112 protein-coding genes and 1 riboswitch (1 of these 113 only partly in view) are annotated in these 115343 nt (G+C 47.6%); of the genes, 75 read left to right on the top strand and 37 right to left on the bottom strand.

Annotated elements, in window-relative coordinates; translation table 11 throughout:
• Positions 1–688, top strand: partial view of a phosphoglycerate dehydrogenase gene (serA, locus tag DIJ65_RS02125; protein ID WP_117299532.1) — the 3' portion only. The gene continues 902 nt to the left of window position 1, outside the view; 688 of the gene's 1590 nt are visible here — the last part of the coding sequence; its start codon lies off the left edge, out of view; the stop codon is at positions 686–688.
• A 19-nt stretch (positions 689–707) separates the two neighbouring features.
• On the opposite strand, the gene DIJ65_RS02120 is transcribed toward serA, so the two are convergent.
• The gene (locus DIJ65_RS02120) at positions 708–1493 is read right to left on the bottom strand and encodes an HAD family hydrolase (RefSeq protein WP_117299534.1); all 786 of its coding nucleotides are present in this window, start codon (positions 1491–1493) and stop codon (positions 708–710) included.
• 129 nt (positions 1494–1622) lie between these two features.
• On the opposite strand from DIJ65_RS02120, the gene DIJ65_RS02115 reads away from it, so the two are divergent.
• The 5 genes from DIJ65_RS02115 (at position 1623) to DIJ65_RS02095 (ending at position 4592) form a co-directional block, all read left to right on the top strand.
• On the top strand, positions 1623–2726 hold the full coding sequence (locus DIJ65_RS02115; protein WP_117299657.1) for a nitric oxide synthase oxygenase: 1104 nt from the start codon (positions 1623–1625) through the stop codon (positions 2724–2726).
• A gap of 13 nt (positions 2727–2739) precedes the next feature.
• Entirely contained in the window at positions 2740–2961 is a 222-nt protein-coding gene (locus DIJ65_RS02110; RefSeq protein WP_117299536.1) for a hypothetical protein, read from the top strand.
• A 139-nt stretch (positions 2962–3100) separates the two neighbouring features.
• Positions 3101–3823, top strand: a complete 723-nt coding sequence (locus tag DIJ65_RS02105) for a YebC/PmpR family DNA-binding transcriptional regulator (RefSeq protein ID WP_117299537.1) — start codon at positions 3101–3103, stop codon at positions 3821–3823.
• A 197-nt stretch (positions 3824–4020) separates the two neighbouring features.
• On the top strand, positions 4021–4290 hold the full coding sequence (locus DIJ65_RS02100; protein ID WP_117299539.1) for a hypothetical protein: 270 nt from the start codon (positions 4021–4023) through the stop codon (positions 4288–4290).
• Positions 4291–4307: 17 nt separating this feature from the next.
• Positions 4308–4592: a hypothetical protein gene (locus tag DIJ65_RS02095; protein WP_071152244.1), complete on the top strand. Its 285-nt coding sequence runs from the start codon at positions 4308–4310 to the stop codon at positions 4590–4592.
• Positions 4593–4618: 26 nt separating this feature from the next.
• On the opposite strand, the gene DIJ65_RS02090 is transcribed toward DIJ65_RS02095, so the two are convergent.
• From DIJ65_RS02090 to DIJ65_RS02080, 3 genes are all read right to left on the bottom strand, one after another.
• Positions 4619–5461, bottom strand: a complete 843-nt coding sequence (locus DIJ65_RS02090) for a YihY/virulence factor BrkB family protein (protein WP_071152243.1) — start codon at positions 5459–5461, stop codon at positions 4619–4621.
• Positions 5462–5679: 218 nt separating this feature from the next.
• Positions 5680–6981 (bottom strand): hemolysin family protein, encoded by a 1302-nt coding sequence (locus DIJ65_RS02085; protein ID WP_071152242.1) that lies wholly within the window; start codon positions 6979–6981, stop codon positions 5680–5682.
• 68 nt (positions 6982–7049) lie between these two features.
• Positions 7050–7700: a YfbR-like 5'-deoxynucleotidase gene (locus DIJ65_RS02080; RefSeq protein ID WP_071152241.1), complete on the bottom strand. Its 651-nt coding sequence runs from the start codon at positions 7698–7700 to the stop codon at positions 7050–7052.
• 88 nt (positions 7701–7788) lie between these two features.
• Between DIJ65_RS02080 and DIJ65_RS02075 the strand changes: the two genes are divergently transcribed.
• Both DIJ65_RS02075 and DIJ65_RS02070 read left to right on the top strand, forming a co-directional pair.
• Positions 7789–8268, top strand: coding sequence for a metal-dependent hydrolase (locus DIJ65_RS02075; protein WP_071152240.1), 480 nt, complete (start codon positions 7789–7791; stop codon positions 8266–8268).
• 111 nt (positions 8269–8379) lie between these two features.
• Complete coding sequence (locus DIJ65_RS02070; RefSeq protein ID WP_071152239.1) at positions 8380–8571, top strand: hypothetical protein; 192 nt, start codon at positions 8380–8382, stop codon at positions 8569–8571.
• 39 nt (positions 8572–8610) lie between these two features.
• Here the strand turns inward: DIJ65_RS02070 and DIJ65_RS02065 are convergent, their stop codons facing one another.
• Entirely contained in the window at positions 8611–9042 is a 432-nt protein-coding gene (locus DIJ65_RS02065) for a hypothetical protein (protein WP_071152238.1), read from the bottom strand.
• Between the two features lie 314 nt (positions 9043–9356).
• Between DIJ65_RS02065 and DIJ65_RS02060 the strand changes: the two genes are divergently transcribed.
• The 15 genes from DIJ65_RS02060 (at position 9357) to DIJ65_RS01990 (ending at position 24358) form a co-directional block, all read left to right on the top strand.
• The gene (locus DIJ65_RS02060) at positions 9357–10034 is read left to right on the top strand and encodes an SOS response-associated peptidase (RefSeq protein ID WP_071152237.1); all 678 of its coding nucleotides are present in this window, start codon (positions 9357–9359) and stop codon (positions 10032–10034) included.
• 99 nt (positions 10035–10133) lie between these two features.
• Positions 10134–10589 carry a GNAT family N-acetyltransferase gene (locus tag DIJ65_RS02055; RefSeq protein ID WP_071152236.1) on the top strand — a complete coding sequence of 152 codons (456 nt, stop codon included), beginning with the start codon at positions 10134–10136 and terminating at the stop codon, positions 10587–10589.
• 389 nt (positions 10590–10978) lie between these two features.
• Positions 10979–11527 (top strand): chromate transporter, encoded by a 549-nt coding sequence (locus DIJ65_RS02050; protein ID WP_071152235.1) that lies wholly within the window; start codon positions 10979–10981, stop codon positions 11525–11527.
• Positions 11527–12060: a chromate transporter gene (locus tag DIJ65_RS02045; RefSeq protein WP_071152234.1), complete on the top strand. Its 534-nt coding sequence runs from the start codon at positions 11527–11529 to the stop codon at positions 12058–12060. The genes DIJ65_RS02050 and DIJ65_RS02045 overlap by 1 nt, the downstream gene beginning before the upstream one ends.
• 199 nt (positions 12061–12259) lie before the next feature.
• Positions 12260–13138, top strand: a complete 879-nt coding sequence (hslO, locus tag DIJ65_RS02040; RefSeq protein WP_117299541.1) for an Hsp33 family molecular chaperone HslO — start codon at positions 12260–12262, stop codon at positions 13136–13138.
• A gap of 134 nt (positions 13139–13272) precedes the next feature.
• Entirely contained in the window at positions 13273–13875 is a 603-nt protein-coding gene (locus tag DIJ65_RS02035) for an alpha/beta hydrolase (RefSeq protein ID WP_117299542.1), read from the top strand.
• 101 nt (positions 13876–13976) lie between these two features.
• Positions 13977–14942, top strand: a complete 966-nt coding sequence (gene glsA / locus DIJ65_RS02030; protein WP_117299544.1) for a glutaminase A — start codon at positions 13977–13979, stop codon at positions 14940–14942.
• A 364-nt stretch (positions 14943–15306) separates the two neighbouring features.
• On the top strand, positions 15307–17355 hold the full coding sequence (locus DIJ65_RS02025; RefSeq protein ID WP_117299546.1) for a catalase: 2049 nt from the start codon (positions 15307–15309) through the stop codon (positions 17353–17355).
• A gap of 121 nt (positions 17356–17476) precedes the next feature.
• Complete coding sequence (locus DIJ65_RS02020; protein ID WP_071152430.1) at positions 17477–18589, top strand: YsnF/AvaK domain-containing protein; 1113 nt, start codon at positions 17477–17479, stop codon at positions 18587–18589.
• A 110-nt stretch (positions 18590–18699) separates the two neighbouring features.
• Positions 18700–19293 (top strand): hypothetical protein, encoded by a 594-nt coding sequence (locus DIJ65_RS02015; protein ID WP_071152431.1) that lies wholly within the window; start codon positions 18700–18702, stop codon positions 19291–19293.
• A gap of 83 nt (positions 19294–19376) precedes the next feature.
• Positions 19377–19577 carry a YwbE family protein gene (locus DIJ65_RS02010; protein WP_071152432.1) on the top strand — a complete coding sequence of 67 codons (201 nt, stop codon included), beginning with the start codon at positions 19377–19379 and terminating at the stop codon, positions 19575–19577.
• Positions 19578–19643: 66 nt separating this feature from the next.
• Positions 19644–20189, top strand: coding sequence for a general stress protein (locus DIJ65_RS02005; protein WP_071152433.1), 546 nt, complete (start codon positions 19644–19646; stop codon positions 20187–20189).
• Positions 20190–20285: 96 nt separating this feature from the next.
• Entirely contained in the window at positions 20286–20819 is a 534-nt protein-coding gene (locus tag DIJ65_RS02000) for a YflT domain-containing protein (protein WP_071152434.1), read from the top strand.
• A gap of 93 nt (positions 20820–20912) precedes the next feature.
• Positions 20913–23042: an ATP-dependent helicase gene (locus DIJ65_RS01995; protein WP_071152435.1), complete on the top strand. Its 2130-nt coding sequence runs from the start codon at positions 20913–20915 to the stop codon at positions 23040–23042.
• 47 nt (positions 23043–23089) lie between these two features.
• The gene (locus tag DIJ65_RS01990) at positions 23090–24358 is read left to right on the top strand and encodes an MDR family MFS transporter (protein ID WP_117299547.1); all 1269 of its coding nucleotides are present in this window, start codon (positions 23090–23092) and stop codon (positions 24356–24358) included.
• 98 nt (positions 24359–24456) lie between these two features.
• Here DIJ65_RS01990 and DIJ65_RS01985 read toward each other — a convergent pair whose 3' ends face one another.
• A complete protein-coding gene (locus tag DIJ65_RS01985; protein WP_071152436.1) occupies positions 24457–24768 on the bottom strand; it encodes a DUF3243 domain-containing protein in 312 nt (103 codons plus the stop codon).
• A 162-nt stretch (positions 24769–24930) separates the two neighbouring features.
• Between DIJ65_RS01985 and DIJ65_RS01980 the strand changes: the two genes are divergently transcribed.
• Positions 24931–25803: a VLRF1 family aeRF1-type release factor gene (locus DIJ65_RS01980; RefSeq protein ID WP_117299549.1), complete on the top strand. Its 873-nt coding sequence runs from the start codon at positions 24931–24933 to the stop codon at positions 25801–25803.
• Positions 25804–26339: 536 nt separating this feature from the next.
• On the opposite strand, the gene DIJ65_RS01975 is transcribed toward DIJ65_RS01980, so the two are convergent.
• Positions 26340–27020 carry a hypothetical protein gene (locus DIJ65_RS01975; protein ID WP_117299551.1) on the bottom strand — a complete coding sequence of 227 codons (681 nt, stop codon included), beginning with the start codon at positions 27018–27020 and terminating at the stop codon, positions 26340–26342.
• 146 nt (positions 27021–27166) lie between these two features.
• Here DIJ65_RS01975 and DIJ65_RS01970 point away from each other — a divergent pair, with 146 nt between their 5' ends.
• Positions 27167–27529 (top strand): VOC family protein, encoded by a 363-nt coding sequence (locus DIJ65_RS01970; RefSeq protein WP_117299552.1) that lies wholly within the window; start codon positions 27167–27169, stop codon positions 27527–27529.
• A 33-nt stretch (positions 27530–27562) separates the two neighbouring features.
• Here DIJ65_RS01970 and DIJ65_RS01965 read toward each other — a convergent pair whose 3' ends face one another.
• Both DIJ65_RS01965 and DIJ65_RS01960 read right to left on the bottom strand, forming a co-directional pair.
• Positions 27563–28243, bottom strand: a complete 681-nt coding sequence (locus DIJ65_RS01965) for a hypothetical protein (RefSeq protein WP_117299554.1) — start codon at positions 28241–28243, stop codon at positions 27563–27565.
• Positions 28209–29033, bottom strand: coding sequence for an ABC transporter ATP-binding protein (locus tag DIJ65_RS01960; protein ID WP_117299556.1), 825 nt, complete (start codon positions 29031–29033; stop codon positions 28209–28211). The genes DIJ65_RS01965 and DIJ65_RS01960 overlap by 35 nt, the downstream gene beginning before the upstream one ends.
• A gap of 192 nt (positions 29034–29225) precedes the next feature.
• On the opposite strand from DIJ65_RS01960, the gene DIJ65_RS01955 reads away from it, so the two are divergent.
• Both DIJ65_RS01955 and DIJ65_RS01950 read left to right on the top strand, forming a co-directional pair.
• Positions 29226–30203, top strand: a complete 978-nt coding sequence (locus DIJ65_RS01955; protein WP_117299557.1) for an ABC transporter substrate-binding protein — start codon at positions 29226–29228, stop codon at positions 30201–30203.
• Positions 30203–32164 (top strand): iron ABC transporter permease, encoded by a 1962-nt coding sequence (locus DIJ65_RS01950; RefSeq protein WP_117299559.1) that lies wholly within the window; start codon positions 30203–30205, stop codon positions 32162–32164. The genes DIJ65_RS01955 and DIJ65_RS01950 overlap by 1 nt, the downstream gene beginning before the upstream one ends.
• Positions 32165–32209: 45 nt before the next feature.
• On the opposite strand, the gene hmpA is transcribed toward DIJ65_RS01950, so the two are convergent.
• Positions 32210–33388, bottom strand: coding sequence for an NO-inducible flavohemoprotein (gene hmpA / locus DIJ65_RS01945; RefSeq protein ID WP_117299560.1), 1179 nt, complete (start codon positions 33386–33388; stop codon positions 32210–32212).
• Between the two features lie 189 nt (positions 33389–33577).
• On the opposite strand from hmpA, the gene DIJ65_RS01940 reads away from it, so the two are divergent.
• The gene (locus tag DIJ65_RS01940) at positions 33578–34012 is read left to right on the top strand and encodes an RrF2 family transcriptional regulator (protein ID WP_117299562.1); all 435 of its coding nucleotides are present in this window, start codon (positions 33578–33580) and stop codon (positions 34010–34012) included.
• 32 nt (positions 34013–34044) lie between these two features.
• Here the strand turns inward: DIJ65_RS01940 and DIJ65_RS01935 are convergent, their stop codons facing one another.
• Together DIJ65_RS01935 and DIJ65_RS01930 are read right to left on the bottom strand one after the other, a co-directional pair.
• Positions 34045–34470: a pyridoxamine 5'-phosphate oxidase family protein gene (locus tag DIJ65_RS01935; protein ID WP_117299564.1), complete on the bottom strand. Its 426-nt coding sequence runs from the start codon at positions 34468–34470 to the stop codon at positions 34045–34047.
• Positions 34471–34613: 143 nt separating this feature from the next.
• Positions 34614–34847, bottom strand: coding sequence for a hypothetical protein (locus DIJ65_RS01930; protein WP_071151815.1), 234 nt, complete (start codon positions 34845–34847; stop codon positions 34614–34616).
• Positions 34848–35027: 180 nt separating this feature from the next.
• Here DIJ65_RS01930 and DIJ65_RS01925 point away from each other — a divergent pair, with 180 nt between their 5' ends.
• On the top strand, positions 35028–36047 hold the full coding sequence (locus DIJ65_RS01925) for an STAS domain-containing protein (protein WP_071151816.1): 1020 nt from the start codon (positions 35028–35030) through the stop codon (positions 36045–36047).
• Between the two features lie 32 nt (positions 36048–36079).
• On the opposite strand, the gene pepT is transcribed toward DIJ65_RS01925, so the two are convergent.
• Together pepT and DIJ65_RS01915 are read right to left on the bottom strand one after the other, a co-directional pair.
• Complete coding sequence (pepT, locus tag DIJ65_RS01920; protein WP_117299565.1) at positions 36080–37297, bottom strand: peptidase T; 1218 nt, start codon at positions 37295–37297, stop codon at positions 36080–36082.
• 95 nt (positions 37298–37392) lie between these two features.
• On the bottom strand, positions 37393–38034 hold the full coding sequence (locus tag DIJ65_RS01915; protein WP_117299567.1) for a glycerol-3-phosphate acyltransferase: 642 nt from the start codon (positions 38032–38034) through the stop codon (positions 37393–37395).
• 134 nt (positions 38035–38168) lie between these two features.
• Positions 38169–38284: riboswitch (SAM riboswitch) on the top strand.
• A 394-nt stretch (positions 38285–38678) separates the two neighbouring features.
• On the opposite strand from DIJ65_RS01915, the gene DIJ65_RS01910 reads away from it, so the two are divergent.
• Together DIJ65_RS01910 and metX are read left to right on the top strand one after the other, a co-directional pair.
• The gene (locus tag DIJ65_RS01910) at positions 38679–39968 is read left to right on the top strand and encodes an O-acetylhomoserine aminocarboxypropyltransferase/cysteine synthase family protein (RefSeq protein ID WP_117299569.1); all 1290 of its coding nucleotides are present in this window, start codon (positions 38679–38681) and stop codon (positions 39966–39968) included.
• 12 nt (positions 39969–39980) lie between these two features.
• Positions 39981–40994 (top strand): homoserine O-acetyltransferase MetX, encoded by a 1014-nt coding sequence (metX, locus tag DIJ65_RS01905; RefSeq protein WP_117299571.1) that lies wholly within the window; start codon positions 39981–39983, stop codon positions 40992–40994.
• Between the two features lie 338 nt (positions 40995–41332).
• Here metX and DIJ65_RS01900 read toward each other — a convergent pair whose 3' ends face one another.
• Entirely contained in the window at positions 41333–41563 is a 231-nt protein-coding gene (locus tag DIJ65_RS01900) for a helix-turn-helix domain-containing protein (protein ID WP_117299572.1), read from the bottom strand.
• 108 nt (positions 41564–41671) lie between these two features.
• Between DIJ65_RS01900 and DIJ65_RS01895 the strand changes: the two genes are divergently transcribed.
• The 5 genes from DIJ65_RS01895 to DIJ65_RS01880 all read left to right on the top strand — a co-directional run bounded on the left by DIJ65_RS01895 (position 41672) and on the right by DIJ65_RS01880 (position 47624).
• On the top strand, positions 41672–42556 hold the full coding sequence (locus tag DIJ65_RS01895) for an EamA family transporter (protein ID WP_117299574.1): 885 nt from the start codon (positions 41672–41674) through the stop codon (positions 42554–42556).
• Between the two features lie 79 nt (positions 42557–42635).
• Entirely contained in the window at positions 42636–43328 is a 693-nt protein-coding gene (locus tag DIJ65_RS01890; protein WP_117299576.1) for a response regulator transcription factor, read from the top strand.
• Complete coding sequence (locus DIJ65_RS16210; RefSeq protein ID WP_154718711.1) at positions 43306–43467, top strand: hypothetical protein; 162 nt, start codon at positions 43306–43308, stop codon at positions 43465–43467. Before DIJ65_RS01890 ends, DIJ65_RS16210 begins: the two co-directional genes overlap by 23 nt.
• A gap of 2 nt (positions 43468–43469) precedes the next feature.
• On the top strand, positions 43470–45623 hold the full coding sequence (locus DIJ65_RS01885; RefSeq protein ID WP_117299578.1) for a HAMP domain-containing sensor histidine kinase: 2154 nt from the start codon (positions 43470–43472) through the stop codon (positions 45621–45623).
• Between the two features lie 135 nt (positions 45624–45758).
• Positions 45759–47624 (top strand): mechanosensitive ion channel, encoded by a 1866-nt coding sequence (locus tag DIJ65_RS01880; RefSeq protein ID WP_071152162.1) that lies wholly within the window; start codon positions 45759–45761, stop codon positions 47622–47624.
• 250 nt (positions 47625–47874) lie between these two features.
• Here DIJ65_RS01880 and DIJ65_RS01875 read toward each other — a convergent pair whose 3' ends face one another.
• The 6 genes from DIJ65_RS01875 to DIJ65_RS01855 all read right to left on the bottom strand — a co-directional run bounded on the left by DIJ65_RS01875 (position 47875) and on the right by DIJ65_RS01855 (position 51135).
• A complete protein-coding gene (locus DIJ65_RS01875; RefSeq protein WP_071152163.1) occupies positions 47875–48510 on the bottom strand; it encodes a response regulator transcription factor in 636 nt (211 codons plus the stop codon).
• The gene (locus DIJ65_RS01870; RefSeq protein WP_071152164.1) at positions 48488–49531 is read right to left on the bottom strand and encodes a sensor histidine kinase; all 1044 of its coding nucleotides are present in this window, start codon (positions 49529–49531) and stop codon (positions 48488–48490) included. The genes DIJ65_RS01875 and DIJ65_RS01870 overlap by 23 nt, the downstream gene beginning before the upstream one ends.
• Positions 49528–50226, bottom strand: coding sequence for a cell wall-active antibiotics response protein LiaF (liaF, locus tag DIJ65_RS01865; RefSeq protein WP_071152165.1), 699 nt, complete (start codon positions 50224–50226; stop codon positions 49528–49530). The genes DIJ65_RS01870 and liaF overlap by 4 nt, the downstream gene beginning before the upstream one ends.
• A 65-nt stretch (positions 50227–50291) precedes the next feature.
• Positions 50292–50468, bottom strand: a complete 177-nt coding sequence (locus tag DIJ65_RS16630) for a hypothetical protein (RefSeq protein ID WP_313903002.1) — start codon at positions 50466–50468, stop codon at positions 50292–50294.
• Positions 50446–50781: a hypothetical protein gene (locus DIJ65_RS01860; RefSeq protein WP_313903001.1), complete on the bottom strand. Its 336-nt coding sequence runs from the start codon at positions 50779–50781 to the stop codon at positions 50446–50448. The genes DIJ65_RS16630 and DIJ65_RS01860 overlap by 23 nt, the downstream gene beginning before the upstream one ends.
• Before the next feature lie 12 nt (positions 50782–50793).
• On the bottom strand, positions 50794–51135 hold the full coding sequence (locus DIJ65_RS01855) for a lmo0954 family membrane protein (RefSeq protein ID WP_071152166.1): 342 nt from the start codon (positions 51133–51135) through the stop codon (positions 50794–50796).
• A gap of 167 nt (positions 51136–51302) precedes the next feature.
• On the opposite strand from DIJ65_RS01855, the gene DIJ65_RS01850 reads away from it, so the two are divergent.
• The 4 genes from DIJ65_RS01850 (at position 51303) to trhO (ending at position 55216) form a co-directional block, all read left to right on the top strand.
• Positions 51303–52382 (top strand): metallophosphoesterase, encoded by a 1080-nt coding sequence (locus tag DIJ65_RS01850; RefSeq protein WP_230321268.1) that lies wholly within the window; start codon positions 51303–51305, stop codon positions 52380–52382.
• An 18-nt stretch (positions 52383–52400) separates the two neighbouring features.
• Positions 52401–53009: a DedA family protein gene (locus DIJ65_RS01845; protein ID WP_071152167.1), complete on the top strand. Its 609-nt coding sequence runs from the start codon at positions 52401–52403 to the stop codon at positions 53007–53009.
• 143 nt (positions 53010–53152) lie between these two features.
• Positions 53153–54103 carry a 2-hydroxyacid dehydrogenase gene (locus DIJ65_RS01840; RefSeq protein WP_117299581.1) on the top strand — a complete coding sequence of 317 codons (951 nt, stop codon included), beginning with the start codon at positions 53153–53155 and terminating at the stop codon, positions 54101–54103.
• A 150-nt stretch (positions 54104–54253) separates the two neighbouring features.
• Positions 54254–55216, top strand: coding sequence for an oxygen-dependent tRNA uridine(34) hydroxylase TrhO (gene trhO / locus DIJ65_RS01835; protein ID WP_117299583.1), 963 nt, complete (start codon positions 54254–54256; stop codon positions 55214–55216).
• A 197-nt stretch (positions 55217–55413) separates the two neighbouring features.
• Here the strand turns inward: trhO and DIJ65_RS01830 are convergent, their stop codons facing one another.
• Entirely contained in the window at positions 55414–56286 is an 873-nt protein-coding gene (locus DIJ65_RS01830; protein WP_117299584.1) for a MerR family transcriptional regulator, read from the bottom strand.
• Between the two features lie 254 nt (positions 56287–56540).
• Here DIJ65_RS01830 and DIJ65_RS01825 point away from each other — a divergent pair, with 254 nt between their 5' ends.
• From DIJ65_RS01825 to DIJ65_RS01815, 3 genes are read left to right on the top strand one after another with little or no spacing between them, the layout of a single operon-like run.
• Positions 56541–58025, top strand: a complete 1485-nt coding sequence (locus DIJ65_RS01825; RefSeq protein ID WP_117299586.1) for an aldehyde dehydrogenase family protein — start codon at positions 56541–56543, stop codon at positions 58023–58025.
• Between the two features lie 21 nt (positions 58026–58046).
• A complete protein-coding gene (locus DIJ65_RS01820) occupies positions 58047–59210 on the top strand; it encodes a saccharopine dehydrogenase family protein (RefSeq protein ID WP_117299588.1) in 1164 nt (387 codons plus the stop codon).
• 29 nt (positions 59211–59239) lie between these two features.
• On the top strand, positions 59240–60433 hold the full coding sequence (locus DIJ65_RS01815) for an acyl-CoA dehydrogenase family protein (RefSeq protein WP_117299590.1): 1194 nt from the start codon (positions 59240–59242) through the stop codon (positions 60431–60433).
• A gap of 82 nt (positions 60434–60515) precedes the next feature.
• Here DIJ65_RS01815 and DIJ65_RS01810 read toward each other — a convergent pair whose 3' ends face one another.
• Positions 60516–61427 carry a diacylglycerol/lipid kinase family protein gene (locus tag DIJ65_RS01810; RefSeq protein WP_117299592.1) on the bottom strand — a complete coding sequence of 304 codons (912 nt, stop codon included), beginning with the start codon at positions 61425–61427 and terminating at the stop codon, positions 60516–60518.
• A 109-nt stretch (positions 61428–61536) separates the two neighbouring features.
• On the opposite strand from DIJ65_RS01810, the gene DIJ65_RS01805 reads away from it, so the two are divergent.
• The 5 genes from DIJ65_RS01805 to DIJ65_RS01785 all read left to right on the top strand — a co-directional run bounded on the left by DIJ65_RS01805 (position 61537) and on the right by DIJ65_RS01785 (position 67520).
• Positions 61537–62718: an alanyl-tRNA editing protein gene (locus DIJ65_RS01805; RefSeq protein WP_185959473.1), complete on the top strand. Its 1182-nt coding sequence runs from the start codon at positions 61537–61539 to the stop codon at positions 62716–62718.
• Positions 62719–62786: 68 nt separating this feature from the next.
• Positions 62787–64931, top strand: a complete 2145-nt coding sequence (locus DIJ65_RS01800; RefSeq protein ID WP_117299595.1) for a beta-propeller domain-containing protein — start codon at positions 62787–62789, stop codon at positions 64929–64931.
• A gap of 102 nt (positions 64932–65033) precedes the next feature.
• Entirely contained in the window at positions 65034–66173 is a 1140-nt protein-coding gene (locus DIJ65_RS01795) for a zinc-dependent alcohol dehydrogenase (RefSeq protein ID WP_117299597.1), read from the top strand.
• 111 nt (positions 66174–66284) lie between these two features.
• Positions 66285–67040 (top strand): threonine/serine exporter family protein, encoded by a 756-nt coding sequence (locus DIJ65_RS01790; RefSeq protein ID WP_117299598.1) that lies wholly within the window; start codon positions 66285–66287, stop codon positions 67038–67040.
• Positions 67041–67052: 12 nt separating this feature from the next.
• Positions 67053–67520, top strand: a complete 468-nt coding sequence (locus DIJ65_RS01785) for a threonine/serine exporter family protein (RefSeq protein ID WP_117299600.1) — start codon at positions 67053–67055, stop codon at positions 67518–67520.
• Positions 67521–67548: 28 nt separating this feature from the next.
• On the opposite strand, the gene DIJ65_RS01780 is transcribed toward DIJ65_RS01785, so the two are convergent.
• A complete protein-coding gene (locus DIJ65_RS01780) occupies positions 67549–69561 on the bottom strand; it encodes a sensor domain-containing protein (protein ID WP_071151839.1) in 2013 nt (670 codons plus the stop codon).
• A 192-nt stretch (positions 69562–69753) separates the two neighbouring features.
• Entirely contained in the window at positions 69754–72072 is a 2319-nt protein-coding gene (locus DIJ65_RS01775) for an S-layer homology domain-containing protein (RefSeq protein WP_185959472.1), read from the bottom strand.
• 392 nt (positions 72073–72464) lie between these two features.
• On the opposite strand from DIJ65_RS01775, the gene DIJ65_RS01770 reads away from it, so the two are divergent.
• From DIJ65_RS01770 to DIJ65_RS01750, 5 genes are all read left to right on the top strand, one after another.
• On the top strand, positions 72465–74192 hold the full coding sequence (locus tag DIJ65_RS01770; protein WP_071151840.1) for an ABC transporter ATP-binding protein: 1728 nt from the start codon (positions 72465–72467) through the stop codon (positions 74190–74192).
• A complete protein-coding gene (locus DIJ65_RS01765; protein ID WP_117299604.1) occupies positions 74185–76011 on the top strand; it encodes an ABC transporter ATP-binding protein in 1827 nt (608 codons plus the stop codon). The genes DIJ65_RS01770 and DIJ65_RS01765 overlap by 8 nt, the downstream gene beginning before the upstream one ends.
• Before the next feature lie 111 nt (positions 76012–76122).
• Positions 76123–76968 carry a GNAT family N-acetyltransferase gene (locus DIJ65_RS01760; protein WP_071151842.1) on the top strand — a complete coding sequence of 282 codons (846 nt, stop codon included), beginning with the start codon at positions 76123–76125 and terminating at the stop codon, positions 76966–76968.
• A 190-nt stretch (positions 76969–77158) separates the two neighbouring features.
• Complete coding sequence (kynA, locus tag DIJ65_RS01755; protein WP_117299605.1) at positions 77159–78013, top strand: tryptophan 2,3-dioxygenase; 855 nt, start codon at positions 77159–77161, stop codon at positions 78011–78013.
• Between the two features lie 10 nt (positions 78014–78023).
• Complete coding sequence (locus tag DIJ65_RS01750) at positions 78024–78752, top strand: glycerophosphodiester phosphodiesterase (RefSeq protein ID WP_084226058.1); 729 nt, start codon at positions 78024–78026, stop codon at positions 78750–78752.
• Positions 78753–79115: 363 nt separating this feature from the next.
• Here DIJ65_RS01750 and DIJ65_RS01745 read toward each other — a convergent pair whose 3' ends face one another.
• From DIJ65_RS01745 to DIJ65_RS01730, 4 genes are all read right to left on the bottom strand, one after another.
• On the bottom strand, positions 79116–80135 hold the full coding sequence (locus tag DIJ65_RS01745; RefSeq protein ID WP_071151843.1) for a DUF2804 domain-containing protein: 1020 nt from the start codon (positions 80133–80135) through the stop codon (positions 79116–79118).
• A gap of 83 nt (positions 80136–80218) precedes the next feature.
• Positions 80219–81073 carry a DegV family protein gene (locus tag DIJ65_RS01740; protein ID WP_117299607.1) on the bottom strand — a complete coding sequence of 285 codons (855 nt, stop codon included), beginning with the start codon at positions 81071–81073 and terminating at the stop codon, positions 80219–80221.
• A 99-nt stretch (positions 81074–81172) separates the two neighbouring features.
• Positions 81173–81739 carry a glycerol-3-phosphate acyltransferase gene (locus tag DIJ65_RS01735; RefSeq protein WP_071151844.1) on the bottom strand — a complete coding sequence of 189 codons (567 nt, stop codon included), beginning with the start codon at positions 81737–81739 and terminating at the stop codon, positions 81173–81175.
• A 116-nt stretch (positions 81740–81855) separates the two neighbouring features.
• Positions 81856–83238 carry a dipeptidase gene (locus DIJ65_RS01730; RefSeq protein ID WP_117299608.1) on the bottom strand — a complete coding sequence of 461 codons (1383 nt, stop codon included), beginning with the start codon at positions 83236–83238 and terminating at the stop codon, positions 81856–81858.
• 151 nt (positions 83239–83389) lie between these two features.
• On the opposite strand from DIJ65_RS01730, the gene DIJ65_RS01725 reads away from it, so the two are divergent.
• From DIJ65_RS01725 to DIJ65_RS01715, 3 genes are all read left to right on the top strand, one after another.
• Entirely contained in the window at positions 83390–84631 is a 1242-nt protein-coding gene (locus DIJ65_RS01725) for a CNNM domain-containing protein (RefSeq protein ID WP_071151845.1), read from the top strand.
• Positions 84632–85199: 568 nt separating this feature from the next.
• Positions 85200–85736 (top strand): RNA polymerase sigma factor, encoded by a 537-nt coding sequence (locus DIJ65_RS01720; protein WP_117299610.1) that lies wholly within the window; start codon positions 85200–85202, stop codon positions 85734–85736.
• 192 nt (positions 85737–85928) lie between these two features.
• Positions 85929–87380, top strand: coding sequence for a phospholipase D-like domain-containing protein (locus DIJ65_RS01715; protein ID WP_230321269.1), 1452 nt, complete (start codon positions 85929–85931; stop codon positions 87378–87380).
• Between the two features lie 102 nt (positions 87381–87482).
• Here the strand turns inward: DIJ65_RS01715 and DIJ65_RS01710 are convergent, their stop codons facing one another.
• Entirely contained in the window at positions 87483–89048 is a 1566-nt protein-coding gene (locus DIJ65_RS01710) for an ABC-F family ATP-binding cassette domain-containing protein (protein ID WP_117299611.1), read from the bottom strand.
• Between the two features lie 264 nt (positions 89049–89312).
• Entirely contained in the window at positions 89313–89495 is a 183-nt protein-coding gene (locus tag DIJ65_RS01705) for an SE1832 family protein (RefSeq protein ID WP_117299613.1), read from the bottom strand.
• Positions 89496–89654: 159 nt separating this feature from the next.
• Here DIJ65_RS01705 and DIJ65_RS01700 point away from each other — a divergent pair, with 159 nt between their 5' ends.
• The 3 genes from DIJ65_RS01700 (at position 89655) to DIJ65_RS16205 (ending at position 92561) form a co-directional block, all read left to right on the top strand.
• On the top strand, positions 89655–91481 hold the full coding sequence (locus DIJ65_RS01700; protein WP_117299615.1) for a cation:proton antiporter: 1827 nt from the start codon (positions 89655–89657) through the stop codon (positions 91479–91481).
• Positions 91482–91642: 161 nt separating this feature from the next.
• Positions 91643–92206 (top strand): NADPH-dependent FMN reductase, encoded by a 564-nt coding sequence (locus DIJ65_RS01695; RefSeq protein ID WP_071151741.1) that lies wholly within the window; start codon positions 91643–91645, stop codon positions 92204–92206.
• A 196-nt stretch (positions 92207–92402) separates the two neighbouring features.
• On the top strand, positions 92403–92561 hold the full coding sequence (locus DIJ65_RS16205) for a hypothetical protein (RefSeq protein ID WP_154706034.1): 159 nt from the start codon (positions 92403–92405) through the stop codon (positions 92559–92561).
• 145 nt (positions 92562–92706) lie between these two features.
• Here the strand turns inward: DIJ65_RS16205 and DIJ65_RS01690 are convergent, their stop codons facing one another.
• The gene (locus DIJ65_RS01690; RefSeq protein ID WP_071151742.1) at positions 92707–93672 is read right to left on the bottom strand and encodes a nuclease-related domain-containing protein; all 966 of its coding nucleotides are present in this window, start codon (positions 93670–93672) and stop codon (positions 92707–92709) included.
• Between the two features lie 160 nt (positions 93673–93832).
• Here DIJ65_RS01690 and DIJ65_RS01685 point away from each other — a divergent pair, with 160 nt between their 5' ends.
• The 12 genes from DIJ65_RS01685 to DIJ65_RS01635 all read left to right on the top strand — a co-directional run bounded on the left by DIJ65_RS01685 (position 93833) and on the right by DIJ65_RS01635 (position 106408).
• Positions 93833–95992 (top strand): DNA topoisomerase III, encoded by a 2160-nt coding sequence (locus DIJ65_RS01685; protein ID WP_071151743.1) that lies wholly within the window; start codon positions 93833–93835, stop codon positions 95990–95992.
• 14 nt (positions 95993–96006) lie between these two features.
• Positions 96007–96495, top strand: a complete 489-nt coding sequence (gene ybaK, locus DIJ65_RS01680; protein WP_071151744.1) for a Cys-tRNA(Pro) deacylase — start codon at positions 96007–96009, stop codon at positions 96493–96495.
• 57 nt (positions 96496–96552) lie between these two features.
• Positions 96553–97197, top strand: coding sequence for a YczE/YyaS/YitT family protein (locus DIJ65_RS01675; RefSeq protein ID WP_071151745.1), 645 nt, complete (start codon positions 96553–96555; stop codon positions 97195–97197).
• Positions 97198–97361: 164 nt separating this feature from the next.
• Entirely contained in the window at positions 97362–97997 is a 636-nt protein-coding gene (locus tag DIJ65_RS01670; RefSeq protein WP_071151746.1) for a class I SAM-dependent methyltransferase, read from the top strand.
• A gap of 13 nt (positions 97998–98010) precedes the next feature.
• Complete coding sequence (locus DIJ65_RS01665; protein WP_071151747.1) at positions 98011–98484, top strand: S-ribosylhomocysteine lyase; 474 nt, start codon at positions 98011–98013, stop codon at positions 98482–98484.
• An 11-nt stretch (positions 98485–98495) separates the two neighbouring features.
• Positions 98496–99428 carry a PLP-dependent cysteine synthase family protein gene (locus tag DIJ65_RS01660; protein WP_071151748.1) on the top strand — a complete coding sequence of 311 codons (933 nt, stop codon included), beginning with the start codon at positions 98496–98498 and terminating at the stop codon, positions 99426–99428.
• Positions 99428–100561 (top strand): bifunctional cystathionine gamma-lyase/homocysteine desulfhydrase, encoded by a 1134-nt coding sequence (locus DIJ65_RS01655; RefSeq protein ID WP_071151749.1) that lies wholly within the window; start codon positions 99428–99430, stop codon positions 100559–100561. Before DIJ65_RS01660 ends, DIJ65_RS01655 begins: the two co-directional genes overlap by 1 nt.
• Before the next feature lie 550 nt (positions 100562–101111).
• Positions 101112–102140 (top strand): group II intron reverse transcriptase/maturase, encoded by a 1029-nt coding sequence (gene ltrA, locus DIJ65_RS01650; protein WP_260678681.1) that lies wholly within the window; start codon positions 101112–101114, stop codon positions 102138–102140.
• Complete coding sequence (locus DIJ65_RS16475) at positions 102137–102418, top strand: reverse transcriptase domain-containing protein (protein WP_313903004.1); 282 nt, start codon at positions 102137–102139, stop codon at positions 102416–102418. Before ltrA ends, DIJ65_RS16475 begins: the two co-directional genes overlap by 4 nt.
• Positions 102415–102744 carry a group II intron maturase-specific domain-containing protein gene (locus DIJ65_RS16470; RefSeq protein WP_230321293.1) on the top strand — a complete coding sequence of 110 codons (330 nt, stop codon included), beginning with the start codon at positions 102415–102417 and terminating at the stop codon, positions 102742–102744. Before DIJ65_RS16475 ends, DIJ65_RS16470 begins: the two co-directional genes overlap by 4 nt.
• 262 nt (positions 102745–103006) lie before the next feature.
• The gene (locus DIJ65_RS01640; protein WP_071151750.1) at positions 103007–105124 is read left to right on the top strand and encodes an immune inhibitor A domain-containing protein; all 2118 of its coding nucleotides are present in this window, start codon (positions 103007–103009) and stop codon (positions 105122–105124) included.
• 93 nt (positions 105125–105217) lie between these two features.
• Positions 105218–106408, top strand: a complete 1191-nt coding sequence (locus DIJ65_RS01635) for a glycine C-acetyltransferase (RefSeq protein ID WP_071151751.1) — start codon at positions 105218–105220, stop codon at positions 106406–106408.
• Between the two features lie 50 nt (positions 106409–106458).
• Here DIJ65_RS01635 and DIJ65_RS01630 read toward each other — a convergent pair whose 3' ends face one another.
• Complete coding sequence (locus tag DIJ65_RS01630) at positions 106459–107085, bottom strand: hypothetical protein (RefSeq protein ID WP_071151752.1); 627 nt, start codon at positions 107083–107085, stop codon at positions 106459–106461.
• Between the two features lie 237 nt (positions 107086–107322).
• On the opposite strand from DIJ65_RS01630, the gene DIJ65_RS01625 reads away from it, so the two are divergent.
• The gene (locus DIJ65_RS01625; RefSeq protein ID WP_071151753.1) at positions 107323–108267 is read left to right on the top strand and encodes an L-threonine 3-dehydrogenase; all 945 of its coding nucleotides are present in this window, start codon (positions 107323–107325) and stop codon (positions 108265–108267) included.
• A gap of 345 nt (positions 108268–108612) precedes the next feature.
• Here DIJ65_RS01625 and DIJ65_RS01620 read toward each other — a convergent pair whose 3' ends face one another.
• From DIJ65_RS01620 to DIJ65_RS01610, 3 genes are all read right to left on the bottom strand, one after another.
• A complete protein-coding gene (locus tag DIJ65_RS01620) occupies positions 108613–109986 on the bottom strand; it encodes a YjiH family protein (RefSeq protein WP_071151754.1) in 1374 nt (457 codons plus the stop codon).
• A gap of 341 nt (positions 109987–110327) precedes the next feature.
• Entirely contained in the window at positions 110328–111017 is a 690-nt protein-coding gene (gene bshB2 / locus DIJ65_RS01615) for a bacillithiol biosynthesis deacetylase BshB2 (RefSeq protein WP_071151755.1), read from the bottom strand.
• Positions 111018–111029: 12 nt separating this feature from the next.
• Positions 111030–111365: a YojF family protein gene (locus DIJ65_RS01610; protein ID WP_391527591.1), complete on the bottom strand. Its 336-nt coding sequence runs from the start codon at positions 111363–111365 to the stop codon at positions 111030–111032.
• Positions 111366–111519: 154 nt separating this feature from the next.
• Here DIJ65_RS01610 and DIJ65_RS01605 point away from each other — a divergent pair, with 154 nt between their 5' ends.
• From DIJ65_RS01605 to DIJ65_RS01595, 3 genes are all read left to right on the top strand, one after another.
• Positions 111520–112383 (top strand): ABC transporter permease subunit, encoded by an 864-nt coding sequence (locus tag DIJ65_RS01605; protein ID WP_230321292.1) that lies wholly within the window; start codon positions 111520–111522, stop codon positions 112381–112383.
• Positions 112384–113400, top strand: coding sequence for an ABC transporter permease (locus tag DIJ65_RS01600; protein ID WP_117300232.1), 1017 nt, complete (start codon positions 112384–112386; stop codon positions 113398–113400).
• Between the two features lie 116 nt (positions 113401–113516).
• Complete coding sequence (locus tag DIJ65_RS01595) at positions 113517–114395, top strand: GNAT family N-acetyltransferase (RefSeq protein WP_084226044.1); 879 nt, start codon at positions 113517–113519, stop codon at positions 114393–114395.
• Positions 114396–114453: 58 nt separating this feature from the next.
• Here the strand turns inward: DIJ65_RS01595 and thiD are convergent, their stop codons facing one another.
• On the bottom strand, positions 114454–115287 hold the full coding sequence (gene thiD, locus DIJ65_RS01590) for a bifunctional hydroxymethylpyrimidine kinase/phosphomethylpyrimidine kinase (protein WP_071151757.1): 834 nt from the start codon (positions 115285–115287) through the stop codon (positions 114454–114456).
• Positions 115288–115343: the final 56 nt, after the last annotated feature.

Raw genomic sequence — 115343 nt, 5'->3', positions numbered from 1 at the left:
AGTCAGCTACTTCAGTACCGGAACAGTCCGGAATTCCGTTAACCTTCCATCTGTGCCAAAAGAAATCATGAGAAAGATCGAGCCGTATTTTGACCTTTCAGAGCGGCTGGGCGCGTTTTTGACACAGTTGTCACAAGAGGCCGCCACTGTGGTGAATATCGGTTATTCCGGCGAACTGGCTGATTCCGAAGTCGGACCGCTGACACGCAACATCCTAAAGGGGCTCCTGAAACGCCACTTGGGCAACCGCGTAAATGACGTCAACGCCATGTTTCTCGCCCATCAGAAAGGAATTACGGTAAATGAAATCAAGTCCGCTGCGTCGGGGGGCTTCACTAACTTAATATCAGTGGAAGTCCTGACGACCGCCGGCAAGCGGAAAACGGCGGGCACCTTGTTGAACGGGCAGGGCGCACGTATCGTCAAAGTGGATGATTACATTGTCGACGTAATACCGTCGGGCCATCTATTATACGTCCGCCACCATGACCGGCCGGGTGTAATCGGCCGTGTCGGCACCCTGCTCGGGCAAGAAGGCGTGAATATAGCGACGATGCAGGTGGGCCGGTCTGCAGAAGGTGGCGCAGCCATCATGATGCTGTCGATTGATAAGCCGGCTGAAGAGGAAAGCCTTCGGCAATTGGAAGGATTGGAAGAGATCGATAGTGTTATAGCGGTGGACTTATAGGGAAATCTCACTTGTCGGCTCAAAGCTGTTTCATTATCGGAATCAATTCCTGCAGCTGATGGATTTCAAAATCGGGAAAAATGGATGCGTGTGGCGCTTTCTTCTTGCGGTTCAGCCAGACTGACTTTATGCCGGCTCGATTGGCTCCGAGGATATCGGTCATGAGATTATCTCCAACCATCAGGGCTTCGGCTTTTGATATGTCGGTTTTGGACAAAGCAAATTCAAAAATGGAAGCATCCGGCTTGCCGATGCCAAAGGCTCCTGACACGATGATATCGTCGAAATAAGGTGCGATTTCGGGAGACATCTCCAGCTTTGTCTGCTGCAGACCGGGAGAACCATTTGTCAGCAGGATTAGCTGATAACGTCCTTTCAGTTGCTCGAGCACCTGGAAGGTGTCTTCATAAATGAAAGGGTTTTTAGCACGCATCGCGGGGAAGTATTCGCTGAGCTCTATTCCAAGGGCTTCGTCATCAACCCCCACTGTCTGCAAAGCGCGATTCCAGGCTGTCCGCCGGTATTCCGGCATAACAGTTTTCATGGATTGAAATCCTTCGCCTTCGTCATCAAATTCACCCCAGAGACCTTCAAAGGGGTTGATGCCGATTGATCGGGTAAAGTCGTATACGCCGGTTTCGGTGTAGCTGGCAGGTGCCATGGAACGAATCGCCTGTTCCAGTAGAGAAGCGTCCACGCCGCATTTTTCTTCCGCATAGGAACAGGTCATGCGTAAGGAGACAGCGACACTTTTCTGGTCCCACAGCAAGGTGTCATCCAAGTCGAAAATAATTGTTTTTATCATAAGAAGTTAGCTCCCAACAGGCTTTTTTTCAAGTGTACTGCACCTTTCCGGAAAATCATAGAGTAGACACATATGGAACGGATGTTGCATTTTGGAAATGCTATCATGTGGGGAGAAGGAGTGAAGTTCATGAAAATTGCCATGTCCCATCGACCTTTAATCGAAGAAGCGGGTTATTTTATTCAAAACTGCTACGCTGAACTTGGGAAATCCGCAAAAGAAATACAAGATAGAATCAATGGCATCATCGAAGAAATAGAAGACACCGGTACGTATGCACATACCCTGGAAGAACTCGAGCACGGCGCACGAATGGCCTGGCGCAACAACAATCGTTGCATCGGCCGGCTGTTCTGGAATACCTTGACCGTCTTTGACGCAAGACAGGAACAAACAGCGGAAGGTGCATTTGAAGCATTGCTCAACCACATTGATTATGCCACGAACGACGGCAAAATCCGTCCTGCCCTGACCGTTTTTCCGGCTGAAGAAGAAGGCGGAGCCAAGCTGCGTATCTGGAACCACCAGCTTTTGCGTTATGCCGGCTATGAAACCGATGGCGTTATTACAGGTGATTCCTCTTCTGTCGAGTTTACGAAGCACTGCATGGAGCTTGGCTGGCGGGGAAAAGGAACGGCCTTCGATATTCTTCCGATTGTTATTGAAGAGTCCGGTAAAGGCCCGCGCTATTTCGAATTGCCGGAGCAGGCGGTGATGGAGGTGAGACTGAGGCATTCGGACATCGAAGGATTTAAGGCACTGGATGTTAGCTGGTACGCAGTGCCGATCATTGCAGACATGAGGATGGAAATTGGCGGCATCCATTACACGATGGCCCCTTTTAACGGCTGGTATATGGGAACCGAAATCGGTGCGCGCAACCTGGCGGATGAAGACAGATACGATTTGTTGCCGGCTGTGGCAGCGTTGATGGGACTCGATACAACCTCCAATCGTTCCCTGTGGAAGGATAAAGCACTGGTCGAATTGAATATAGCTGTACTGGAGTCTTTCGCAGAAGCCGGTGTCACCATCGTCGACCACCATACGGCAGCGAAGCAATTCAAAAGCTTTGAGAAAAAAGAAGAGGCGGCCGGACGTTCGGTCACCGGCAATTGGGCCTGGCTCATTCCCCCGATGGCCCCGGCAACGACGCATATCTTCCATAAGCCTTATAAAAATGACGTCGTCAAACCAAACTTTTTTTATCAAAAGCAGCCTTATCAATCCTGAGAGGGGTGTTTGCATGAAAGAATTCAAAGTCACCTATTTTTTTGATGAAGAACATTATATCCGAAGATTCATTTTTGAGGAATCTCAGGAAAAAGCAGAAGATCTGGTTCGGAGGGAGCGGGATCAATATATCTCTTTCACCGACAGCAGGGGAATTTATCATGAGCTGCACACGGGAAAAGTGAGAGTCACGCAAATATCCGAATATCACCGGGTGGACAAAACGAAATCTTGAACGGCTCTGCTTGTATCCAGCGGAGCTTTTCTTTTCGCGCTTTTTCTCCGGTATAATTCGAACAAATACGGAGATTTATTATATAATAGAGGGAGTGAACGTTCTTCACATTCAAAGCTGAAAGAAAGTGGGAAACCCTATGGGACGCAAGTGGAACAATATTAAAGAAAAAAAAGCTTCAAAAGATGCCAACACAAGCCGCATCTATGCAAAATTCGGGCGTGAGATTTACGTGGCCGCCAAACAGGGTGAGCCGGATCCTGATTCGAACCAGGCATTGAAAGTGGTGTTGGAACGGGCGAAAACATACAATGTGCCAAAAGCAATCATTGACCGGGCAATCGAAAAGGCCAAGGGCGGCTCCGAAGAAAGCTATGATGAACTGCGTTATGAAGGATTCGGCCCGAACGGCTCGATGGTCATTGTTGATACATTGACGAATAACGTAAACCGGACTGCGTCTGATGTGCGAGCGGCGTTCGGCAAAAACGGCGGCAATATGGGCGTCAGCGGATCTGTTGCCTATATGTTCGATCACATTGCAGTCATCGGAATCGAGGGACAGAAGTCTGCCGATGAAGTGCTTGAAATGATGATGGAAGCGGATATCGATGTCCGCGATGTCGAAGAAGAGGAAGGGGCGGTCATCGTTTATGCCGAACCGGACCAATTCCATCTGGTGCAGGAAGCCTTCAAAGAGGCCGGTATCACCGATTTCACGGTCGCTGAATTCACGATGATGGCGCAGAATGACATCGAACTGCCGGAAGATGCACAGGCGCAATTTGAAAAAATGATTGATGCCCTCGAAGACCTCGAAGACGTCCAGCAGGTTTACCACAATGTCGATTTGGACGAATGAGGACAGGAGTAACAACAACCAACTCTGGTGGTCATAGACCTATGCTTCAAAATCGTTTGCCGCGAAATAAATAAAAAATAACCATGTACTTAAGCTGACAGCCGGCCCGCCACAATGACGGGCCGGCTGTTTTGATGAAGAGGAATTTCAGAATATTTGCTATACTGTCCATAACAAGATGAAATGGAGGAGTTACGATGAAAGATATATGGATAATAGAGCATTCTTCACATCGTATTCGGGTTGAAAGCAAGTGGGATCAAAAAAAACTATGGGTGGACGGTGTTCTTCAGGATGACCAGCCAGGCTTTGCACTCAGCTCCAGATTGTTCGGGAAACTCAGAGGGGAAGAAGGGGAGTATAAGGACATCAAGGTTTCATTGGGACTGGGCTGCCGCCATACCAAATGCAGGATTTTTGTCGACGACAGCCTGATTTATTCCACCGAAATCTCCTGGGGAGGCTGATGGAAGGAGGGGGACAATTGAAAATCATCGATACGCATTGCGATGCCTTATTCAAAATGCAGGTGGCGAAAAGAGATGCACTTTACCACGCGCCACTGTTGGATTTCCGGAATAGTGAAAAGTTGGATGCGAATTTTGAGCGGCTGCAGGAGGGAGACATCGAATTGATGAATTGCAAAAGCATTTTACTGAACCCCAAGTGGAAGGATTTGGGCGCTGGAATTTTTTGGCACACTTGCCGATTTGATACCGGTTTATGCAAAGCAAACACCCCGCTTTTCATGAGCAGCGCATGCTCGTGAAAAGCGGGGTGTTTTACTTTGCGTTATCAATAAACTTTGGCGGGTTCATTTTTTGTGTTTTTTCTTTTGTGAATGATGGCATTGACTTCAGCACCGATCACCAGGATAAGCCCAGTCAGGAAGAACCATAGGATCAGAATGATCAAACCACCCAGACTGCCATAGGTTGCATTAAAGCTGCCGAAATTTGATACGTAGAATGAGAAGGCTAGAGATACCAGCTGCCATAATACTGTAGCAATTACGGCACCAACAATTACTTCTTTGAACGGGAAGTGTTTATTTGGTGCAATTTTGTACATGAATGCCAGAACGATACTCATTACTGCAATGGAGATGACCCAACGAAGCACCTGGAACAGGATTTCCGTCTGTGACGGCAAGTTCATGAACGAACTGATCATATCAATGATGGCTCCACCGAAAATCGGCAGTACAAGAGCGATAATAACTGCAACCAGCATGAACAATGTCAACAGGATGGCCACGCCTTTCTGTTTGATGAACGATCTTGTTTCTTCCACATCGTAAGCCTCATTTGTTGCTTTGATAAATGCGCTGACTGCATTTGAAGCGGACCATAATGTACCCAGAATACCAAAAGTCAGCAGACCACCGGATGGTGTTGTGACAACACTGACGATTTGTTCTTCGAATGTCGATGCGACTTCACCGGGAAGGATTGTGCCCATAAATTCCATGACACGCTGCGGGTCGATTTGCAGATAAGGCAGGATGGCCAGCAGCAGGATCAATAATGGCACAATGGCAAGCAGATAATAGTAAGCCTGTGCTGCTGCAAGTATGGTTGCATTATCTTCTTTAAACTTTTCTCCGAATTCTTTCCCATAGGATTTTACTTTCCCCATATTTTCAACCTCCAATATTAAAATTCCTTATACCCTATATGCCCGCTCGTTGCAGAGGTTAACCCTAAAGAATGGGAATTTGCCTTAAAAAGTTGATGGAATTGGTTGCTCACCTCTCCATTCGGAATTTCAACGGCATCTATTTTTTAATGAAGAGAAAAAACAGGGCAGAAAGAAGCGCTGCTTCTTTCTGCCCTGTTTAATGGATTGGGTATTGCTTAATCGATGAGCATATCAAGAGAAATTTTCAGGATATGGTGATTGTCCATCGCCAGGATGGACCAGCGGGAACCATTCTTTTCAAATGTTTTTCCCGTCTCAGCTTCGATCAGCTGATGCTGGATCCAGCCGGCAATCGTATCGATATCCTCGCTGTCCTCGAACTCAAGCCCGAAACGTTCCTCGAGATCTTTTAAAAGTACCCTGCCATTCAGTAAATAGCGATGTTCATTTTCTTTAATAATATCCGCTTCTTCGTCTTCATCAAATTCATCCCTTATTTCCCCAACGATTTCCTCGAGAATATCTTCCATAGTTATCAAGCCGGAAGTGCCTCCATATTCATCAATCACCAACGCGATATGGGTGCGGTCTTTCTGCATTTTCACCAAAGCCGTCTGCAGCGGGGTGGTCTCATGGAAATACGGCAGGCTGTGGATGAGCTCCGTCATTTCGACCGAACCATTGACCGCGTAATGCGTAAGGATCTCTTTGGCGTTGATGAAGCCGATCAGGTCGTCCTTGTCGCCATCCCTTGCGATCGGGTAACGTGTAAAACGGTGTTCACGTATTTCCTCCAACAACTCTCGGGAATTCAGGGTATCGGAAAAAGCGACCATTTGCGTGCGTGGCACCATGACATCTTTTGCGCTGCGTTCATCAAAGGCGAAGATGTTTTGCATATAAGACAATTCCGCTTGGTTGATTTCACCGCTTTGAAAGCTTTGTGCCATGATGATTTTCAATTCCTCTTCCGAATGCCCCTGTTCGGCCAGGGCCGGCTGTATGCCAAATATGCGCAACAGCACTCGCGAGGCACCGGTCATTATATAGATGAACGGTGCCATGGTTTTTCCGAATACATACAACACCGGAGCAAGAGCCAGCGTCATGCGCTCAGCCGAGTGCAGTGCGAGGGACTTTGGCGTCATTTCACCGATGACCACATGCAGGAACGTCACCAGGGAGAAAGCCAGGACGAAAGAAATCAGGAGCGCTGAAGATGGAGGCAAACCGAAATCCACGAAAAAAGGAAGGATGACCTGTTCGACAGCCGGTTTGCCCAACCAACCCAGGCCGAGAGCAGTCACCGTGATGCCGAGTTGGCAGACGGACAGATAATAATCCAGGTCATCCAGAATTTTTTTGGCGAGGCCGGCTCGCTTGTTTCCCTCTTCGATCAGCTGATCGATGCGGGACATGCGGACTTTGACTACTGCGAACTCCGCTCCGACAAAAATTGCTGTAAATAAAATTAATAAAACGAATAACGCTGAATTCACTAAAAGTATGGGGTCCAATAAATTCCCTTGACTAAGGGATTCACCTCCGGGTTATTTTATGCTCTTATTAATTTACCACAAGGCGATTATGAAATATATGGTGAATGCTTATGGCGTTCGAGCACCTGCAGCGTAATCCCTTTGACATCAATGACACTGTCTTCGTTGATAACATCTTCTAGAAGGATGTTCTTAAAGTAGCCGACACTTGCTTCAAGCGGGATGTTGAGCAATTTAGTCAGCGCGATGCGGTACATCTTGCCGAATTCCGGGTCCGCGTTTCCGCGTTTCATTTCGTTGAAGGACTCATAAAATTGATCGAGCTTATCAGCCAGTTCGAGCAGGCGGCCTTCAATCGTTTCGTCCTTTCCTTCTTTCATGCGATCAAAAAATACCTGTTGGAATTCCTCGGGGATTTCACGGATGATGAATTTTTCCATCATCCCTTCTTCGACCTTGGAAATCATTTCTTTCAATTCAGGAGAAGAATGTTTGACCGGTGTTTTGATGTCGCCGATGAACACCTCTGCGAAATCGTGATTGATGGTTTTTTCATAAAGCGATTTCCAATCGATCTCGCGTCCGGCGCGTTCTTCAATTGTAGCGAAGAACATGGCATATTGGCTGACCTTCCAGGAATGTGCTGCCACATTATGTTCTTCGAATTTAAATCTCCCCGGAGCCCGAATAATGCGCTCCAAATCGTTCAGTGAGTTGAAAAATGTATGAATTCCCATAACGAAAACTCCTTTATTGATATTCTTATACTCCACCATACCCTATTTTCCGTATAATAAAAGAGAGGAGAACAGAAGGAGCATCAGCATGACGGGAAAAACACACATCATTGGCGGTATTGCAGCAGGACTTGCATTTGCACAAATAACGAATTACGATCCGGTTATACTTCTCGGAGCGGGAGCGGTTGGTGCAGTAATACCGGATATCTGCCATGGCGGCAGTAAAATCGGCAGGGCATTTCCGCTCGTTTCGAAAATCATCAATGGCCTATTCGGCCATCGGACATTCACCCACAGCCTGGTCTTTTTGCTGATGGCGGCTTACCTGTTCCATACATTCCTGCCGAACGCAGCGCTTGCAGCCGGTTTGCTGGTGGGGATAGGCAGTCATCTTCTGCTCGATATGGCCACTAAAAACGGCATTAAGTTATTCTTTCCTTTTAAATTCACTGTCCGTTTCCCGGTCACCACCAAAACCGGTGGCTCGGCAGAACACGTGATTTTTGCGCTGTTGTCGTTTCTTGCCGTCTATTTCGGTTTTTCAGCTTTTGATTTCGTTTATTGATCTGAAAAAAGGCAGTGGCAGGCAGAATTACTGGATTCAGCTACTATCGGTGTTTTCTTTGGAGGAATTGGGGAAAAGAACAAGTATGACAATCATCCAGGAGGGATCTCCATGAGTAAAGAGGAATTTTCCGACCGTGAGCAGGAAACCAAGAATACCAGGCGAAAAGGACAGAATCACGGCACTTTCGGGGGGAAGGATTCCGCAAAGCGTGATGGCGAACAGCTCCGGAAAGAAGGGGCCCATGACAATACCGGCGTAGGCGATGAAAAGAATCCTATTCGTAAAAAAGAAGAGGAATGACAAAAAAGCTCCCGGATGGATCCATCCGGGAGCTTTCTTTTACATTTTATTGAAGTACGATAGGATTTGCTTTTTGGATGGTTCCTGTAAACGATAGCGCAATTCTTTGTTCTGGGTGTTGACGATATGATAAGCCGGATTTTCGGCTACAGTAAATTTCCAATGCGGTTTTGTGTTTTTCTTCGTGATTTTCAGCTCAGGAGGCATCATCTTATCAATGAAGCTTTCAAGCTTGGCCATGAGGAAGGTGTCCATATAGCGGACAATCAGGAATCCCTGTTGTTTTTCCGGATCGTATTTCGCCAAAGTAAAATCACTGACGTCAAATCCCTTTTCGTATCGCTGAACAGACGGAGACAATACAAATGTATCCTCATTTGTAAAAACAGCCGAATTGCCCTGTTGCTTCAGCCCGAGTTCTTCTACCAGGAAATCTTTATTGACCAAACTCATTTCTCGTGCAGTAGCCATGTTATTCCTCCTTACGGAAATCATTGTATGTCTATTATAACACTCTTTCCTTAGGAAAGGGTTTAGAACCCTTCGTATTAAAAGGATTCAAGAAATTTTTAATAGGACATTAACAGTTTATGTAAAAAAATCGGATTTTTCATAATGGATTTGTGATTTTATGATAATAATATACTGTAAATTGTAAATCCGGGAATAATATAAAAAGCAATTCCACGTTAAGTTATCCCGTAAAAATGAAGCATTAATTATAAATTATGGTTCTGTTCATATTACAGGGAAAAAGTTACAATTATTGCGAAAGGGTGGTAGGTATGTGCGGCAGATTTGCGTTATATGCAGATTACAACGTTATACTGGAACGCTTTGACATCGAGCAGGCTTCGTTTGACGAAGAAGAGTTTGAACAAAGCTATAATGTGGCACCTTCCCAGCAAGTGGCAGCCGTCATCAGCGATGGCAGTAAAAACCGTCTCGGGAAATTGCGTTGGGGGCTTATTCCACCATGGGCAAAAGAAGCGAAAATAGGCTACAAAATGATCAATGCCCGAGCGGAAACAGCAGCAGAAAAGCCGAGTTACCGCAATGCCTTTAAAAAGAAACGATGCCTTGTGGTGGCGGATGCGTTCTATGAATGGAAAAAAGAAGAAAACGGCAAAACACCGATGCTGATCAAGATGAAATCGGGTGAGCCATTTGCTTTTGCAGCCCTGTGGGAATCCTGGGAATCGCCGGAAGGGGAAACCGTCCACAGTTGCTCCATTCTGACGACCGGACCCAATAAAATAATGGAATCCATCCATGACCGCATGCCGGTCATCTTATCCAAGGAAGCGGAAAAAATCTGGCTGGATCCGAATGTGCAGGATGTCGAATTGTTGAAAAGCTTATTGAAGCCGTTTGAGGAAGGCGAAATGGAAGCATATGAAGTTTCTGATGCAGTCAATTCACCAAAAAACAACAATCCGGACCTGATCCGGAAAACAAGTTAGCTTCGTCGGGAGCATAAGTGGGAGGGAGTGAAGAGGGTGAAAAGTTCCGCGCTCTTCATTCTGTTGGATGAGCTGCTATCTGAAAAGAGGTGAGTGCAGTTGATACAAGAACTTGATCATCGGAGTGAATCTACAGCCAAAGCGATACAAAAGATTCAGCATCCGGCCTACCTGGTGGAAGCGGAAATGATGGGATTTCAGGGCATCCCGCAATTGAAGGAATCCATTCTTGAGCTCCGGAACAGCGATGAAGTATTTCTGGGATACATGGAGAAAGACCGCCTGCTGGGCTTTCTCTCGTATAAAAAAGAAAGCGAGACGATAGATATCCACCGACTTGTGGTTGATCCCGGGCATTTCAGGGAAGGAATCGGCAGCAGGCTTCTGGTTTTTTTATTAACAAAATATCAAGGATTGAATTTTACCGTCAGCACCGGAAAGGCGAATGTACCTGCGAAAAAGCTTTATGAAAGCCATGGTTTTATTGAGATGGAAGATTTTGAAGTGGCGCCGGGCATTTTTTGTACGGCACTTAAAAAAAAGACTCACCATTAGAATCGTATAATAAATTGGAAAGTTGATTTTAGTGAACCATATTGTCAAGGAGCTGTTTGAAGAGGACACGCTATTTTGCACAATGAATAAATAGCCGGATGCAGGGAACTTCTTGCATTCGGCTATTATAATGAAAGCGAAATTGAGGCCGGAAGTCGGATTTCAGCGCATTTACTGTCGGTAGAATATACTGAAAAAGAGTCAAAAGCCACCGGAGACCAGGTTGCTGAAACTGCTACATATGACGGTTGCCGGCAGAAGATGCGGTCGGGGCCGGATCATTTGGTGCACTCACAAAAGCAGTGTATTATCAGATGGAATCGGAACGAAAGCTATGGGGCCAATGGCGGCCTGGTTATAGAAGTTAAAGAAAGGAATGAACTTCCCGCATGAACTTGAATATTGATATTTTCATGGCATTTCTTCGTGTGGGAATGCTCGGGTTCGGAGGCGGCCCATCCGCAATTCCGTTGTTTCAGCAAGAAGTGGTAAAAAATTACAAATGGATGGACGAAGACGAGTTTGGCGATACGCTCGCTTTATCGAATACGATGCCCGGACCGGTCGCGACGAAGATGGCCGGCTATATCGGATACCGTGTCAACGGATGGACAGGCTGTCTGGTCGCTTTGGTGGCAAGTGTCGTGCCGACAGTCATTTTAATGATTGTCGGGTTGGGCGTGATGCAGCAGTATAAAGAGATTGCCTGGGTGGAAGGGATGTCTGAAGCTGTCGTGCCGGTTGTCGGCGTGATGCTCGCCATCCTGACGCTCGACTTTCTGAAAAAATCCCGGGATTCCCTTGGCTGGGGCCGGGCGATTGCCTACACAGTGATTTCAGGGATATTAATGGAATACTTTGGCATACATCCCGCAATCCTGATTTTGGTGATCCTGATCCTTGTATTCCTGCCATTGAAAAGAAGGGGGGAGGCTTAATGATCTACTGGTCTATTTTCCTTGCCTTCTTCATTCCGGGAATACTTGGCTATGGGGGCGGGCCCGCGTCTATCCCGCTTGTCGAAAAAGAAGTGGTCGACCGTTATGGCTGGATGACCACTGAAGAGTTCGGCGAAGTGCTGGCGCTCGGCAATGCCCTGCCAGGTCCGGTAGCGACCAAAATGGCGGGCTATATCGGCTATGTGGAAGGAGGCATACTGGGATCTGTGATTGCCCTGTTTGCATCCGTCGCTCCGTCGCTCGTCCTGATGATCGGATTGATGGTGACCCTGATGAAATACAAGGATTCCCCGAAAGTCAAAAATATCACTAGGCTGGTGCGGCCGGTGATTGCCATCCTTCTCGGTGCAATGGCAGTGCAATTCTTTGTGACTTCCTATGAAGCCTCCGGAACCATCCAGACAATCTTCCTGATTGCGGCCAGTTATTGGCTGCTCGAGGTCCGGAAAATGCATCCGGCGCTTGTCATCCTGCTGGCACTTGTTTATGGAGCGGTCAGCAGCCTGTTTTAAGAAAATGCGGCAGGCCATCCGGAAGGACGGATGGCTTTTTCGTTGTGCCAAAGACCAGGTATCAGGCAAATTTATTTACTTTTACAGGAAGAGGTTTTACTCTTAATAAAGTTAAACTTTGATGTTGGAAATCTGAATGGAGCAAAAGCAAAACCACTGGAATTATCCGGCGGTATGCTTTAGATGAGAGGGAGAAACAATGGGAGATTATTTGATAAAAGCCCTGGCTTTTGATGGCCAGGTTCGCGCATATGCAGCAAAAACTACAGACACAGTCAGTGAAGCGCAGCGGCGCCATTATACATGGCCGACCGCGTCAGCAGCGCTTGGCCGCTCTATGACGGCAAGTGTCATGATGGGTGCCATGATGAAAGGTGAAGAAAAACTGACCATCCGTATCAACGGAGGCGGGCCGATCGGCAATATCCTTGTGGATGCCAATGCCAAAGGCGAAGTAAGGGGCTATGTCTCGAAGCCTCAGACCCATTTCGACTTGAATGAATTTGGAAAACTCGATGTGCGGAGAGCGGTCGGAACGGAAGGCACTTTATCCGTCTCGAAAGATATTGGCCTGCTTCAGCCGTTCAATGGCCAGGTGCCGATCGTATCCGGAGAAATCGGTGAGGATTTTACGCATTACATCGTTACTTCCGAGCAGATCCCTTCTTCGGTTGGAGTTGGGGTAATCGTCAATCCGGATAATACAATTCTGGCTTCCGGCGGCTTTATCATCCAGTTGATGCCGGGCACTCCGGAAGAAATTATTGTGGGGATCGAAGAACGTCTGTCGGCGATTCCGACCATTTCGAAAATGATCAGCGGGGGCATGACCCCGGAAGATATTCTGCACGAAGTTCTGGGCAAAGAGAATGTGAAAATACTGGATGAGATGCCCGTAATGTTCAATTGCCACTGTTCACGGGAACGCATTACCAATGCTATTACCAGCCTCGGCACAGAAGAAATTACGGATATGATCGAAACGGATGGCCAGGCGGAAGCGGAATGCCATTTCTGCAATGAAAAATACCACTTTTCCAAAGAAAATCTCGAAAATTTACTGGAACAGGCTAAATAATTTACGAGGCCACCCGTGTTTAAAAAATGCGGGTGGTTGTTTCTTGCAAACAAATATCTTGAATTCGAGATATGTTTGATTTACGCTTAAGAAAGGAATTGAGTAGAAAGTTAAAAAGCACAGGAGGTTATTGCATGAAACACATTTTCAAAGCTGGAAAGAATCCTGAAAGACCGGTTTTGCTGCTGCTGCATGGTACGGGTGGAACTGAAAATGATCTGTTGACGCTGGCGGCCCATATCGATGCGGAAGCTTCCGTATTGAGCGTCCGCGGAAACGTATCCGAAAACGGCATGCCGAGATTTTTTAAACGTTTGTCCGAAGGTGTATTCGACATGGAAGATCTGAAACTCCGGACGGAAGAATTGCATCAATTTATCGCTGATTCAGCGGAGCAATATGGCTTTGACCGTTCAAACGTTGTCGCGGTCGGCTATTCAAATGGAGCGAACATCGCAGCCAATCTGCTGTTCACATACGGAGGTGCGTTGAAAGCGGCAATTCTCCATCATCCGATGGTGCCTGATCGCGATGCGGCTATACCGGCATTGAACGGCACACCCGTTTTCATTGCGGCTGGGTCAAATGATCCTATCTGCCCTGCCCAGGAATCGGAAGATCTCAAAAAGATGCTGGCGGCTGCAGGAGGCGAAGTGGAACTTCACTGGGAGGCGCAGGGCCATCAGTTGACGATGCCTGAGGTCGAAGCGGCCAAGGTTTGGTACAGTAAAATTTAAAGGCAACTATCCTCCTGCAGCTTGTTGCGGGAGGGTTTTTTGGCATTTCACCGCGATTTGAGGCACAATGGAACCACAACCGAAACTTAAGGAGGGATCGTGTGTTAACGAATCCAAGAATTCAACAGCAGCTCGAGAAATGGATTGAAGAAAACAGGGGGCACGTAATCCTGGGCACAACCGCGCAGTACATACCTGAACTCGGCAAAGCGGATCCGAGCAAATTGGGCATTTGCATGCTTGATGAAGAAGGGAATTATTATTGCGCAGGAGATACGGATATCGAGTTTACTCTCCAGAGTATTTCAAAAGCCTTGACGTTTATCGCCTTGAGTACCCATTACGGTCTGGAATTTGTATTGGAAAGAGTCGATGTAGAACCGACAGGAGAAGCATTCAATTCAATCATCCCCTTTGAAATCCACAGACCAAACAAACCGTTCAATCCGTTCATCAATGCGGGCGCCATAACTATATCCGCATTGCTCCCGGGTCAGAACAGCCAGAAAAAATACGAATTCCTGCTGCATTTCCTCGAAGAACTGGTCGGCCATCCGCTTGAAATGAACCGGGAAGTTTATGATTCGGAATGGAAAGCATCACACCGGAACCGTGCGCTGGCCTATTACTTGAAAGAAGCTAAATTCCTCGAAATCGAAGTTGAAGAAGCATTGGATATTTACATCCGCCAATGCTCGATCAAAGTGTCGACAAAGGATCTGGCATTGATCGGGCTGATCATCGCTTATGATGGTTATAATCCGATCACCAAAGTGAAGCATTTCTCCGATGAAATTGCCCAGGTGGCTAAAGTACTCATGGTTACCTGCGGTATGTACAATTCATCCGGAAACTTCGCAGCCCATGTCGGCATTCCCGCGAAAAGTGGTGTGTCGGGCGGAATTATGGCTGCCGTTCCGCCAAAACTGCATTCGCAGACCTATGAATTCCGTGCAGGCGCAGGAATTGGCGTCTATGGCCCAGCCATTGATGTGCAGGGTAACAGCGCAGCAGGCACTATGATGCTCCGCCAAATATCCAAAGAATGGGATTTAAGCATTTTTTAAGGAAAAGCGGAAACGGCCGTTAAGCTCCGACAGGCTTAAGATGAACTTCCGAAGCGGCGCTCTCTGCCGCACAGGAAGGACAGCTTAAGTCCGAGGAGTTGGCCGTTAGAGTCTGGACAGCAGGAAAAGCGACGGCACCCGCTTAGCTCTGAAAGGCATAAAACAGCTCATAAAAGTGGCGTGTCGTGCCATGCAGCCGAAATGACTTTTAAACTAATCTAATATCGGCAAGAAATACATAGGTTCAAATTGGACCCGTGTATTTTTTTGTATAAAAATACTGATAATTCATACTTCTCTGTTTTCTTGTGCAAAATGAGGGGTAATTTAAGAGTGTTGACAAAACGAAAAAAGGAGAGAAAAAATGAAGAAAAATCCAAAAGTTGATGGAAACTCCAAAAACAGGCAATTGGACGGGTTCAGAACAGAGGATTCTGGTGAGGATTTAACGACTAACCAGGGACTGAAAGTTGCGGATGATGAACACTCATTAAAAGCGGGAGATAGAGGACCGACCTTAATGGAGGATTTTCACTTCCGGGAAAAGATGACTCATTTTGACCATGAGCGAATTCCGGAACGCGTCGTGCATGCGCGTGGATTTGCTGCTCATGGGGAGTTTGAAGCCTATGAATCGCTGGCGCATTTGACCAAGGCCGGTTTCCTGTCAGAAAAAGGGAAAAAGACGCCGGTTTTTGTACGCTTTTCCACAGTCGTCGGGTCCCGGGGATCGGGTGAAACAGTCAGGGATGCAAGAGGCTTTGCGACAAAGTTTTATACGGAAGAAGGAAATTATGATCTGGTCGGAAATAATATGCCGGTCTTCTTCATACAGGATGCCATCAAATTTCCGGATCTTGTGCATGCGCTTAAACCCGAGCCACATAATGAAATGCCGCAGGCTGCGGGAGCGCATGATACATTTTGGGATTTTGTAGCCAATAACCAGGAATCGGCCAATATGGTGATGTGGCTTATGTCAGACCGCGCAATTCCAAGGAGTTTCCGGATGATGGATGGCTTCGGGGTCCATGCCTTCCGCTTCATCAATGAAGCGGGACAAGCCCATTTTGTGAAATTCAATTGGAAATCGACGCTTGGCGTCCATTCCCTGGTTTGGGATGAGGCACAGAAAATTGCGGGCAAAGATCCGGATTTCAACCGCAAAGATTTATATGAAGCGATTGAAAAAGGAGATTTCCCCGAATATGAACTTGGCGTACAAATAATTGCTGAAGAGGATGAGCATAAATTCGATTTTGATATCCTGGATGCGACAAAAATCTGGCCGCAGGAAGAAGTGCCGATTCAGATAGTCGGCAAAATGACGCTTAACCGCAACGTCGATAATTACTTTGCTGAAACGGAACAGGTTGCATTCCATCCGGGGCACGTGGTGCCGGGAATCGACTTTTCAAACGATCCCTTATTGCAGGGACGGTTGTTTTCCTATACGGATACCCAGTTAATCCGATTGGGCGGACCGAACTTCCATGAATTGCCGATCAATCGGCCGGTTTGTCCTTTCCATAACAATCAGCGTGACGGCTCTAACCGGATGACGATCAACAAAGGGCAAGTGGCATATCATAATAATTCTTTGGCGAATAACACACCGGCCCCTGTCAGTGAAGCGGACGGGGGATACAGCCCTTACCAGGAGAAAGTGGAAGGCAGAAAAGTCCGGGCGCGAAGTAAAAGTTTCGACGATCATTTCTCGCAGGCGGCGATGTTCTGGAACAGTATGTCAGATCCGGAACAAAAACACATCGTGAAAGCTTTCAGTTTTGAACTTGGAAAATGCAAAGAAATATCCATCAGGAAACAAGTCGTTGATATGTTCGCTAATGTGGATTTGAAAATGAGCCAGGAAGTCGCAAAAAATATCGGAGTGGAAGCACCGATGAGCGGAGCATCTTTGCCGGAAAAAACTTCGCCGGCTTTGAGCCAGACAAACACAATTACAACACCGATGACTCGCAAAGTGGGGATATTGCTTGCTCCAAATTTCAATGACAAGGATTTGAAGCAGGTGCTGGAAGCATTTAAGGAAAAAGGAGTTCATTATGAAATCATCAGTGAGACGCAAGGGATATTGAAAGGATCGACTGGAACCGAAATGAAAGTGGATGAAACTTTCTCGACGACCGATCCCGTATTGTATGATGCAATTTATGCAGTTGGAGGACCCGTTATCAACAGGAAGTTTGCAAAAGAAGGAGCCCGGTATATCGCCGAGGCATTCGATCATTACAAACCGATAGGTGCCACTCATGAAGGGATGAAATGGCTGCATAATTCGGAAATGAGAAATCAGCCAGGTGTAGTGACAGCAGAAGATATGGAAAATTTTACTGATGCATTCTTAGAAGCGATCAGAGAACACAGGCACTGGAATCGGAAAGTTGATTGATTTTTTAAAATAGGCCAAAAGAATTATTGAAGTCTGGGGAGGTTTCAGGATGAGTGGTGCGGGTAATTCAAACAGTAGACACATCTTAACAGCAGAATCATAAAAATTGGAGGAATATAAAATGGCCAACAATAAATTTATGGGAACATTCAACTCGGAATCCGAGGTTCTGGAAAAGATTGAAGAACTGAAAGCAACAGGTTCGAGAGAAGAAGACATGTATGTAATGGCACGTGATAAAGACCAGATCTCGATGGTGCGGGGACGGACGGATGTCGATTACAAATCGTCGGAAGGCAACTGGATGGATAAATTCATGGGCTTCCTGTCCGGAGACGACTCCACCCGTGAAGCGTTTTCAGGAATGGGCCTTGATAAAGATGAAGCGGACCGTTACTATAACGAAGTCCAAAACGGCAAAATCCTTTTGTTCGTGGACCGTGAATTTGGCGCCAGTTACGAAGGGAAAGCCCCATATGACAATCAGACCTATGGCAGAACAGATACGGCCTCACAGTCAGACGTTACAGATCCTAAATCTCCGGGGTATGTCGAATCAGGCACTGTGGCCCGCGATGGATTGACTGTAGATACGAATGATGAAAATGATGTTGCTTATAATAAAAGAGAGGGAGCACTCGGCGAAGGCGAATCGATGGATCAAAAAATACGAGATGACGAAACTGCCGGCGTGGGCAATGACAGTGGTACAGGGTTCGGCCTTGGATCCCCGACAACAGGAACAAATTATTCAGATACGGATCGGGACTATGACCGTGACCGCACAGACAAGGACACTACTTTAGGCAGAGATCATACTGACGAAGAAAAACTTCGTTTGCATGAAGAGCGTCTGCATGTTGATAAAGAGCAGGTGAAAACCGGCGAAGTGAACGTAGGCAAGCATGTTGTCGAAGAAGAACGTTCAGTGGATGTTCCAGTGGAACGAGAAGAAGTCTATGTGGAACGCCGCGCAGTTGATGAAAACTCAACGGATGGACGTGACAAAGGCTTCAACGAAAACGACAATATCAATATTCCCGTATCAGAGGAACGCGTCAATGTCTCCAAAAATGACGTAGTCAGTGAAGAGGTCGTTGTCGGCAAACGCAAAATCGAAGACACTGAAACAGTCCGCGATACGGTTCGCCGCGAGGAAGCTGATATTGATGAAGATGTTGATATAACGGATGAAGAAAGAGGACGTGACCGTGACAAAGGTGACCGATTCTAATAACTTACAGAAAAAGACGGAGATTCTCCGTCTTTTTCTTGCAGTTTTTAGTTAGTTCCTGCAGTTTCAACAAACTTTACATTATTTCACAAAGTTTGGAGGAATAAAAGATGGCGCATAAAAAGAACCATAATAACGACGCAGAGGAAAAAGGGTTTAATTCGCGCGCTGCTTACGGCGACCCGGCAGACAATATCCAGGAGAAGCAGGAAAAACCAGCTGAAAGAAACAAAAAGGAAAGTCCATTCAGCATGGATTCTGATGGAAACCTGAGCACAGGAGATGGAGATATTGGAAGCGGAATTTATACCGGTCAACAAGCAGATGATTTGGCCGCTCCCAATGATAATCTAACGGATCAGGCAAAAACCGGGCGCAACCGGGGAGACGTCCCGATGATGGACCGGCAAATCGGTGATGTTCCTGCCAACGATCCGAATGCCGCAGATGCAGGACCGGTAAAAACAAATGAGGAAACAGGGGATGTTCGTACAACAGATTCTGTTGTGGACGACCTTTCAAGCATTGATGTTTCTGATAAAGGTCTTCCGGCAAACAACCAGGCGGAATCGGATGTTCCACCAGCAGACCCGGCAATCAATGATGTGCCGGACGCTGACCGGAGTATGTCTGATTCGACAGAACATCTGGCCCAAAACGCTGCAGACCGGACGCGCCGGAAAGATGGCAATAAACAGAAATGAGAAATCAGGAGGCGGGAAATTCCCGCCTTTTTTCATTTGCCCGATTAAGGAGTATGATAGAGAAAAGAAAGGCGTGATTTTTTATGGATGGAAAGAAAAGAAGTGATATTAAGCCGGGTATGGCGGTAAATGTGATATTAAAACAGGACCAGCGAAACGGCAAAAAAACTGCAGGAATCGTTAAAGATCTTTTAACCAACTCTGCGACACATCCACACGGCATAAAAGTCCGGCTGCAAGATGGCCAAGTCGGCCGCGTCTGTGAAATTCTGGATAAGAAATAGCAGCGAGTTTGCAGTGTGCCGGCCATGGGTAAAAAAAGAGTAGCCCGATAGAGTGGAGTGGAAAAGATGAATCGTCATTTCATCGAGAGCTACGAAGACGAGCGGGAGATACTCCGCAAAATCGAAGAGCTGAAGATACTGGGATATGCCCAAACCGATATGTACGTAGTAGCGCGGTCGAGTGAGCAGCTGACGAGGATCCGCACCAGCACCGATGTTGAGTACCATGCAGCGGAAGGTAAAGGCATGGGCCGTTTCGGCATGTTCATCAGAAGCAGACATGTCTTTCCTTATATATTGGAAGCGGAAGAAAACGCGCAGGGAATTACTGAGCTTTACCGGCATCTTTCAGAAGGGGAGCTGTTATTTTTTTATAATGAAACCAATAGAGTTTCCCCGCAAGAACCCTGTCGGATGGAATTCAGGGAAACGCAACAGCCTGCGGATACACTGATAGCAGACAGGCATCCCCTGTTTCCCCGGCATTATATTGACCAAAATGAAATAGAGAAAATAAGCATCGACCGCAAGCATTATGAAACGTTTAAACCGTGGGATGCCCAGCCGCTTAAGGAACAAGCACCCTCGAAAAGAAAACAGAAGAAACATTAGCGGGAATGCGGAACAACCCGATTGGGGGATTCACATTAAACGCTGGATGAATTTTCCTGAAGGCAGATTGAAATCCAGCTTCAAGGAGTGGTGGATTTGGATAAGCACTTTATAGAAACTTATGAAACTGAAGATCAGGCTTTGCAACAGATTAAAAAGTTGAAGCAAGAGGGCTATTCTGAAAGCGATATGTATATAATGGCCAAAAAAGACGGACAGTTATCAATGGTTAAAGGGAAGACGAATATTGACCATTACGCGGAACAAGGTAATTGGATGGACAGCTTCACTTCTTTTCTGACGGATAACAACCAAATGGAATTGGCTTTTGAAAGTATGCACCTCTCTGAACATGAAGCAGAGAAACATCAGAAAGAGTTGGAAGATGGCAAATTGCTGTTGTATGTAAATAAAGACTATGAAAGCCGTTTCAAGGAAGTTGGCGGGGATTCGTTCAAACTGGGTGAAAAAGAAAAAACAGAACTTCAGAACAGACAGAAGCAATCGAAGAATGCAACTCCAGCTGCTACCGAACGGGAAGAAAAGGTGGAGTTGGACAGCCGCCATTATGCAGATGAAAAAGAAGGACACGTGCACCGGAAAAGGGAATCCGATGATAATGGCAGGTGAAATGTTGTTTGAGATACAAAAGAGGATCCGAGATAAGCGGGGTCCTTTTTTTGTGGTAGAATAGCAGTATTGAAAAATTTCGGAGGACACAAAATGACTGATTTTTTTGAACGGAAAAAGCAGCAGCTGGGTGTGGAATTGAATAAGGTGCAGAGAAAAGCAGTGGAGCGAACGGAAGGTCCCTTGCTTCTTCTTGCATGTCCGGGTTCGGGAAAGACCACTACAATGATCATGCGCTCGGGCTACTTGATCGAAGAGAAGGGTGTGGCTCCTCACCGGATCAAGGCAATCACTTTCAGCAAGGCTTCGGCCAATGATATGCGGGAGCGCTTCCGAAGGTTTTTTCCGGCGCTTCCCGAGGTGGATTTCTCAACGATCCACAGTCTGGCTTTTCGGATAACAAGAGAGTATCTGGCAAACTCCAAATACATGATGATTGAAGGAAGCGAAACAAACGGCCTGCATAAGAAGCGATTGCTGAAGGAAATGTACCATACAGAAAATGACGAACCGGCAACCGAAGACCAGCTGGAAGAGCTGATGTCCTTCATCAGCTTTGTCAAAAACAAGATGCTGCCAAGAGAACGCTGGTCCGGGTTGAAAGAACCGTTTACCGGAGCGGCAGAAATTTTGAAGACGTATGAGGCATTCAAGGAAAACCACGATATCCGCCTGGTGGATTTCGATGACATGCTGACACTGGCGAACGAAGCTTTGGAAAAAGACACGGCATTGCTGGCGAAGTATCAGGATAAATGGGATTATGTCATGACCGATGAAAGCCAGGATACCTCACTGGTCCAGCATTCGATTGTGGAAAAGCTGGTGCAGCGCCATCAGAACCTTTGCGTGGTGGCGGACGATGATCAATCGATTTACACCTGGCGAGCGGCTGAACCGACATATTTACTGAAATTCAAAGACGTTTACCCGAACGCCTATATTATGAAAATGGAGCGGAATTACCGTTCGTCCGGAACGATTGTTCATACTGCCAATCGGTTTATCAAAACGAATAAAAAACGGCATGACAAAAACATGTTCACGAAACTGGGCGAGGGACCGCCGATCGTTTTGAAACGCCTGGCATCAGATGATGCGCAATTGAAATACCTGATGAAAGAGCTTGGGCAATTGGATGATTTCGGGGATGTGGCGATTCTGTACCGCAACAATTCGTCTTCGACCCTGCTGATGAGTGAGCTCGACCGTCTTGGCATTCCTTTCTATATGAAAGATGCCGACAACCGCTTTTTTTCCCATTGGATTGTGGAAGACATGTTGAATTTCATGCGATTCAGCCTGAAGCCGGAACGGGTGGATATTTACTCGAAAATCGCCTCCAAGACGAATGCCTATTGGTCGGGAAGCCAGTTGCGCTTCCTGAGCCGCATGAAACCAGGCGGCACAAACGCTTTGGACGAAATTCCCCGCAGCGTCACGATGAAGGACTACCAATTGAAAATCATCGCCGAGCAGAAGAAGTGGTTCGAGGCTATGCGTACGATGAAGCCCCTGAAAGTTATACGGACGATACGGGCGGACCTCGGCTATGACCAGATGCTTGCCAGCCGGGCAGAAAAATTCGGAATGCGTCTCAACTACCTTTCCCAAATCCTTGTGACACTTGAACAGATTGCTGAGCCCCTTTCTTCGATGGTGGAATTTGCAAAAAGGCTGAAGGAACTCGAGGCAGTGACGCAGCAGGCAAAAGCTGAAAAAACGGACGATATGATGACCCTGTCGACATTTCACAGTGCTAAGGGTCTCGAATATGACCGGGTTTATATGATCGATCTGGTGGAAGGCGTCATCCCGACAGAAGAAGATGCCGAAAAGCCGGATACGCTGGAAGAAGCGCGCCGACTTTTCTATGTGGGCATGACTCGTGCAAAAACCCATCTGGAGTTGATCAGCTATGGCAGCGGTTCCCGCTTTCTTGATGAAGTGAACGACATCATTCTTCCGGAAAAGGCGCGACAAACGCCAAAACGCGCAGTTGCCAGCACACCGGTGAAAGTGAAAGTGCCTGATAACCCGGATGCTGTGAACGACCAGGACGCGCTCGTCGAAGGGGCAACAGTACGCCACCGGGTTTTCGGCATCGGAGAAATAATGGAACGGGACCACGAGCGGATTTCAATCCAGTTTGCAAAAGAAAGAAAAGACCTCATGATCGATATTTGTCTCAGCTATAAATTGCTGGAGCTGGTCAACGGATAAAAAAATACATCAGGGCGTAAGAGATTAGAGAACGCGGGGAAATGACAATGAAAATCAAAGATTGGAACAGAAGTTTGAAAGTGCGCCTTGTCGGCGAGTTTTTTATGAACACAAGTTATTGGATGGTCTTTCCATTTCTAGCGATCTATTTCGCGGAGGAATTTGGAAAAGGGATGGCGGGCCTGCTGCTTGTCATCTCTCAAATCTTTTCGGTCGCGGCGAATCTGGTGGGCGGCTATTTAGCCGATCGTTATGGGAGAAGGCGCATGCTGATTATAGCGTCGATCGGACAGGGATTTGCATTCCTGCTCTTTGCTTTGGCAAACTCACCGTGGCTCCAGTCGCCGGAGATCAGTTTTGTCGCGTTTACACTTGCGGGCATGGGCGGCTCGTTATACTGGCCGGCAAGCCAAGCGATGATTGCGGACGTCATACCGGAAAAATACCGCAGCGACGTCTTTGCAATTTTTTATACAACCTTGAATATCGCTGTTGTAGTAGGTCCCTTGATCGGCGCTGTGCTGTTCTTTTCCTACCGCTTCGAGTTATTGCTGGTGGTCGCTGTCATATCACTGCTGCTCGGTTTGGTGCTCCGGTTGTTTACGGACGAAACCCTGTCGCAGAAAATGATGGACAAATGGGCCACAGAAGAAGCGACCGGCTGGGTTGGCGCTGTATCAAAGCAATTTAAGGAGTACGGCATTATTTTCAAAGACCGGGTTTTCCTGCTGTTTGTCGTTGCCGGCATTTTAGGGGCCCAAACCTTCATGCAGCTGGATCTGCTGATTCCAATCTATCTTAAGGAAACAATCGACAGCCAGACAATAGCGTCGTTTTTCGGCAATGAATGGAAAGTCACCGGCGAGACTTCATTTGGTATCCTGCTGGCTGAAAACGGCTTATTGGTTGCGCTGTTTACCGTATTTATTACACGTTGGATGACGAGATATCCTGAAAAATGGGTGTTCTTCACCTCTGCATTATTATACGGAGCTGCCATGCTGCTGTTTCCGGTCACTTCGTTCTTCTGGGTATTTGTCGTTGCAATGGGCATTTTTACGCTCGCAGAATTGATGGTGGTCGGGATTCAGCAGAGCTTTATCTCGAAACTGGCGCCGGAAGATATGCGCGGACAGTATTTTGCCGCTGCCAGCCTGCGTTATACGATCGGGCGGATGATTGCGCCAGTGGCGATACCGATGACTGCCTGGTTCGGTTTCAATTGGACCTTCACGATTCTGGGCATTGTGGCGATTTTCAGCGGCGCTGTTTATCTCCTTATGTTCAGGGCTTTTGAAAAACGCACTGTTGGGTAGCGCTTCGCGAAATAGGAGCCTTGACAGTCGTCTATAATTTTCGGCACAACAAAAGGGCATCGGTGAAAACCGATGCCCTTTTGTATGTCTGGAAATTTTTACGATTCTTTTTGGACCATGCGCAACAGCATATGAGCCAGCATGTGTCTCTCTTCTTTTTCGCCGACTTTCCACAGCTCTTGAAGAAGATGCTCTTCGCGGTTTTTAGGTTCTTCGTTTTTGGCCAGATAGTTTGCAACCTTTTCAGTGATTTGGGCAAGGCGTTCTTCACTTAACCCCATTTTCTCACCAATTTCAACTTTATCGTTTAAATATTGTTTGAAGTGGTTGAAATTCGCCAAAATGTCCTCTTTTTTCTCATCGTCAAAATTTTTCAGCTTGTCATCTACTTTTTTATTAACATTTTCCATTCTTTAACACTCTCCTTTGAATTTTGTAACTAATCTCTGTTTACCACCTGCCTCGAAAAAATAAACTTTTGGAATATTTTAAATTAAAAAAAATGCCAGTTTAAAATCGAAGTGTTGGGGTATTCAGGTAACAAGTAAGGAAATAGGGAGGATGATGAATGCATGACATTATACGATGAAATCCAGGAATTAAAAAATTTCAAGTGTGAAGACCGCTGTGTTTTAAGTGTCTACCTGAATACGAATCCTGCAGATTTAAATGCGCAAAATGGTGCTTGGAGAATTCATCTGAAGAATGGCCTTAAAAGAATGGAAGAGTACCTGGAAGCTTCCAACAACGAAGACGAAATCAAAGCTTACAGGAATTTAAAGAAAAAAGTGGAAAGAGAAATAAACGATAATCAGGACGACCTCCAAAAGGGTGTCGTTATTTTTGCATCTCCGCATAAAGATCTTTGGTCAGTCCATTATGTACAGGTTCCGGTTAAAACCAATTTCCACTGGGAAACCGAGCCGGTCCTGGATCAACTGAGGTATATGTACAAAGCGTATCCATATGCCGGTGTTATTTTACCAAGCCTTAAAGGAATCCGCATTTTGGATACCTCAATGGGAATCATCAACGAAGAAAAATTTTATGAGTTCGACTCCGGCCTCGAAGTCTGGACGGAACAAAAAGGAGTCCGCAGTTCCGGGAAAATCCAGGGACGCGCATCAGGACAAGGAGCGGGTTCAGTCGGAGGCGGCGCTGCCGGGGGCAATAGCCCGGTAATCGGCGGCAGTGGCGGTGGCAGCCCGACAGACGAGCTTGATCATCGCTTGAAAGAAAATCTCGAGCGCTTTTATAAAGACATGGGCAGTAAAATCGAGAAACTGAAAAAAGAACGAAAATGGGAACAAATTCATGTGGTCGGTGATCCTGAACACGCGAAATCTTTTGCGAAATCCCTTCCCAAAAAACCTGAAAGCTGTGTCTATAAAAATCTTATCAACAGCTCACCGGGAAACATCCTGCACGAAGTATTTGAGAAATAAAGAACAGCCCCGGCATGACGCCGGGGCTGTTTCAGGCTGTCGAGAAACCGACAACTTCTCCAATCATTTCGCTCTAGGCGGACGCATTCCGCGGGGAGCGGCCTAAGCCTCCTCGCTCGCTTCGCTCACTGCGGGGTCTCAGGCTCGCTCTGGTTCCCGCAGGAGTCGCCGCCTGACGCTTCATTCTGTTTTGTGCAGAATGGAAGTATCCACTTTCTAGCTTGCAACACACATAAAGTGTATTCCTTTATAGAAAGTGATCTGAGATATGGAGCAAAACAGCGAAGACGCCCAGGGGAGCAGGCGAATGCCGACGAAGTGCTGAGATCCACTCGGACGAAGTGAAACGAGACCGAGTTAGCTCAGCGCGAGCCCCCAGGCAAGCGAAGCTGTTTTGCGGAATATCGATTTTAATGTTTCTTTCTCAACAAGCTGTAACAGTCCCGGCATGACGCCGGGGCTGTTTTTATGTATATGGGCCATTTTGTTGAAAACCGCTGATAACCGGGAATGGCCATCAACAGATCTTTCGCGGTTTAATTTGGAGTCGGGCAAAAGGTACATGTGTCAAAATGCGGAAGCTCTTTATACAGGCAACAGGTTTTCCGCAATGGACCCGAAACGGCTTGCCGGAGTGAGGTGTCTCCCAGCAACCGTGCAAAATGGGATTTGCGCATCGGTGTCCAGTTCGCCGCATCCATCAGCCACTCCAAATCCTCTGCGGCCCGCCTCGGATCACGTTGTTCCAGATTGGCATAAAACCAGATGACCGAACCCAAAATGTTGTCCCACAGAATAATCGGCGATATTTTTACCGAGCTGCGAAATGCTTCGATCAGGGCAGCAGTCTGTTCGTGCAAAATATAGTGGAAAGCTGAAAAGCGTGCGCCGGCTTCGATCTTTTTGAAGCTGGAAGAAGAGACGTGGGTCTCCAATAAATTGAACCCGTAATTATGTACCCGATTGAAGGCCAAATCTTCGGCCGGGCATTCGAAATAGCCGTTTTGATACGTCAGCAATTGAAATTGCGCCGACACGAACAGGGCGTATTGCCGGAAAAAATAAGAGACTGCCACGCCTTCGTTTTCGGCGCCGCTCCAGGCCATCAGTTCTTCTATCCTGGTTTCGACAGCGCGTGCCAGAGGATTCGCCGGGGAACGGTCCACGGCAACAGACTGGAAAGCCAGCATAATTTTTAATTGATCGGGAAATGCCATGAAAAACCGTACTCCTTTTCCTCCTATGCTACTGAAAGGAGGGGAGAATTGCAAAGTGATAAGCAGCGGTTATGAATAATGATAAAAATTCGCTTCTTTCATTTGCCGGGCGCAATGGGTACTCTTAAGAAGAAAGGGGTGGGAAGATGGAATTTTCAATTGACAGGATCGATCATGTTCAAGTAGCTGCACCTCGCGGCAGCGAAGTGGAGGCAATCGGATTTTACAGCGGTATTCTGGGGATGAAGGAAGTCGGAAAGCCGGAGCCGTTGCAGGCAAGAGGCGGTGTGTGGTTCGAATTCGGAAGTTTCCAGCTCCACGTCGGCATCGAAGAACCGTTTGCTCCTGCCAGAAAAGCACATCCGGCTTTCAGAGTCAGCGGTTATGAGGAAATGCAAACGCAGCTGAAAGAAAAAGGGATGGAAGTTAAAGTCGATGACAGTATACCAGGGGTGGAAAGGTTTTTTGTGTTCGATCCGTTCGGCAACCGGCTTGAGTTCCTGAAATAAACGCAAAAAAGCTCCGCGGCTTCGCGGAGCTTTTCATTTTGCCAGGGGGCAATATGGGCATTTATCGCCATCCGGCAATTCTTTAAGCAAACAGCACGTAATCCGTTTGTAATCGTCCTTAGCTTCTTCAAAGCTGCGTTCTTTCAAAAATTGGCGGAAATAGGATCGCTTCATTTCCGGCTGCCACAACTCATCTGCAAGTAGGGTAGCCGCATCTGTTTGCCCCTGTTGGCTGTCCTGCATTCCGTACATCCAGATAATATACCCCCAAAGGTTTTCCCAAAGGATAATTTTCGACAAATGACCCGCTTGCCGAAATGCTTCGACAACCGGATAAGCGTACTGTTTCACTACAAATTCCAAATCGCCATCTCGCCGCTCACGGATAAAACGGGCATCAATGACAAAACCGAGATTGCCTTCCGTATTTTCAATATACACCTCATCCAGCGGGCCATCCCACATTTTGCCGTGGACCAACAAGTAAAGCTGAGCAGTGATGAAAAAACCGAAGCGCCTCATGAAGATAGACGTGGCTACGGCTTCACTTGGTGCTCCGGTTGCATCGGTAATCTCTTTCATGAGATCGGGAAAGCGGTTCGTCATGGCTTCGCTCATACTCATGGAGCTAGCTGCGGCGTTACGGACTTTCACTTGGAAAAGCTCAAGTTCCTCCATATTATGATCCCAGCGCTTCACGGATTTCTGGGACAATACAGCGCCCTCTGCCGAACGGAACGCAATGCGGTGTGCCGAAAAGCGGATCTTTTGAAACCTGACATTCCATTCCGAAAACAGAACGAACCAAGTCGCAATTGATAATACTTTCAGGAGTTCCCTGGCCAAAAACTTCGCCGTCTTTTATGGCAATGATGTTATGGGCATAGCGAGAAGCCAGATTCAGGTCATGCAGCACCATGATAATCGTGCGGCCATGAACTTCATTTAATTCAAACAATAAATCCAAAATCTCGATTTGATGGGTCATATCCAGAAATGTGGTTGGCTCGTCCAGCAGGATGACATCTGTGTCCTGTGCAAGTGTCATGGCAATCCAGGCGCGCTGGCGCTGGCCGCCGGAAAGTTCATCCACCGGCTTGTCACGGAATTCATCAACACGGGTGGCTTTCATCGCAGCTTCCACTTTTTCTGTGTCTTCTTCCGTCCAACGTTTCAGCCACGATTGGTGCGGATAGCGTCCTTGCTTGACCAAATCGTGTACAGTCAATCCTTCCGGTGAAACCGGGGATTGGGGAAGGATCCCCATCTTCTTCGCGACTTCCCGTGAAGACATCTTATGAAATTCTTTGCCTTCAAGCAAAATCGAACCTTCCTGCGGTTTCAGCAGACGGGCAATCGAGCGTAAAAGAGTCGATTTACCGCAACCGTTGCTTCCCACAAAAACAGAAATTTCGCCCCGGGGGATGGAAAGGTTCAGGTTTTCAAAAAGAAGTTTATCATTGTATCCGATTGATAGATTATTGGTTCTGACAGCCATAGTCATCTTTCAATTCCTCCACATCTTTAGCCATAAATCTAACTGATAGTAGTTCTCATTAAATTCACTATATCATAAACGAAAGATAAGTGAGAATGATTTTCATTATTTTTTCATGTTTTGCTTTACAAATGTGACAGAAGGTCCTAAACTAAAAACGAATTGAGAATCGTTATCATATAACTTGGAGGTTACATCATGAAAAAATGGAAATTGTTCTTATTGGCTTCAACGATGCTGTCCTTGGCAGCATGTTCATCAGGAGAAGAAGATACAGCAACTGAAACTGACACCGGGGGAGACCCGGTTACGATACAGGGAACAAACGGGGAAGTCACTTTGGACGAGCCGGCTGAGAAAGTCGTTGTGCTTGAATGGACATATGCTGAAGATTTATTGGCAGTGGGCGTGCAGCCTGCAGGTATGGCAGACATTGAATCATATGGAGATTATGTCAATATCGAACCACAATTGGACGACACAGTAATCGATGTTGGCGGCCGCCAGGAACCGAATCTTGAAGCTATTGCAGAGATTGATCCGGATCTGATTATCGGTGTAGATTTCCGCCATACTGCGATGCTTGAAGAATTGGAACGTATCGCACCGACTGTCATCTTCAATCCGTATCCCGAAGATGAAAGCATCGATCCTTATCAGGAAATGGAAACGACATTCCTTGAAATTGCCAAAGCTGTAGACAAAACAGAAGAGGCTGATGAAGTTCTTGCAGATCTTGAAGAAAAATACGAAGAAAGCGCGGCTGAAATCGAAGCTGCCGATCTTGAAACAAATGACGTTATTTTGACGCTTGCTTATTCAGGTCCTCAGGCGCCGGAAATTCGGGTTTTCACGCCGCATTCAATGGCTTCCGTCATCCTCGAGCGTATCGGTTTGAATAATGTTCATGAGCCGGAAGAATTCCAAGTATTCGGTTCGAGCACATTCAACGTGGAAGGATTGGTTCAGTATGAAGATGCCAATTACCTCTACACTGTTCCGGATGAAGATAATATCTATGAAAATCAGCTTGCTGGCAATGCCGTATGGGAAAATTTGAATTTCGTCGAGGAAGGCCGCACATATGATTTGGGGCCGGACACTTGGTTATACGGCGGTCCTTTATCCGCTGAAACATTGATGGACCAAATTACAGACGTGATGGTGAATAATTAATGCAAGGCAAACTGAAAGCGAAGTCCTTTGTCTCTTTGGCAGGGGGCTTTTTCCTGCTTTTCGCGTTATCTGTTATCCATTTGACTCAAGGGCAGGCGGATTACTCGATTTCCGAGTTGCTGTCCGGAGTCTGGACAGAAGGCAGGATACAGGATATCGTCACCAGTTTAAGATTGCCCCGTCTGACTATCGGCATTCTGGCAGGCGGTGCGCTGGCAGTTTCCGGCGCTGTCCTGCAAACATTGACGAATAATCCGTTGGCGTCTCCGGGCACGCTCGGCATCAATGCTGGCGCATTCTTTTTTGTCGTCATTAGCACCATCTTTTTCCCGGCCCTTGTGGGAGGCTTTCCTTTTGTGACAGCCTTACTGGGAGCCGTTCTCTCGTCATTACTCGTAATCGGACTCGCCGGAAAGCAAATGGATCCCGTCCGCGTCGCTTTGACCGGAATGATCATTGCGTTGCTCTTTTCATCGATGACAGGCACGATGCAATTGCTTTTTGAAAATGAAACCAGCGGGCTTTTCCTATGGGGATCCGGCACGCTGGTGCAACTGAACTGGGGAGGGACACAATTCGCAGCGCCCGTGATTTTCGTCACGTTTGCTGCGGTCCTGTTGTTGGCCAAGCCGATGGATACTCTGTCCCTCGGTGAAGACATTGCTTCTTCTCTGGGGCAAAATGTCCGCATGGTAAAACTGGCGGCGTGGACAACCGCCATTGTTTTGGCGGCTACTACGGTGAGTGTTGTCGGTCCGATCGGTTTTATCGGTTTGATGGCACCGCACATTGTCCGCATGATGGGAATTCGCGGCCACCTGCAAATATTGATTCATTCGTTTCTATGGGGCAGTGTCATGCTGATCGGAGCAGATGTGCTCGGGCGGCTGATCCAGCCTGGCCAGGAAGTCCCGGCAGGCGCAATGACCGCGCTGATCGGCGGCCCGTGGTTATTATACCTGGCGTGGAAAACTGCACGATCAATGAAACGCGGCGAACGTCAAATGGGTGGTACCACCAAACCGGTCCGATTAAAGATGCTTGTGCCTATTTTAGTGGGGTCAATTGTCATCATCACAACGCTGGCATTAAGTTACAATGGCAGCGCCTGGAATTTCAATTGGTTATCGCCGGTTGTCTGGGACTTTCGCGTGCCAAGGGTATTGACGGCATTCATTGTCGGCATAATGCTGGCGATTACCGGCGTCATTCTTCAAGGCGTCCTGAGAAACCCCCTGGCTGATGCCAGTGTGCTCGGTGTAACCTCGATGGGGGGAGCGGGAGCTTTGCTCTTATTGGTCGTATTTCCGGCAATACCTCAGGCGTTCCTGCCGCTTGGTGCAACATTTGGTGCATCGTTGGCACTCGGGATCATCCTCTTGACCGCCTGGAAAAACAATTTCCAGCCGATGCTTGTCGCTTTAATGGGGATTGCCATTTCAGCTTTTGGTTCTGCAGCGACCCAAATTCTGGTTGTCAAAGCAAAACTTGCAGTTGCCAGCGCGCTCGTCTGGTTGTCCGGCAGCACTTACGCCAAAGGATGGGACGATGTGCAGTTTGCGCTGATTCTGTTTGCATTATTTATCTGGCCAGCAGTTTATATCACGCGGAGCCTTGATACATTGACTTTCGGAGACGATGTCGCTGCAGGGTTGGGCCTGAATATCCGCTCGACACGTGTATTTGCGCTTATCGTAGGTGTAGCAATTTCGACGGCGGCCGTATCGATTGTCGGTACCATCGGCTTTATCGGACTGGTCGCTCCCCATATCGCGAGGCGCCTTGTCGGCTTCCGGCATTTGCCGCTGATGCTGTCATCTGGACTGATCGGCGGACTGCTGCTCGTAACAGCAGACTTCATCGGCCGCATCCTGATTGCGCCAAATGATATTCCGAGTGGCCTCGTGGTCGCCTTAATCGGAACACCGTATTTGTTGTATTTGCTGAAGAAGATGAGATAAAACAAAAGGGACTGCCTCGTCGGCAGTCCCTTTTTCTATAATTTTTTAATTTTGCAGTGCGACAGCTGGTCCAAAGAATTCGAAATGGATCTGGTCGTCAGTCATGCCGAGATTGCGAAGTTCGCCGATCATGCTTTCCATGAATGGAACCGGACCGCAGACATAGACTTCACCGGTAACATCGATCATTTCCTCAAGCACTTCACGAGTGATGAACCCTTCCGGCTGGTCAGAGTATAATGTTTTGTATTTTGCATTGTCCATTGCTTCCACGTATTTCTGGATATCCTTATCAAATGCGTGCAGGCTTTCATTGCGTGCCGCGTGAAGGAAAGCGGTCGGACGGTCAGGCGTCGACGTTGCCACCGTTTCGAACATGCTCATCATCGGTGTGATGCCAACGCCTCCGCTGACGAATGCGACAGGGGATTTTTTCGTAGCATCAAGCACGAATTCACCTGCAGGAGCACTTACTTCAATAACATCTCCGACATTTACATTGTCATGGAGGTAGACAGACACCCGGCCGTTCGGATCGTTGTCGGCTTCGCGTTTCACGGAAATGCGGAATTCATCCGGTTTTGCCGCTTGGGACAGGCTGTATTGGCGGTTGAATAAATACTCTTCACCCGGAATCGTCAAACGCACGGAAATGTATTGGCCAGCTTCGTAGGCGGGAACGTTGGAACCATCGGCCGGAGTCAGGTAGAAAGAAGTGATGTTTTCGCTTTCTTTTTCTTTTCTGGCAACCGTAAAGTTCTTAAAGAATTTCCAGCCGTTTTCCTGGCTTTCCATTTTCTCATACATGCCTTGTTCCACTCCGATGAATGCATCAGCGATTACGCCATAGGCTTCAGCCCATGCATTGATGATGTCGTCCGTTGCAGCGTCTCCCAAAACTTCTTTGATCGCTTTCAGTAAATACTCTCCCACAATCGGATAATGTTCAGGTCTGATGCCGAGGCTCACGTGTTTATTTGCAATCTGGACAACTGCCGGAAGAATCGCTTCCAGGTTATCGATATGGACGGCAGCCGCGTAAACGGTATTTGCCAAAGCGGCCTGCTGACGCCCCTGTTTCTGATTGGCATGATTAAATATATTCAATAATTCCGGATGGGCTTCAAACATATTTTTGTAGAAGACCGTTGTAATGGCAGTGCCGTGTTCTTCCAATACTGGGACAGTGGATTTGATGATTGCTTTTGTTTCTGTTGATAACATGATCAATCTCTCCTTTTGTTTTCTATAGTTTGACTATAATACTGTTCCGGCATTAAAGATATATTTAAAATACCACTTTAATATTATAGACACAATTGCAGTCACATAAACGTCACATCGGTAGAGGTTGCTTATGCTGTCCTGATGCCATAGCAACCGATATAATGAAGGGACAGGAAGGTGAAAATTATGAGATTAACGATGTATACGGATTTTTCACTGCGGATTCTGCTGTACCTTGGTTCCAAGGAAGCTGGAACTTTATCGACTGTCCAGGAAATTTCGAGTGCATATAATATATCGAAGAACCATTTGATGAAAGTTACATTTGAACTGGGTAAAGCAGGGTTCATTCGGACTGTCAGGGGAAGAAATGGTGGAATTCAATTGGCGGATGCGCCGGAGAATATCAATATCGGTACTGTCGTCAGGAAGATGGAGGACGACTTTCATCTTGTGGAATGTTTTGACCGAGAACATAACCGCTGTCCCATCGCACCGGTGTGCGGGCTGCGGGGAGTATTGGGGCAGGCGCTCCATGCATATCTGTCCGTGCTGGATGGCTACACGTTGGAAGACTTGCTGGTGAACCGGCAGGGGTTGCGCGAAATATTGAACACATAAAAACGGCCCGATTATAAATCGGACCGTTTTTATTATCCCATTTGAAGTTCTACCGGATCCTGGCCTTTCTTATTCATGAGGCGCACACGGTCCGGGTGTATTCTTAATATCAACAGATTTGGATCATCGGGTCCGCTGAACCAGCCCGTCAAGTGCTCATTCCATACTTTTTCGATGATTTGAGAATCATCATGTGCGGCCATACGGCCTTCGATTTCGAGGTAGGTATCCCCGACGCCTTCGCCTTCATAGCCAAGTAGGATATGGGCATGGGGGTTCGCTTCCAACTCGTCAACTTTCTGCGTTTTTCTGCTGGTGGCGGTATACAGGGTGAAGCCGTCATGGAAAAATGTCATATAACGCGTATGTGGCTTGTTCCCTTTGACTGTGGCAAGGACACCGACTTTGCTGCTGTCGAGAATTTCAAGTGCTGCTTTTTTTGCTTCGTCATGATTCATCCAATCACTCCTTTATTCCTTTTATTCCTTTTTAAGTTGTTGCTAAACCTTCCGGAGACCCAAAATGAAACAAAGCCCCCCAAAACGTCTGTGTTCACCAAAGAACTGTTTGACGGAGTCAAACAGTTCGGGAAGCGGGTATTTTATGAGCCGGGATACTTTTCTTCGCTTGAAGAATCGCTTTTTGTTTCACGTGGATGTTTTTCTTCCCGCTGCTCCTGCTTCAGGTCCTCCAGGGGAATCGAATCTACGTTCATCTGTTCTTCGTGCATATCGGAAAGTGATTCTTTATCAGTTTTGGATTGTTCGGGATTGTCCATTGGAGCACCTTTTCTGTCTTTGCGGTCGTCTTCAGTAAAATGTTTTTTATCTGCCATAATGGAACACCTCTTTCGGTTAGTCTAGTTTGTATATTCCTGTTCTGGATGGATTTAAAACATTGGAGGGTTGTTTTCAAAGCGGAATTACACTATCAAGTTGCAGTGTATCAAATATAGTGCGAGAGACGGTTTATTTATGTGATAAAATGTAATCACAGGAACGAGAGGAGCAATCATATGAATACACAACCTTCCATCAATGTTGGGGGATTAAGTTTTGAATGGGATCTTGAGGCTGGAAAATTCCAGTTTGAAGGACAGGACTCTGTTCTCTTCTGGACTTCTACAGCGATGAAAATGTTTTTTGATTCCATTGAAGAAATTGCGGGCGAAGACGCTGCCGAAGTGGTGATGGAGACAACGGGGTATCGCCAGGGGATGGTAGTCGGCCACTACTTTTCTGAAATGGAAAATGTTGATATAGCAGAAGCGTCAGCATTGATAACCAATACATACGCCTCGGCCGGCTGGGGAGTTGCCGAAATCCATAAATTGGATGTCGATAAAGCAACTTTAGAGGTCCATTTGAAAAACAGCTGGGAGCATAAAATCAATGTTGCCCAACAAAAAAAGACAGGTGGAAGCTTTCTGCCTGCACATTATGCCGGAATTTTCACGAAGCTTTTCGGGAAAAACATCTGGTATGAAGTTGAACATCATCAGATAGACGGTTTTAATGAAAGCATCATCCGTTATTTGCCTTCAGAACAGACCATTGAAGAAAATATTCACCGGTTGGCCCGCACGAATGAAGCGCGGCAGATTCACCGGCTTGAAAAATTAGTGGATGAAAAGACCAGTGAGCTGACAAGGCTCGTCAAGGAGCTGTCATCGCCGATCATTCCTGTTTTGGAAGGAATTGTAGTGGTGCCGCTGCTCGGCACTTATGACGAAGTTCGGGCAGAGGAATTGTTGATCAAAACCCTGCAGAACCTCCCAACATACAAAGCGAAATATTTGGTGCTCGATTTGACGGGTCTGAATAATAATTTCACGCAGCAGGCGGCTGGACTGATCGAAAAGCTCGGTGCAACAGCAGGGCTCATCGGCACAGAAACAATTCTGGTGGGAATTTCTCCGAAAATGAGCATGGTGATAGGTGAAAGTGGCATCGATATTCTGAAGTTCAATTGCTTTCAAACGCTGCAGCACGGAATCCATTACGCCCTGGCGCAAAATGGACGCAGTCTCTTGTAAGTGCAAAATAAAAAGCGCCAGGAAGGCGCTTTTTATTTTGCCGTTTTAACGATTTCAACGATCAGCTGTGCAGCTTTTTCCATGTTTTCAGCAGAGATGAATTCGTATTTTCCGTGGTAATTTTCGCCGCCAGTAAAAATGTTGGGGGTCGGCAAGCCCATATAGGACAGCTGCGAACCATCCGTTCCGCCGCGAACCGGCACAATATGGGGTTTGATGCCGAGTGTCTTCATGGCATTCTCTGCAGCATCGACAATTTCCATCACCGGCTCGATTTTTTCCCGCATATTATAATACTGATCCTCCAATTGGAGTTGGAGAACTTCCGGCCCATATTGTTCCTGGAGCTTGGCGGCTGTCCCTTGCATATGTGCTTTTTTCGCTTCAAATTTTTCTTTATCAAAATCACGGATGATGTAGCTCAGGACAGCCTGTTCCACATCACCTTTGAAGCTGTTCAGATGAATGAACCCTTCATAGCCTGCCGTTTTTTCCGGAACTTCATTTTCAGGCATTTCGTTCTGGAATTTGATGGCGATGGTGGATGCATTGACCATTTTGTCCTTTGCAGATCCCGGATGGACACTTTTTCCCTGGACGGTCAATTTTCCTGCAGCGGCATTGAAACTTTCGTATTGAAGTTCGCCAAGCGGGCCACCATCAATGGTGTAGGCGTATTGTGCCCCGAAACGTTCGACATCAAACTTATGGGGACCGCGTCCAATCTCTTCATCCGGTGTGAATGCGACACGAATCTTGCCATGTTCTATTTCCGGGTGCTGGAGGAGGTATTCCATTGCTGTCATGATTTCAGCGATACCGGCTTTATTGTCGGCGCCGAGAAGGGTTGTGCCGTCAGTGGTGATGAGGGTATGGCCGGTGTAATTCTGCAAATCAGGAAAGTCTTCGACAGCCATCGTAACTGAGCCATTCAACGGAATGTCTTTTCCGTCGTAATTGTCAATGCGCTGTGGATTGACGTTTTTGCCCGTAAAGTCAGTAGCGGTATCAACGTGGGCCAGAAAGCCGATAACTGGTATTTCCCTGTTTGAAGTGGAAGGAAGAGTGCCGAAAAGATAGCCGTGTGCATCCGTTTCGACTTCGTCCAATCCAATTTCCTTCATTTCCTTTTCCAATTCCCGCAGCAAATTCCACTGGCCGGGTGTGGACGGGGTTTCGTGGTTTTCAAAATTGGATTGGGTATCGATTTTTGCATAACGCACCAATCGTTCGATCAAAGTTTCAATCATGGATATAGACCTCCTGATATATGTAATACCCTTATTTTAACACGAATGAAATAAATACAGTAAATCTTCGGCAAAAGTAAAAAACTGCCGATCCCTTAATGCGGATCGGCAGCTTTTTTGCGGAGAATTGAGGATACCGTATTTTCGGAGCCATCCCGGATGCGCCTGATGTTTTCAAGGTGTTTCCATAATGCCATTGTCATTAATGCAAGAGCGGTGACATACGGCCATAGCCCATCCGCCGGCCAAAAAGCGATAAGGAGGAACACTGTATACAAAGCCAGCACCCCGATGACCAGATAGTCAGTGGCAAGAGAGACCGCGATGAGCAACCCCAGCCCAACCAGGCCGAGTTGCCAGTCCAGCGCAATCATAACACCGATGACCGCCGCCGTTCCCTTGCCTCCATTGAATTTCATGTAAAAAGGGAAGTTATGGCCCAGAACCACTCCGGTGGCGACGAAAAAGAGGATGGCCCATACCGTTTCGGGCGGCAGACTGCTGGCGCCAAGCAACATCCGCATCGCCATTACCGCGGCAAAACCTTTGCAGATGTCGAGAAACGCGACCAATGCCCCGTATTTCCATCCAAGAACAATTGCCGCATTGGACGCGCCCGAATTTTTGACGCCGGCAGTTTTGATGTTTGTGCCGGACAGCAGCTGAGCAACAAGGGAGCCATGCAGACAGCCGATGATATAGCCTGAAATGAGTGCGGAAAAAATCCAAAGAATCATAAAATGCTTCCTGCCTTTCTGAATAAGGAACGTTTGAACCGAGAAGAAGTTTCAAAATAATCCGACAACCTCCTTGACAAAATATCGTATCATTATTTATACTTCTCAACAAGATGGAAAACTGAATCTGAATACTCTTATCGAGAGTGGCGGAGGGACTAGGCCCTATGATGCCCGGCAACCACCAAGCAACCCGGCTTGGAAAGGTGCTAATTCCTGCAGACTGGAACGACAGTCTGGAAGATGAGAGGAGGAAACTCCGTGTATAGCGGCCCTCTTCTAATTAGAAGGGGGCCTTTTTCTATTCCCTCATCTCCTTTACGGACCATCTTAATAAGTTGTAAAAATATTTTTAAGAAGTCGATATTCCGCAAAACAGCTGCGCTTGCCGGGGGCTCGCGCTGAACTAACTCGGGCCTATGCCCGAGTGGATTTCAGCACTTCGCTTGGTCCCCAAGGCGTCTTCGCTGTTTTGCTCCATATCTTTAGAGACTTCTCTCAGCGCCGGCGCGCCTCCGGACTGGGCGAAGCAATAAGACGAGTGCGCTTCTCGGCTTATTGCGGGAGCCTTGTCCAAAGCGCCGAAGCGACATATCCATGCTAATTCTTTTTCTCAAATTTAAAAAATATTGGAGGAATAAAAAATGACAAATTTCAAACCCGAGACACTTTTGCTTCACGGCGGCCAGCAGCCGGATCCCGAAACAGGTGCGCGCGCAGTGCCCATCCATAAAACAACGTCGTATGTCTTCCGGGATACAGAACATGCCCAGAACCTGTTCGGTTTAAAGGAAACCGGCAATATCTATTCACGCATCATGAACCCGACAGTGGATGTCTTTGAACAGCGTGTGGCACTTCTGGAAGGGGGAACAGCAGCCGTTGCGCTCTCTTCCGGAATGGCGGCCATTGCATTTTCAATTCTCAACATCGCAGAAGCGGGAGATGAAGTGATTGCGGACAGCAGCCTTTATGGGGGGACCTATAATTTATTCGCCAAAACGCTTCCGCGTTATGGCATTACCGTTAAATTCGTGGACGGCACAGACCCGGAAAATTTCCGCTCCGCCGTTACCGAAAGGACAAAGGCGTTCTTTGGTGAAACCATAGGCAATCCTAGCCTCAACGTTTTTGATGTGGAGCGGGTGGCGGCGATTGCACACGAATACAATATACCGTTATTGATCGACAACACATTCGCTTCCCCTTACGGCAGCAATCCGCTTGCCTTCGGTGCAGATGTTGTCATCCATTCTGCGACGAAATGGATCGGCGGCCACGGTACCGCAATCGGCGGAATCGCAGTGGACGGAGGAAAATTCAACTGGAACCACGAAAGGTTTCCAAATTATACAGAGCCGGATGACAGTTACCACGGCATCCGTTATGGCATTGATGCAGAAGGAGCTTCTTTCGCTACAAAATTGCGCGTCCAGCTGCTGCGCGATTTCGGTCCGACATTAAGCCCCGACAGTGCCCATGCATTTTTACAGGGATTGGAAACTTTGCATTTACGGCTGCCGAGACACAGCAGCAACGCAGGAATCATCGCAGAGTATCTGCGGAGCCACCCACAGGTTGAATGGGTCAATTACATCGGCTTTGAAGACCATCCCTCCCACGGGCTGGCCCGGAAATATTTGAAGGACACGTTCGGTTCCATTGTGAACTTCGGTATCAAAGGCGGCAGGGAAGCGGGCAGACGAGTGATTGACGGCGTCGGACTGTGGTCGCATGTGGCAAATGTAGGAGATGCAAAATCATTGATCATTCATCCCGCATCGACAACGCACCAGCAATTGAGTGCCGAAGGACTGGCACAATCCGGCGTGACAGAAGAATTGATCCGTCTGTCAGTCGGATTGGAAAATCCGGAAGACTTGATTGCAGATTTGGAGCAGACCATCAAAGCCGCTGCGGTGCAGCAAGTATAGGAGGAGAACGACATGCCGACAATAGCAATCGGGAATCTGGCATTGGATGGAGGAAACGTGCTCGAAGGAGTGGGGTTGGCATATGAACGCAGCGGCAATCCGGATGGACCGGTGATTCTAATTTGCCATGCGCTGACGGGCGACCAGTACGCTGTCGGCACGGATGAAGCTCCGGGCTGGTGGAGCAGGCTGGCCGGTCCGGGGAAAGCGGTGGATACCGATAAATTCCAGGTGATTTGCTTTAATGTACTGGGTGGCTGCAACGGCTCGACAGGTCCCCAGTCAATTAACCCGAATACTGGCACACCCTACCGTTCCGATTTCCCTTTGCTGACCATTAGAGACATGGTCCGTGCTGAATACCAGGCATTAAAAATTCTTGGCATTGAGAAAGTGAAGACCGTAATCGGCGGATCGCTCGGGGGCATGAAAGCCCTCGAATGGGGAGCGTTATACCCGGACTTTGCCGAAACCATTGTGCCGCTTGCAGTCAACCCGGCTTTCACCAGCTATGCACTTGCCTTTAATCACATCAGCATCCAGGCCATCGAACATGACCCTGACTTTCAAAAGGGGAATTATGGAGGATCTTCCGATTTCAAAGGATTCCATTTGGCGAGGATGGCAGGGATGATCAGCTACCGGAGCGGCAAATTGTTTAACGACCGTTTCGGACGAACTGCCAATGGAGTGAATTTTGAGGTGGAGTCGTACCTGGATTATCAGGGCGGAAAACTGGCTCGGCGCTTCGATGCCAATAGCTACCTGATCCTGTTGAAAGCGATGAACAGCCATGATGTGGGTGAACGGAAAATAGCATCCCCGATTCTTTCAATCTCATTTACACATGACCTTCTGTATCCGGCTGAAGGAATGGTTACCTGGCTCCAATTTCAGCCAGAAGCATCGTGGGAAGTCATTGAAACCGATTTTGGCCACGACGGCTTTCTGGTCGAGTTTGAGAAATGGGGCGGCTTGATCCGGAAGTTTCTGCAAAAACAGCATCAAGCCAATGCGGCACAGTGAATAGCACAACGAGAAAAAGCATCCTCAGGGGATGCTTTTTCTGTGTTTGCTGTCCAGACTCCAACGGCCCAGCTCTTCGGGTCATAAGTCAACTCAGCTGCGTGGCAAAGACCGCCACTACGCTGATCTTGCTAAAACCTGCTCCTGCATCGCTGCGCTGCTTCGTCGCAAGAGATAGGCCCAAACAAGTTTGGGCTATCTCTCGCTGTCGCTTTTCTTTGTCCAGACTCCAACGGCCCAGCTCTTCGGGTCATAAGCCGGCCCAGCTGCGTGGTCGAGACCACTTCACTGTTCCGTCTTATGCCTTTCAGAGCTTAACGGGCATTGTCGCTTTTCTACTAATCTTCATCTTTAATATCCACATCATCCGGAATTGGTGCCGCTTTCCATTCTTCCAGTTCCTGTTTGGCCTGTTCCAGCTGTTGGAAATGCGTGTCAAATTGAGAGGTGTTGACCATGTATTGTTCTCCATCGTGCACTGCTTTGATACGTCCTTCCAGTATATATCTGTTGACTTGCTCTTGCGGCATGGACAAAAAATTAGCAGTTTCCGGGACTGTCATATACATAAGATCGCCTCCTCTTTTTCTTTTATTATAATAGCTCAGAAGCAGTATCTCAAACGATTGGAATAATGGTATGGTATTTGATATAACTGGAAATCAGAGGTGCAGGATATGAACGGGATACCATATATAATGGTGCTGCTTGCCGCGATGCTTTGGGGCACGACCGGCACAGCACAAAATTACATTTCAGGAGACGCACATCCGCTGACAATCGGCGCATTCCGTTTGATGATCGGCGGATTTTCCCTGCTGCTGTTCACGCTGATGACCAAAAGATTCATTTTTCGAAACGTCCATTGGCCCGCGGTTCTGCTGTCCGCACTCAGCATGGCGCTCTTTCAGCCATTGTTCTTCTCGTCGGTCCAATTGACGGGAATCGCAGTTGGCACCGTCGTTGCAATCGGCAGTGCACCGGTTCTTGCCGGCATGATCGAATGGCTGTTTCTGAAAAGGCGTCCCGACCGGATTTGGGCAACGGCTACACTTTTGGCAATACTCGGTTGTATTTTGCTTTTCGCCAACAGAGGAGCGGCAGATGTCAATTCGCTCGGTGTTGCCATGGCGCTTGGGGCGGGACTATCTTTTGCGCTGTATGCGATTGCCAGCAAATCGGTTCTCCAAACGATGGAAGCTGTGCCGGCGGTGTCCCTTATTTTTTCGATTGCCGCCATTTTTTTGATGCCTTCCTTATTGTTTTTGGATCTTTCTTATATTCTGATTCCTGCCAATGTGGGCATCATCGTGTATCTTGGTTTTGCTGCCACAAGCCTTGCCTATATTTTATTCTCCAGAGGCCTGAAAAGGATTCCTTCTTCTTCAGCTGTTACTTTATCTCTCGCTGAACCCCTTACAGCTTCCATTCTTGGAGTTCTGGTTGTCGGAGAAGTATTGAGCGGGTTGTCGTGGATCGGAGTTGTTTTATTATTGGGCGGCATCCTGGTCCTCACGCTTGGCAAAAAGAAAAAAGTAGAAGAGAGTATGGAAATTTCTTAAGAATTTCTTCATATTTCTCATAGCTTCCGCTTAAGATTTACCCACTATGATAAGTGAAGAGAAGAAAGAAGGCGATGGAATGAATCAGTTTACAGTCCTGGTGACGGACGATGATCAGGATATCCGCGATGGCATTGAAATTTATTTGAAAAATGAAGGTTATCGTGTCCTGAAGGCGGAAAACGGCAAAAGGGCAATCGAATTGCTGGAAGACAATGAAATCCATGTCATCATCCTGGATATCATGATGCCGCTGCTTGACGGAATTTCGGCAACGTTCAAGATTCGGGAACAGCGTAATATCCCAATCATCATGCTCAGCGCCAAAGCCGAAGACTCGGATAAGATTCACGGCCTGTCAGTTGGAGCAGATGATTATGTGACGAAGCCGTTCCATCCGATGGAACTGGTGGCACGGGTCAAATCCCAACTCAGACGTTACGTGAGTCTCGGGACGTATCATGATAAATCCCAGCGTATCGAAATTGACGGCCTGATGATGGACCCGGATGCGAAAGAAGTGCTTCTTCACGGGGAGTCTGTAAAATTGACCCCGATTGAATTCAAGATCACGGAATTATTGATGGCCAATGCGGGGCGGGTCTATTCGATACGCGATATATATGAACGGGTCTGGAACGAACCGGCCTACAACGCTGAAAATATTGTGGCCGTCCATATTCGGAAAATACGGGAAAAAATTGAAACGGATCCGAAAAATCCAAGGTACTTGAAGGTGGTGTGGGGCATTGGCTACAAAATTGAAAAATGATTTCTGGTCTGTGATTGCCGTTACGCTTGCATTATTCACCTTGCTGTATTGTCTGTCATTCTTTTGGGACAGTGTTTTTAACTCACCTGCGGCAGATCTGCTGGCATCATTGAGAACCATGTCCAAAGGGGATTTATAAAGATGAAAAATTGGTTGTGGCTGGCGACGTTGTCAATCGTGCTGATTGGCATTTTCAGTTTAATGGAGTTGGGTCCGAAGTATTTCGGGAAATCCTATCTCGAGACTTATGACTTTAAAGAAGAATACCGCGATTTTATTAATCGGTTGGTGGTGTTGGAATTGGATCCCCCGACAGCGGAAACGGAATTTCCGGTGACGATGGAAGAAATCGAAGAGTACCGGACAAGATACGGTACATTGGCAGAACAGCTTCAAAGCATACAGGATCAATATAATCCCGATATTGATGCTGCAAGGGAAGCCGGAAACGACAGCCTGGCCGAAATCCTGACAGAAGAGCGAGATGGAAAGATCGGAATGATCCGCGATAATTTTGCGGATGATGATACTGTGAGAGGAAAAATCCTGGAAGAAAAACAAATGGCAGCAAAAGTGGCAGTGAAAGGCATACTCAATGAGGAGGGAGACTTTAACTCTCAATATTCCTATTATGTTTATCACTTAACCAATACGGAAACAGGAGAAAATTTCAGAAAAGGTGATTTGGTCAGCAATCCTTTTTTCGAGAAGAAATATTCGAATGCTGTGCCGCTTCAATCAACTAACGATGAGTTATACTACTCAAATTACAATAATACGGAAATGAGGATACCTGGATCTGATTCCGGGTTCAAAGGCATAGTCCAGATTGACCGGTCCCTTCTTGCATCAAGCGACAGGGGTATTAGTCTGATACGGCATCATTACATTCAAAATATGCTTTATATTCTCGGGGCTTTGGCAATTGCCGGAATCGTACTATTGTTTACTAAGCTGCGTTTTGAACGTAATGCATTTCTGAAGATGCCTCTTTATAAAAGGTGGGCGGGATGGTCTCTGGAAATCAAACTTAGTCTCCTTATAATTTCTTTATTAATCGCTATTCCTTACGGTCTTATAAATACTTTGTGGGAAATGGAACAGGTATACTATGACAACCCAAGTAATTTTATCTGGCAGAATTTAAAAAATATAGCATTGACTACAGTGTTTCTGGGATTGCTGATTCTCCAAAGTATTTGGTTCTTCTCCTATTATAAAAGCTCAGAAAAACTGGTCGAAGACTATAGAAACAGTTATTTGGAAAGAATGCTGCAGATGGTGCGTTACGCTTTCCTGAAAAAATCAATGGGCGTTCAGATGTTGCTGTTGCTGATTGTTGTTTTCTTTTGGGGAGTGGGAACATTGCTGGTGTTTATTATGCCGGAAGCGATTCTTATCTGGATTCCGGCTACCCTGTTCATCGGCCTGCCGGTCCTGCTGTCGATGTTGAAACGGTTCGGCTACATGAATGTGTTGATGGACAGCACGCAGGCGATTGCGGATGGCAGTCTGAATGAACAGATTCCTGTGCGGGGCCGTTCGCCGCTTGCGCAGCATGCCGTCCAATTGAACCGGCTGAAGGAAGGGGTCCGCCTGTCGATGTCGGAACAGGCCAAAAGTGAACGGCTGAAGACGGAATTGATTACAAATGTCAGCCATGATCTGCGCACTCCGCTGACTTCCATCATCACCTATACCGATCTGATGAAAACGCCCGAGCTTTCAACAGAAGACCGGTTGGCATATGCCGAAATCCTCGACCGCAAGTCACAGCGGCTGAAAACGCTCATCGAAGATTTGTTCGAAGTCTCCAAGATGGCGAGCGGCAATATGGAACTAAATCGTCAGCGTGTCGATTTCACCCAATTGATGACGCAGGCATTTGCCGAACATGCGGAAGACATTGCTGCTTCCGGTTTGGATTTCCGGATTTCATCGCCGGAGCAGCCGGTTTACATTCTGGCGGACGGTCAGAAGTGGTGGCGTGTATTGGACAATCTGATTTTAAATGCCATCAAATACGCGTTGCCGGGCACCCGGGTTTTTGCGACTCTCAAAGAAACGGACGGCCAGGCCGAGTTTGTGATGAAAAATGTCACCCGCTTTGAATTGGGTGAGAATACCGATGAATTATTTGAACGTTTCAAACGGGGCGATGTGGCGAGACAGACGGAAGGTTCCGGTCTGGGGCTTGCGATAGCCCAGTCGATCGTCGATCTCCACGGAGGAACGATGAAAATCGAAGTGGACGGCGATCTGTTCAAAGTGACTGTTTCATTGCCACGTATATAAAGGAATTCAAACGGCTGTGCCCACTTGGCACAGCCGTTTGAATTTTCTTTCTGCCAAGAACCGGTCAGAATGTTTTGAAAAATAGAGGCAAGGGGATATGAATAGAGACAAAAAAATTTGAATGGAGGTCGAGAAATGGATACTAGCGGTTATTTCAATAATTTCATGAACGCGCTTCCTGAAATTCTCCTGGCGATTCTTGTACTTATTATCGGTTATATTGTAGCCAAGGCGGTTGAGAAAGGAGTTTATAAATTATTGGACAAATCACAGCTTGATGAAAAGGCGGGCATGAAACACCAAAAATACAGCCTGTCGAAAATCATCAGCAAAATCATATTCGTACTGATATTGCTTTTCACTTTTGCACTGTTCTTCAACATTCTGAACCTTGGGGCAATCGGAGGGCCTTTCCTCGGCATCTTCGATAACTTGTCCGCCGCATTCCTGAGCATTTTAAAAGCAGGCCTGATCCTGTTATTGGCCTGGGTTTTGGCGACAGTCGCAAAACGCCTCATTTTAATGGCGGGAAGAAAATTTGATTTCGGCAAAGTTACGAAGAAGACCGGAGCTTCGAAAGATGAAACGGTGAAATGGACGGAAACTGCAGCGAATATCGCTTTCTATCTGATTCTGCTGCTTTTCCTTCCGGCAGTTCTCAGCGCCTTGAATATCGATGGCCTGAGTGAACCTTTCTCGAATATGCTCGCCAGCGTCCTGAATTTCATCCCGAAACTTATTGCAGCGGCAATCATCTTTGGAATAGGCTGGATTGCAGCGACAATCGTCAAGAAAATCCTTTCAAAATTCCTGGAGTCGATCGGAACAGACCGGTTGGCTGCAAAGCTTAAAGTTTCTCAATTCTTCAGCGGTACAAGCGTTTCGAATGTCATCGGCATCATCGCATTTATCCTGATCATGCTGCCGGTGACAATTGCGGCACTTGAAGTACTTGCCCTCCGTGGAATCTCCGGACCGGCAATCGCCATGCTGAACGAGATACTGGCAATGATTCCAAATATTATCGTAGCGATTCTGCTGGTACTCGCAGGGATTATCATAGGCCGTTGGGTCAAAGATGTCGTTATCCAGTTAATGCAGAATCTTGGCGTCGATTCCCTGACAGAAAAAATGGGTGTCAGCAGGACTGCGGATCCGGATGCAGATCCATCTGCCTACTCACTTGCCAAAATCATCGGCGTGGTGGCGCAGGTAGTGATCATCCTATTATTCACAGTCGAAGCGCTTCAATTATTGAACCTTGAATTCATGGTATCATTGGCAACCGGAATTTTTGCCTATCTTCCTGCAGTCATTGCAGCATTGGTTATCCTGGCCGTCGGGTTCTGGTTGGCCAATCTGGCTGAAGACTTTATCGGCAGCGTCTTCAAAAAATCTTCCGGTGGACCGCATGTTCTGCGGTATGTAGCGAAATATGCCATTCTTGCATTCGCATTCTTTATGGCGCTTGATCAACTCGGCATTGCTGCTTCCATCATCAACTCGGCCTTTATCCTGATCCTTGGAGGCGCAGCGCTGGCATTTGGACTTGCCTTCGGTTTGGGTGGCAAGGAACATGCAGCCCGCTATTTGGATACCATGGAGAAAAGCTTGCAGGAAACAGAAGTGGATCAGGAAGAATGGGATACAAAGAAACGGGAGGCAGAAGCTAAAAAAGTTGCGCTGGACAAAGAAGCGAAAGCGGCGATCGACCCGATTGTAGAGAAAACTTCACCGGATGAAAGACATCCATATGATGGAACAAAAGGTACGAAAGATACCACAAACATGGATGACGCGAAATTTACAAAAGATACGAAAGATACCACGAATATAAATGACACAAAATTTACAAAAGATACCACGAACACGAATGACGCGAAATTTACAAAAGACAAAAAAGACACGTCAACTGACTTGCCAAAGAATGACAATCAAGATACGCGTGCTAAAAGGACAGGACGAAACCGTAATTCGAATGACCCGTTCAAAAGAAAATAAGCACAAAAAGAAAAGGCGGCCGCGGCTTGCCTTTTCTTTTTGTGCTTTTCTGGTGTCCAGACTCCAGCGGCCCAGCTCTTCGGGTCATAAGCCGACACAGCTGCCGTGGCAAAGGACGCCACTCTGCTGTTCCGTCTAAACCCTTATTGCTCCTGCATCGCTGCGCTAGCTTCGTCGCAAAGAGATGTCCCAAATTGCATTTGGTCCATCTCTTGCCTTACAGAGCTTAGCGGGCCCTGTCGCTTTTCTTTTATTCCGGAGGAGCCACAAGTTTGTGCTGAAATGCATAAATGACCGCTTGTGTCCGGTCGTGGACTTCCAGTTTGCTCAACAGATTGCTGACATGGGATTTGACTGTTTTCAGAGCTATGAAGAGCTCATCTGCAATTTCCTGGTTCGTATAGCCATGCGCCAACAGAAGAAGAATTTCCATTTCCCGTTCTGTCAGGTCCTCGTGCGGCACCCGTTCATGGCGCATCTGCTTCATCATTTTGCTCATCACTTCGGGTTCGAGAACCGGTGTGCCATTCATCGTCTCGCGGATTGAGTCGGCAATACGTGAAGCTTTCGAGGTTTTCAAAATGTAACTGACAGCGCCTGCCTTCAGCGCAGGATAGACTTTATCGTCATCAAGAAAACTGGTGACGATCATGATTTTCGCATCAGCCCATTCCCGGTTGATCGCTTCGGTTGCTTCGGCACCGTTCATGACCGGCATGACCATGTCCATTAAAATGACATCAGGCCGTAAATCCAGTGTCATTTTCACGGCTTCTTCGCCGTTGGCTGCTTTTCCAGCAACTTCCATATCATCCTGTGCCTGCAAATAAGCGGAGACACCGATGCGCACCATTTCGTGGTCATCAACTAACAGAATTCGTATCATCCGGAATCTTCCTTTCAATAGGTACTTTCACTTCTACAATGGTTCCTTCGGAAGGGACCGAGACAATTTTGCTGGTGGCTCCGATTTCAATGGCGCGTTCTTCGATATGCTTCAAACCGTACGAAGTCGATTTCGACTGTTCACTTTCAAAACCGACGCCGTTGTCCTGAATGCGTAAAATGGCGAAATTATCGCGCTCGATAAATAGGATATGGACTTCGGTGGCTTTGGAATGGCGCAATGTATTCGACAGGGTCTCCTGGGCAATGCGGAACAGATGGTCTTCCGCTCCTTTTTGAAGAGGTACCTCTTCGAGTTTATGCTCAATCGTAAAATAAACTTTTTCTTTCAGCTCAGAGACCAGTTCAAACAGGCCCTGGCGCAAACTTTTATCGTGCAGCGCAGCCGGCCGCAAGTGGAGAAGCAGGGCACGCATCTCGAGCTGAGCCTGCTGCACCATTTTTTCCGTCTGCAATAAGGCGGGAGATGCTTCTTTGCCCTCAGTCATGGAGGACAGCAGCATTGAGGCCGCAAATAATTGCTGGGAGACGGAATCGTGCAACTCCCGTGCCAGCCGCTGGCGTTCCATGACGAGCCGTTCCTGAATAAGCTGGTCCTGGGTTTCGGCTCGTTCGTTGGCAATTCGCGCCAGGCTCTTTCGCTGGGATTCCAATAGTTTTTGAAGCTTCAATATCGATGCCGAAAGTTTCGGGGGCAAAGTTTTCATTTGCGCAGCTTCAATGACGGTCTGGTTGTCGTTACGAAGAAGTGCCTGGAAAATCTCTTCGATCTCCTGCACTTTGGAACGCGATAAAGACTCGGTCCACCAGGAAATTCCGGTTGACAGAGCCACCATCAAAACGAAAAGCCAAATGCCGAAGGGAAGGCCGGCTACAAAATCCTCCCACAGGACAGACCATGTATTTACAGCCGGCAATCCGAGAAGTGCGAGCAAAATACTGAAAATGACTGCAGCGAACAGCGCCATGAAAAATAGACTGCGGGGCAGGATCCCTTTCATCGGCGGATCACCTCGACATCCCCCATCCAGGTATTGACTGTTACAATCAATTCCCTTCTGATCTCTTCCGCCTGTTGATAGCCGTCCTGCGAGTGGACAGAGCCATACCAGATCCGCTGTTTTTCGCCATTGAAAAAGCGGGCATCACCAAAAACAGTAGAGTAGTAAACCCGCACCGGCACTTCGTAGGGCACAATCACCCGAACCCGGCCGAAGCCCTGGCGGATTGAGATCAGTGAGGTTTTTTTCGGCAGTACCGTTTGTGTCGCATCGATCAGCAGATCGCCGACAAAACCCTGGACATGGACATCTTTCCATTCGAAGGATTCGATTGGCGTAGCCTGTGCGGAAAAGAATTTGTTTTGGATCAGCCCTTTATCGACTTGTCCATTTAACGGTATATCCTGCTGCCATTCTTCGCATTTCCACAGACGGACGAGCAGGTAAATGGCTGCTGCCAGAATGAGCAAGCGCAGGCTCCACATCGACAGGATTGAAATGCCGATCAGGATAAAGCCGGTCCAAAAATACGATTTCCGGTATTTGGGGCTTTTTTTATTGCCGTAATATAAGAGTCCAATGCCAAGAAGAACCAAAAACACGCTGCCGTTTCCAAAAAAAGCAGCTTCCACGAAGATTAGCAATAATGCACTCAAGGCAAAAAATGCCTGTCTATTGGTTGAAAAATGATTCATCGCAGTTTTCGCCTCCTTCTTTGCATCAGAAAAGTAAGAGGGACAAGTCTCCCTCTTACTCCAGCTTACACAATTTCTTTGGTTTTTGCGCTGTTTTTTTCCAGCGTTTCAAGACGGCGCTCCATCGTGGAACGTTCGTGTCGTTCTTCGACTTTATTGCCCAGCGACTTGATGTAATTGGCCATATCATCGAACGAACCGATGCGTTCAGCGACCAGTTCAGGGCTCAGGATTTTGTCCATCTGGTAATGCGCGTGTCGCATTTTCCTTGCCCATCAACTGAAGCTGACGGACTTTCATGTCTTTTACTTTGTGCTTCATTTCCTCATAACGCTGCTCGAGTGCAACACTTTCCGCGTCCTGGAGTTCTTTGTCCAGCTTGAGGCTTAGGCTCGTTTGCCGCTCCAGCCATTTGCCGGCAGTTTGTGTTTCTTTCTCGGCTTCCAGAATGTATTTATTCAATAAACTGATCGTATTTTTTTCCTCTTTCTTATCCAGTATTGCATCCATGTCCGTTGCCACTGCGAATTTTAATCGTTGCCATAATGTTGTCATGTAATTTCCTCCTTATTTGTTGAGCTTGGCCCACTGTTTTTCAAAGTTCGTGAACGGATCGTTTTTAGCAGGTGCAGAAACGGGTTCCCCATTCCAATTTTTGTAGATGTACCACAAGACCCCGATTGCCAAAACGCCAATGATGGCCGGCACGTTGGAAACGGCTGACAATGCGCCGACAGCTGCGACAAAACCCCACCAGATTTTTGCGGCTGTGGACACACTTTTCAAGTAGTAGTGGACCCCGATGTAGATGATGACGCCTGATAAGGCGAGGCCGATGATGGACCCAAGATTCGAAATGGCGATGATGCCGGCAATAATGCCGATGACTGACATCCAAAATTTGTTCAAGTTATTTCCTCCTCTCAATTTGTACCTTCAGCTTATCAAGGGGAGCAAAAAGGCAACACGGTCTGCGACTGCATCTTTTACTCAGACCTGAGGCTTAGTTGGCTCCGGGCAGTTAGCTTACAGACGGAGAGGGTATAATGGAAGAAAACCGGAAAGAGGTGAGGCTGGTGAAACAGATAGCTGCAGGGCTGATGGGATTGATGATTTACAGTGCTCTCGCAGGATACATAGGCTGGGCGGTCTTTATCTGGCTCCGAAGTTTTTCTTTTCCCGTCAATGGCTGGCTTTTCACATTTATCTGTATCTTGCTGGCTTTCAGCTATTTGATCGGGATGCTGGGACATAAATGGATGGGCTTTACGATTGTGGGTTCTTATTGGATGGCATTTTTCCAATACGCGCTGCTCGTGGTTCCGGTTGCGCATGGGGTGGTTCTCGTCCTTGAACACCCCAGGGCAGTCCAAATTGCAGGGGTGGCATCTGTTATCCTTCTGCTGCTTATTTATCTCATCGGGACATTCCTGGCTTACAGCCCCGTCATCCGGCAAAAAGAAATTGTCGTAAAGGGCAGTAGCGAAGATGTGAATATCGTGGTTGCCTCCGATTTTCACCTTGGTGTCCTTTCAGGAAAACGCCATTTGGAGCGCTTTGTCACATTGAGCAACAGTCTGGAGCCGGATGTCGTTTTACTGGCGGGCGATCTCGTTGATGATGACCCGATCTGGTACGCCCGCTACGGGATGGCGGAAGTGATGCGGAAGCTCACTTCGAAATACGGCATTTATGGGGTTTTGGGAAATCATGAGTATTATGGCAAAAAAATCCCTTTGCTCGTTCGTGTCATGGAAGAATCGAGCGTGAAAATATTGAGGGACGAAACCATCGACATTGCCGGAAAATTTTATCTGACCGGCAGAGAGGAGCGGACCAACGGCAGAAGGAATCTTCTTCAAAGTTTAAAGCCGGAAGGGAACCTGCCCTGGATTGTCATGGACCACACACCTTCCGATTTGAAGACACCTGTACAACTGGCTGCTGATTTTCATATTTCGGGCCATACCCATAAAGGGCAGATGTGGCCGAACCATCTGATAACCAAACGAGTTTTCGATCTGGATTATGGATATCGGCAGGATGGGAACACCCACTTTCTCGTTTCTTCCGGTTTCGGATTTTGGGGGCCTCCGATTCGGATCGGCAGCCGGTCGGAATTGTGGATGGTACACATAAAGTTTCAAAATATTTGATTGAAAGAGTTGGTGTGAATGGAAGCATGGATTACTGATGTCATGGAAACTTACGGCTATGCCGGAATATTTTTTCTCATTCTGATAGAGAATATCTTTCCGCCCATCCCGTCTGAAATTGTTCTGACAGTGGGCGGTTTCATGACAGCTGCAGCAGGTTTGACTGTATTGGGCGTAATTGCTGCATCAACTGCCGGTTCAGTTACCGGGGCAATAATCCTCTATTACCTGGGCAGATGGCTGAGCGTTGAAAGGATGGAAGGGATTGTGGAAAAGCACGGCAAGTGGCTGCGTGTAAAGAAGCGGGACCTTTATAAAGCAGATGCCTGGTTCGACCGTTATGGCATATGGGCAGTGTTTGTCGGAAGGCTGATTCCAGTAGTGCGAAGCCTCATCTCGATTCCGGCTGGAATGTCCGGCATGAAATTAAAATGGTTCCTCCTGTTTACGACTGCCGGTACGCTGATCTGGAACACGATCCTTGTCACAATAGGCGCGGCAGTTGGTGAAAACCGCGAAGCCATCATGCGGCAGATGGAATTGTATTCGAATGCGGTCTATTTATTATTGATTGTGGGAACAATTGCGGGTGTCTGGTATTTCATTCGGAAAAGAAGGGTAGAGTAGAGTAGGGGAATGCTGAAAAAATTGCTCCTGATTGCTGCGCACCTCGTCGCAAATACATCGGCCTCGCCAGCTTCGGCCGCTGTATTTGCCGCTGTTTTTGTAAATTGTTATAATAATTAGACAATTAGAATGGAGGATGTTTTATGAAGCCGATTGTTTACATTACCCGAAAGTTGCCGGCAGAGGCGATCAAGGGTCTGGAAGATTCCTATGAGGTGCGGATGTGGCAGGAAGAGGAAAAGCCGGTTCCGCGTGAAGTTCTTGTGGAGGAAGCCGGAAATGCAGCCGCTTTATGGACAATGCTTTCCGATCGGATCGACAGGGAATTGATTGAAAAGGCCCCAAATTTAAAAATCATCACCAATCTGGCGGTCGGTTATAACAACATCGATTTGAATGCAGCGAGGGAACGCGGAATTGCTGTGACGAATACACCTGAGGTGCTTACCGAGACTACCGCCGATTTGGCCTTTGCTTTGATGCTGGCCACTGCCAGAAGATTGGTTCAAGCCGAAAAGACTGTACGATCCGGTGAATGGCAATCGTGGACACCCATGGGCATGACGGGCCAGGATGTTTTTGGGGCAACCCTTGGAATCATCGGAATGGGCCGCATCGGTGAAGCGGTCTGCAAACGGGCACAGGGCTTTGATATGAATGTGATCTATCACAATCGCACCCGCCGAAGCCTGGAAGATGTCGAATACGCTGAATTCGATGACTTATTGGCAAAATCCGATTTTGTTATGATTTTTACTCCTTTGACAGACGAAACCAGAGGAATGATCGGCGAACGGGAGCTGGGCTTGATGAAAAATACAGCCTGCCTGATCAATGCCGCCAGAGGAGGGATTGTCGATGAAGAAGCGCTATATGAAGCGTTGAAATCCGGAAGCATCTGGGCAGCGGGCTTGGATGTGTTTGAACAGGAACCGCTAACGCTCGACAGCAAACTTCTGGAACTCGAGAATCTTACGGTGCTGCCGCATATCGGCAGTGCAGGCATCCGGACAAGGCTGGAGATGATGAAGTTGAACAGGGAAGCAATTTCAGCTTGTCTGGAAGGGCAACAGATTAAAAACAGAGTTTGTTGAGAGCATTTTATGGAAGAACGGTTGTCGGGGCTGAACAGGCCCCGTCGCTTTTCGTTAGTTGAACAATCCTGTGATTTATTGTAAAATGATTGAGGTTTTTGAAGTCTGTTTGAGTCAGAAAGCAAATTGAAAGAATAGGGGGTATGATTCATGCAAAATCATACACACAACGTTTTATTGTACTATTTATATTCACCGCTTGAGGAGCCCGAACTTTTCGCAGCTGAGCATTTGGCGGCTTGCAAAGAGATAGGGTTAAAGGGTCGTATCCTTGTTTCCCATGAAGGGATCAATGGTACCTGCTCAGGAACTATTGAACAGACAGAGGCTTATATGGAAATGATGAAAAGTGATGAGCGCTTTTCGGATATCGTCTTTAAAATCGATGAAGCCGAAGGGCACGCTTTCAAAAAGATGCACGTCCGTGCGAAAAAAGAAATCGTTAATCTGGGGCTTGAAGAAGACATCAACCCGAATGAATTGACCGGGACCTATCTGGAACCTGCCGATTTTTACAAACGCATGCAGGATCAGGATACAATCGTGCTCGATGCACGCAATGATTATGAATATGATTTGGGCCATTTCCGCGGCGCTGTCCGCCCGGATATTGAAAACTTCCGTGATTTGCCGGAATGGGTCCAGGAAAACAAAGAAATGTTCGAAGGCAAGAAAATTTTGACGTATTGTACAGGCGGCATCCGCTGTGAAAAATTCTCCGGCTGGCTGAAAAGAGAAGGCTTCGACGACGTTGCCCAATTGCATGGAGGAATTGCCACTTACGGAAAAGACCCGGAAGTGAAAGGCGAACTGTGGGATGGCCAGCTCTACGTTTTCGATGAGCGCATCGCAGTGCCGGTCAACCAGGTGGAACACGTCGTTGTCGGCAAAGACCATTTCACTGGCGAGGCATGTGAGCGCTATGTGAACTGTGCAAACCCACAATGCAATAAGAAAATACTCAGCTCTGAAGAAAACGAGCATAAATATATGCGTTCATGCTCAGATGAATGCCGCGAACATCCGCGCAACCGCTATGCTTTCGAACACGGCCTCACAGGGCCGGAAGTACAGGCAAAGCTTGATGCCTTGAAGGAAACGACAGAAGTTTAATGAAAGCAATAATAAAAAGCTGCCCTAAGTGGGGCAGCTTTTTTTACATTATAAATCTTTCATACCAAAATTCAGTTGTTCACGAAACTTTCTCTTTGCAGTCAAAACAGAAGAGTTCCCCTGCCAGATTGACGCCATCAAGAAAGCCGTCACGGCAATAAATTTTCTTCCCGCAATTCACACATGGACCGACCAGCTCAAGCATCCGCCAGTCCGTCGGCAAATATGTACATCGCTTCCCGCAAATATTTGGATAAACCGGCCCCGTGGCGATCGATGTTCCGGGCAAATCGGCTATCATTGGCGTAAAGATCCCCGAGGCCGCGGAACATCTTCGGTGAACAATTGTAGAACCGGTCCAACAAGTGGTAATAGGCCTTCATTTCGACTTGGACTTCCGGCGCTTCCGGCGGCAGATGCATCAAGTTGGCGACGGCATTGTAAATCCGGTCCCCTTCCCGGTTGATCTCCTCCAAATCCTCTTCTTCTTTTTCAGGTTTTTTGGTTGCAGTAGCAACTGCAGCTTCCGCTTCAACAGCCACCTCTTCTTGCTGTGCCACTGCAGGCTCCGGTTCCGTAAAGTTCACTTCTTCAAGAATTTCCTCCTGTTCGGCAAACGCTTCGCCTGTCGCGCCGGTTTCTGCAGCGGAAACCGGAGAAGGCGCATCCATATACATTTTAATGTTGTCATCTGTCTTTTTAATGCTGAACGCAGAAAAACGCTCTTCATTTGTTAGTTCCTGTCCACCCGCATATTCCAGCTGAGTGAGCTCAGCATTCTCTATTAACTTTTCAATTCTTTCTTTCTTTTTACGCAATAATTCAGCGTGTTGAGTCAGTGCATATGTGGCATCAAAACCTTCTGCCACCAATTCCTGGATTTTTTTCAGTGAAAACCCTAATTCCTTCAGAAATAAGATGTGCTGGAGCAGTTTCAAATCATCGTCATTATAGTAACGGTACCGGTTGGATCCGATGTTTGAAGGTTTCATTAAACCGATGCTGTCGTAATGATGGAGAGTGCGGACACTGACTCCTGCTATTGTTGCTACTTCCTGTACTTTGTACATGTGGATCACCTCTTCCCTTTGATTAGACTATGACGTTCCGTAAGTGTCAATACCTTTTCGGGCTTGTTCAATAAAATGTTACTTTCATCATAGTGCTTTCGAGCGTATTCACCACAGCAAAGAGTAAATATTTATAATAAAGGAAAATTCAAACTATTATCAATTTTATCTGGGTTTTTCGCTGCAAATGTGAAATAATGTATATGTAAGCGCTTTCTTTGCATTAGGACCTGGAAAAGGAGGAGAAAAGAGAAATGAAATTGACGAACTTTGTAAACGGGCAATGGCAGGAAGCAGCAGAAGAAACGAGGTTCACCCCTGTCATCAATCCGGCAAGCGGGAAAGAGCTGGCGCATGTTCAGATGTCATCTGCTGAAGATGTGGACAGGGCAGTGGCAGCTGCAAAAACCGCACAGAAATCATGGGCGAAAGTTCCGGCGCCGAAACGGGCTTCCTATTTATATGAAATCGGTCGGATTATGAAAGAAAGAAAAGAACAACTTGCACAGACTCTGACCAAAGAGATGGGGAAAGTGATAGAAGAGGGACGAGGCGAAGTGCAGGAAGGAATCGATATGGCTTTTTACATGGCGGGCGAAGGCCGTCGTCTTTTTGGTGAAACGACACCTTCTGAGCTGGCCGATAAATTTGCAATGAGTGTGCGCGCACCAATCGGGGTTGTCGGCCTGATCACTCCCTGGAATTTTCCGGTGGCAATCGCCACCTGGAAGTCGTTTCCGGCTATCGTGGCGGGCAATTCATTTATCTGGAAGCCGGCGACAGAAACACCGATGATGGCCTGTGAAATGGGACGGATATTCAAAGAGGCCGGCCTTCCGGATGGGGTAGCCAATATTGTTTTCGGGGCGGGTTCGGAAGTGGGAACCGCAATGATCGAGCATCCGGATATCAAAGTTATATCCTTTACGGGGTCCACGGAAACAGGCCGGAAAGTTGCAGAAGCAGGCGGCCGCAACCTGAAAAAGATTTCACTGGAAATGGGCGGAAAAAATGCTGTGATTGTCATGGAAGATGCAGACCTCGAGCTGGCTGTGGAAGGCATATTGTGGAGCGCTTTCGGAACTGCCGGCCAACGCTGCACCGCCTGCAGCCGTGTCATTGTGCATAAAGACGTCAAAGAAGAACTTCAAAAGAGGCTGCTGACGAAAATGGGAGGCCTGACGATTGGAGATGGTCTTGACGAAAGCGTCAAAATCGGACCTGTCATCAACCAAAAAGCGCTCGAGAAAATACATTCCTATATTGAAATCGGCAAACAGGAAGGAGCTTCGCTATTGGCAGGCGGAGAAATCCTGCGAGGTGGACATTACGACGGCGGGAACTATTACGCGCCGACATTGTTCAGCGATGTGGATGCATCCATGAGGATTGCCCGGGAGGAAATATTCGGTCCGGTTATTTCAATAATCGAAATCGACAGTTTTGAAGCGGCGATTGAAGTGAATAACAGTGTGATTTATGGGCTGTCCAGCTCAATTTACACAAGGGATGTGAACCGGGCCTTTAAGGCGCAGCGGGACTTGGATACGGGCATTATCTATATCAATGCCGGGACGACCGGGGCCGAGATTCATTTGCCGTTTGGAGGAACAAAAGGAACCGGCAATGGCCACAGGGATTCAGGTGTGGCGGCGCTCGATGTCTTTACGGAATGGAAATCCGTCTATGTGGATTTCAGTGGAAAATTGCAGCGCGCACAAATTGACAATGAAATTTGAAATGGAAAGGGGATGAAAGAGATGAAAGTGGCGGTATTGGGCGCAGGCCTGATGGGAAAACAGGCGGCAGGAGATCTTGTTCAGAGCGAACAGGTTGAAAGAGTCTATTTGGCGGATGTGGATACGGAGAAAGCGGAAGCTTTTAAAAAACAAATGAACAGTGGAAAGCTTGAAATTGTTTATCTCGATGCAAACGATGATCAGTCATTAAAATCGGTCATATCCAAAGCGGATGTCGTCATCAACGCCCTTTTTTATACCTTCAATGTAAAAGTGGCTGAAATTGCACTCGAATGCGGCGTCCATGCGGTGGACCTTGGCGGGCATATCGGCGGCGCAACGGATGCAGTGCTGGAACTCCATGAACAGGCACAGAAAAAAGGTGTTACGCTGATTCCGGATCTTGGAGTTGCGCCGGGGATGATTAATATCCTGACAGGCCACGGGGCAGGAAAGCTGGACCGTGTCAGCGACATAAAAATTTTAGTGGGCGGCATCCCTGTCCATCCGGAACCGCCCCTCCAATACAATCATGTTTTTTCATTGGATGGTATTTTTGATCACTATACGGATCCTTCTCATGTGCTGCGGAGCGGCAAGCTGCTCGAAGTGCCTTCATTGTCGGAAATTGAACATGTACAGTTCGAAGACTTCGGTGAACTGGAAGCATTCCATACCTCCGGTGGCACTTCGACGCTGACGGAAACATTCAGGGACATCGATAATTTGGAGTATAAGACCCTCCGCTATAAAGGCCATGCGGAGAAATTTCAGCTGCTTGTCGACCTGGGGTTAACGGACCGGGAAAAAACAGTGACGGTCGAAGGGCAGGCGGTCAAGGTCCGGGATGTGCTGCGGGAAGTGTTGACCCCACTTACTGAGCTGGGAAAAAAGGAAGATGCAGTCGTTCTGAGAATAACTGTTGCAGGCACGAAAAACGATGAAGCAATGACGATTGCCTATAACCTTGTGGTCAGAAAAGATCCGCATTCAGGAGTGACGGCAATGGCGAGGGCGACAGCTTATACAATTTCCGTGGTGGCCCAAATGATCGGAAGCGGTGTAATCGATAAACGGGGGTCGTACCCTCCGGAGCTGATTGTCCCAGGAGATGACTATATCAGGGAAATGGCGAAGCGCGGCGTCGATATCAAGGAGACCGTGGAGCGGACCGTGACCCAATAAGAAAAATGAGGTATCGGGAGGTTTTGGCGATGAATTTCAGCTTTTCAGAAGAGCAGTCGCTGCTGAGGAAAACGGTAAGGCAATTTGTGGACAATGAAATCATCCCCCATATTGCCGAATGGGACACCAAAGGCGGCTTTGACCCCTTAATATGGAGCCGTCTGGCTGACCTCGGACTGATGGGAGTCTGCATTCCGGAGAAATACGGCGGAAGCGGCATGGATTATAATTCGCTGGCAATCGTTTGTGAAGAATTGGAACGGGGGGACACCGCCTTTCGGACGGCGGTATCGGTTCATACCGGTTTGAATTCGATGACTCTTCTGCAATGGGGCAGTGAGGAACAGAAACAGCGGTTCTTATTGCCGCAGGCCAAGGGGGAAAAAATTGGGGCTTTCGGGTTGACGGAACCGGGAGCGGGTTCTGATGTTGCCGCGATTACGAGTACGGCATTGCGCGATGGCGAGGACTATATTTTGAACGGACAAAAAACATGGATTTCTTTATGCGATTCGGCTGATCATTTTATCGTTTTTGCCTATACCGATAAAGCCAAAAAACATCAGGGAATCAGCGCCTTTATCGTTGAACGCGATCGTGACGGTTTTTCTTCCAAAGCGATCAAAGGGAAATATGGGATCCGTGCGGGCAATACGGGAGAATTATTTTTTGAAGATGTGCGCATTCCGGTTGGAAACAGGTTGGGTGAAGAAGGGGAAGGCTTTAAAATCGCAATGGCTTCCCTGGATAACGGCCGCTTCACAGTTGCAGCAGGCGCGTGCGGATTAATCAGCGCATGTCTGGAGGAGAGTGTGCGTTATTGCCATACCCGTTCGACATTTGGCAAATTGATCGGAGAGCATCAACTGGTGCAGCAAATGATCGCCAGAATGGAAGCGGGTTACCAAATGAGCCGCTTACTGGTATACAGGGCCGGTGAATTGAAAAATCAGGGGATTCGGAATACAAGAGAAACTTCCCTGGCAAAATGGCAGGCCTGTGATTTTGCCAATCAGGCAGCCGATGACGCTGTGCAAATCCATGGGGCTTACGGTTATTCAGACGAATATCCTGTGGGCAGATTTTTGCGGAATTCGAAAGCTCCCGTAATTTATGAGGGAACGCGGGAAATCCATACCATCATGCAGGCTGAATATGTACTGGAAATGCGGGAGGACAGGGACTTGAACAAGATGTTGCCGAAATGGCCGTTTGAAGAGTGAAACCTGTGCTTATGCCAGGTAAGCCCGTACACAGTAGAAAAGCCCTGAAGAAAAAATTCTTCAGGGCTTTTTTGCTGTTCGATTATCCTAAAGATTCCACTGGCCTCGGAACAAACATTTTTAATTTTTTTGGAAGGATTTTGATTTCAGCGGGAGTTTTTAAATAAACCTCTCCATCTGTATCGATATTCATCGGGCTCTCCGTCTCGATGTTGATGTGTTTGCCCTGGTAATGCTGGATGTGGTCCAAACTTTCGGTGGGAACGTCAGGTTTGGATAACGAGAACCATTCCAGCATCGCTGCAATCGAAGAAGTCTGGATAATGAAAACATCAAGCAGGCCATCAGAGGGGTCGATCGAATCCATTGGAAAGGCGTGTGTTCCGATCGATTTGCCGTTCATGGCCAGAGCGAGTACGCCGTTTTCTTCATAGTGAACTCCATCAACCGTCAAGTGTATCGGGAAAGGTTCAGTCTGCCGCATCGATTGCAGGCCGCTCATGAAATAACTCAATTTTCCGTAACGCTCCTTCAACTGGAGATCGATGTTTGTTGAGATGTCTGTAATGATGCCAATGCCCGCAAAATTCAGGAAAGAGTGGCCGTTTATATTGGCCGCATCAACATCTTTTATGAAGCCGTCGACAAGGGCTTCAGCGGCCAGTGTCAAGTCCATGGGTATTGAAAGCGTCCTGGCAAAATCATTGCACGTGCCGCTCGGAATGATTCCGAGCGGAGGAGGTGCAGGAACGTCGGACAAGGCCTGAACAGCGTCATGGATCGTACCATCACCTCCTGCGACAAATAATGCCTCAACTTCAGCAGGCAATTCCCTGCAAGCATCCCTCAATTCTTCCGGGCTGTTGGTCTGGATGAGTTCCAATTTTTCTGAAACGGCCGCTATCGCAGGGGCCGTCATTGCAATGACCGAATCCGGCGTGGACGTTCCTGCCTGCGCGTTATACAATAAAACTGAACGTTTAAATTTCGGCATGATAGTACCTCCTTGCTTTTGATCTTATAAGTACAATTCCACTCCATGCTTTCCGGTAAACAAAACGGACTGGTTTGAGTATAACGAAAACGAAATGGGAGGTCACCATATGACAGTCAGAATTTTTTATCAGGATGCAATGGCACAGTCCGTTGAGGCCAATGTTATTGCCACTGGGATCGACGAAAAAGGGCATTACGCTGTGCTCGACCGGAGCTGTTTTTATCCGGAAGGCGGTGGACAGCCGGCAGACAAGGGCGTAATCGGGAAAACGCAAGTGACCGACGTCCAGACCGTCGACGGGGAAATCCGTCATTATACAACAAGTGCGCTGGCGCAGGGCGAATATTCCGCGGCAATCGACTGGGAGCGGCGTTTCGATCATATGCAGCAGCATACAGGCCAGCATTTATTAAGCGCGGTTTTTGAAGACGGATTTGGTATGGCGACAAAAAGTTTTCATCTGGGAACGGATCGGGTATCAATCGACCTTGACGTTCCATCAATCAGCGCTGAACAATTAAAGCAGGTGGAGCAGCAGGCAAACCAATTGATCGCCAGCCATATTCCGATTGAAACGGAATGGGTGACGCAAGAGCAGGCTTCCGGGCTGTCGTTGCGCAAGAAACCCGCGGTGGAGGGAGAGATCCGGCTGGTCAAGATAGCGGATACTGACATCAATGCCTGTGGGGGGACGCATCTCACCAACACGGCACAGCTGGGCGTGATTAAAATTGTCCGGGTGGAAAAAGCGAAATCGGCTACCCGGGTCTACTTCCTGTGCGGCAATCGTGCGCTGAATCATTTCAATCTGCTGCAATCAGTCGCCGACCAGTTGATAAGAAGTTTTAACGTTCCTGCGGCCGAATTGCCGGAAGCGGCAGCCGCGTTATTGAGCGACAGGCAGGACAAAGAAAAAAAGCTGAAAAAACTCACTCTTCAATTGCTTGAGTCCGAAGCGGAAAGCCTCCGTCCTGAAGGCGATGCGCTGATAAGAGACTTCAGCGGCCGGCCGATCAAGGAAGTACAGCGATTGGCAAAGCTGACCGCTGAGAATCATGGCCTTCTTTATTTGCTCTTTATTGTTCAGGAACATTCGCAACTACGTTTCATCTGCGCAAAAGGCAAGAACTCCGGTGGGAATATGAAACAAGTACTCGAAAAGCTGATTGAGGGCAGCGGCGGCAACGTCGGCGGAACCGAAGATCTGGCGCAGGGCAGCGCTCCGGTGGGGCGAAATCCGGAAATGTATACAGCAGCCTTTCAGAACCTGATCAAGGAAATTACATAAATTCTGTAACTTTTCTGTAACGTGACTGTCTAATGAGTAAAAGCAGGCAGAGAGGGTGTGGATGATTTATGAAGAAAAAACGTTTATGGCTTATTGCGGCCGCGATCATTGCCGCTATCGGAATCGGTTTTGCCTTAATGATCGATAAAGTATCAATAAGTGCCTCATCTATTGCGTTGGCGGAGCAGGGGTGGAGAGCCAACTTTTCTTCTGAGCTCCATTCTGATGCCATCGATAAAGGAAATATCTATTTGACGGATACAGAAGATGAACCGGTCGATGTGGAAATGACGTTGCTCGATAATGGCAAGACGCTTGAAATCCCGGAAATTCCAACAGGCGACTACATTCTGCATGTTGAAAAATCGGCAATCAAAAGGAATTTCCTGAAAAGCCTCGCCAATAGTGAAGTGACGTTTTCGGTTCAGGAAGAAATTACTGCACTTTCAAATGAAGAGGAATTAAAATCCTATTTCAGACAGTTACTTGAATTGCAAAAGAGTAATGAGCGTTACGGAGCTTTTGATGAAGGCGGGGGGGAAACCGCCGAGGAATCTGCATCCAGTGATTCTGCGGGAACGGAGGACGGCGGTGACCATTCCTCAACCAATAATCAGGTGGAAGGCGTCGATGAAGCGGATCTTGTCAAAACGGACGGCTCCTACATCTATTCCATCAGCGATTCGAGGGTCCTCATTACAGATGCGCAAAATCCGGATGATTTAACGTCTGCAGCGGAATTATTGCTGGAACCTGAAATGTATGCGCGGCAGCTGTTTCTGTCGGGTAACACTTTGGTGGTGATGGGAAGCCAATACGGCATTGCACCCATGGAAGGAAAAGTGGAGCAGGAAATTGCTCCGCATATATCCATGACGAGCGTCTTCTTTTATGACATCAGTGATCCGACTTCCCCTCAATTTCTCCGGAAACTGGGGACTGAAGGCGGTCTGAATGGTGCCAGGTTAACAGATGGCATTCTCTACTATGTATCGAATGTATACCCGGATATTTGGAGGATGGAAGAAGAAGATGTTGAACTGCGGCCGAGAATCTTTGATTCAAACAAAGGCAAGGGATTTTCCACATTGCCCTACGACCGTATTTCAATACTTCCCGGAACAATGGAAGGAAGCTACAGTATCGTTTCAGCCATCGATCTGAATGATCCTGAAAAAAATGAAATGGAGACGAGAGGATTTCTCGGAGGCAGTGAACAGCTTTACATGACGAAAGAAAGCCTGTATCTTACTGCGCCTGCCTATGTCTCGATGGAAGAGCAGGACAAAGATGGGGAGGCTGCCATGGACATCTGGATTCCGCAACTGGCGAATACGGAAATCTTTAAATTTGCTTTGGATGGAACCGAGGTCAGCTTTTTGGCTTCGAGCGAAGTGAAAGGATCACTGCTCAATCAGTTTTCGATGGATGAATACAATGGCTATTTCCGGATAGTCACTACCGAAGGGGTGGCATGGGATGAAGCTTCTCCATCGAAAAATCACCTTTACGTCCTTGATGGCGGCATGCAGCAAGTGGGTGCAGTCGAAGATTTGGCAAAAGGCGAGAGAATCTATTCAGCCCGTTTCATGGGAGACAAAGCATATATGGTCACTTTCAAGGAAACGGATCCGTTATTTGTCATCGATGTGGCTGAACCTTCTGCGCCCCGAGTGCTGGGAGAACTGAAAATACCTGGTTTTTCCAACTATTTACATCCTCTGGGTGAAGATCTTCTGATCGGTTTCGGTTCCGACACAAAACTCGTCGCTTCCAAAGAAGGAGAAGCTCGTGTTGTAACTGGCGGGATGAAGATATCATTATTTGATGTCAGCGATTTTGAAAATCCGATTGAAAAGGATACGGAAATCATCGGAGGACAAGGAACCAATTCTGCTTTGCAATACGATCACAAGGCGTTGTTTACCCATCAGGAGAAAAATCTATTCGGTTTCCCTGTCTCTCTGTATCAGGAAACCAATGGGGAATACATCGAGTTTGAAGGAGAAGGGGCAATGGTCTATACGATTACGCCGGAAGGCATTGACCAGACGGCAAATCTCATCAGGGAAAGTTCCGCTCAATACGAGGATTGGAACACCAGCGTCCAGCGTCTCATCTATATCGGCGAGACACTGTTCACCATTGCGAATAGCGAAATCAGGAGCTACGACTTGAATACATTTGAAATCAGGGACAGTATCGAATACTGAATACGGGAAAGGGCGTGCCAGGAAAATTATCCTGGCACGTTTTTTTATGGGTCAAAACGGGAAGAAATAGAGTATTCTGAAAATGAACTGGAGGGATATTAGATGAAGGCGGTTACGTTTCAAGGAGCGAAAGATATTCAGGTGAAAAATGTCAAGGATCCGGAAATTGAGAAAAAGGATGATATAATTGTTAAAATCACTTCCACCGCAATTTGCGGATCGGACTTGCACATCTATCAGGGAGCATTGCCGACGCATAAGGATTATGTAATCGGGCACGAGCCGATGGGGATTGTGGAGGAAGTCGGAGCGGATGTGACGAAAGTTAAAAAAGGCGACCGGGTGGTCATTCCTTTTAATGTGAGTTGTGGCCAATGTTTCTTTTGCGACCACGATATGGAAAGCCAATGCGACAATTCCAACGGCAATCCTCATTTTGACACGGGCGGTTATTTCGGATTTACGGAACGCTATGGCAACTATCCGGGGGGCCAGGCAGAGTATTTGCGTGTGCCTTATGCAAATTTCATGCCCTTCATCATTCCTGAGTCTTCCGAACTTGAAGACGAATCAGTCCTGTTCCTTTCGGATGTTCTGCCGACAGCCTATTGGAGTGTCGAGAATGCAGGTGTGAAAGAGGGAGACACCGTTGTGGTACTTGGCTGTGGTCCGATCGGGCTGATGACGCAGAAATTTGCGTGGCAAAAAGGGGCGGCGCGAGTTATTGCCGTTGATGAACTCCCATACCGTATGGAGCGGGCCAAGAAGATGAACAATGTGGAAATTGTCGACTTCAGCAAGCACGACAATACAGGGGCCTTTATCCATGAGCTTACGAAAGGCGGTGCGCGCATTGTCATCGATTGTGTCGGAATGGACGGCAAGAAGTCCGCAGCGGAAGCGGCACAGCAAAAACTCAAACTGCAGGGCGGCACATTGAGTGCCATCAACATAGCGAAAGACGCTGTCAGCAAATTCGGCACCATTCAATTGACCGGGGTTTATGGCCTGACTTACAATATGTTCCCGCTCGGAAATATTTTCGAACGAAACGTCACGATGAAAATGGGACAGGCACCGGTAGTGCATCTGATGCCGAGGATCTTTGAGATGATCAACAGCGGGCAAATTGATCCGCGAGAAATTATTACGCACATAATGCCGATGGAAGAGGCGAGCAACGCCTATCAGATTTTCAATGACCACACTGATGACTGCACAAAAGTTGTACTGAAACCTTAACTCAGGAAATATAAATTTAATTTGAGCGCTCCGCCTATGCGGGGCGTTTTAATTTTGGTTCATGTGCTGTATGATTAGTGGCGAGTGTAAAGCGAAAGAGGGGGAATAGGTGTGACTCAAGCAGGAGAAGTCAGGAGAAACCTGGCACTGGACTGTTTTCTGCTTGCCGGAAAGATCATGATGGAAAGCGGTGCTGAAACTTACAGGATCGAAGACACAATGATCCGAATGGCGGTTTCCCAGAAAATGATGGATTCCCATTGTTTTGTGACGCCATCAGGGATTATGTTCTCTCCGAGCAATGAAATGACAACCAGGTTTGTCCGCATCAAAAGCCGGGGCACGGACTTGGAAAGAGTGGCGTTGGTGAATGCAGTTTCCAGAAGATTAGTGTCAGGTGAATTGACCTTGCAGCAGGCTTATGATGAAATGCAGATCATTGATCAGACTGATTATAGATTTTCGATACAGATTCAAGTTTTGGCGGCCGCCGTGACAAGTGCCTGTTTCCTGATCCTGATGGGTGGGGGATGGGAAGACCTTCCTTTTGCATTTGTTATCGGAGGCACGGGGTTTTATATTGTCGAAACGATCCTTGTACAAACAAGGGTCAAATTTTTCGCTGAATTTACCGGGGCACTGGCAATCGGATCGCTGGCTTCGCTGGTGATTTACGCAGGACTCGGCCAGGATTTGGATACGATTATCATTGGTTCCGTAATGCCGTTGGTTCCAGGCCTGTTAATAACGAACGCGGTAAGGGACCTGATGGCCGGACATTTCGTCCCCGGTTTATCCAAAGGGGCAGAGGCATTCCTGACTGCATTTGCAATCGGTGCAGGAATTGCGCTGGTACTTTCATTTTAAAGGAGGAATTGGATGAATTGGCCATTGGAAGCCTTTTTGAGTTTTTTGGCTGCAGGAGCGTTCGGTGTTATTTTCAACACTCCGCGCAGAACGCTTGTGAGTTGTGGATTGGTTGGGATGAGCGGTTGGCTTATTTACCGATTATTTTTCGAGGTTTTTGGCGATTCCGTTCAGGCAACTTTTGCTGGAGCATTTGCGGTGGCCTTAGTTGCCCACATACTGGCCAAAAAGTTTAAGATGCCCATGATTGTTTTCAGTATCGCTGGCATCATCCCGCTTGTGCCGGGAAGCAGGGCATATAATTCGATGCGCAGTATTGTGGAAAATAATTATTTTGAAGCCATCTCCTTCGCCGCTGACGCCTTGATGATTTCAGGGGCAATTGCGATGGGATTGGTATTTGCGGAAGTTCTGATGCAAATGGTCTTTAAGCAGCAGGCCAAAAAAATGCAAAAGAAAATCGGTATGACACGGAATTAATTCTGTGGCATACCGATTTTTTTATTGTTTATGAACGTTGGAGCCAGGCTTCCAATTCTTTTACGGTCATTGGGTGGCCGGTGATGTATCCCTGGATGCTGTCACATTCCATGGCTTTCAGCAATTCGAGTTGTTCTTCTGTTTCCACACCTTCAGCAACCACTTGGAGTTCAAGGGATTTGCCGAATTGGATCATCCCGTTGACGAGTTTTTGTATCTTTTCCTGCTGGGTGATCGATTGGATAATGTCTTTATCGATCTTTAAGCTGGAAATCGGTAACAGCAGCATATAACGGAACGAAGCATAGCCGGTTCCAAAATCGTCCAGAGAGAATGAAACCCCTTTTTGATGCAACTGCTTCATCTGACGGACAATCGAGTGCTCAGCCTCCGCTTCCAATGCGAATTTCTCAGTGATTTCGATGGTCAGACGATTGGCTTCGCAGCCGTTGATGGTCAGATGTTCCGTGAACAGGCGGGCCATATCTTTATCCCGGAATTCCCGGATGGATGAATTGATGCTGACGTTCATCGGAATGCCGCGCGAACCCCAGTCTTTCAACTGGCGGCAGACGGTTTCGAGCACAAATTTGCCGATTTCGTGAATCATGCCATTTTCCTCGGCAATCGGAATCAACTCATCAGGAGTTACAATTCCGGCTTCCGTGTCCTGCCAGCGGACCAACGCTTCGACGCGCTCGACATCACCGGTTTTCAGGTTGACCTGCGGCTGATAAAGCAGCTCAAGGTTTTTCTTGTCGAGCGCATGGACGAGGCGGCGTTCAATCAGAGCTTTTCGGTTGAGTCGTTCGTGGTCATCCGCTGTCAAGGCCGAAATCGCACTCCCGCCGCGCTCTTTGATCTTTTTGATCGTCGCATGCGAAGCTTTCATGAGATGGACGAAAGTTTGCTGGTCCTCCGGATAACGGGTGACGGCTCCGCTGACGGTCAATGGTATCGCAGTGCCCTGGATATAGATGGGATGCTGCTGCAGATAAGCAAGAAAACCTTCTATGAACCATTGGCTCAAAGGGGTCACCAACGCGAATTCATGCAGGCCGGTTCTCGTAATCAGCGAATCGGAAAAATACATCCGCAGCCTTTTTGTGAATTCAATCAGTAATTCTTTTTCCGTGTCGCTGTTGGACACATCGCGCAATGTATAGAAGCGGTCGATATCAAAAAATACGAACGAAAAATGCTTTTTCTCTTCGATGAATTCATTGACTACCTGTTCCAGGCGATGTCGATTTTCCAAACCGGTCACAGAATCGATAAAAGCGATCTCTTCCAGATGGCGCTGCGTTTCCTTGGCTTCGGTGATATCTTTCTCCAGGAATATGTAATAGGTTTCAGCGCCCGCAAGCACAATCGGGATGGCGGTCAGGTCTACCCAATACAATTCGCCATCTTTCCTCATTTTTTTGGCTTCACCGTTCCATACTTCCCCGGCTTTCAGGGTTGCCATCATTTCCTCGATCAGCTGATGATCCCCCTCGGAATCGCTGAACATTTGCCAGATGGGTTTGCCCAGGATGCGTTTCGGCGTCCATTTGCTCAATTTCAAAAACAACGGATTCGCGTAAGTAATCAAAAATTCTTCGTCAAAATAAAGCATCATGAACGAAGCATCCAGGCCGCTCCGCAGCTTTTCGAGTTCCCGTGACGGAGAGTCGGCAATCTGGGATTCATCCATTTCAAAAATCGTGAGGATAAACTTCTCTTTTTCTGATTGAAAGACCTTTGTTACAACGGTTGTATATGCCAAAGTGCCGTCGCCCAGCTCAACTTCAACTTCTTCGAGGCGGACGGGATCTTTGCTGTTTACTATCTTTTCCCATGAACACTTATATAGAGCAGCTATATCGGGATTCATATAAGGACATTGCTGTCCTTTCACAGATTCCGATCGGATATGAAAAACTCGTTCTGCGTGGCGGCTGCACCAAACGGTTTGGCCGTTTTCATTCATAATGATTATGGGAAAAGGGATATGGTTGAAAACGAGGTTATCAGCCAATAATTCTTGCAATGCACTCATTCCATAACGCTCCTTTTCCAAAGTCTACTCTCATTATAGGGGAGAAATGGATTATCGTCATCCTTTTCAAAACATTCATGTTTTATTTTAGGTGATAAATGCAATTATTGCCTTTAAAAACAGTCGATTCCAAAAAAAACAGCAGCTGTACCGGGAAATCCGGTCAACTGCTGTTTTAGCGGAAACATGCTGTTATTGATTGTTTTCTTTATACTCCAGGGCGCGGTACATGAAAGTGGCAAATTCTGCTCTGGTTACATCTGTTTCCAGATTAAATTCGGTTTTGCTTACGCCCTCAGTAATGCCGGCAGCGTAAAGCGGTCCAATATATTTTGCAGCCCAGTGGTCTTCAGGGACATCGGTAAATGGATGATCGCCAGCCACATCGATATCAAATGCGACTACCAGCACTTTGGCCATTTCAGCTCGAGTCATTTTTCCGTAAGGACGGAATTTGTTCTGGTAGCCTACGAAAATTCCAGCCTGTTGGGCCTCCATGATTTCATCATAATATCTCATGGTTTGTGGTACATCTACGAATGGGGTAGGTGCCACGACTTTGTTCAGATCCATCGCACGAGTGAACATCAAAGCCACATGCTGTCTGTCGATGCTGTTCCCAGGCTTAAATGTGCCGTCTTCATGGCCGGCGATGATTCCCCGTGCAGCCATCGCTTCAATATATTCCAATGCCCAGGCATACGGTGTACCTGCAATATCAGGGAAGGTAGGTTCCACTGGCTCCTCGGGAGCAGGAGAGGCAGCATCATTTGTCGTGAATCGGTAAATTTCTGAAGTTTTCTTTTCATCAGCTGCATTGGTAATGGTCATGTACCAGAAATATTGAGTCAAAGCCTCCAGTTCATTCCATTCGACGGAAGCTTTGGTTCCGGAAGCCAGATTGCTGACAGATCCAATCGTCTCATCCGTATATACATTAACTGCTACATAATCAGTTGAAACCTGGCGAACTGAAGGAACTTCAACAGGTGCAGTTGGTTCAAGTTCATAAACTGTATCGAAATCCTCGTTGTTGTCATAATAGTAATTATAATCATCGTAGTATGGTGAGTAGGTGTCGAAATCCAATATATTTGTTTCGGGATCGAAAGTCATCAAGCGCATGTAGCCTTCCGCATCTTTTCTGCCCTGGTAGTTGGCAAGCAATTCAACAACCGTACGCGTGGAACCGTCTGAGTCCTCAATATATTTTCTGTTTTCTACAGCTCCAGTAAAGTGGCCGCTGAGAACCATTTTGACGTTTTCGCTCGGTACCACAATACGGTCAAAGATAATCTCACCGACTCCGCTTCCATAATTACCGGGATCTACGTATTCATGTAACGCGAGAATAGCGTTTTTCTCAGAATGCTCTTTCAGCACATCATTCGCCCATTGAACGGTATCATCATCATCTGCGGTTCCATGGCTGAGGTAGACAATGATGAATTCATGTCCCCCGAAGGACATCAAGTCAAAATGATTTCTATTATTGTCCATGTTTCCACCATACCAGGACTTGCCTTCAAAACGGTGTGCACCGGCATATGTGTAATAATTTGTGAAATCTCTTATCCCGGTTTCCTGTATGATTATGTCCCGATTTCCTGCAAGAACACCATAAGGAATACCGGCTTCATCCATGCGTGTAAGGTTTTCGTCAACGACAGCCCACTGGTCCAGTTCCGTAGAAAGATTGACCAGATCACCCGTGTTGATAACATATTCTATATTTCCATTATTATATTCATCGATCATATAGTCAGTCATCGAATCCCAGACTTCTGGCTGGTCCTGAGCGTAGAATTGTGTATCCGTGAACCAGGCTAAAGTGAACTTCTCATCACTGGCTCCGGGAGTGGGTGCATTTGCAGGTGCAGCATCGTGCACCATAGCCTGGACTTTACCTGTTTGGAAGAATTTAGGGTCAGTCAACACTTTTGAAAATGTGACGTTGCCGTCGGTGTTAGCTGCTTTCTCCTCTAATACAACCCATTTTTCGGCATTGTAATCCCAAGCTGAGAGAATAAGCTTTCCGCTCGCCAACGTGTTTCCTTGCCAGTGCAACTCAATTTCATTGCCTGCAGCGAGATGATTGGCCACATCAACTTCGAATCGGTGGAAAGGGAAAGTATTGTTGCCATCGGTGACAGCATATTTATTGTCGGGGTAAGCAGCCGCTTGTTCATTTGTATCATCAAATGCCGTTCCTGCGTCAACTCCAGCAGATAAAGGGTCTATAGCGGATGAGCCCTGGAAGCCGGTGATGCCGTTATCGCTTCCAAAGTCATATTTAAAACCTTTCATAAAGTCGACATTTTTTAATGCCAAACCGTTTGGATCCTTAATAACTGCCTCCAGAACAGCATTGCGGTCAACATTTTCGGCAAAATCTGCCGGCGTGACATTTGTTACTTCTCCAGGACCCACATTCGGTGCCGCTAATGAAACGGACGATAGGCTGGATACTGCCAATAAGGTTGCAAGTGAGACTGTTAAAAACTTCTTCATACTCATCCTCCTAATAGTGTGTATTTCTGCTGCCGCTTAAATGAAAAGCGGGTACAAAGAATTAATTCTGAAAAAATCATCACAGGAAAAGAAATGGAAACAAAACTTATTAATCATATTAACACAAGAAATACCAAACAAAAGCATTTTATCTGAATAAATTGAATATTGTGATATATATTTTTATCTTGAACTTTTTTAACATTTACTTAACCTTAGATTGTTTAAATAAGATGTTTCTTTTACTGGGAGACTGAAATTATAGAGTTTCTGCTGAAATTTTTGCCTTCTTTCAAATACAGCAGGTAAAATGACTACCCGTTATCAAAATATTGTGTAATAATAGTCAACATAAAAGGTTCGAGTTTCGAAATGTTCAGGAGGCAATTCTTTTGAAAACAGTATTTTCCTACACCAAACCCTATACATTTTATATAGTTATCGCATTGGTTCTCATGCTGCTGGAATTGTTTGTGGAATTAGTGCAGCCGCTGGTGATAGCGGGCATCATCGATGATGGGATTGTGGCGGGCGACAGAGATACGATCATCCAGCTCGGCCTCCTGCTGATGGGCCTCTCGCTCGTGGCTTTTGCTTCAGGTGTCGCCAACTCCTATTTTGCAGCCCACGTTTCACAGAGTTTCTCGTTTGATCTGCGGAAGGCGGTATATGGACGAATCCAATCGTTTTCGCTGGCTATGTTCAATAAATTCCCGGCTTCGGGCCTGATTACAAGACTGACAAGTGACGTTACGCTCGTCCAGCAGATTTTATTCATGAGTTTGCGCATCATGCTGCGCGCTCCGTTATTGGTTATCGGAAGCATGATCATGGCGTTTGTGGTCAATCCCAAACTCGCAATTTATTTGGTGATCGTGTTCCCTGTTCTTTTGGCTTTCCTCTATATAATGGTGAAAAAAGGAGTCATCTATTTCAGTTTTGTGCAGCAGCGCCTTGATCGCGTCAACCGGATGGTGCAGGAAAATCTGCAGGCAGTCAGGTTGATCAAAGCTTATTTGCGCGGAAAGTATGAAGCCAACCGCTTTTCGGAAGTGGCAGGCTCACTCAAGAATGACACAGTCAAAGCGTTTCGGATCATGGAAATCATCCTGCCGATTCTGCTTTTCGGCATGAACTTGTCGCTGTTGGCAGTTTTGTGGTTCGGTGCTTTTGAAATCCGGAGCGGTGATGCACAAATCGGTGAATTGGTCGCCATCGTCAACTATGCCATGCGGATGACTGGCGCATTCTCGATGTTTTCTTTCATTATCATGGCTTTTGCACGGTCAAAAGCATCGTCTGAACGCATAGAGGAAATTTTGTTGGCAGAAGATGTCCGTGAAAAAGAACCGGCAGGAGAAGCAGGGATTCTGCGCCGCGGGGACATCGTGTTCGACAATGTATCATTCACTTATCCCGGGACATCTGTTCCCGTATTAAAAAACCTGTCGTTTCACATCAAGCCCAATGAAAAATTGGCCATTATGGGGGCAACGGGATCCGGCAAATCTTCGTTGCTGCAGTTAATTCCAAGATTCTATGATGTCAGTGGAGGCAAAGTGATGATTCACGGCAGAGATGTGAGGGAATGGTCGCTGAGTGCATTAAGAAAAACGATCGGTTTGGTGCCGCAGCAATCGCTGCTGTTTACTGGTTCGATTTCGGATAATCTATCCTGGGGCAAAGAACAGGCGCAGCAGGAAGAGCTTTCAGGCGCTGCTGTGAAAGCGCAGATCCATGAAACGGTGGAACGATTCCCGAAAGGCTATTTCACGCGCGTCGGCCAAAAAGGCGTCAACTTGTCGGGAGGGCAAAAACAACGTCTTTCCATTGCCCGTGCACTTGTCCGGAAACCTTCCATTTTAATATTGGATGACAGCACCAGTGCGCTTGATGTAAAAACTGAAGCGGCTCTGTGGCAGGAATTGGAGCGCGAGGAAGCCACAATGCTCGTCGTCACCCAGAAAATCCGAACGGCGATGCGGGCCGATCACATTCTCCTTCTGGAAGAAGGGGAAATTTCGGCATACGGCACTCATGCAGAGCTGCTTGAGCGCTCGGAACTGTATCGAAAGATTGCCCTGTCGCAACAGGAAGAGGAGGTGGATGAATATGTTTGATGCCATCCGTCGCCCATTCGGGTATGAACCACTGATTCGGAAGGAAGATTTGAAAAAAAAACCTGACAAGAAAACGGAACGGGCTCAAAATTGGAAATCCACATTGCACCGGATCTGGAAACTGGTTGATGAACAACGGTTTCTGTTGATTGTGGTGCTGGCTCTTGTATTTGTCAGTTCTGCCTTGGCTCTTCTCGGACCTTATCTGGTCGGGAGAGTGCTGATTGACCAACACATTATTCCGGAGCAATTCGGGGGGATGGGCATCATCATTTTTTGGCTGGTGCTTATTTATCTCGGACATTCAATTTCGCTGTATCTGCAGAACTATTGGATGGTGGGAATCGCCCAGCAGGTTATTTTCCGGATGCGCACAGGGCTGTTCGAGCATTTTCAAAAACTCCCGGTATCATTCTTCGACAAACGCCAGCACGGCGAATTGATGAGCCGCATGACGAATGACGTCGAAAATGTTTCGACAACCCTGAATACGTCGTTCATCCAGGTATTCTCGAGCATCCTCACGCTCACGGGAACCGCTGTGGTCATGTTCCTCCTCAGCCCGTTGTTGACCCTGCTGACGTTTATCATTATTCCGCTGATGTATGTATCTGTGCAATGGATAACGAAAAGGACTGGGCGTTTGTACAAAGAACAGCAGCGTGCGGTCGGTGATTTGAACGGAATGATCGAAGAAACCATTTCCGGCCAAAAAATCGTCAAGGCATTTTCCCAGGAACCGCGGGTCATGGACGAATTTATCGTAAAGAGCGAACGGCTGCGGCGCGCCGGTTTCTGGGCGTGGACCTATGCAGGCTTTATACCAAAAGTGATGAACTTTTTAAACAATGGAAGTTTTGCCATTGTTGCCGGAGTCGGCGGTATCCTGGCATTGAATGGATCGATATCAATCGGGGTTATTGTGATATTCACGGAATACTCCCGCCAGTTCACCCGGCCGCTGAACGATTTGGCGAACCAGTTCAACACCGTCCTTTCGGCGATTGCCGGGGCAGAGCGGGTGTTCGCTATTCTGGACAAAGCGGAAGAAAAAGATGATCTGGTGAAAAATGCCGATAAGGAATTTTCGGGTGAAGTCCAATTCGACAATGTATCTTTTAAATACGAAGACGCTGAAGAAGACTGGACCATTCGCGACGTCAGTTTCTCCGTCGGCATTGGACAGACAGCTGCACTTGTTGGTGCTACAGGTGCCGGCAAAACGACGATCATGCAACTGCTGGCCAGGTTCTATGACGCCAATGAAGGTGAAATCCGGATAGACGGGACTCCGATTTCATCGATGCCGCGAGAAACGCTGCGCAAGCAGATTGCTTTTGTATTACAGGATCCTTTCCTGTTTGAAACCTCCGTTTATGATAATATCCGTTACGGAAAACTGGATGCAACGCAAGAAGAAGTGATTGAAGCTGCGAAAGGAGCCAATGCCCACGACTTCATCCTCAAGCTGCCGAATGGCTATGATACGGTGCTGGAAGGCGACGGCTCCATGATTTCACAGGGACAGAAGCAGTTGCTGTCGATTGCCCGCGCGCTCATTGCGGATCCGGTCATCCTGCTGCTCGATGAAGCGACCAGCAGCATTGATACCGTGACCGAATTGAAAATCCAGGAAGCGCTCGAGCGGCTGATGGCCGGCCGGACGAGTTTCGTCATTGCGCACAGGTTGAATACGGTGCGCCAGGCAGATCTGGTTTTCGTCATGGAGCTGGGGGAACTGGTGGAAGCTGGAACGCAGTATGAGCTGCTGGACAAAGGCGGCTTGTATGCGACGATGCTGGCGGATGCAAAACTATAGCAGAAATCCCGGGGGATGAGTACTCAGCCTCCGGGATTTTTTATTATATAAGGAAGACTACTCTCTTTGCGGATATGATACGATAAATAGAAAAGGACAGGTGGTGCAAAGATGGAAATTTCCCTTTCGATTGCTTCGTTTCCACTGGATTCTGAAACGATAATGGATATGAACGAACTCTTGGAGCACAGTGAACAAGATTACCGCAAACCTTTATATGAATCCAGTTGGCCGCAAGCCGATGCCAAAGGTTTTGCCGTACTCGCCTATACGGAAGAAAACGACTTGCTCGGTTTTGCAGCAGCTATGGATCCGATTGGATTGGATTCCTATGAATGGTCTGCGTTTGTCCATCCGGATTTTCGCCGGTTGACCATCGGCTCAGCTTTGGCGGGCGGAGTGGCTTACGGCCTGGAGCAGCGGCAGGCGGCGGAGGCACTCGCAGCTTTTTTTGAAGAGGAGGGTGCTAAAGCTTTTATGGAAACTCTGGGCTATCAGCCGGATTTCAAGGAAATCGAACTTGCAGCAGAACCGCTGTCAGGATTTACGCTGCCGGAATCGACGGCTGTCAGCCCATATGACGGAGAATTGCATGCGCTTGAAACGCTAATGGCTGCAGCTTTCGGCAATGACGTCATTCCTGTTGTCCACTATAATTTAGAAAACAGCGCGAGAGCTGTTTTCCTGATGAAGCGGGAATCGGAAGTGGTGGCAAGCGCTACGCTGATCGAAGAAGGTGACAGCGATCTCTGGATCACCGCTTTTGCGGTAAACCCGGCTGAACAGGGGAAAGGCTACGGCAGGGCTTTTTTGTTATGGTGCCGGCATTACGCGGCGCAGCAAGGAAAAAAGCGGGTTGTCCTTGAAGTGGAAACTGACAATGATGCAGCAGCAGTCTACAGGAAGGCGGGCTTTACTGCTGTCCATACTATTGCCTACTGGAAAAAGGTGGAGTAAAACGCTGTTTGAAAAAACCATCCAAAGCAAGAGGGGCCACATTCCGTATCGATATATGAGGCTCATCCACATGAGTAACATCTGCTGGATTTCTAAAGGTTAAGGTTAATCAATAAAAGAGGAATAAAATTCAGCCCAGTTTACCCAACAGTTGAGAATAGACAAAGCAGAGCTCAAAGGAGCCATTCCGATGGATAAATACAATAACGGCCAAAATATTGCAGCCGCATCCGAAAAAAATATCAGAACCGACTTTAAGGAAAGCATGACCTACGGAGAATATTTGCATCTGGATCAATTGCTGACTGCCCAGGACGGCGTCAGCGGCCATCACGACGAAACACTTTTCATCGTGATCCATCAGGTGTCCGAACTCTGGATGAAGCTGATTCTTCATGAACTGCGTGCAGCGATCCGCAGCATCGAAGCGGACGATCTGCAGCCGGCATTCAAACAAATGGCGCGTGTTTCCAAAATTCAATCGCAAATCATAAATGGCTGGGACGTGCTGGCAACGATGACGCCGGCAGAGTATATGGAATTCCGGGACGATTTGGGCAATGCCAGCGGCTTTCAATCCTACCAATATCGGATGATCGAATTCGCGTTGGGGTATAAAACCAAGCATGTGCTGAAAATCTATGAAAAAGATCCGGCTCTTCTCGAGGAATTGACAGCAGCATTCAATGCACCCGGACTATACGATGCCGCTATTCAAAAACTGGCACGCAGCGGCTTTGCCATAGATAAAGAAGTTCTTGAACGGGATATTACGACGGTTTACGAACCGAATGACAGTGTCAAAGAAGCGTGGATAGCAGTTTACCGTGATGTGGAAACGCATTGGGAATTGTATCAAATGGCTGAAAAGCTGGTCGATATAGAAGACTGGCTCCAGCAATGGCGCTTCCGGCATATGAAGACGGTGGAACGTATCATCGGGTTCAAGCAGGGGACAGGCGGCTCATCAGGGGTCCATTATTTGAAAAAAGTGCTTGATCAATATTTCTTCCCGGAACTATGGGAGATACGGACTGAGATTTAGGAGGGGTCATATGAGAATTTACGCACACAGGGGATGTTCAGGAACGCATCCAGAGAATACGTTGGCGGCATTCAAAGCCGCTGCGGAGTTGCCTATTACAGGCGTCGAAATTGATGTTCACTTGACAATTGACGGGGAAATCGTGGTGATTCACGATGAAAAAGTCAATCGCACGACAGATGGAAAAGGCTACATTAGAGATATGACCTTAAATGAAGTGCGGAAGCTGGATGCGGGTTCATGGTTTTCCGAGGAATGGGCGGGCGAGAAGATCCCAACGCTGGATGAAGTTTTCGACGTGTTCCAGGATACAAACCACCGCTTGAACATCGAATTGAAAACGGATGTTTTCCCGTATGTGGGCCTGGTGAATAAAGTGTTGGAAAAAGCTGAGAAGCGTGGATTTGCTGACCGGATTCTCATATCTTCCTTCAACCACGAAGATATCCAGGCAGTCTGCCAAAAAAAAACGGTGGAATCCGCGATCCTTACGCTGGACATCTATGTCGATGTCTATGACTACGCAAGAGTGGTCGGTACAAATCGCATTCACATGTCTCTGCCGGGCGCATTCCGCCGGATGGCTACGGATGCATTGCGCAGAGGGGCCATCGTTTATGTCTACACAGTCAATAAAATTGAGTATGCGCAACAATTGCAGCACATCGGCATCCATGGCATCTTCACAGATTTTCCTGAAAAAATGCTGTCCGAGCTGGAAAGTCCGGTAAATCAATAAAACAGGTAAAAGAGACGCCGGCGATATGCCGGCGTCTCTAGGCTGTCGAGAAACTGTCCACTTCTCAAATCATTTCGTTTTAGACGGACGCTTCACTCGTGTTCAATGTAAAATCGGAATGCTTGTTTCTTGAAATTGGTTTGAAAGTATATGCTTTTAGAGAAAGCAATATGAGATATGGAGCAAAACAGCGAAGACGCCCAGGGGACCAAGCGAAGTGCTGAGATCCACTCGGGCGAAGTGAAACGAGACCGAGTTAGCTCAGCGCAAGCCCCCAGGCAAGCGAAGCTGTTTTGCGGAATATTGGTTTTAATGTTTCTTTTTTAACAAGCTTGAGACGCCGGCGATATGCCGGCGTCTCTTTTACCATTTTGCATAATGATCTTCAATTGAACCGAGCAGTTGGGAGATTCTTAACTTTTTCCCATCCTCGTAGCGTACGTATCCATTATAATAGCCGAATAGCTGATGAACTTCTGATTTTACCAACTTGATGTCGCTTTTGGAAATCCGTTCGAAAAAAGGGGTGAATTCCAATTTCACATCATCGGAGAATTTGGTGGAAATAAGCCAGGGCTTAGTGTAATCCTCATTATCATAAAGAAATAGTATGTCTTCATGAATTTTGTTCATTTTGCCGTTGACGAAAAACGCATTTTCAGTCATGCCCGTGCCATCCGTCCATTTGCCGCCGAAATTCAAACCGATTGTGTTGCCAAGCGAGCGTTGGGAAGCCATTGCCCAATTCCAGGAAGATTCCCGCGGCCAGACACCTCTGCCTGTATCAAGAACAGCAAAACTTTCCACAGGATCGAAGCTGTATTGCTGTGTGCCAATCCTGACAGTGCCGGCAGCCGGCAGGCACAGGTGCTTGCCGGTAAATTGAAAGGTCTGGCGGTTCCAGGGAATGACGACATTCAGCGATTCGTGATTTTCAGGATGGCTGATCTCAAGATTTGCGCTCAGCTGTTCACTGTCGAAATCATCGATCTGCACAGAAATTCGGGTAGACTGCTGCTTGTACAGAAATTCGATTTTCATTTCCGGGTGATCGAATTTGCAGGTCTCAAGAGATTCGTTCGACATAATTTTCTTTCTGGGGAACGGCATTATTACAGTTTTTTCAAAGAATCTCTGGCTTTCATAATTCAGAAAATAAACAAAGCAGACTGTGGCGTAATCCAAATGGCTGATGGTAGCGGAAAACATGATTTCTTCTCCAAAAACACACCAATAATTCCACTTCTTTTTGCGCATGAAATTGCCTTTAAGGTTGCTGACGATAAGAGGCTTCCGCGCAAATCCAATGGCTTCGGGATTTAACTGGCCCTTTGCATCACATAGGTCCACAGTTTTATAAATCTCACGTTCGTCGTGCTGCATAACATCCACCTCACCGTAATTCTGCTTCTATTGTAGCAGAAGAAACAGGGGATATCTTGTTTGAACACCGCGGAAACAGAGGATTACTTAGGGTCTTTTCTCCACATCAACGCAAGGGTGCCTTCCCCGGCGTGGACGGCCAGGGACGAACTCAAGTCACCGATAATGATTTGGGCTTCCGGTATGACTTTTAACACTTCCCGTTTCAAAATTTCGGCTTCTTCATGCGTGTTGCCGTGCATAATCTGGAAGGTATCCACGCCGAATTCCTTGTGGTCTTTTACGGCATGGTCTATTAAATACTTCACCGCTTTTTTGTGGGAACGGACTTTGTCGATCGGCTTTAATTCGCCTTCAGGGGTGATCTGGACGATCGGCTTGACCTGAAGCAGACTGCCGATGTAATATTGCGCTCCGCTCATGCGGCCCCCTTTGTACAATTGAGTCAGATTGCCGATTAAAATGTAGTTGCGGAAATTCTCCGTTTCCTTCTCGAGCTTTTGTGCAATCTGTTCGGCATCGAGCCCTTCTTTTTGGAGCTCCAGACCGCGTTCCACAAGACCGGACAAGCCGTATGACAATGCCATGGAGTCGACAGCGTAGACCTTGAATTCCGACATCTCGGCTCCTGCAGTAGAAGAAGCGATGGTGCCGCTCAATTTAGCCGATGCGTGGACGGCGATGGCACATTCATATTCTTCCTTCAACTTGTCATAAAGCTCTGCGAATTTACCGGCGGAAGGCTGGGATGTCTTCGGAAATTCGGAAGCGGCTTTGATGCGTTCATAGAGCTGCGCCTGTGTCAGGTCCACTCCATCGATAAACTCTTCTGAACCAAAATGGATATTAAGCGGAACAATATAAACGTCTGGATGCGCTTTCATTTCTTCTGTGACATAGCCTGTAGTATCCATAACCCATGCAATCGGTTTTTTCATAATTCAACACCCTATCTTTTTAATTTTTTGAATAATAAAACTATAACACGAATAGTTTTATGCGGATAGGAGTAGGCGGCCGAAATTTGCACCCCTGCGTCACCGCTTGCCGAAACGCCTTGCATAGGATTCTTCAATGTCGAAACGGTGCCTGAAGACAATAATAATAATAGCCAAAATCAGTGGCCATACCACAGGCAGGACCTGAAGCACCGCTGCCATGGTGATGAAGGCGGAAAAGGCAGTCAACATGGAAAGCGTGGCGCTTTTAAATAGTGGATAAAAAGCGATGAACATGACGAACATGGCGAGAAAAAGTTCAGGTGTCAGAAAGAAAGTGATGCCGACAAAAACCGAAACGCCTTTTCCACCCTTTCCGCGCAGCCAAAAAGGAAAAAGTTGTCCGATTACCGCCAGCAATCCGGAAACTGCGATGGCCCATAACGGGAAATTGAAGTAAAATCCTGCGAAAACCACCAAGGCGCCCTTGCCGGCATCGCCAAGGAAAGTGAGCAGAAAAGCGCGTTTGCCGATAACGGACCCCGCATTGCGCGCCCCCAAATTGCCGCTGCGCTCCTTGGCCAGGTCGACACCTTTCCATTTGCCAACGAGCCAGGCGGTCATCAGGGTTCCGGTCAGATAGGAAAAAAGAAAATAAATAAGCATTGCATTGCCTCCAAAAAGTGCTTCTATGTGTATTATAAGTAAAGCAGTTTTCGGACTGGAAGGAAACTGTCCAATGAAAAAACCTTCCCGCTGTCAGCAGCAGGAAGATTTTTGGGTTAGATTTCTTTCAATGCAGAAGCTTCGAACAGGTAATCGCAGATGACGAGCAACCCTTTGTCGAAGTTTTCAAGATGGAAATGCTCGTTCGGTGCATGGAAGTTTTCGGATGCCAGACCGAAGCCCATCAGGACGACAGGGCGTTCAAGGATTTCAACGAACTCTGTAACGATTGGAATCGATCCGCCCATGCGGGTGAAGGCTGTCGGTACACCGTAAATCTTCTCGTAGGAACGGCCGGCTGCCTGAATTGCAGGGTGATCGAATGGCGTCAGGAAAGGCTTGCCCTTATCGAATTCTGTAATCTCAACAGAAACGCCCCGTGGCTTATGCGCTTCGACATGTGCTTTCAATTTGGCAATGATGTCATCCGGGTCCTGATTCGGCACGAGGCGGCATGTGATTTTGCTGCTGGCTTCAGCCGGAAGGACGGTCTTGATGCCTTCTCCGGAAAATCCGCCAGTAATGCCGTTGATCTCGAGTGTCGGGCGGATCCATGTACGTTCCACGAACGAATAACCCTTTTCACCAAAGTCTTCCGTGATGCCGAGTTCTTTCTTTTCGTTTTCCAGGTTGAATTCGAGTGCCGCGAATTCCGCGCGTTCCTTGTCGGACACCGGCAGAACATCATCATAAAATCCTTCGACCTGGATGACCCCTTCTTTGTCGCGGAAGGTTTCCAGAATTTCAACGATTGCATGCAACGGATTCTGTACAGCACCGCCGTATAGACCGGAATGGAGGTCTCCTTTCGGTCCTTTTACATCAATCTGGACTCCTGCAAGCCCTCGCAAGCCATAGCATACTGCCGGTCGGCCCGGCCCCTGCATACCTGTATCGGAAATGACGATTAAGTCTGAGGCAAGCGCATCTTTGTTTTTTTCCACATATGCCGGGAGGCTCGGACTGCCGATCTCCTCTTCACCTTCGATAATGAACTTCATATTGACGGGAAGTTCCCCGTCGAGCTGCAATAATGCTTCAGCCGCTTTGATATGCATGAAGGTTTGGCCTTTATCATCGCTTGCTCCGCGCGCATATATTTTATTGTCACGGACCTGGGGCTTGAACGGTGGCGATTCCCAGAGATGGAGCGGGTCGACCGGTTGTACGTCGTAATGGCCATAAACCAATACGGTCGGTTTGCCTTCGGCATGGAGCCAATCAGCATAAACGAGTGGATGTCCACCGGTTTCATCGATTTTGACATTCTCCAGACCTGCCTTCTCAAAAGCCTTTACCAGCCACTCGGCAGCTCTCTGCATATCTTCTTTATGTTCGGATAATGAGCTGACAGACGGGATTCGCAGAAATAATTCCAGTTCTTCCAAATGCTCACTGCGGTGATCCTGGAAATAGAGTTCAAGTTGATGTTCCTTCATGTTAAAACCCCTTTTCATAATTTTCTTATAGTGGGGAAAGTATACCATAAGGAAGAGGTAGTTTTCGACAGATCGAAAAACGCTATGATATAATTGTCCATACGGAAATAGCTCGTAAAATTTTGTGTTTCAGACACTGGAGGAAACAACTTTGTTTATAGCGTTAGGAATATTTTTAATCATGTCGTTCTTCTTATCGGGAAGCGAAACGGCATTGACTGCGGTTAATAGGATGAAGGTCTATCTTCGCGCGGAGCAGGGGGATGTGAAGGCACAGAACCTGCAAAAATTGATTGCGAAGCCGGACCGAATGATCACCACCATATTAATCGGAAATAATATCTCTAATATCATGCTGCCTACTCTGGTGACCATGATTGCCATTGACAGAGGATGGGAAGTCGGACTTGCTACGGCGATTTTGACACTCATATTGATTATATTCGGTGAAGTGCTGCCGAAAACGATCGCTGCAACGTTTGCTGATAAAATCGCTTATATCGTTGCGCCTGTGATCAGAGTGCTCGTTGTTCTTTTCAAGCCGCTTACCTGGCTGTTAGCGCAGTTCACCAATATTTTCATCCGCATAATATCGAAAGGCCACGTCAAAGAGGCTACGATGACCAAGGAAGAATTGAGGACGATGGTGGATATCGCTTCAACTGAAGGTACCTTCGAAGAAGATGAATCGGAACGTATAAAAGGAGTATTGGATTTTCCGAATAAAGACGTTTCAGACGTCATGTCGGCCCATCGGACAGATATTGTTGGCATTCCTTTGGATGCAACTTATGATGAAGTCCGCGATCTGATATTGGATTCCTCTTATACACGATATCCAGTTTACGAAGAAAGCCTTGACAATGTAGTCGGCCTGTTTTATTCGAAAAAATTGATTGAATGGTCAATGAACCCGAATCTGACACTGCAGGAATTGATGGATGACAATCCGCTGTTCGTTGTTCAGTCCGTCAGCGTCGAAAAAGTCTTCAAGATGATGATGGCCAAGAAAAAACACATGGCAGTCATTTTGGACGAATACGGCGGAACGCTCGGGATTGTAACGCACGAAGACATTATCGAAGAAATGATTGGCCAGGATATTGAAGATGAGACAGATGAAGAAGATGATGAATTGGTCTTTGTAATGACCGATACGACATTATCATGCCACGGCCGCCTGGAAATCGAAGACGTCAATGAGATGTTCGAAGTGGAAGTACCCAACGACCACGACACCATCGCCGGATTCGTTATGCAGCAGCTTGGCCATGTGCCGGACGAAGGCGAACAGTTCACATACGAAAACCTGCATGTTGAAGTGAACGAAATGGACCGCAACCGGATCGTCCGATTGACAATCACAAAAAAAGATGAAGAAGTCTTTGCGTAAAACCTGCCTTTGGGCGGGTTTTTTGTTTGAGTTTATATCATGACGTGATGCCTATAAATGACATTAAATGTTTCTCTGTACGTTAAATTAGTAATCCTCAATAACCGATATTCCGCAAAACAGCTGCGCTTGCCTGGGGGCTCGCGCTGAGCTAACTCGGGCTCGTTTCACTTCGCCCGAGTGGATCTCAGCACTTCGCTTGGTCCCCATGGCGTCTTCGCTGTTTTGCTCCATATCTGAATTTCTTTCTCAATCGGAGCTATTCTCTCAGCGCCGGCGCGCCTATGGAGCAGGCGAATGCCGACCGGAGCAATAAGACGAGTGATCTTCTCGGCTTATTGCGGGAGGCAAGGTCGCCAAACGTAGATGGCGCACCTTTGCGACGAGCAGTGCGCAGGAGCATAATCTTTGCCCTTGTCCTAAGCGCCGAAGCGGTATATAGGAAATACCTTGAGCTAATTTCTTCATTACACAACTGTAAGGCAAATGAAAGCGGGAGCGATAGAGTGAAAGGTTCCTTTCCGGCACAATAAGGGCAAGAAGAAAAAAACGGACGGAGGAACTGTTCATGGAAAGTTTATACACAGAATACAACCGCTACATTTATCATCTGTGCCTGAAACTGACACGCAATAAGGTTGAGGCGGAAGATCTTATGCAGGAAGTTTGGCTGAAAGTGGTGCGTTATGAATCGTCAATCCAGCAAGTGGATCATGTTAAGGCCTGGCTGACGACAATCTGTATGAATACTTTCCGTGACCGGTACCGCAAAAATGTCCGGCGCAGCAAACATGTGCAGCAGCAGCCGGAAGGCCTGGATATTTCACTTCTCGACCTGATCCCATCTGACAACGCCGGCGCTCCGGAATTGCTGGAACAGCAGGACGTATCCGTATTGCTGCAGAACAAAATTTCGCAACTGGATTCGATTTACCGGACAACGATCGTCTATTTCTATGTGCACCAGCTGTCTTTGATTGAAATTGCCGAGACGATGAAAGTGTCGATCGGTACAGTGAAGTCACGTCTTTTCCGTGGCAAGCAGAGGCTGAAGGATTTATTGCTTGAAGACGTTCAGACCCGGGAATACGTATTGCCTGCTTAAAAGGACGATCTTTTATAAGAATTAATTGAAAGGGGTACAGGGAACCAATCCTGTACCCCTTTTTTTGATGCCGATTTACAATGGCAGGGTCACCGGTGACTGTTATTTGGAGCCGATACTTCTTTTGATAAAAACTTAAAGATATTTTTGTTTATCTGAAGTACTATTATTAAAGATGAGGGGGACAGCAGAATGAGAAAAAGAGTGCGCGGCTGGAGCAGGCGCAAAAGGATTATTATGGGCAGTTTCGGTGTTCTGGCATTGATGTATATCAGTGTCATTGTCTGGCATACATTTAAACCATTGCCTGCTGGCCTTGAATACGAAGGAGATCTTCACCGGGTGGAAGATGTGGAGATGTTTTATGACCTGTCTTTTGCACAGAATCAAAAAGGGACAAACCAGAAACATGAATTGCGTATATTTGATGAAATTTACGGGATGATCGATGAAGCCGAAGAATTCATCGTCATTGATCTGTTCCTGTTTGATAATTACACAGATCAGGAAATAGCCTTCCCGGCGGTATCAGAAATGTTGACTGAGAAGCTATTGGCGAAAAAAGAGGGAAATCCCGATTTTCCGATTTACTTCATAACCGATCCGCTGAATGTTGGTTATGGTTCGTATGAAAGCCAGCTGCTGGGAACCCTCGAGGATGCAGGAGTTGAAGTGATTATCACGGATCTGGACAAATTACGCGATTCGACGCCGCTGTATTCCGGCCTCTACCGGGTGGTTTTTCAGTGGTTTGATGCAGGCGGAAAAGGTTGGGTACCAAATGCCATGGCGAGCGATGCGCCAGACCTGACCCTGTCCTCTTATCTGAAAATGATGAATATCAAAGCGAATCACCGCAAAGCGGTCATTACAGAAAAAGAGGCGATCATCAGTTCCGCCAACCCGCATAACGCCAGCGGCCTCCACGGCAATATGGCCTTTAAGGTAAGCGGTCCGGTTATAAATGACATTTTGGAGTCGGAAGAGGCGGTATCGCAATTTTCCGGAGGACCGGAATTTCCACGTGCGGATGCTGAAGAACAGCAGGGGGATTATCAGGTTCAATACGTGACAGAAAAGAAAGTCCTTGATTCGATTCTGACGGACATCGAAAAAACGGTGAAAGGTGACAGCATCCATCTGGCAATGTTCTATATAGCGGAAGGGGAGGTCGTCAATGCGCTGACCGAAGCTGCCAACCGGGGCGTAGAAGTCAGAATGGTCCTTGATGCAAATGAAAATGCCTTTGGCAGCGAAAAAACAGGCTTGCCTAACCGGCCGGCTGTCCATGAAATGCTTGAAGATACTGACGATAAAATCGAAGTACGCTGGTATAATGCCGTGGTCGGCCAATTTCATACAAAATCAATCCTGATTAAAACGGCTGAAGAAAGCTATGTGTCCGGCGGATCCACAAATTACACGCAGCGGGCTTTCATGAATTACAATGTGGAAAGCAACATCCGGATCATTGCACCGAACGACAGTGAACTTGTTAACGACATGGAAGCCTATTTTGATCGCTTGTGGAATAACGAAGATGCCTTGTATACATTGGATGTGGATGCTTATCAGGATACCTTCACCTTCTGGCAGCGCGGTATCTATGGCTTCCAGAAAATCTTTAAACTTACGACATATTAAGAAAAGTGACAGCGAGAGAAGGGCCCAAACTTTTTTGGGCTTTTCTCTTTGCAAAGCAAAAAAAGGTCTCTTCCCCGTTTCGGGAAGAGACCTTTTAGCGTTTTATTTAATTTGTGGTTCCTGGCCGGACGTGATCCATTCTTCGACGTCCCATACCTTCGTGGCAAGGCCTTCGTAGAATTCAGGTTCGTGGCTGACGAGTACGATTGTGCCTTTGTAGGCCTGCATCGCGCGCTTCAATTCTGCCTTCGCGTCGATATCCAAGTGGTTCGTCGGTTCATCGAAAATCAACCAATTGCTTTCTTCCATCATTAGCTTGCACAGGCGGACTTTCGCCTGCTCACCACCGGACAATTGGGTCATTGATCGGGAAATGTGCTCGTTTTTCAAGCCGGTACGCGCCAATGCTCCACGCACCTGGCCCTGGTCCATGCTTGGGTAAGCCGCCCATATTTCATCAAGTGGTGTATGGCTCGGCGCTTTGGCTTCCTGTTCAAAATAACTTGGCGTCAAATATTCGCCGCGGATCACTTCTCCGTCGAGCGCTTTAATTTTGCCGAGCATCGTTTTGAGCAACGTCGATTTACCGACACCGTTCATGCCGACGAGTGCAATCTTTTCACCGCGTTCAATCATAAACGACAACGGCGGCAACAGGGGCTTGTCGTAGCCGATCGACAACGCTTCAGCTTCCACTACATAGCGGCTTGGGCTGCGCGTTTCCTTGAATGAGAATTGCGGTTTTGCCGCAACTTCCGGCTTGTCGATGCGGTCCATCCGGTCAAGCTGTTTCTGGCGTGATTTCGCTCGTCCGGTTGTTGAGGCCCGTGCTTTGTTTTTGGCAATGAATGTTTCAGTCTTCTTGATCATGTCCTCTTGTCTTTCATAAGCATCCAGATGCTGTTTCTTGGCAAATTCCGCAAGCTCGACGAACTTCTCGTACGATGCGGTATAGCGGGACAGGCGCGAGAATTCCATGTGGAAGATGACATCTGTCACCGAACTCATAAATTCTGTATCATGCGAAATCAAAAGGAACGCATAGGGATAATTTTTCAGGTAATTGACGAGCCACTGGATATGCTCTTCATCCAGATAGTTTGTCGGCTCATCGAGCAGCAGCACTGTCGGTTTTTCCAAAAGCAGCTTCGCAAGCAGCAATTTCGTCCGCTGGCCGCCGGATAATGCTTCGACCGGACGCTCGAGTCCGATGGCATCAAGGCCAAGGCCGCGTGCAATCTCTTCAATCTTCCCGTCAAGTGTATAAAAGTCCCCGGCATCCAGCGCATCCTGCGCTGCAGCCATCTCTTCCATCAGCGCTTCAAGATCAGCATCAGCATCGCCCATCTTCATGGCGATTTCGTTTAACTCTTCCTCTTTCTTATAAAGCTTCAGAAAAGCATCCTGCAACGTTTCGCGGATTGTCCGCCCCGGCTGCAATTGGGTATGCTGATCCAAATAGCCGTAATGCGTTCTCGGCTGCCATTCCACGCGGCCTTCATCGTGGATCAGTTTGCCTGTCAAAATATTCATCATCGTCGATTTGCCGACACCGTTTGCGCCGACAAGGCCGACGTGTTCGCCTTCAACCAAGCGGAAAGACACGTTGTTGAACAATGTCCGGTCGCCGAATGTATGGCTTAAATTTTCTACTGTCAATAAACTCATGTAAGTTATTCCTCCATTTATAGCTGTAAAGCCCGGTCTTTTAGTGACCGTGTGTAGTGTTCGATACTTTAATTGGCTGTCCGTTTCTGTGGCTGCGGCAATCCTGTCATTAAGGCAAACCAAAGAATAAACTTTTGTTGTCGCATCTGTGCTTCGGGACAGGAGCAGCGGGTTTTCGCGTGCTGTTTTGCGGAATACCTGCTACTATAGATGACTGGTTTAACTTGTATAGTTAACCGGAAAACACTCAAAAAAAAACCGCGGTTACAGAGCCGCGAGTTTTTGGTTTAATTCCGCTAGTTGCAATTCCATTCGTTCGAGACGCTGTTCGGCTTTCTCAACCATCTTGGCATGTCCGGTTGTTTCCAACTTCTCGATATCGCCCTGATGGCGGACGTAATCCATCTTCAATTCGGCAATCTCATTTTCAATTTCCTGTCTGTTCACATAATCACCCGCATTTTTCCTTCATTATAGCACAAATGACGGGAATTTAAATTATTTCGCTTGGCATACCGCTTTTAAATAAGGGAATATAACACGTATAATATTGAAAAAGGAACCTCAAGGAGGCGAACGCTGATCGATACTTTATTATTTGACCTAATGTTAATCATCTTTCTGGGAGTGGTTTCGCAATGGCTGGCCTGGCGTTTCCGCCTTCCTGCAATTGTGCTGATGTCCATTGCCGGGCTGCTTGTCGGGCCGTTTCTGGGAATCATCCATCCGGAAGAAAGTTTTGGGGAATTGTTCAAACCTTTCATCTCACTGGCTGTTGCCATTATCCTGTTTGAGGGAAGTTTAAATTTGAATTTCAAGGAAATTCGGGGATTCAATAAACCCGTCTGGCGTATCGTCACAATCGGTGCATTCATCGCCTGGATCACCGGATCGCTGGCGGCACATTACATAGCTGGCCTGTCGTGGGCAGTAGCGTTTGTAATCGGGGGATTATTCATCGTTACCGGTCCCACTGTCATCCTGCCATTGCTGCGGCAGGCGAAACTGAAAGCCCGTCCGGCGGCAATCCTGAAATGGGAGGGAATCATTGTCGATCCGTTTGGCGCTTTGCTGGCACTGTTCGCATTCCAGTTCGTGCTGTTTGCGATCGGTGATGAAACGGCCGGCGCATTCGGCCTGTTCTTCCTGGCTTCCTTGTTTGCCGTTGCGCTCGGCGCTGGCGTCGGCTGGCTGCTTGGCTGGATGCTTGAAAATGGACAGGTGCCGGAATTTCTTAAAGCGCCGATGGTTTTCGGCGTTGTGCTGCTGACGTTTGTGCTGTCGGATATTGTCATGCACGAAACCGGCTTGCTTGCGGTAACCGCAATGGGGATGGTCATGGCGAATATGCATATCGCTTCCATCAACGATATGCGGCATTTCAAAGAGAACATTTCGGTGCTTCTGATTTCAAGCATCTTTGTTATGCTCACTGCTTCGCTGAGCCTGGAAGTGCTGATTGAAATCTTCAATTGGCGCATCATCGCATTTGTACTGGCCACCCTGTTTGTGGTGAGGCCATTATCCATCTGGCTGTCTACAATCGGCACCGATCTCTCGCTGCAGGAAAAAACACTGATCGGCTGGATTGCACCACGCGGTATTGTGGCGCTGACCGTCTCCGGATATTTTGCCGGCGTCCTGCTTGATGCCGGATTTGAAGATGCCGAGCTGTTGACGGCATTGACGTTTGCGCTCGTCTTTTCCACAGTGGTCGCACATGGCTTTACGATTGGCTGGCTCGGCCGGAAGCTCGGTCTTGCCACCGGTGATGATCCGGGAATCATTATTGTGGGAGTCGGCAGTTTTGTCATCAAACTCGGCGAAGCCCTTTCCGAACACAATAAAAACGTCTTGATCATGGATCCTTCGTGGGGGAGACTGCAACGTGCCCGGCTCGCCGGACTGAAAACGTTCACCGGGGAAATCCTTTCCGAGCATACGGAATATGAGCTGGATCTCACGCCTTATGAAACGATGATCCTGGCCGGGGAAATCGATTCCTACAACGCGCTTGTCGTAAACAATTATGTGCCGGAACTCGGCCGTGAAAATCTTTACCAGACTGCGATCCATCAGGGAGACCCGGCGGATTTCCATTCTTCATTGAAGGGCCGCACCCTGTTCGGCAATGAATGCAACATCCATGAACTGGACCGCAAGACGGAAGAAGGCTACACTATCCGAAAAACACAGATAACAGACCAATACAGTTATCAGGATTACAAGAAAAAATGGAGTGCTGACACCATCCTTCTGTTTATCCAGCGGGAGCAGGGGAAAATCGAATTCTTCACAAGCGATAACTTCCCTGAGCCAAAACTGGGTGACATCATTGTCAGCTTCACCTCACCCGCGCGGCAATCGGATCGCATACAGGAACGCCTGGAAAACAAGCGCGCCAAAAATCTGCCGTCTCAGCCTAAAGAATGAAATCCGGATTCCATAAGGTATTTCGATACGTATCCGCATTCGCTGTTTGTTATGATGGAAGAAAGCGGGGCTGGTGAATTGATTTTGCCGGCCCGGCATAAGAAAACATTGAAAGGCAGCTTGGCTGCCCAGCATACACGGACTCGAGGAGGAACAGTTTTATGAAGATCTTATTAGTGGACGGCACCATTGTGGGCAGGAAAACCGGCGCCGTTTTGGAGCAGGTCAAGACATACATCCAGGATTTCCGTCCTGAAATGGAATTGGAGATATTGAGCCTGGCTGATTACGACCATCAATTTGTCGACGGCCGCCCGCTCGGTGAATACAACGACAGCATGCAGGAAATTGCCCGCCGCTTTAAAGAGGCTGACGGTTACATCATTGCATCACCAATATTCCAGGGCTCCATTCCCGGCGTCCTGAAAAATACGTTCGACCTGCTGCACCCGCATACGATGCGCTACAAACCGGTATCGATCGTCGCAAACGGCGGCACCTATCAGCACCACCTGGTCATCGAAAATCAGCTCAAACCGATTCTCGACTATTTCCGCAGTCTCGTGACACCAAACTATGTTTACACGCACACGAGCCATTTCGATGCCGACAACAACATCATCAATGAAGACGTCCACGACCGCCTTCGCGAGCTGGCACGCGTTTTCGTCCAATACGCGGAAATGAGCACGCATTTATCAAAGGAAGCATTGGATATAGATTAAGATGAAAGAGAAAAAACCTCCCGCGGGAGGTTTTTTTGTTTGGGTAAAGGAGAAAGCATAATGCAAGAGAAAAATTCAAGAAAAAAATGGATGCTTTTCGCTCAAACCCAGGCGAAAAGCGAAAAACCATAAGTGCAGGACCCCAGCGGGCGTTTTCGCATGGCGAAAACGCCCTTTACTTGAGGAAATCTTCGCATTGGCGAAGATTTTTTCAATTCTGGGTTTTGTGTTGGGTTTTGTGTTGCTTCTGCGGATTGGGAAGGGCTGTTTTGGTGATGATTTGGTCGTCTGGATGGGTGTTTTTGGTTGGGAAATGGTTGGTGAAGTTGATTTTAGTGCCAATTGGAGAAAATGAGCGTTAAAAAAGGTCTTTAATTGGAAAATTATATCTGATAAAAATATTTCATTTCCATTTAAAGAGCTTACTGTCCGCAGAACGAGAATACTGTCCGGAACGGACCAAATACTGTCCGCAGATTAAAAATACTGTCCGGAACAGCTCAAATACTGTCCGGAGCATCAAACGAGTCCGGAATCAGATAAACCCGGTCCTTGAAACTTCCCTGGAAAGTCATTTTCGATTCTGTGAGGAGTTTGGAAGCAATAGAAACTGACTCGATGCCGGTAAAATCTCTGAATTCCTTGTTGCTTATAAGCGGTTTAATTAACATACGGTATTGCTCAAGTGTTCGAAGGTGGGCGTGCGGATCAATCACTGAACAATTTGGACACGTCCATTTCTTGTAGCGATATGTCATCTTAGATCCAGGACATTTTGTACAAAGCACCCCCTTCCTCAACTCCCCTGGAACTTCCAACTCCCGCAGCGGACGATCAGAATGCATCTCCAGCAGCCGGCTGGCCAGCTGGCGGGCCTTGCGCGTGGGCAACAAATCTTCTGGATATTTCGCAAGAAGCTGGTCGACCAGATAAGGCAATCCCGACGACTGGATGATGATGCGATTCGCGGGCCGGCTGTTGACGATGGACGACGGATAGGTGAAGACGATGGCGCCGATGACCGGCAGCGAGACTTTATGCGCTGCCAAAAACTGCTGCACCCATTTTTCGTGGCGGCGCAGCTGATCATCCGGATTTCGCATGCCGTCGACGCTGCCGTCCCTATTGGTACGGGAAAATTGCCGAAGCTGCGGATCGAAATTCAATTCGCCCGCAATGCTTTTAATTTCGAGTAAAAGCACGAAACGAGTGGTGACGAGCAAAGTGTCAATTTGATGGGAAGAACTTGCTTTCTGTATGAAAAGGTCATGCAGACAATAATGGGGACACTCAATAGGGATCTCCTGCCAGAGCGCATCGACGCGCTGTTCGCCGTGGAAGCCGGCGGACAATCTGCGGAGTTTTTCCGTCCAGTGGGGAAATAGGGGATGGACGATGGGCACGCGTTGCAGCAAGCTTTCAAGCTGCGGGATTTCGGGCGGTTCGGAACGCTGTTTCAGGATCAATCGGCCAACTCCTTTCTATTTATAAATAAAATATATCCTTCTTCTGAATCGCGGGCAAGAAAATTCTGACAATAATAGCGGTGAAACATTCAATCACTCTACACCACCCGCAAAAAAGAAAATGTTATAATAGCCAAATGAGAAATGAGGGTGAATAGATATGAAATCAATCGTAATAGCGGAAAAACCATCAGTGGCGCGTGACATCGCGCGCGTGCTCGAATGCGGCCAGAAAGGCAACGGCTTTTTCGAAGGCAAGCAGTATATCGTCACGTGGGCGCTGGGCCATTTGGTGACCCATGCGCAGCCGGAGCAATACGACAACGACTTCAAGGAATGGAAGATGGAGAATCTGCCGATTGTTCCGAAGCCGTTCAAACTGGTGCCGATCAAACAATCGATGAAGCAATTCAACGCGGTGAAAGCACAGCTGGGCCGCGGCGACGTCAAAGATGTCATCATCGCAACGGATGCAGGGCGCGAAGGGGAACTGGTTGCGCGCTGGATCCTGGAGAAGACGAATACGAAAAAGCCGATCAAACGCCTGTGGATTTCGTCGGTTACCGACAAGGCGATCAAAGACGGCTTCAACAACCTGAAAGACGGCAAAGCCTATGAAAATCTGTATGAGGCGGCAGTGGCACGCGCCGAGGCTGACTGGGTCGTCGGCATCAACGCGACGCGAGCGTTAACAGTCAAATACAACGCCCAATTGTCGACCGGACGCGTGCAGACGCCGACACTTGCAATGATCGCGGAGCGCGAGCAGCAGATCCGCAATTTCCAGCCGAAGCCGTATTACGGCATGCAGGCGGTTACGGACCAGGCCGCGTTCACGTGGACGGACGGCAATTCGACGCAATCGTTCGATAAAGAGAAGATCGATGCTTTATTCGCGAAGCTCGACAACACGCACGAAGGCACCGTCTCGGACATCAAAATAACACCGAAAAAACAGCCGGCACCGCCTTTATTCGACTTGACCGAACTTCAAAAAGAAGCGTACAAACGCTACAGCTGGTCGGCGAAAGAGACGCTGAACACGCTGCAGAACCTGTATGAGCGCTATAAAATCGTGACCTACCCGCGGACGGATTCGAAACACCTGACGTCCGATATGAAGGACACGCTGAAAGACCGCATCAAAGCGGTGCAGACGGGGCCGTACCGCCCGCTTGCCGCGACAGTTCTGAAATCACCGGTGGCGGCGCAAAAAGGGGTCATCGATGATGCGAAAGTATCCGATCACCACGCGATTATTCCGACGGAGGAGGCTCCGCCGCTCCACGACCTGTCCGATAAGGAACATAAATTATACGACATGATCGTCAAGCGTTTCCTGGCGGTATTCTATCCGCAGTACGAGTACGACCAGACGACCGTCAAACTCGAAGCCGGCGGCGAAACCTTCCAGGCCAAAGGCAACACGGTGCGGAATGAAGGATGGAAACGCATCTACCTCGATGACGGCGACGACAAAGATACGACCTTGCCGCCATTTGAAAATGGTCAAAAATTGAACATCAAAGGCATCTCCCTGACCGAAGGCAAAACCAAACCGCCCGCTTTCTTCAATGAAGGAACGCTGCTCGGTGCGATGGAAAACCCGGCACAGTTCATGGCCGGTGAATCGAAGGAATCCATCCGGACGCTCGGCGAAACGGGCGGGCTCGGCACGGTAGCGACCCGGGCGGACGTCATTGATAAATTGTTCAATACGTTCCTGATCGAGAAAAAAGGCAAGGATCTGACGATCACGTCCAAAGGCCGCCAACTCCTTGAGCTGGTGCCGGAAGATTTGAAATCGCCGAAACTGACCGCTGACTGGGAACAGCAGCTGACGAAAATCGCCACAGGGCAACTGAAGAAGGATGCTTTCATTAAAGAAATGATTTTGTTCGCAGAGAAATCAGTATCCGACATCAAGAAGAGCGACAAGAAATTCAAGCACGATAACATCAGCGGCAAGATGTGTCCCGATTGCGGCAAGCCGCTTCTTGAAGTCAACGGCAAACGCGGCAAGATGAACGTCTGTCAGGACCGCGAATGCGGCTACAAGAAACAAGTGGCGATGCTGACGAATGCCCGCTGCCCGAATTGCCATAAAAAACTGGAAATGCAGGGCGAAGGCGACGGCAAGATTTTTGTCTGCAAATGCGGCCACCGCGAGAAGCTGTCGGCATTTGAGAAACGCAAAAAATCCGGCCAGTCGAAAGCGAACAAAAAGGATGTCAATCAGTACTTGAAGCAGCAGGATGAACCGCCGCAAAATAACGCAATGGCGGAAGCACTGAAGAAAATGCTTGAACAAAAAGACTGACAGGAGCTGGCCCGATGTCAAAAAAAGCTGCAAAGACCAATGCCGCGCGCATTCTGGACCGTGAAAAAATTCCCTATGAGCAACTGCAGTACAGCAGTGACGATGGAAAAACCGACGGCATATCCGTTGCCGCGAAAATTGGATTCCCGGTGGAAGCCGTCTATAAAACGCTGGTGGCCGCAGGGTCCTCCAAAAGCCATTACGTTTTCCTGGTTCCAGCAGCTGCGGAACTGGATTTGAAACTGGCCGCAAAAGCCTGCGGTGAAAAGAAAATCGAAATGGTGCCGGTAAAAGAAATATTACCGCTTACCGGCTATGTGCGCGGCGGCTGCTCGCCGCTCGGCATGAAAAAGCTTTTACCGACATTCGTCGCCAGCGAAGCGGCCGTCCGTGACGAAATCATTGTTTCCGCCGGCAAAATCGGTGCCCAGTTAAAGCTGTCGCCACAGGATCTGCTGCGGGTGACAGAGGGGCAACTGGCGGAGTTGACGGTTCAGCATTGATTGAACGCTTCCTTTTGGCAGTTGGCGAAAAGGCTTGAAAAGAAAGAAGGATGACGGATGAGCGTTTCTATGTATTATCGGTGGCTGTTCTTCCTGGTGGGCATGATGGTGCTCGGACTTGGAATCACAATGACCATCAAAGGCGATCGCCTGGGCATCGGCCCGTGGGATGTGCTGCATGTCGGCCTGTATGAGAATTTCGGCCTGACGATCGGCAGCTGGGCAATCATTGCAGGCTTCGTATTAATCAGCGTCACGTCGCTTGTCCGCCGCAGATGGCCGCAATTCGGCACCTTATTGAATATGGTGTTGATCGGTTTGTTTATCGACCTGTTCAATTATCTTATTCCGGATATCGAGTCCATGACCGGCCAAATCCTCATTTTCACAGCCGGTATTTTTGTGATGGGCTATGGCGTCGGCTTGTATGTGGCACCGAAAATGGGAGCGGGACCGCGGGATGATCTCATGCTCATCCTGGTCCACAAAACGGGATTGAGTGTCAGTGTAATCCGCACCGCCATTGAAGTGACGGTCGCGGTTTTGGGCTGGCTGCTCGGCGGGCCGATCGGCATTGGTACTGTATTGATTGCGTTGTTCCTGGGCCGGATTGTACAAATGTCGCTCCTGCAGTGCGAAGCGCTGCTGAAACGCCTGATCCTGAAGCATCAGGATGAACTCCCGCCAATTTTAAAATTATGATGAAAGAAGGCCCTGCGCATGCCGGGTCTTTTATTATGCAGAAAATTTGGCATGGGGCGAAACCTGTAAGTTGAAAAGGGGCCAAAGCATGTGTTATAAATAAAACCTAGTAAGACTATTGGTATTGTTGTTATTATAACATTGCAGAAAGCAGGAGTTCAAATATGGGAAGAGAATTTGTGGAGATATTTGATAAATGGGTCCATACCTATGACGACTCCGTCAGTGGACACGACCCTGAATACGCAGCAGTCTTTGAAAATTATGAAGGAATATTGGAAGCGGTCGCGAAAAGAGCGGCAAGCCCTGTTGTCGAATTCGGAACGGGCACAGCCAATCTGACAGCTGAACTTCTCAAGCGCGGACATGAAGTCGTCGGCATCGAACCCAATGGGGCAATGCGCAGCGCGGCAAAAGAGAAATTTCCGGAGCTGCTCCTGCTGGACGGCGATTTTCTGGATTTCAACTTGCCGGACTCGCCGAAAAGCTTTGTCAGCAGCTATGCGTTCCATCATTTGACGGATGAGGAAAAAGCAGAGGCGATCCAGCGTTATGCGTCGATCTTGCCCCCGGGCGGGAAAGTCGTGTTTGCGGACACCGTGTTCGAATCGGAGGAAGCGAAACAGGGACGGATTGTTTACGAGGAAGGCGAAGGGCATTTAAACCTTGTGGAGGATTTAAAACGCGAATATTACACAACGGTACCCGTACTGAAAGCAATATTTGAAAAAAATGGATTTGATATAGACTTCACACAGATGAATGATTACGTCATCCTGATGGATGCGACCAAACGATGAGAGGAAGATTACTATGAAAAAAATGAACGTTGAAAGTTTCAACCTTGACCATACAAAAGTGGTGGCACCATACGTGCGCCTTGCCGGTGAAAAAACGGGAGCGAAAGGCGATACAATTCGCAAATACGATATCCGTTTCAAACAGCCGAACAAAGAGCATATGGAAATGCCCGGCCTTCACTCACTGGAGCACATGATGGCGGAACACAGCCGCAACCACTCGGACCAGATCATCGACATCGGGCCGATGGGCTGCCAGACAGGCTATTATCTTTCATTGATCAACCATGATGATTACGAAGATGTATTGCGCATCATCGAACATACATTGGAAGATGTCATCAAAGCGGATGAAGTTCCTGCCTGCAACGAAGTGCAATGCGGCTGGGCGGCGAGCCACAGCCTGGAAGGCGCGAAAGAGCTGGCACGTGAAATGCTGGCCAAAAAAGACGAGTGGCACCAGGTGTTCGCCCAAGAAACTGTTTGAGGAGCAAAGCCATGAAATATGCTACAGGCATCCAGCAATTGATCGGTGATACACCGCTGTTGGAATTGACCCATATGGACATCCCGAACAATTGCCGGATCTTCGCTAAACTTGAATATTTTAATCCGGGCGGCAGCGTCAAGGACCGCCTTGGTGTTTCTTTAATAGAAGATGCCGAACGCCGTGGCGAATTGGCGCCCGGCAGTACCATGATCGAGCCGACTGCGGGGAATACGGGGATCGGCCTCGCGATTGCCGCAATCGGCAAAGGGTATCGGGTGAAATTTGTCGTTCCGGAGAAATTCAGCCAGGAAAAGCAGGGGCTGATGCGCGCACTTGGCGCGGAAGTCATCAATACGCCGACTGACAAAGGGATGAAGGGCGCAATCGAAAAAGCGCAGCAGCTTGCCAAAGACGAGCAGGCGTTTTCACCGTCGCAATTTTCGAATCCCGCGAATCCGGAAACATATGTCCGGACGCTGGGCCCTGAATTATGGCACGCGCTTGACGGCAACATCGATGTATTTGTTGCGGGCGCAGGCTCCGGCGGCACGTTTATGGGCACGTCCCGTTATTTGAAATCCCAGAACGCAAAAATAAAAACGGTCATTGTGGAACCCGAAGGCTCGATTCTGAACGGCGGTGAATCCGGACCGCATTTGACGGAAGGCATCGGCATGGAATTTTTGCCTGATTATATGGACACTACATTATTCGAAGCGATCCACACGATTACCGACCGCGAAGCTTTTGCGGCGTTCAAAGAATTGGCGAAACGGGAAGGTTTATTGGTCGGCAGTTCTTCTGGCGCAGCATTCGTTGCAGCGCTGAGAGAAGCCGAAACCGCTAAACCGGGCAGCCATATCGTCACGGTTTTTGCTGATTCCAGTGAACGGTATATGAGCCAGGGTATTTACAACAGAACCTTCGAGGAGGAAAATTGATGAGAGCCAAAACAAGATTGATCCATGGCGGCATTTTTGGGGACGAAGCGACAGGTGCCGTCTCCACGCCGATTTACCAGGTCAGCACTTATAAACAGGAAGCTGTCGGCAAGTTCAAAGGATATGAATATTCACGTACCGGCAACCCGACGCGCCATGCGCTGGAAGAATTGATCGCGGATGTTGAATTCGGTCATGCGGGCTTTGCTTTCGGCTCCGGTATGGCTGCGATTTCATCGGTCATGATGCTGTTCTCGGCTGGAGATCACGTGATCCTGACAGATGATGTTTACGGCGGAACTTACCGTGTGATGAATAAAGTACTGAACCGCTTCGGTTTGGAATTTACTTTTGTTGATACCGGAAACATGGAAGAAGTCGAAGCAGCAGTCAAAGAAAACACAAAAGCGATTTTCATCGAGACACCGACAAATCCATTATTGAAAGTGACGGACATTGAGGCTGTGGCGAAGTTCGCCAAAACGAAGGGCCTCCTGACGATTGTCGACAACACATTCATGACGCCGTATCTGCAGAGCCCGATCAAGCTTAGCGCGGATATCGTTCTGCACAGCGCCACGAAATACATCGGCGGCCACAGCGACGTTGTGGCGGGACTTGTAGTCGTAAATACAGAAGAATTGGCATCTGAAGTGCATTTCGTTCAGAATTCCGTTGGCGCAATTTTGGGGCCGCAGGATTCCTGGCTGTTGATGCGCGGTTTAAAAACCCTTGGCATCCGCATGGAAGAGACGGGCAGCAACGCACAGAAAATCGCTGAATTCCTGAATGGCCACGAAGCTGTTGGAAACGTTATTTATCCCGGCCTTTCTGACCACCCGGGCCATGAATTGATGAAAAAACAGGCGACCGGTTTCGGCGGCATGATTTCGTTTGACGTGGGCAGCAAAGAAAAAGCAGGGGAACTTCTGGCGAAACTGAAATATTTTACGCTTGCTGAAAGTCTCGGAGCGGTTGAGAGCCTGATTTCTGTGCCGGCGCAGATGACACATGCTTCAATCCCGGTCGACCGCCGCGCAGAACTGGGCATTGTGGAAGGCCTGGTGCGCATCTCCGTTGGCATCGAAGACGTGGAGGATTTAATCGAAGATCTGGAGCAAGCATTAAATTAACAAACCCTCTGCGAATGGAGGGGTAAACCGCCTATATGGCGGTTTTTTTATGTGTGCCAGGCATGGCAACTATCTAGGTGGTGAAAGTCCACTGTGGGGGTACACATCGACCAACCACTAAGGAAGCGCAAGGTGCTTATCGTGAGGTAAGGGCTGGAGGAAGCGTGGAATAAAATCTTGGCTCGACGAACAGAAATCTGATACGAAGGCTCTTCAAAGGGATAAGGCTCCATAACAAGTCGAAGTCCAAAAGATGTGCGTAACTTTGGAGGGTAAATCAGGCGAGTAAAAGAGGAAAGATCGTTGTCTTACCCTGGGAGGTCTTGCGGATGCACTGACGTGCAGTCGGAAAAGGTTAGCCGCAAGAAGTCAGCCGAAGCCATAGTAACGAAGCAATTCGTGAAGGGCTGAACAATTTATAGTGTTTCAACGCCGCGAGTGCATAAGGGACGAACTCCGAATGTGTTACGGGTGAAAGTATGAGCGTATCTCAAAGGACAACCCAAACTGGAGCTATCGCTTACTACGCGAATGGAAAGGAGAAACGAGTGTGGACCTTTTAGAACAGATTCTAAGTAATAAGAACATGAATGAAGCCTACCGGCGCGTCTACCGGAATAAAGGGGCAAGCGGGATCGACGGGATAACGGTCGATGAACTGAAGGAATATTTGAAAGAGCACAAGGATGAATTGCGCCAGCGCATCCGAACGAGAAAATACCAGCCGCAGGCTGCCTTACGAGTGGAGATCCCAAAAGAGAACGGAAAGATGCGCAAACTGGGCATACCAACAGTCGTGGACCGGGTCGTTCAACAGGCAATTCATCAAGTGCTCAGTCCGGTATTCGAAAAACAGTTCAGTGATTTCAGTTACGGTTTCAGACCCAAAAGAAGTTGCGAGATGGCGATTATCCAAAGCCTAGAATTTCTGAATGACGGATACGACTGGGTCGTGGACATTGACCTGGAAAGATTCTTCGATACGGTCAACCATGATAAGCTCATGCGAATCATCGCTAATACCATAGATGATGGAGATGTCATTTCGCTTATCAGAAAATATTTGGTTAGTGGCGTCATGGTAAACGGAAGTTATGAAGAAACTCCCGTTGGGACTCCGCAAGGAGGGAATCTTAGCCCTTTACTAAGCAATATACTGTTAAACGAACTCGATAAAGAACTCGAGAAAAGGGAATTGCGGTTCGTGAGATACGCCGATGACGCCCTCATCTTTGTGAAAAGCGGAAAAGCCGCGGACCGGGTGATGAAAACCATCGTCAGATTTATCGAGGGAAAACTGGGGCTAATCGTCAATGCCGAGAAGAGCCGAATCGCTCGCCCAAAAGACTTGAGATTCCTAGGTTTCGGATATTACTACGATTCTAGACACAAGCGATACCAAGTAAGACCCCATCCTGTGTCCGTGCAGAAATTCCAAAGGAAGCTTCGGCATCTTACGAAGCGAAACTGGAGTATCCCACTGGACTATCGAATCGTGAAACTGAAACAGGTCATCGTCGGCTGGGTCAATTACTTTAGAATCGCAAATATGAAGATAAAAGGGAATTGCGGTTCGTGAGATACGCCGATGACGCCCTCATCTTTGTGAAAAGCGGAAAAGCCGCGGACCGGGTGATGAAAACCATCGTCAGATTTATCGAGGGAAAACTGGGGCTAATCGTCAATGCCGAGAAGAGCCGAATCGCTCGCCCAAAAGACTTGAAATTCCTAGGTTTCGGATATTACTACGATTCTAGACACAAGCGATACCAAGTAAGACCCCATCCTGTGTCCGTGCAGAAATTCCAAAGGAAGCTTCGCGAAACTGGAGTATCCCACTGGACTATCGAATCGTGAAACTGAAACAGGTCATCGTCGGCTGGGTCAATTACTTTAGAATCGCAAATATGAAGAAGGCAATGACCCATATAGATGAGAAATTGCGCTCAAGAGTCCGGGTCATCATCTGGAAACAATGGAAGATACCCCGTAAACAAATCAAATCGCTAATTCAATTAGGGATACCTGAGGAAGAAGCCAAAGGCTTAACTTATTGCAGGAAAGGTTACCGGTTTATTGGGAAATCCAAAGTAGTTCACAGAGCACTTTCAACAAAACGATTAAAGCAGAGGGGAATCCCCTCTGCTTTAGATCGTTATCTAAAAGTACATACTGTAATATAAATTGAAACGCCGTATACGCGAACCGTACGTACGGTGTTGTGAGAGGGGCGAAAATAAGTTAGCTTATTTTCCCTCTACTCGATTTTATTCATAAAACGGTATGTAGGTAATATTTAGGTAACTTTAACAATATTACCTATACTTTTTGCCTAATGCTTCGATTCCCGAAATAATTAGTATATCCTATTCTTCTGAATTATCTGACGTGTTAAGCTTTTAACAAGTAATAAAATTCTGACAATTCTGGAAGGGGAAAAAATAAATGATTAAAAGCAAGTGGATTTCGATACTATCAGCAAGTGCATTAACATTATCCTTGATGGCGCCGGCAGCAACGGCGGCACCAACAGAAAAATTGCCATCACCAACCGATTGGAACGAAGCACGATATGGCGATAGAATCGATATCGACCAAAGCCTGAACGAACTTTCGCAGGATGCTGATTTCCAGAAAGAAGCTGAAGCGAAGATCAAGGCACAGGCAAGCGGATTGAATGACGAACATACTGGAGGCGGAGAAACTGCCGCTGACAGCACGTTTACAGAAGATCATGGAACAAAATTATTCCTTGACCGCAATCTTTCCTTTAAAGAATTCACACTCCGCAGCATTGGCGACAATGTTGAAATCTGGGTAGCGAACGACCTTGCATACGGACCGGACAATCCAAAACCGGCTGATGTGGTTACTCAAGCGCAAGTGGATAAATTGAAAGCTGAATTTGACAGCAATATCTACCCGGTAGCAACGGAATTCTTCGGCACACCGGATTCATTGGATGGTTCACAATCTCCACTCCCTGGTATGGTCGGACTTCCTGAAGGCTATTACGAAGGTTCTGACAAAGTGATCATGCTCGTTGATAACATAGAGGATGAAGGCTGGAACAATCCATCGTATCCATTCTTCGTAGCCGGTTTCTTCTGGCAGACGATTGAAAATTATACAGACCGTAACATTGTCACAATCGATACAAATTCATGGGAAACACGTCTTGAATCTACATTCTTCGGAACGACTATCCATGAATTGCAGCATTTGATCCAAGCGGACAACGACGGTGCTGAAGAAACATGGTTGAACGAAGGAATGTCCACATTCTCTGAATACCTTGGAGGATACGGACACGGTGAAGGTTCGATCAACTTCTACCTTGATCACCCGGAAAACTCGCTTGTAAACTGGGATGAGCACGGAACAGCTGCAACTGGTCCGGAAACAATTGCGGATTACGGCCAGACTTACCTGTTCACTCTTTATATGTACGATAAATTCGGCAAAGAGTTCATCCGTGAACTGGCAACTGACGGCACAAGCCAGGGAATGGCGAGCGTCAATGAAACATTGGAGAGATACGGTTCTGATAAATCATTCACAGAAGTCTATCAGGACTTCATGGCAGCTTTGACGTTGGATAACTCAGACGTAAGCAGCGACTACAACTTCGACAGCATCGACTTGCGTGAACTGTCGGTTGGAGATGGCGTACGCGGCAAAACAGTCGACTTTGAAAAAGCGTTAACATTTGAAAAAGAAGGCGTTCCAGCGTGGGGCGGAGACTTTAAAGAATTCGACTTTGGGACAGATGTGCGCGGCCTTGAATTTGACGGCGTAGACTTCCTTCCATTGCAATGGGCTACCGCTGCAAACCCAGTGGACGCATCTGAGCAGGTCCTGCATGCCAACAATGGCGACGAAGCGGATCAGGCGTTGATCTTTGGTACAACGGTTCCAGCTGACAACCCGACATTAACTTTCGATCATTACTATGACATCGAAGAGCAATGGGATTACGCAGTCGTACAAATTTCAACTGACAACGGCGAAACTTGGACTTCCCTGGAAAATGAAAACACCCGTACTGACGTAGTCGAAGAAGGTTACCCGGCGATCAAAGAAAATGTACCTGGCTTCACTGGCCATAAATTGGACTGGTCAACTGAAACATTCGACCTTTCAGCTTATGCAGGCCAGAATGTATTGGTATCATTCCGCAACATGACGGACTGGGGCTATAACGATGCAGGCTGGTTCATCAAAAACGTGCAATTGGGCGATTTCTCGGCTGATGGAACTTCAACAGAACAATTCCAGTCACTTGGCCAATTGAAAGGTGAGTATGTCGACTTCACTACGACATTCATCCAAACGAAGAAGAACGGCCAACAGCATGTGTTCAATGTTGATCCGTTCAACGTAACAGAAGAAGAAGCTTTGGATCTTCAAAACGTACTTCGTGAAGGCAATGTGAAAATGATCACTTCATACGCAGCGGAAGAAGGCCAGCGTGAGGCGAAAGAATTCACTTATGAAGTTCAGTACAAAGTGGACAACCCGAACAAAGGCAAAAATAACGAAAAAAGCAAGAATAAGAACTGATCCAAAAGCGGACTGCGGTCCGCTTTTTCTTTTGGGCAAAATTGCGTTATGATAGGAAGGTGGAAGAATTACGTATAAGAAAGGAAGATTATATTGTCAAAAAAATTGGATACTTTCTTGAACGAAAACCTAAACGAACTGAAAGAGCAGGGCTTATATAATGAAATCGATCCCGTTGAAGGACCGAACGGACCAATCATCCAGGTGCGCGGAAAACAACTCATTAATTTGTCTTCCAACAACTACCTGGGTCTGGCAACTAACGAAGACCTGAAACAAGTGGCCAAAGATGCAATCGACAAATACGGTGTTGGTGCGGGCGCAGTCCGTACGATTAACGGTACACTGGACCTTCACGTGAAGCTGGAAGAAAAGCTGGCTGAATTTAAAGGAACTGAAGCGGCAATTTCCTATCAGTCAGGATTCAACTGCAATATGGCAGCGATTTCCGGTGTGATGGACAAAAATGATGCGATTCTGTCGGATCAATTGAACCACGCATCCATCATCGACGGCTGCCGCTTGTCCAAAGCGAAAATCATCGCCTATAAACACTCCGATATGGAAGATCTTCGCCAAAAAGCGAAAGAAGCGACAGAATCCGGACTGTACAATAAAGTCATGGTCATCACGGACGGTGTCTTCTCGATGGATGGCGATATTGCAAAACTTCCGGAAATCGTGGAAATTGCAAAAGAATTCGACTTGATCACGTATGTTGATGATGCACACGGTTCCGGCGTTACCGGCAAAGGAAAAGGAACCGTTAAGCATTTCGGACTTGAAAAAGAAGTCGATATGCAGATGGGCACCTTATCGAAAGCAGTCGGAATTGTCGGGGGTTATGTAGCAGGCAAGCAAAATCTTATCGATTGGCTGAAAGTGCGTTCACGGCCGTTCCTGTTCTCTACAGCTGTGACACCTGGAGATGTTGCGGCAACTACGGCTGCAATCCAAATGATCATCGATTCAACCGAATTGCATGACAAGTTGTGGGAAAATGGCGATTACCTGAAAAAAGGCCTGAAAGAACTGGGCTTTGATATCGGCGAATCCGAAACACCGATCACGCCTTGCATCATCGGCGAAGAGAAATTGTCACAGCAATTCTCGAAACGCCTCTTCGAGGAAGGCGTTTACGCTAAATCGATCGTCTTCCCGACAGTACCTAAAGGCGCAGGGCGTGTACGCAACATGCCGACGGCTGCCCATACAAAAGAAATGCTTGATGAGGCAATCGCGACTTATGAAAAAGTTGGAAAAGAGCTTGGCATTATCAATTAATTTAAAATCGCCCCACCGGTTTTCTCCGGTGGGGCGATTTTTTGGTGCGATCAAAGTTTCTTCATTCTGGCAAAGCTTTTTGCCAGGGTGTATTTTTGCACACCCCTTGCAGCTTGCACGCTTTTATCCGCCAACGCATGAAACTGGGCGTCGTTTTCTTCGAACGCGATTAGGGCGGCAATGGAATGGTTCATCCACGGCTCAGTGAGCTGGCTGTTGAGAGCGGCTGCCCGCTCCAGATCGCCGGAAGCCACTGCGGCGTGAGCCAGATAATAACTGCGCAACGGTTCCCGGTCGATTCCCGCTGCATGCTGCACGGCAATCGCGGGTTGTCCGCGGTGAATAGCCAGTATGGTCCGGTACACCGATTGCATTGCCTCTTGTTTATGGACAGCCAGAATTCGTTCAATGGCCGTTTCGATATCCTGATCATTTCCGTAGCCAAGAGCATAAGGGAAAGCGAAAATCGCTTTGTGGCGATTGCGTTTGATGTACCGTTCGATTTGCCGCAAAGAATTGGAAAAATAGACAGTGTAAATACCCGGCAAGACCATCGCGACGAAATAAAAGACAAGCACTGCGAAAAATACCAGCCAATTGGGTGTTCCAATGGACAAAAAGAATGCCGTAATCGCCATACCTATAAGAAATAATGGTATTAATCGAAGGGTTGTCATCATCTTCCTCCTATCAGGATTCGAATACATCATTTCGCAGTCGATGCCAACTTGCGCCATCAGGGCTTTCTAACAGTATATCAAAAACAATCCTGGCCGGGCATCCGGAAAGGTGTTGTGTTTTTAAAGCGAACAACTTATAATGTCGATATAGCAAAGGCTGTTATATCAAAGTTTAAAGAGTTTAAATTGTGTTTTTGAAGAGGACATGTGTTTTATTCGGGAGGAGTTTTTAACATGAAACGAATTATGATTACAGGTGCACTGGGGCAGATCGGTTCTGAATTGACCGGCAAATTGCGGGAGATTTACGGTGCGGAAAATGTGTTGGCCACGGATATCCGGCCATCGGATGATACGAGTGGACCGTTTGAAATTCTGGATGTAACGGATGCGCAGAAAATGCATGACCTGGCGAAGGATTTCGGCGCGGATACAATGATGCATATGGCTGCATTGCTATCGGCGACAGCAGAAGAAAAACCATTGCTTGCCTGGAATTTGAACATGGGCGGTCTTGTCAATGCGCTGGAAGCGTCACGGGAACTCGGCATGCAATTTTTCACGCCAAGTTCAATCGGAGCTTTTGGTCCATCGACACCAAAAACGGATACTCCGCAGGATACGCTGCAGCGGCCGACAACCATGTATGGCGTCAATAAAGTCGCCGGTGAGTTGCTGTGTGATTATTATTACCAGAAATTCGGCGTCGACACACGCGGTGTCCGGTTCCCGGGATTGGTTTCTTATGTAGCGCAGCCAGGAGGCGGCACGACGGATTATGCAGTCGATATTTATTACAAGGCGCTGGAACAGGGAAGCTATACCTCCTATATTGATAAAGGGACCTACATGGATATGATGTATATGCCGGACGCGCTTCAGGCAATCATTGACCTGATGGAAGCGGATCCCGCCAAACTGGTACACCGCAACGCGTTCAACGTGACGGCCATGAGCTTCGAGCCGGAAGAAATTGCAGCTTCGATCCGCAGACACATTCCGGATTTCCAAATGAACTATGATGTGGACCCTGCCCGCCAGGCAATCGCGGACAGCTGGCCGGACAGCATCGATGCATCAGCTGCAAAACAGGAATGGGGCTTCAAAACCGCCTACGACCTGGACGCAATGACTGCCGACATGCTTGAAAAATTAAAAGTGAAACTGCAAAATGCATAAAAAAGAAAAGCGACTGCGAGAAATGGGCCCAAACTTTTTTGGGCCCATTTCTTTGCGACGAAGCAGCGTAGCGATGCAGGAGCAGCGGTCTTAAAAATAGCTATCGCAATAATGTCTTTCCAGCCGCACAGTCGCGAAAAGCGGAAGTGCCTGTTCAGCTCTGGCAGGTATAAGGCGACCCAGAAAAGTGGCGCTCTTTGCCACGTAGCTGGGTCGCCTTATATCCCGAAGAGCTAGGCACTGGAGACTAGACACAGAGTGGCTTACGACCCGAAGAGCTGGACCGCTGGAGTCTGGACAACGAAAAACGCCCTCCGCAACCGCGGAGGGCGTTTTCTCTTATTATTAGAATAGAAGGTGTGCTACTCCGGCAATGATCGGCAAAGCAATCACTGTACGAAGAAGGAAAATTACAACAAGGTCGAAAAAGTTGACCGGAATTTTGGATCCGAGCAATACTCCGCCCACTTCTGACAGGTAAATCAATTGGGTAACTGACAAGGTCGCTACAACGAAACGTGTCAATTCAGATTCAATTCCTGCACCCAGAATAGCTGGCAGGAACATGTCGGCAAAACCGACAACCATCAATTGTGCTGCGTCTGCTGCTTCGGGAATACCGAGCAAATTCAGATATGGAACGAAAGGTGCTCCGAGAATCGCAAAGAGGGAAGTATACTCAGCCAGAATCAATGCAATTGTCCCGAATGCCATTACCACCGGGGCAACGCCAATCCACATGTCCAGGACGTTTTTAAAGCCGTCTTTGAAGAACTTGCTTGCCGAACGGTTGCTGTCGGCTTTTTCGAGTGCTCTTTCCATGCCGTGCGTCGCCACATTGTATCCTTTCGGAACGTCTTCCGTTTGGGAATCCTGCTCAGAACCATCGATGAATGTCGTTGGTTTACGCGTCAATGGATAAATGCGCGGCATGATCAATGCCAGGATGACACCTGTCAGGATTACAGTTCCGTAATATGGCAGGAAGTAACTTGCAAGTCCAATTTCACCGATGACGACAATAGCAAAAGTAATGGATACAACCGAAAAAGTTGTTCCGATAATAGCTGCTTCGCGCTGTGTGTATTTATTGGCCTCATATTGCTTGCTTGTTAATAGAACTCCAATTGTTCCATCACCGACCCAAGATGCAAGGGCATCGATAGATGAACGGCCAGGAAGGCGGAACAACGGACGCATGATTTTCATCATCATGGAGCTGAAAAATTCAAGAAGCCCGAAATTCATTAATAGGGGCAATAGAAGACCCGCGAACAGGAAGATTGTGAACAAAAATGATAATAATCCTTCTTCCCCGTCCAGCAGAAGACCGCCTGTATATTCGCTCCAAACAGCTTCAGGTCCCAGTTGGAATAGGACCATGAAAGCGAGCACTGCCGCTACAACACGTGTAATTGTCCAAAATAAATTGACATTGAAAAGTTTGTCGAAGAACGGTACTTCAATATCTGTATTCGGCTTTCTGGTTATGTACAACAATGATCCTAACGCAGCAATCGATAATACAACGAGCAGGATCCATGGCACGATTGATGCAATAGCATCTCTCATCCAGTTCGCCAATACAGCGACTGTGACCATCCATTCAGTTTCGCCGGTTTCAGCGTTGGTTACGGGAATCGGAGTCAGGAACAACAGGATCCCAAGTAACGATGGAATGAGAAATAAGAGCCATGTTGACGTAGAAAACTTTTTCATTGATTTTCCCCTTTTCTTTGTGTATCTCAACACATTCTGATTACTGATTATACAGCATTCTTCCCTTTGGAGAACGCTTTCAGTAATACTGTTTATTTTATCTGAAAACAATAGAAAAGCGCAAGCGCCCGTTTAGATTCGAAAGGCATAAGACGATTTGGCGAAGTGGCGTGTTTTCAGCCGCACAGCCAAAGTGGCTTATGACCCGAGAATTTGGGCGCTGGAGTCTGGACACAGCTATTCTGCTTGCTAAGATTTATTAAACTTATAAGTCTATACTATTGTAGAAACAAAAGAAAAAACACCCCTAATTTCAATTAAGAAAAGAGAGGTGCAAAATTTTAGAAGGATTTTTCGAAATCATCATCCCAGCGGTAGTTATAAAATCGTTCTTTCGTCAGCCAGTTTTCCGTTTCCGTGTCGCCCTGTGCCAATTTATGTTCCATTTCTTCAAGCATCCAGGCAGTTTGCGAAATATGTGCTTTCATGGAAGCCATTTTCTGGTCACGGACAGGTGTAATGTCATAGACGGTGTCGGGATTGCCGAGAACTTCGAGCGTATTATTGGCAAACGCTACGCAATGAAGCTTCGGCCGTTCCTCCATGCGGCGAACAGCCCTTACTACAGCTCGCGCCGTTGCTTCGTGGTCGGGATGGACGGCAAACTTCGGATAAAAAGTGATGACCAGAGAAGGATTCAATTCTTCAATAAGATCGGTCATCATGCCAACCATTTTTTCGTCATCTTCAAATTCAATTGTTTTATCGCGCAACCCCAGCATTCGAAGATCTGTCAGACCCATTGCTTCTGCGGAAGCCTTTAATTCTTTTTTCCGGATTTCCGGAAGTGACTCCCTGGTGGCAAATGGTGGATTGCCTAAATTCCTGCCCATTTCGCCAAGCGTCAGACAGGCGTATGTAACGGGCGTACCTTGTTTGATGTGTGTAGTTATGGTTCCTGAAACACCGAACGCTTCATCGTCCGGGTGAGGAAACACGACCAGTACATGCTTTTCTTTTGGAATCGTCATATCTTCTCCCCCTTAATAACTGAATGGTGTTTCGCTGATTTGCAGCGCCACCGCAAGTTTCCCGGTTCCGTCATGCCCTGCAAGCAACAGGCGGCCTTGCTCGTCCATTTCGTAATGGGTGATGCCTTGTGCATAAACCCAGCCGTGCGGCAATTTCAAACCGACGCGGTGCGGGCTGTCACCGATAACTTTTCCCAATTCATAATTGATGACGACATTGCGGATAAAAGCTCCGGCATTGAAAAATGCTTCATTAAAATGGCTTGCATAGGATCCATTTGTGGTTTCCAGGTGAAGATAAACATCTTTCCCGGCGAATGCATCCAATTGGACCTGTAATTTCTTCATTTCGACTAGTTCCACGATAAAACCCTCCTCAAACAATCCGTATCCTTTTAGTATATGGAAAAATTCCAGAGATTGCGATTAGTTAGCTCTACGGGTTCCGAAATAATGTTAGTATAATGAATGAGAGAATTTTCCAACAAAGAGGATGGGGCATATGAAATTAATACTGAAGTTTTTTATTGCCATTGCCGGGATTATCCTGGCCAGCAGTTTGCCGGTTCTGATAAGCGGGTGGCTGAAAGGGGAGTGGAAATGGGGAGTTTATTTTGAATCCATCCGAACGACTCTTGAGGAATTATGGCCGATCAATGAAATCGCTTTTTTCAATTACAGGGCGCAGCAGCCGATGCCCTTGTTTCCGAATATCTACGAATACATAATCTATTCGCTCGAAATTTTATTTATAGCTTTGCTGGTGGCGGTTTTCGTTTCGCTTCTGTTGACCGTTATCACGATGCTGCTTTCTGAGAAAGCGCGTGAACGTGTCAAAATGGCGCTTTATTTTTTGGAGTCGGTTCCGGATCTCCTGATTATTATGCTGGCGCAGCTCACAGTCGTCCTTTTCTTCAAACAGACTGGCATTCTGATTTCGAAAATCGCTGCTGTGGGGGATGACCGTATTTATTGGCTGCCGGTGCTGTGCCTGGCGATTCTGCCGACTATCCAGCTGTATCGACTGGCCATGCTGACGTTCCAGGAAGAAGAGCGGCAGATGTATGTGGACCTTGCCCGTGCGCTTGGTTTTTCGAAAGTCTATATCGTTCTGGTCCATATGTTCCGGAACGCCATCATCAGTGTTTTTTTTCAATCCAAAAAAACGATGTGGTTCATGCTGTCGAATCTTTTCGTTTTGGAGCTGATGTTCAATCTGCCGGGAATCATGCTGTTCCTGCGTGATAATATGTATCCCAGCGCTTTTCTGGTAACTGTATTCAGCTTTTTCCTTCCGATGTTTGTGTTGTACAGCTTCGGCGAGTGGTATTTTGTGCGCCGCTTGCGCGGAAAGGGGGCGGTGTAAATGTGGAAGCAGCCTTATTTTGTTACAGGCTTCAGCATTCTCGCCTTTTTCCTGGTCGGGAGTTTTGTCTATGAATGGATTTTGGGGGACGTTCCCCGCCAGATTTTTTACCTGATGGAAAATGGCCGCGCAGTGGAAGGCCCGCCGATTTCACCGAATTGGCAATACCCTCTTGGAACGGACCAATACGGCTACGATCTGCTGGGCAAACTCATGCTTGGCGCCAAATACACGATACTGGCGGCATTGGCCGTAGCGGCTTTGCGGATGCTGATTGCGGTGCCGCTCGGGTATATTCTTGGCACTTATCTGGACAAACACCGCAAATGGATCTCGAGTTTAGCCGATTCGATGCATTATATTCCGCTGACATTGTTTGCAGCGTATGTTCTGAGACCGGTCCTTTGGATGCCGCCGGATGGTTTTACCAGCACGATTTGGGAACGCATCGGCCTGCAGGTCGTCATTATGGCTTTGCTGACCGTTCCGATAGTGGCTATACTGGTCGCCAATGAAGCAGCCCTGCTGCGGGATAAGGAATACATACTTGCCGCGAAAACACTCGGCGCCGGCCGTTTGCGCATCATCCGCAAGCACCTGTATCCGCAGATGCGCGAGAAAATTGCAGTACTATACGGCCAGCAGGTGATGCAGACATTTATTGTTTTCGCTCATCTCGGCTTGCTCTCCCTGTTCCTCGGTGGCACAAAAGTCAGTTATGAGCCGATGTTGGCAGATCCCCCGATGTCGATTTCCTATGAATGGGCTGGATTGTTCGGCTCGACATTCCGTTACCTGCAGGGAGCCCCGTGGCTGCCGCTGGCTCCCGTGCTGTTCATCGGCCTGGCGATTTTTGCGGTTTCCCTGATGATGGAAGGCTATTTGCGCTCCATAAATCCGAAAGTCAAAGTGCGCAAAAAAGAGGCAGCAAAAGATCCGGTTGTGGAATGGAACCGTGAGCAGCTTCGTAAACAAATGATAAGAGTTAAAGGAAATGAACTGCGAAATGAAAATTAAGGATTCAAAAACAAAACCCTCACATAATGTGGGGGTTTTGTTTTCTGCAGGAACCGATGACAGGAACAGCGAATAAATAAATGTACCTTCATATCTAACTCAAAGGGGATATAAAGATGATTGAAATCAAAAGTTTGTCGGAATGTACCGTGGAACAGGCGGTGGTAGCCTGGAACAGAGGTTTTGAAGGGTATCAATTTGACATGGCCACGACCACGGAGGCTTTCTCAAAAAGAATGGAGACGGAAGAGCTGTCGAAAGAGTTGTCAGTGATGGCTTTTGCAGAGGGAGAACCCGTGGGGCTTGTCCTTAATGGAATCCGGCAGTCGGGCAATTGGAAAATCGGCTGGAACGGCGGAACTGGTGTAGCGGTGCCGTGGCGCAAAAAGGGTGTAGGAAAAGAGATGATGGAGAAGACGTTCCAACTCCTGAAAGCTGAAGGGGTCGAAATTGCAACGCTCGAAGCGATTGCAGGAAATGGCAAAGCGATCGAATTATATAAGAAGCTTGGTTACGAAATTGTCGACGATCTGTTTTTCCTGCAATTGGACGGGGCGGTGGATGGGAAAAAGACAGACGGTTCCGAATCGTACTCCATCCGCCCAGCCGAGCCGGAGGAAATTGGAACCTTGCCGTTTTACCGCGGCGATTTTCCATGGCAAACTCATTGGCAGAGCGTTCGTGACGGGGAAGGTAGAATTGTTGCCAATGTCCAAGGGCAAGATATCGGCTATGCCTTCTTCCGGACTTTGAAAGATGAGCAAGGGAACGCTGCCCGCACCATACTATATCAATGCGAAACGGATCCGAAAGCAAGCGAAAGAGAAGAAATCGCTGGTCTGTTGATTGATGAAGTCTTCGGCCACTTCAGGGACTCCATTAATCGAACCGCCGTCAATGTGCCAGTGACAGAAAATGCGGTCACCTATCAAGTTTTGAAGGATAAAGGCTTTGAAAAGAGCATTGCGCAGGTTTTCATGAAAAAGAAGCTGTAAATCAAAAAAGGAGGACGCAGAAAATGCGTCCTCCTTTCTATTGGAGCAAGAAACATACTTACAGTTCCAATACTTCCACTTCCGGTTTCGTAAATTTATTTGCAGCGCCGTGCATGACGGGACCGACGTATTCGTTCAGTTTCCAGCCGTGTTCGATGGCAGTTGAGACGAAAATTTTGGCGTTCAACACAGCATCCTTCACGGATTGGCCGTTTGCAATGTTTGCTGTGATGGCAGCAGCGAATGTACAGCCGGCGCCGTGGTTGTAATCGGTATCCGTTTTCGGTGCTGTCAGCAGGTAATGCTTTTCGCCGTCAAACAGTAAATCAGCGGCTTTTTCATGCTTCAGTTGCTTGCCGCCTTTGACGACGACGAATTGTGCGCCGCTTGCATGGATTTTTTCAGCAGCTGCCTGCATTTCCTCAACAGTGCGGATCCGGCCGAGACGTGACAGTTCGCCGGCTTCGACCAGGTTCGGTGTTACCACTTTGGCGTTCGGCAATAAATACTTGATCATTGCATCGACATTTTCAGGGAACATAACTTCGGCTTCGCCTTTGCAGGCCATAACAGGGTCGATGACGACATCTTTGATGCCGGAAGCGGCAATTGCTTCGCCGGCCGCCTGGATGATTTCAGCTGTCGGCAACATGCCGGTTTTGAGTGCATCAATGCCGGTCGAGAAAGCTGTATCCATTTGTGACTTGAGAGTATCAACCGGAATCGGATGGACCCCGTGGCTCCAATTATTATTCGGATCCATGGTGACGATGACCGTCAAAGCGTTCATTCCGTAAGTGCCATGTTCCTGGAAAGTCTTAAGATCGGCCTGGATGCCGGCGCCGCCGGAAGTATCGGATCCTGCAATTGTTAATGTTTTTTTGAGTGTCATGTATATAACTCCTTTAATAGATAGAATGTTTGCTATGTTTCATTTTAACAAAACGC

The sequence above is a fragment of the Planococcus salinarum genome, from assembly GCF_007004625.1.
Taxonomy (GTDB): Bacteria; Bacillota; Bacilli; order Bacillales_A; family Planococcaceae; genus Planococcus; species Planococcus salinarum.
Note: the sequence above shows the minus strand (reverse complement) of the source record. Positions and strands in the feature narration are given on the sequence as shown.

Coding starts and splice junctions, on each gene's coding strand:
- DIJ65_RS02015 (WP_071152431.1), top strand. CDS start 18,700: ATGGCGCATAAAAAGAACCATAATAACGACGCAGAGGAAAAAGGGTTT.
- DIJ65_RS01950 (WP_117299559.1), top strand. CDS start 30,203: ATGCAAGGCAAACTGAAAGCGAAGTCCTTTGTCTCTTTGGCAGGGGGC.
- DIJ65_RS02100 (WP_117299539.1), top strand. CDS start 4,021: ATGAAAGATATATGGATAATAGAGCATTCTTCACATCGTATTCGGGTT.
- DIJ65_RS01890 (WP_117299576.1), top strand. CDS start 42,636: ATGAATCAGTTTACAGTCCTGGTGACGGACGATGATCAGGATATCCGC.
- DIJ65_RS01735 (WP_071151844.1), bottom strand. CDS start 81,739: ATGCTTATTTATTTTCTTTTTTCCTATCTGACCGGAACCCTGATGACC.
- DIJ65_RS01720 (WP_117299610.1), top strand. CDS start 85,200: ATGGAAAGTTTATACACAGAATACAACCGCTACATTTATCATCTGTGC.
- DIJ65_RS01970 (WP_117299552.1), top strand. CDS start 27,167: ATGGAATTTTCAATTGACAGGATCGATCATGTTCAAGTAGCTGCACCT.
- DIJ65_RS02070 (WP_071152239.1), top strand. CDS start 8,380: ATGAGTAAAGAGGAATTTTCCGACCGTGAGCAGGAAACCAAGAATACC.
- DIJ65_RS01675 (WP_071151745.1), top strand. CDS start 96,553: ATGAGCGTTTCTATGTATTATCGGTGGCTGTTCTTCCTGGTGGGCATG.
- DIJ65_RS02035 (WP_117299542.1), top strand. CDS start 13,273: ATGAAACACATTTTCAAAGCTGGAAAGAATCCTGAAAGACCGGTTTTG.
- DIJ65_RS02050 (WP_071152235.1), top strand. CDS start 10,979: ATGAACTTGAATATTGATATTTTCATGGCATTTCTTCGTGTGGGAATG.
- DIJ65_RS01620 (WP_071151754.1), bottom strand. CDS start 109,986: ATGAAAAAGTTTTCTACGTCAACATGGCTCTTATTTCTCATTCCATCG.
- trhO (WP_117299583.1), top strand. CDS start 54,254: ATGCAAAATCATACACACAACGTTTTATTGTACTATTTATATTCACCG.
- DIJ65_RS01975 (WP_117299551.1), bottom strand. CDS start 27,020: ATGGCATTTCCCGATCAATTAAAAATTATGCTGGCTTTCCAGTCTGTT.
- DIJ65_RS02120 (WP_117299534.1), bottom strand. CDS start 1,493: ATGATAAAAACAATTATTTTCGACTTGGATGACACCTTGCTGTGGGAC.
- DIJ65_RS02115 (WP_117299657.1), top strand. CDS start 1,623: ATGAAAATTGCCATGTCCCATCGACCTTTAATCGAAGAAGCGGGTTAT.
- DIJ65_RS01625 (WP_071151753.1), top strand. CDS start 107,323: ATGAAACGAATTATGATTACAGGTGCACTGGGGCAGATCGGTTCTGAA.
- DIJ65_RS01775 (WP_185959472.1), bottom strand. CDS start 72,072: ATGAAGAAGTTTTTAACAGTCTCACTTGCAACCTTATTGGCAGTATCC.
- DIJ65_RS01925 (WP_071151816.1), top strand. CDS start 35,028: ATGAATACACAACCTTCCATCAATGTTGGGGGATTAAGTTTTGAATGG.
- DIJ65_RS02075 (WP_071152240.1), top strand. CDS start 7,789: ATGACGGGAAAAACACACATCATTGGCGGTATTGCAGCAGGACTTGCA.
- hmpA (WP_117299560.1), bottom strand. CDS start 33,388: ATGTTATCAACAGAAACAAAAGCAATCATCAAATCCACTGTCCCAGTA.
- DIJ65_RS01930 (WP_071151815.1), bottom strand. CDS start 34,847: ATGGCAGATAAAAAACATTTTACTGAAGACGACCGCAAAGACAGAAAA.
- DIJ65_RS01980 (WP_117299549.1), top strand. CDS start 24,931: ATGACATTATACGATGAAATCCAGGAATTAAAAAATTTCAAGTGTGAA.
- hslO (WP_117299541.1), top strand. CDS start 12,260: ATGGGAGATTATTTGATAAAAGCCCTGGCTTTTGATGGCCAGGTTCGC.
- DIJ65_RS01700 (WP_117299615.1), top strand. CDS start 89,655: ATGTTAATCATCTTTCTGGGAGTGGTTTCGCAATGGCTGGCCTGGCGT.
- DIJ65_RS01750 (WP_084226058.1), top strand. CDS start 78,024: ATGAGAATTTACGCACACAGGGGATGTTCAGGAACGCATCCAGAGAAT.
- DIJ65_RS01600 (WP_117300232.1), top strand. CDS start 112,384: ATGTGGAAGCAGCCTTATTTTGTTACAGGCTTCAGCATTCTCGCCTTT.
- DIJ65_RS01875 (WP_071152163.1), bottom strand. CDS start 48,510: ATGATACGAATTCTGTTAGTTGATGACCACGAAATGGTGCGCATCGGT.
- thiD (WP_071151757.1), bottom strand. CDS start 115,287: ATGACACTCAAAAAAACATTAACAATTGCAGGATCCGATACTTCCGGC.
- DIJ65_RS01605 (WP_230321292.1), top strand. CDS start 111,520: ATGAAATTAATACTGAAGTTTTTTATTGCCATTGCCGGGATTATCCTG.
- DIJ65_RS01805 (WP_185959473.1), top strand. CDS start 61,537: ATGACAGTCAGAATTTTTTATCAGGATGCAATGGCACAGTCCGTTGAG.
- DIJ65_RS01820 (WP_117299588.1), top strand. CDS start 58,047: ATGAAAGTGGCGGTATTGGGCGCAGGCCTGATGGGAAAACAGGCGGCA.
- DIJ65_RS01715 (WP_230321269.1), top strand. CDS start 85,929: ATGAGAAAAAGAGTGCGCGGCTGGAGCAGGCGCAAAAGGATTATTATG.
- DIJ65_RS01695 (WP_071151741.1), top strand. CDS start 91,643: ATGAAGATCTTATTAGTGGACGGCACCATTGTGGGCAGGAAAACCGGC.
- DIJ65_RS01630 (WP_071151752.1), bottom strand. CDS start 107,085: ATGACAACCCTTCGATTAATACCATTATTTCTTATAGGTATGGCGATT.
- DIJ65_RS01595 (WP_084226044.1), top strand. CDS start 113,517: ATGATTGAAATCAAAAGTTTGTCGGAATGTACCGTGGAACAGGCGGTG.
- liaF (WP_071152165.1), bottom strand. CDS start 50,226: ATGAATCATTTTTCAACCAATAGACAGGCATTTTTTGCCTTGAGTGCA.
- DIJ65_RS01765 (WP_117299604.1), top strand. CDS start 74,185: ATGTTTGATGCCATCCGTCGCCCATTCGGGTATGAACCACTGATTCGG.
- DIJ65_RS02010 (WP_071152432.1), top strand. CDS start 19,377: ATGGATGGAAAGAAAAGAAGTGATATTAAGCCGGGTATGGCGGTAAAT.
- pepT (WP_117299565.1), bottom strand. CDS start 37,297: ATGATTGAAACTTTGATCGAACGATTGGTGCGTTATGCAAAAATCGAT.
- DIJ65_RS01935 (WP_117299564.1), bottom strand. CDS start 34,470: ATGAATCATGACGAAGCAAAAAAAGCAGCACTTGAAATTCTCGACAGC.
- ybaK (WP_071151744.1), top strand. CDS start 96,007: ATGTCAAAAAAAGCTGCAAAGACCAATGCCGCGCGCATTCTGGACCGT.
- DIJ65_RS01815 (WP_117299590.1), top strand. CDS start 59,240: ATGAATTTCAGCTTTTCAGAAGAGCAGTCGCTGCTGAGGAAAACGGTA.
- DIJ65_RS02110 (WP_117299536.1), top strand. CDS start 2,740: ATGAAAGAATTCAAAGTCACCTATTTTTTTGATGAAGAACATTATATC.
- kynA (WP_117299605.1), top strand. CDS start 77,159: ATGGATAAATACAATAACGGCCAAAATATTGCAGCCGCATCCGAAAAA.
- DIJ65_RS01955 (WP_117299557.1), top strand. CDS start 29,226: ATGAAAAAATGGAAATTGTTCTTATTGGCTTCAACGATGCTGTCCTTG.
- DIJ65_RS02020 (WP_071152430.1), top strand. CDS start 17,477: ATGGCCAACAATAAATTTATGGGAACATTCAACTCGGAATCCGAGGTT.
- bshB2 (WP_071151755.1), bottom strand. CDS start 111,017: ATGACGATTCCAAAAGAAAAGCATGTACTGGTCGTGTTTCCTCACCCG.
- DIJ65_RS01670 (WP_071151746.1), top strand. CDS start 97,362: ATGGGAAGAGAATTTGTGGAGATATTTGATAAATGGGTCCATACCTAT.
- DIJ65_RS01915 (WP_117299567.1), bottom strand. CDS start 38,034: ATGATTCTTTGGATTTTTTCCGCACTCATTTCAGGCTATATCATCGGC.
- DIJ65_RS01655 (WP_071151749.1), top strand. CDS start 99,428: ATGAGAGCCAAAACAAGATTGATCCATGGCGGCATTTTTGGGGACGAA.
- DIJ65_RS01870 (WP_071152164.1), bottom strand. CDS start 49,531: ATGAAAGGGATCCTGCCCCGCAGTCTATTTTTCATGGCGCTGTTCGCT.
- DIJ65_RS01810 (WP_117299592.1), bottom strand. CDS start 61,427: ATGCCGAAATTTAAACGTTCAGTTTTATTGTATAACGCGCAGGCAGGA.
- DIJ65_RS02065 (WP_071152238.1), bottom strand. CDS start 9,042: ATGGCTACTGCACGAGAAATGAGTTTGGTCAATAAAGATTTCCTGGTA.
- DIJ65_RS01990 (WP_117299547.1), top strand. CDS start 23,090: ATGAAAATCAAAGATTGGAACAGAAGTTTGAAAGTGCGCCTTGTCGGC.
- DIJ65_RS01825 (WP_117299586.1), top strand. CDS start 56,541: ATGAAATTGACGAACTTTGTAAACGGGCAATGGCAGGAAGCAGCAGAA.
- DIJ65_RS02045 (WP_071152234.1), top strand. CDS start 11,527: ATGATCTACTGGTCTATTTTCCTTGCCTTCTTCATTCCGGGAATACTT.
- DIJ65_RS01995 (WP_071152435.1), top strand. CDS start 20,913: ATGACTGATTTTTTTGAACGGAAAAAGCAGCAGCTGGGTGTGGAATTG.
- DIJ65_RS01885 (WP_117299578.1), top strand. CDS start 43,470: ATGAAAAATTGGTTGTGGCTGGCGACGTTGTCAATCGTGCTGATTGGC.
- DIJ65_RS02025 (WP_117299546.1), top strand. CDS start 15,307: ATGAAGAAAAATCCAAAAGTTGATGGAAACTCCAAAAACAGGCAATTG.
- DIJ65_RS01640 (WP_071151750.1), top strand. CDS start 103,007: ATGATTAAAAGCAAGTGGATTTCGATACTATCAGCAAGTGCATTAACA.
- DIJ65_RS01710 (WP_117299611.1), bottom strand. CDS start 89,048: ATGAGTTTATTGACAGTAGAAAATTTAAGCCATACATTCGGCGACCGG.
- metX (WP_117299571.1), top strand. CDS start 39,981: ATGCCGACAATAGCAATCGGGAATCTGGCATTGGATGGAGGAAACGTG.
- DIJ65_RS01830 (WP_117299584.1), bottom strand. CDS start 56,286: ATGTACAAAGTACAGGAAGTAGCAACAATAGCAGGAGTCAGTGTCCGC.
- DIJ65_RS01730 (WP_117299608.1), bottom strand. CDS start 83,238: ATGAAGGAACATCAACTTGAACTCTATTTCCAGGATCACCGCAGTGAG.
- DIJ65_RS01785 (WP_117299600.1), top strand. CDS start 67,053: ATGAATTGGCCATTGGAAGCCTTTTTGAGTTTTTTGGCTGCAGGAGCG.
- DIJ65_RS01840 (WP_117299581.1), top strand. CDS start 53,153: ATGAAGCCGATTGTTTACATTACCCGAAAGTTGCCGGCAGAGGCGATC.
- DIJ65_RS01685 (WP_071151743.1), top strand. CDS start 93,833: ATGAAATCAATCGTAATAGCGGAAAAACCATCAGTGGCGCGTGACATC.
- DIJ65_RS02060 (WP_071152237.1), top strand. CDS start 9,357: ATGTGCGGCAGATTTGCGTTATATGCAGATTACAACGTTATACTGGAA.
- DIJ65_RS01985 (WP_071152436.1), bottom strand. CDS start 24,768: ATGGAAAATGTTAATAAAAAAGTAGATGACAAGCTGAAAAATTTTGAC.
- DIJ65_RS01800 (WP_117299595.1), top strand. CDS start 62,787: ATGAAGAAAAAACGTTTATGGCTTATTGCGGCCGCGATCATTGCCGCT.
- DIJ65_RS01795 (WP_117299597.1), top strand. CDS start 65,034: ATGAAGGCGGTTACGTTTCAAGGAGCGAAAGATATTCAGGTGAAAAAT.
- DIJ65_RS01740 (WP_117299607.1), bottom strand. CDS start 81,073: ATGAAAAAACCGATTGCATGGGTTATGGATACTACAGGCTATGTCACA.
- DIJ65_RS01745 (WP_071151843.1), bottom strand. CDS start 80,135: ATGCAGCACGACGAACGTGAGATTTATAAAACTGTGGACCTATGTGAT.
- DIJ65_RS16630 (WP_313903002.1), bottom strand. CDS start 50,468: ATGGACAAAATCCTGAGCCCTGAACTGGTCGCTGAACGCATCGGTTCG.
- DIJ65_RS01760 (WP_071151842.1), top strand. CDS start 76,123: ATGGAAATTTCCCTTTCGATTGCTTCGTTTCCACTGGATTCTGAAACG.
- DIJ65_RS01780 (WP_071151839.1), bottom strand. CDS start 69,561: ATGAGTGCATTGCAAGAATTATTGGCTGATAACCTCGTTTTCAACCAT.
- DIJ65_RS01900 (WP_117299572.1), bottom strand. CDS start 41,563: ATGTATATGACAGTCCCGGAAACTGCTAATTTTTTGTCCATGCCGCAA.
- DIJ65_RS01960 (WP_117299556.1), bottom strand. CDS start 29,033: ATGACTATGGCTGTCAGAACCAATAATCTATCAATCGGATACAATGAT.
- DIJ65_RS01940 (WP_117299562.1), top strand. CDS start 33,578: ATGAGATTAACGATGTATACGGATTTTTCACTGCGGATTCTGCTGTAC.
- DIJ65_RS01880 (WP_071152162.1), top strand. CDS start 45,759: ATGGATACTAGCGGTTATTTCAATAATTTCATGAACGCGCTTCCTGAA.
- DIJ65_RS01665 (WP_071151747.1), top strand. CDS start 98,011: ATGAAAAAAATGAACGTTGAAAGTTTCAACCTTGACCATACAAAAGTG.
- DIJ65_RS01860 (WP_313903001.1), bottom strand. CDS start 50,781: ATGACAACATTATGGCAACGATTAAAATTCGCAGTGGCAACGGACATG.
- DIJ65_RS01895 (WP_117299574.1), top strand. CDS start 41,672: ATGAACGGGATACCATATATAATGGTGCTGCTTGCCGCGATGCTTTGG.
- DIJ65_RS01610 (WP_391527591.1), bottom strand. CDS start 111,365: ATGAAGAAATTACAGGTCCAATTGGATGCATTCGCCGGGAAAGATGTT.
- DIJ65_RS02080 (WP_071152241.1), bottom strand. CDS start 7,700: ATGGGAATTCATACATTTTTCAACTCACTGAACGATTTGGAGCGCATT.
- DIJ65_RS01660 (WP_071151748.1), top strand. CDS start 98,496: ATGAAATATGCTACAGGCATCCAGCAATTGATCGGTGATACACCGCTG.
- DIJ65_RS02105 (WP_117299537.1), top strand. CDS start 3,101: ATGGGACGCAAGTGGAACAATATTAAAGAAAAAAAAGCTTCAAAAGAT.
- DIJ65_RS01845 (WP_071152167.1), top strand. CDS start 52,401: ATGGAAGCATGGATTACTGATGTCATGGAAACTTACGGCTATGCCGGA.
- DIJ65_RS02005 (WP_071152433.1), top strand. CDS start 19,644: ATGAATCGTCATTTCATCGAGAGCTACGAAGACGAGCGGGAGATACTC.
- DIJ65_RS02090 (WP_071152243.1), bottom strand. CDS start 5,461: ATGGGGAAAGTAAAATCCTATGGGAAAGAATTCGGAGAAAAGTTTAAA.
- DIJ65_RS01910 (WP_117299569.1), top strand. CDS start 38,679: ATGACAAATTTCAAACCCGAGACACTTTTGCTTCACGGCGGCCAGCAG.